89 protein-coding genes and 19 pseudogenes (1 of these 108 running past the window's edge) are annotated in these 115343 nt (G+C 59.8%); 36 read left to right on the top strand and 72 right to left on the bottom strand.

All coding sequences use genetic code 11. The annotated features are described in order from the left end of the window. The 3 genes from tssK to tagH all read right to left on the bottom strand — a co-directional run. Positions 1 to 562, bottom strand: partial view of a type VI secretion system baseplate subunit TssK gene (gene tssK / locus RX328_RS11620; protein WP_213253708.1) — the start only. Its footprint begins 779 nt before the window's first position; the window shows 562 of its 1341 coding nt (coding positions 1–562); it begins with the start codon at positions 560 to 562; its stop codon lies beyond the left edge, outside the window. A gap of 74 nt (positions 563 to 636) precedes the next feature. Beyond that, positions 637 to 1146 (bottom strand): type VI secretion system lipoprotein TssJ, encoded by a 510-nt coding sequence (gene tssJ / locus RX328_RS11615; RefSeq protein WP_213253707.1) that lies wholly within the window; start codon positions 1144 to 1146, stop codon positions 637 to 639. After that, positions 1146 to 2873, bottom strand: a complete 1728-nt coding sequence (gene tagH / locus RX328_RS11610; protein WP_249726837.1) for a type VI secretion system-associated FHA domain protein TagH — start codon at positions 2871 to 2873, stop codon at positions 1146 to 1148. Before tagH ends, tssJ begins: the two co-directional genes overlap by 1 nt. A 62-nt stretch (positions 2874 to 2935) precedes the next feature. On the opposite strand from tagH, the gene RX328_RS11605 reads away from it, so the two are divergent. Next, the gene (locus tag RX328_RS11605) at positions 2936 to 3205 is read left to right on the top strand and encodes a hypothetical protein (RefSeq protein WP_213253705.1); all 270 of its coding nucleotides are present in this window, start codon (positions 2936 to 2938) and stop codon (positions 3203 to 3205) included. A 552-nt stretch (positions 3206 to 3757) separates the two neighbouring features. Here the strand turns inward: RX328_RS11605 and RX328_RS11600 are convergent. The 10 genes from RX328_RS11600 to tssA form a co-directional block, all read right to left on the bottom strand. Next, entirely contained in the window at positions 3758 to 3886 is a 129-nt protein-coding gene (locus tag RX328_RS11600) for a hypothetical protein (protein ID WP_256441700.1), read from the bottom strand. Between the two features lie 393 nt (positions 3887 to 4279). Beyond that, entirely contained in the window at positions 4280 to 4747 is a 468-nt protein-coding gene (locus tag RX328_RS11595) for a hypothetical protein (RefSeq protein ID WP_108522794.1), read from the bottom strand. 213 nt (positions 4748 to 4960) lie between these two features. Continuing rightward, positions 4961 to 5338: a papain-like cysteine protease family protein gene (locus RX328_RS43470; RefSeq protein ID WP_410734059.1), complete on the bottom strand. Its 378-nt coding sequence runs from the start codon at positions 5336 to 5338 to the stop codon at positions 4961 to 4963. 128 nt (positions 5339 to 5466) lie between these two features. After that, a complete protein-coding gene (locus RX328_RS11590; RefSeq protein WP_317258704.1) occupies positions 5467 to 5772 on the bottom strand; it encodes a DNA -binding domain-containing protein in 306 nt (101 codons plus the stop codon). Between the two features lie 137 nt (positions 5773 to 5909). Then, positions 5910 to 6896, bottom strand: coding sequence for a type VI secretion system baseplate subunit TssG (tssG, locus tag RX328_RS11585; RefSeq protein ID WP_213253702.1), 987 nt, complete (start codon positions 6894 to 6896; stop codon positions 5910 to 5912). Beyond that, on the bottom strand, positions 6860 to 8608 hold the full coding sequence (tssF, locus tag RX328_RS11580; RefSeq protein WP_108523289.1) for a type VI secretion system baseplate subunit TssF: 1749 nt from the start codon (positions 8606 to 8608) through the stop codon (positions 6860 to 6862). The genes tssG and tssF overlap by 37 nt, the downstream gene beginning before the upstream one ends. A gap of 4 nt (positions 8609 to 8612) precedes the next feature. Beyond that, the gene (gene tssE, locus RX328_RS11575; protein WP_213253701.1) at positions 8613 to 9008 is read right to left on the bottom strand and encodes a type VI secretion system baseplate subunit TssE; all 396 of its coding nucleotides are present in this window, start codon (positions 9006 to 9008) and stop codon (positions 8613 to 8615) included. 12 nt (positions 9009 to 9020) lie between these two features. Then, positions 9021 to 10505, bottom strand: coding sequence for a type VI secretion system contractile sheath large subunit (gene tssC / locus RX328_RS11570; protein WP_213253700.1), 1485 nt, complete (start codon positions 10503 to 10505; stop codon positions 9021 to 9023). A 33-nt stretch (positions 10506 to 10538) separates the two neighbouring features. Continuing rightward, a complete protein-coding gene (gene tssB, locus RX328_RS11565; RefSeq protein WP_213253699.1) occupies positions 10539 to 11030 on the bottom strand; it encodes a type VI secretion system contractile sheath small subunit in 492 nt (163 codons plus the stop codon). A 38-nt stretch (positions 11031 to 11068) separates the two neighbouring features. Then, the gene (gene tssA / locus RX328_RS11560) at positions 11069 to 12673 is read right to left on the bottom strand and encodes a type VI secretion system protein TssA (protein WP_213253698.1); all 1605 of its coding nucleotides are present in this window, start codon (positions 12671 to 12673) and stop codon (positions 11069 to 11071) included. A gap of 925 nt (positions 12674 to 13598) precedes the next feature. Here tssA and RX328_RS11555 point away from each other — a divergent pair. Further along, positions 13599 to 14015, top strand: a complete 417-nt coding sequence (locus RX328_RS11555) for a hypothetical protein (protein WP_213253697.1) — start codon at positions 13599 to 13601, stop codon at positions 14013 to 14015. Between the two features lie 712 nt (positions 14016 to 14727). On the opposite strand, the gene RX328_RS11550 is transcribed toward RX328_RS11555, so the two are convergent. From RX328_RS11550 to RX328_RS11535, 4 genes are all read right to left on the bottom strand, one after another. Then, positions 14728 to 15279, bottom strand: a complete 552-nt coding sequence (locus RX328_RS11550; RefSeq protein WP_213253696.1) for a hypothetical protein — start codon at positions 15277 to 15279, stop codon at positions 14728 to 14730. Positions 15280 to 15604: 325 nt separating this feature from the next. Continuing rightward, positions 15605 to 15790 carry a hypothetical protein gene (locus RX328_RS11545; RefSeq protein WP_057853200.1) on the bottom strand — a complete coding sequence of 62 codons (186 nt, stop codon included), beginning with the start codon at positions 15788 to 15790 and terminating at the stop codon, positions 15605 to 15607. Positions 15791 to 15874: 84 nt separating this feature from the next. After that, on the bottom strand, positions 15875 to 16534 hold the full coding sequence (locus tag RX328_RS11540; RefSeq protein WP_190242259.1) for a Ulp1 family isopeptidase: 660 nt from the start codon (positions 16532 to 16534) through the stop codon (positions 15875 to 15877). Between the two features lie 534 nt (positions 16535 to 17068). After that, entirely contained in the window at positions 17069 to 17365 is a 297-nt protein-coding gene (locus tag RX328_RS11535) for a hypothetical protein (protein WP_108523344.1), read from the bottom strand. A 524-nt stretch (positions 17366 to 17889) separates the two neighbouring features. Between RX328_RS11535 and aepX the strand changes: the two are divergent. Beyond that, positions 17890 to 18755: pseudogene (gene aepX, locus RX328_RS11530) on the top strand (phosphoenolpyruvate mutase). Between the two features lie 212 nt (positions 18756 to 18967). Beyond that, positions 18968 to 19603, top strand: coding sequence for a phosphocholine cytidylyltransferase family protein (locus tag RX328_RS11525; RefSeq protein ID WP_249726833.1), 636 nt, complete (start codon positions 18968 to 18970; stop codon positions 19601 to 19603). Here RX328_RS11525 and RX328_RS11520 read toward each other — a convergent pair. The 4 genes and pseudogenes from RX328_RS11520 to RX328_RS11505 form a co-directional block, all read right to left on the bottom strand. After that, positions 19498 to 20858 (bottom strand): annotated as a pseudogene (locus RX328_RS11520) (ISNCY family transposase). The gene RX328_RS11525 and the pseudogene RX328_RS11520 sit on opposite strands and share 106 nt — an antisense overlap. A gap of 256 nt (positions 20859 to 21114) precedes the next feature. Continuing rightward, positions 21115 to 23241, bottom strand: a complete 2127-nt coding sequence (locus tag RX328_RS11515; RefSeq protein WP_213253695.1) for a DNA/RNA non-specific endonuclease — start codon at positions 23239 to 23241, stop codon at positions 21115 to 21117. A 95-nt stretch (positions 23242 to 23336) separates the two neighbouring features. Further along, a complete protein-coding gene (locus RX328_RS11510; RefSeq protein WP_213253694.1) occupies positions 23337 to 24407 on the bottom strand; it encodes an endonuclease/exonuclease/phosphatase family protein in 1071 nt (356 codons plus the stop codon). A 916-nt stretch (positions 24408 to 25323) separates the two neighbouring features. Then, positions 25324 to 25755, bottom strand: coding sequence for a DUF6894 family protein (locus tag RX328_RS11505; protein ID WP_213253693.1), 432 nt, complete (start codon positions 25753 to 25755; stop codon positions 25324 to 25326). A gap of 575 nt (positions 25756 to 26330) precedes the next feature. Between RX328_RS11505 and RX328_RS11500 the strand changes: the two genes are divergently transcribed. Beyond that, entirely contained in the window at positions 26331 to 26648 is a 318-nt protein-coding gene (locus RX328_RS11500) for an ATP-binding protein (protein ID WP_213253692.1), read from the top strand. 165 nt (positions 26649 to 26813) lie between these two features. Here the strand turns inward: RX328_RS11500 and RX328_RS11495 are convergent, their stop codons facing one another. The 6 genes from RX328_RS11495 to RX328_RS11470 form a co-directional block, all read right to left on the bottom strand. Continuing rightward, positions 26814 to 29285 carry an ATP-binding protein gene (locus RX328_RS11495; RefSeq protein ID WP_213253691.1) on the bottom strand — a complete coding sequence of 824 codons (2472 nt, stop codon included), beginning with the start codon at positions 29283 to 29285 and terminating at the stop codon, positions 26814 to 26816. Beyond that, a complete protein-coding gene (locus tag RX328_RS11490; RefSeq protein WP_145963801.1) occupies positions 29272 to 29472 on the bottom strand; it encodes a hypothetical protein in 201 nt (66 codons plus the stop codon). The genes RX328_RS11495 and RX328_RS11490 overlap by 14 nt, the downstream gene beginning before the upstream one ends. Positions 29473 to 29911: 439 nt before the next feature. Continuing rightward, on the bottom strand, positions 29912 to 30613 hold the full coding sequence (locus tag RX328_RS11485) for an IS630 family transposase (RefSeq protein WP_410734044.1): 702 nt from the start codon (positions 30611 to 30613) through the stop codon (positions 29912 to 29914). Beyond that, entirely contained in the window at positions 30526 to 31188 is a 663-nt protein-coding gene (locus tag RX328_RS43465) for an ImmA/IrrE family metallo-endopeptidase (RefSeq protein ID WP_410734043.1), read from the bottom strand. The genes RX328_RS11485 and RX328_RS43465 overlap by 88 nt, the downstream gene beginning before the upstream one ends. Before the next feature lie 58 nt (positions 31189 to 31246). After that, complete coding sequence (locus RX328_RS11475; protein ID WP_108523280.1) at positions 31247 to 31612, bottom strand: helix-turn-helix domain-containing protein; 366 nt, start codon at positions 31610 to 31612, stop codon at positions 31247 to 31249. After that, the gene (locus RX328_RS11470; RefSeq protein ID WP_108523281.1) at positions 31609 to 31914 is read right to left on the bottom strand and encodes a hypothetical protein; all 306 of its coding nucleotides are present in this window, start codon (positions 31912 to 31914) and stop codon (positions 31609 to 31611) included. Before RX328_RS11470 ends, RX328_RS11475 begins: the two co-directional genes overlap by 4 nt. A gap of 140 nt (positions 31915 to 32054) precedes the next feature. On the opposite strand from RX328_RS11470, the gene RX328_RS11465 reads away from it, so the two are divergent. The 3 genes from RX328_RS11465 to RX328_RS11455 all read left to right on the top strand — a co-directional run bounded on the left by RX328_RS11465 (position 32055) and on the right by RX328_RS11455 (position 35248). Then, positions 32055 to 32387: a helix-turn-helix domain-containing protein gene (locus RX328_RS11465; protein WP_108523282.1), complete on the top strand. Its 333-nt coding sequence runs from the start codon at positions 32055 to 32057 to the stop codon at positions 32385 to 32387. Continuing rightward, positions 32380 to 33627 (top strand): type II toxin-antitoxin system HipA family toxin, encoded by a 1248-nt coding sequence (locus RX328_RS11460; protein WP_213253690.1) that lies wholly within the window; start codon positions 32380 to 32382, stop codon positions 33625 to 33627. Before RX328_RS11465 ends, RX328_RS11460 begins: the two co-directional genes overlap by 8 nt. A 385-nt stretch (positions 33628 to 34012) precedes the next feature. After that, the gene (locus RX328_RS11455; RefSeq protein WP_213253689.1) at positions 34013 to 35248 is read left to right on the top strand and encodes an IS701 family transposase; all 1236 of its coding nucleotides are present in this window, start codon (positions 34013 to 34015) and stop codon (positions 35246 to 35248) included. Positions 35249 to 35377: 129 nt separating this feature from the next. On the opposite strand, the gene RX328_RS11450 is transcribed toward RX328_RS11455, so the two are convergent. Further along, positions 35378 to 35707, bottom strand: coding sequence for a hypothetical protein (locus tag RX328_RS11450; RefSeq protein WP_213253688.1), 330 nt, complete (start codon positions 35705 to 35707; stop codon positions 35378 to 35380). Positions 35708 to 36154: 447 nt separating this feature from the next. Here RX328_RS11450 and RX328_RS11445 point away from each other — a divergent pair, with 447 nt between their 5' ends. Genes RX328_RS11445 through RX328_RS11430 form a run of 4 tightly spaced genes read left to right on the top strand, consistent with a single transcriptional unit; the run spans position 36155 to position 44353 of the window. Further along, positions 36155 to 37588: a TIGR02677 family protein gene (locus RX328_RS11445; protein ID WP_249726831.1), complete on the top strand. Its 1434-nt coding sequence runs from the start codon at positions 36155 to 36157 to the stop codon at positions 37586 to 37588. An 8-nt stretch (positions 37589 to 37596) separates the two neighbouring features. After that, positions 37597 to 38901, top strand: a complete 1305-nt coding sequence (locus RX328_RS11440; RefSeq protein WP_213253686.1) for a TIGR02678 family protein — start codon at positions 37597 to 37599, stop codon at positions 38899 to 38901. Beyond that, positions 38898 to 43076 carry a TIGR02680 family protein gene (locus tag RX328_RS11435; protein WP_213253685.1) on the top strand — a complete coding sequence of 1393 codons (4179 nt, stop codon included), beginning with the start codon at positions 38898 to 38900 and terminating at the stop codon, positions 43074 to 43076. Before RX328_RS11440 ends, RX328_RS11435 begins: the two co-directional genes overlap by 4 nt. Beyond that, on the top strand, positions 43073 to 44353 hold the full coding sequence (locus RX328_RS11430) for a TIGR02679 family protein (protein ID WP_057900828.1): 1281 nt from the start codon (positions 43073 to 43075) through the stop codon (positions 44351 to 44353). Before RX328_RS11435 ends, RX328_RS11430 begins: the two co-directional genes overlap by 4 nt. A 554-nt stretch (positions 44354 to 44907) precedes the next feature. Here RX328_RS11430 and RX328_RS11425 read toward each other — a convergent pair. The 13 genes and pseudogenes from RX328_RS11425 to RX328_RS11365 all read right to left on the bottom strand — a co-directional run bounded on the left by RX328_RS11425 (position 44908) and on the right by RX328_RS11365 (position 58383). Then, positions 44908 to 46245, bottom strand: coding sequence for an LLM class flavin-dependent oxidoreductase (locus tag RX328_RS11425; RefSeq protein ID WP_213253684.1), 1338 nt, complete (start codon positions 46243 to 46245; stop codon positions 44908 to 44910). Positions 46246 to 46248: 3 nt separating this feature from the next. After that, the gene (locus RX328_RS11420; protein ID WP_213253683.1) at positions 46249 to 46674 is read right to left on the bottom strand and encodes an OsmC family protein; all 426 of its coding nucleotides are present in this window, start codon (positions 46672 to 46674) and stop codon (positions 46249 to 46251) included. 32 nt (positions 46675 to 46706) lie between these two features. Further along, positions 46707 to 47147 carry a hypothetical protein gene (locus tag RX328_RS11415; RefSeq protein WP_409410871.1) on the bottom strand — a complete coding sequence of 147 codons (441 nt, stop codon included), beginning with the start codon at positions 47145 to 47147 and terminating at the stop codon, positions 46707 to 46709. A gap of 80 nt (positions 47148 to 47227) precedes the next feature. Beyond that, positions 47228 to 47659 carry a PhnD/SsuA/transferrin family substrate-binding protein gene (locus tag RX328_RS11410; protein WP_312018077.1) on the bottom strand — a complete coding sequence of 144 codons (432 nt, stop codon included), beginning with the start codon at positions 47657 to 47659 and terminating at the stop codon, positions 47228 to 47230. Beyond that, positions 47644 to 47787: a hypothetical protein gene (locus RX328_RS11405; RefSeq protein WP_249726829.1), complete on the bottom strand. Its 144-nt coding sequence runs from the start codon at positions 47785 to 47787 to the stop codon at positions 47644 to 47646. Before RX328_RS11405 ends, RX328_RS11410 begins: the two co-directional genes overlap by 16 nt. 21 nt (positions 47788 to 47808) lie before the next feature. Next, complete coding sequence (locus RX328_RS11400; protein ID WP_312018076.1) at positions 47809 to 48285, bottom strand: ATP-binding cassette domain-containing protein; 477 nt, start codon at positions 48283 to 48285, stop codon at positions 47809 to 47811. A gap of 47 nt (positions 48286 to 48332) precedes the next feature. Further along, positions 48333 to 48428: pseudogene (locus RX328_RS11395) on the bottom strand (ATP-binding cassette domain-containing protein); the annotation flags it as partial. Between the two features lie 84 nt (positions 48429 to 48512). Beyond that, positions 48513 to 50522: pseudogene (locus RX328_RS11390) on the bottom strand (TonB-dependent receptor). Positions 50523 to 51094: 572 nt separating this feature from the next. Beyond that, positions 51095 to 51765, bottom strand: a pseudogene (locus tag RX328_RS11385) (urease accessory protein). Then, positions 51672 to 52442, bottom strand: coding sequence for a hydrogenase nickel incorporation protein HypB (hypB, locus tag RX328_RS11380; protein ID WP_409410872.1), 771 nt, complete (start codon positions 52440 to 52442; stop codon positions 51672 to 51674). Before hypB ends, RX328_RS11385 begins: the two are co-directional and overlap by 94 nt. A gap of 552 nt (positions 52443 to 52994) precedes the next feature. Further along, positions 52995 to 53168: a hypothetical protein gene (locus RX328_RS11375; protein ID WP_213253682.1), complete on the bottom strand. Its 174-nt coding sequence runs from the start codon at positions 53166 to 53168 to the stop codon at positions 52995 to 52997. A 1234-nt stretch (positions 53169 to 54402) separates the two neighbouring features. Then, a pseudogene (locus tag RX328_RS11370) lies at positions 54403 to 55112 on the bottom strand (ISAzo13 family transposase); the annotation flags it as partial. Between the two features lie 220 nt (positions 55113 to 55332). Further along, positions 55333 to 58383 (bottom strand): Ulp1 family isopeptidase, encoded by a 3051-nt coding sequence (locus RX328_RS11365; protein ID WP_213253681.1) that lies wholly within the window; start codon positions 58381 to 58383, stop codon positions 55333 to 55335. An 860-nt stretch (positions 58384 to 59243) separates the two neighbouring features. Here RX328_RS11365 and RX328_RS11360 point away from each other — a divergent pair. Together RX328_RS11360 and RX328_RS11355 are read left to right on the top strand one after the other, a co-directional pair. Then, positions 59244 to 59300: pseudogene (locus RX328_RS11360) on the top strand (hypothetical protein); the annotation flags it as partial. Positions 59301 to 59397: 97 nt separating this feature from the next. Beyond that, positions 59398 to 60121: pseudogene (locus RX328_RS11355) on the top strand (IS630 family transposase); the annotation flags it as partial. Between the two features lie 217 nt (positions 60122 to 60338). Here the strand turns inward: RX328_RS11355 and RX328_RS11350 are convergent. The 4 genes from RX328_RS11350 to RX328_RS11335 form a co-directional block, all read right to left on the bottom strand. After that, positions 60339 to 61766: an ISNCY family transposase gene (locus RX328_RS11350; RefSeq protein WP_317258683.1), complete on the bottom strand. Its 1428-nt coding sequence runs from the start codon at positions 61764 to 61766 to the stop codon at positions 60339 to 60341. Continuing rightward, the gene (locus RX328_RS11345; protein WP_317258682.1) at positions 61763 to 62122 is read right to left on the bottom strand and encodes a DUF6788 family protein; all 360 of its coding nucleotides are present in this window, start codon (positions 62120 to 62122) and stop codon (positions 61763 to 61765) included. Before RX328_RS11345 ends, RX328_RS11350 begins: the two co-directional genes overlap by 4 nt. A gap of 108 nt (positions 62123 to 62230) precedes the next feature. After that, complete coding sequence (locus RX328_RS11340; RefSeq protein WP_249727303.1) at positions 62231 to 63256, bottom strand: nucleotidyl transferase AbiEii/AbiGii toxin family protein; 1026 nt, start codon at positions 63254 to 63256, stop codon at positions 62231 to 62233. Further along, entirely contained in the window at positions 63256 to 64068 is an 813-nt protein-coding gene (locus RX328_RS11335; RefSeq protein WP_057841659.1) for a type IV toxin-antitoxin system AbiEi family antitoxin, read from the bottom strand. Before RX328_RS11335 ends, RX328_RS11340 begins: the two co-directional genes overlap by 1 nt. Positions 64069 to 64367: 299 nt before the next feature. On the opposite strand from RX328_RS11335, the gene RX328_RS11330 reads away from it, so the two are divergent. Genes RX328_RS11330 through RX328_RS11310 form a run of 5 tightly spaced genes read left to right on the top strand, consistent with a single transcriptional unit; the run spans position 64368 to position 68150 of the window. Beyond that, positions 64368 to 64937 (top strand): hypothetical protein, encoded by a 570-nt coding sequence (locus tag RX328_RS11330; protein WP_213257008.1) that lies wholly within the window; start codon positions 64368 to 64370, stop codon positions 64935 to 64937. Beyond that, positions 64934 to 65947 carry a hypothetical protein gene (locus RX328_RS11325; RefSeq protein ID WP_213257006.1) on the top strand — a complete coding sequence of 338 codons (1014 nt, stop codon included), beginning with the start codon at positions 64934 to 64936 and terminating at the stop codon, positions 65945 to 65947. The genes RX328_RS11330 and RX328_RS11325 overlap by 4 nt, the downstream gene beginning before the upstream one ends. Positions 65948 to 66000: 53 nt before the next feature. Beyond that, positions 66001 to 66321 carry a hypothetical protein gene (locus RX328_RS11320; RefSeq protein WP_197423324.1) on the top strand — a complete coding sequence of 107 codons (321 nt, stop codon included), beginning with the start codon at positions 66001 to 66003 and terminating at the stop codon, positions 66319 to 66321. Beyond that, positions 66314 to 67504, top strand: coding sequence for a helix-turn-helix domain-containing protein (locus tag RX328_RS11315; RefSeq protein WP_057900883.1), 1191 nt, complete (start codon positions 66314 to 66316; stop codon positions 67502 to 67504). Before RX328_RS11320 ends, RX328_RS11315 begins: the two co-directional genes overlap by 8 nt. Continuing rightward, on the top strand, positions 67479 to 68150 hold the full coding sequence (locus tag RX328_RS11310; protein WP_108522608.1) for a DNA-binding protein: 672 nt from the start codon (positions 67479 to 67481) through the stop codon (positions 68148 to 68150). Before RX328_RS11315 ends, RX328_RS11310 begins: the two co-directional genes overlap by 26 nt. A 94-nt stretch (positions 68151 to 68244) precedes the next feature. Here the strand turns inward: RX328_RS11310 and RX328_RS11305 are convergent. Next, positions 68245 to 68638, bottom strand: a pseudogene (locus RX328_RS11305) (YbgC/FadM family acyl-CoA thioesterase). Between the two features lie 794 nt (positions 68639 to 69432). On the opposite strand from RX328_RS11305, the gene RX328_RS11300 reads away from it, so the two are divergent. From RX328_RS11300 to RX328_RS11280, 5 genes and pseudogenes are all read left to right on the top strand, one after another. After that, positions 69433 to 70665, top strand: a complete 1233-nt coding sequence (locus tag RX328_RS11300; RefSeq protein ID WP_213257004.1) for a Fic family protein — start codon at positions 69433 to 69435, stop codon at positions 70663 to 70665. A 174-nt stretch (positions 70666 to 70839) separates the two neighbouring features. Then, a complete protein-coding gene (locus tag RX328_RS11295; RefSeq protein ID WP_213257002.1) occupies positions 70840 to 71160 on the top strand; it encodes a transposase in 321 nt (106 codons plus the stop codon). 199 nt (positions 71161 to 71359) lie between these two features. Next, a pseudogene (locus RX328_RS11290) lies at positions 71360 to 72729 on the top strand (IS110 family transposase). A 33-nt stretch (positions 72730 to 72762) separates the two neighbouring features. Next, entirely contained in the window at positions 72763 to 73488 is a 726-nt protein-coding gene (locus tag RX328_RS11285; RefSeq protein ID WP_213257000.1) for an IS3 family transposase, read from the top strand. Beyond that, a pseudogene (locus tag RX328_RS11280) lies at positions 73403 to 74774 on the top strand (IS30 family transposase). The gene RX328_RS11285 and the pseudogene RX328_RS11280 overlap by 86 nt, the downstream one beginning before the upstream one ends. Here RX328_RS11280 and RX328_RS11275 read toward each other — a convergent pair. Next, the gene (locus RX328_RS11275) at positions 74704 to 75603 is read right to left on the bottom strand and encodes a P-loop NTPase fold protein (protein ID WP_249727301.1); all 900 of its coding nucleotides are present in this window, start codon (positions 75601 to 75603) and stop codon (positions 74704 to 74706) included. The pseudogene RX328_RS11280 and the gene RX328_RS11275 sit on opposite strands and share 71 nt — an antisense overlap. Before the next feature lie 227 nt (positions 75604 to 75830). On the opposite strand from RX328_RS11275, the pseudogene istA (RX328_RS11270) reads away from it, so the two are divergent. Both istA (RX328_RS11270) and istB (RX328_RS11265) read left to right on the top strand, forming a co-directional pair. Further along, positions 75831 to 77364: pseudogene (istA, locus tag RX328_RS11270) on the top strand (IS21 family transposase). Positions 77365 to 77378: 14 nt separating this feature from the next. Continuing rightward, positions 77379 to 78183, top strand: a pseudogene (istB, locus tag RX328_RS11265) (IS21-like element helper ATPase IstB). Between the two features lie 217 nt (positions 78184 to 78400). On the opposite strand, the gene RX328_RS11260 reads toward istB (RX328_RS11265), so the two are convergent. Beyond that, positions 78401 to 78709 (bottom strand): P-loop NTPase fold protein, encoded by a 309-nt coding sequence (locus RX328_RS11260; protein ID WP_213257469.1) that lies wholly within the window; start codon positions 78707 to 78709, stop codon positions 78401 to 78403. Between the two features lie 205 nt (positions 78710 to 78914). Between RX328_RS11260 and RX328_RS11255 the strand changes: the two genes are divergently transcribed. Together RX328_RS11255 and RX328_RS11250 are read left to right on the top strand one after the other, a co-directional pair. Continuing rightward, positions 78915 to 80024, top strand: a complete 1110-nt coding sequence (locus RX328_RS11255) for a Fic family protein (protein WP_213257468.1) — start codon at positions 78915 to 78917, stop codon at positions 80022 to 80024. Between the two features lie 732 nt (positions 80025 to 80756). After that, entirely contained in the window at positions 80757 to 81125 is a 369-nt protein-coding gene (locus RX328_RS11250) for an amidohydrolase family protein (RefSeq protein WP_213257467.1), read from the top strand. A 404-nt stretch (positions 81126 to 81529) separates the two neighbouring features. Here the strand turns inward: RX328_RS11250 and RX328_RS11245 are convergent, their stop codons facing one another. From RX328_RS11245 to RX328_RS11220, 6 genes are all read right to left on the bottom strand, one after another. Then, positions 81530 to 82135: a TetR/AcrR family transcriptional regulator gene (locus RX328_RS11245; RefSeq protein ID WP_213257465.1), complete on the bottom strand. Its 606-nt coding sequence runs from the start codon at positions 82133 to 82135 to the stop codon at positions 81530 to 81532. A gap of 217 nt (positions 82136 to 82352) precedes the next feature. Next, entirely contained in the window at positions 82353 to 82745 is a 393-nt protein-coding gene (locus RX328_RS11240; protein ID WP_057854504.1) for an avidin/streptavidin family protein, read from the bottom strand. 702 nt (positions 82746 to 83447) lie between these two features. Beyond that, positions 83448 to 84722 carry an IS1182 family transposase gene (locus tag RX328_RS11235; protein ID WP_317258795.1) on the bottom strand — a complete coding sequence of 425 codons (1275 nt, stop codon included), beginning with the start codon at positions 84720 to 84722 and terminating at the stop codon, positions 83448 to 83450. Further along, complete coding sequence (locus RX328_RS11230; RefSeq protein ID WP_317258703.1) at positions 84655 to 85167, bottom strand: ATP-binding cassette domain-containing protein; 513 nt, start codon at positions 85165 to 85167, stop codon at positions 84655 to 84657. Before RX328_RS11230 ends, RX328_RS11235 begins: the two co-directional genes overlap by 68 nt. Next, complete coding sequence (locus RX328_RS11225; RefSeq protein ID WP_213256720.1) at positions 85160 to 85822, bottom strand: amino acid ABC transporter permease; 663 nt, start codon at positions 85820 to 85822, stop codon at positions 85160 to 85162. The genes RX328_RS11230 and RX328_RS11225 overlap by 8 nt, the downstream gene beginning before the upstream one ends. Before the next feature lie 91 nt (positions 85823 to 85913). Then, positions 85914 to 86285 carry an ABC transporter permease subunit gene (locus RX328_RS11220; RefSeq protein ID WP_213291037.1) on the bottom strand — a complete coding sequence of 124 codons (372 nt, stop codon included), beginning with the start codon at positions 86283 to 86285 and terminating at the stop codon, positions 85914 to 85916. Between the two features lie 523 nt (positions 86286 to 86808). Here RX328_RS11220 and RX328_RS11215 point away from each other — a divergent pair. Both RX328_RS11215 and RX328_RS11210 read left to right on the top strand, forming a co-directional pair. After that, positions 86809 to 86937 carry a LysR family transcriptional regulator gene (locus RX328_RS11215; protein ID WP_213256723.1) on the top strand — a complete coding sequence of 43 codons (129 nt, stop codon included), beginning with the start codon at positions 86809 to 86811 and terminating at the stop codon, positions 86935 to 86937. A gap of 2230 nt (positions 86938 to 89167) precedes the next feature. Next, a complete protein-coding gene (locus RX328_RS11210; protein ID WP_213256725.1) occupies positions 89168 to 90736 on the top strand; it encodes a Fic family protein in 1569 nt (522 codons plus the stop codon). A 540-nt stretch (positions 90737 to 91276) separates the two neighbouring features. On the opposite strand, the gene RX328_RS11205 is transcribed toward RX328_RS11210, so the two are convergent. From RX328_RS11205 to RX328_RS11180, 6 genes and pseudogenes are all read right to left on the bottom strand, one after another. Next, complete coding sequence (locus RX328_RS11205) at positions 91277 to 91624, bottom strand: hypothetical protein (protein ID WP_057849681.1); 348 nt, start codon at positions 91622 to 91624, stop codon at positions 91277 to 91279. 58 nt (positions 91625 to 91682) lie between these two features. Beyond that, on the bottom strand, positions 91683 to 92111 hold the full coding sequence (locus RX328_RS11200) for a DUF6527 family protein (protein ID WP_057900959.1): 429 nt from the start codon (positions 92109 to 92111) through the stop codon (positions 91683 to 91685). Further along, entirely contained in the window at positions 92108 to 93304 is a 1197-nt protein-coding gene (locus RX328_RS11195; protein ID WP_249727252.1) for a ThiF family adenylyltransferase, read from the bottom strand. Before RX328_RS11195 ends, RX328_RS11200 begins: the two co-directional genes overlap by 4 nt. Further along, entirely contained in the window at positions 93264 to 93728 is a 465-nt protein-coding gene (locus tag RX328_RS11190; RefSeq protein WP_108522617.1) for a multiubiquitin domain-containing protein, read from the bottom strand. The genes RX328_RS11195 and RX328_RS11190 overlap by 41 nt, the downstream gene beginning before the upstream one ends. Positions 93729 to 93937: 209 nt before the next feature. Beyond that, a complete protein-coding gene (locus RX328_RS11185; protein ID WP_057849677.1) occupies positions 93938 to 94150 on the bottom strand; it encodes a hypothetical protein in 213 nt (70 codons plus the stop codon). 1727 nt (positions 94151 to 95877) lie between these two features. Further along, a pseudogene (locus RX328_RS11180) lies at positions 95878 to 97289 on the bottom strand (IS1182 family transposase). Between the two features lie 153 nt (positions 97290 to 97442). On the opposite strand from RX328_RS11180, the pseudogene RX328_RS11175 reads away from it, so the two are divergent. Continuing rightward, a pseudogene (locus tag RX328_RS11175) lies at positions 97443 to 98060 on the top strand (SOS response-associated peptidase family protein). Between the two features lie 476 nt (positions 98061 to 98536). Here the strand turns inward: RX328_RS11175 and RX328_RS11170 are convergent. From RX328_RS11170 to RX328_RS11140, 7 genes and pseudogenes are all read right to left on the bottom strand, one after another. Further along, complete coding sequence (locus RX328_RS11170; protein ID WP_108522621.1) at positions 98537 to 98836, bottom strand: phasin; 300 nt, start codon at positions 98834 to 98836, stop codon at positions 98537 to 98539. Next, positions 98833 to 99024: a hypothetical protein gene (locus RX328_RS11165; RefSeq protein ID WP_108522622.1), complete on the bottom strand. Its 192-nt coding sequence runs from the start codon at positions 99022 to 99024 to the stop codon at positions 98833 to 98835. The genes RX328_RS11170 and RX328_RS11165 overlap by 4 nt, the downstream gene beginning before the upstream one ends. 437 nt (positions 99025 to 99461) lie before the next feature. Beyond that, on the bottom strand, positions 99462 to 99671 hold the full coding sequence (locus RX328_RS11160) for a hypothetical protein (protein WP_145963756.1): 210 nt from the start codon (positions 99669 to 99671) through the stop codon (positions 99462 to 99464). A gap of 233 nt (positions 99672 to 99904) precedes the next feature. After that, positions 99905 to 100231, bottom strand: coding sequence for a PilZ domain-containing protein (locus tag RX328_RS11155; RefSeq protein WP_082656127.1), 327 nt, complete (start codon positions 100229 to 100231; stop codon positions 99905 to 99907). A 608-nt stretch (positions 100232 to 100839) separates the two neighbouring features. Continuing rightward, positions 100840 to 101025: pseudogene (locus RX328_RS11150) on the bottom strand (IS5/IS1182 family transposase); the annotation flags it as partial. 884 nt (positions 101026 to 101909) lie between these two features. Then, positions 101910 to 102143, bottom strand: coding sequence for a DUF3551 domain-containing protein (locus RX328_RS11145; protein WP_213256728.1), 234 nt, complete (start codon positions 102141 to 102143; stop codon positions 101910 to 101912). A 306-nt stretch (positions 102144 to 102449) separates the two neighbouring features. Further along, positions 102450 to 102695 (bottom strand): DUF6894 family protein, encoded by a 246-nt coding sequence (locus RX328_RS11140; protein WP_057900968.1) that lies wholly within the window; start codon positions 102693 to 102695, stop codon positions 102450 to 102452. Between the two features lie 514 nt (positions 102696 to 103209). Between RX328_RS11140 and RX328_RS11135 the strand changes: the two genes are divergently transcribed. Continuing rightward, positions 103210 to 103755 carry a MarR family winged helix-turn-helix transcriptional regulator gene (locus RX328_RS11135; protein ID WP_409410913.1) on the top strand — a complete coding sequence of 182 codons (546 nt, stop codon included), beginning with the start codon at positions 103210 to 103212 and terminating at the stop codon, positions 103753 to 103755. A gap of 27 nt (positions 103756 to 103782) precedes the next feature. Here RX328_RS11135 and RX328_RS11130 read toward each other — a convergent pair whose 3' ends face one another. Continuing rightward, positions 103783 to 105114, bottom strand: coding sequence for an IS1182 family transposase (locus RX328_RS11130; protein ID WP_317258702.1), 1332 nt, complete (start codon positions 105112 to 105114; stop codon positions 103783 to 103785). 484 nt (positions 105115 to 105598) lie between these two features. On the opposite strand from RX328_RS11130, the pseudogene RX328_RS11125 reads away from it, so the two are divergent. After that, positions 105599 to 106827, top strand: a pseudogene (locus tag RX328_RS11125) (diaminopropionate ammonia-lyase). 305 nt (positions 106828 to 107132) lie between these two features. Here the strand turns inward: RX328_RS11125 and RX328_RS11120 are convergent. Then, positions 107133 to 107291: pseudogene (locus tag RX328_RS11120) on the bottom strand (IS630 family transposase); the annotation flags it as partial. A gap of 208 nt (positions 107292 to 107499) precedes the next feature. On the opposite strand from RX328_RS11120, the gene istA (RX328_RS11115) reads away from it, so the two are divergent. Both istA (RX328_RS11115) and istB (RX328_RS11110) read left to right on the top strand, forming a co-directional pair. Then, positions 107500 to 109011 carry an IS21 family transposase gene (istA, locus tag RX328_RS11115; RefSeq protein ID WP_317258694.1) on the top strand — a complete coding sequence of 504 codons (1512 nt, stop codon included), beginning with the start codon at positions 107500 to 107502 and terminating at the stop codon, positions 109009 to 109011. A 14-nt stretch (positions 109012 to 109025) separates the two neighbouring features. After that, on the top strand, positions 109026 to 109829 hold the full coding sequence (gene istB / locus RX328_RS11110) for an IS21-like element helper ATPase IstB (protein WP_214494615.1): 804 nt from the start codon (positions 109026 to 109028) through the stop codon (positions 109827 to 109829). A gap of 259 nt (positions 109830 to 110088) precedes the next feature. Here istB (RX328_RS11110) and RX328_RS11105 read toward each other — a convergent pair. Next, positions 110089 to 111081: pseudogene (locus RX328_RS11105) on the bottom strand (IS630 family transposase); the annotation flags it as partial. 38 nt (positions 111082 to 111119) lie between these two features. Between RX328_RS11105 and RX328_RS11100 the strand changes: the two are divergent. After that, positions 111120 to 111401, top strand: coding sequence for a LexA family protein (locus RX328_RS11100; RefSeq protein WP_317258701.1), 282 nt, complete (start codon positions 111120 to 111122; stop codon positions 111399 to 111401). A gap of 38 nt (positions 111402 to 111439) precedes the next feature. On the opposite strand, the gene RX328_RS11095 is transcribed toward RX328_RS11100, so the two are convergent. Then, positions 111440 to 112585 (bottom strand): IS630 family transposase, encoded by a 1146-nt coding sequence (locus RX328_RS11095; RefSeq protein ID WP_317258700.1) that lies wholly within the window; start codon positions 112583 to 112585, stop codon positions 111440 to 111442. Positions 112586 to 113661: 1076 nt separating this feature from the next. Continuing rightward, positions 113662 to 114435 (bottom strand): polysaccharide deacetylase family protein, encoded by a 774-nt coding sequence (locus RX328_RS11090; protein ID WP_244608730.1) that lies wholly within the window; start codon positions 114433 to 114435, stop codon positions 113662 to 113664. Between the last annotated feature and the right edge of the window lie 908 nt (positions 114436 to 115343).

The raw sequence follows: 115343 nt of genomic DNA, 5'->3' as shown, positions 1-115343 counted from the left end.
CGGGCGGAACGTAGGTGTCGGATAAAGTAATCGCGCGAGCCGGATCGATATCACGGATGCGGCCAATAGGCAGCGTGATCAGATCGCCCTGCTCCTCGCCCTCGAACATGAGACGTGTTGTTAGTGCCGCAACGCTAATATCGACCGGGGCCTTTTCCGGCGCGCTCGCATTCCCGAACTGCAAGACCTCCTGATCGTGGCGGCGCGGTAGTGCATCCCCGGAACAGACGTCGCTGCCGGCCTGTCGGCGCGTGCCCACTGCGATCTTGACCAGCAGGTTTTTCGCAGCCGGCGGAGGGATTCGTGCGATCGGAAGGCGGACATGCTCCGGCATGCGAAGGGCCGTGCCGTCGAGCATAATGGCTTCAAGTTCGGCAAGGGCGACTTGGCCAAGCGCCAGAAGATTGCGATCAAAGGCAATTTTTCGAACACCCCAGCCGTAGCCGACCAGACCAGAAACGCGGTTCTCGACCAGTTGCTCGATCCAGCGGTCGTATTGCTGAAAGTGCTGCGGCCGCACCAACATGCCTTCGGACCAGATCGGTTTGCTTGTCGCAGACATTATTTCAGGCGCCCCTTCGCTGACTTTCCAAAAGATGCATTTGCCCGGCGGCCGTTGCGATCACGACGGACTGGTCAGAAGATGTTCCACCAGTTTCGGCTCGTCTCCGCCTCAATGCTGACAGCCTGCGCAGTCAGCTTGACCGAGATCCTGTTGTCGCGATCGGGCTTGATTTCGGCAGTTGAGCGCCGTTGCGCATCATTGCCCGAGCGGAAGCCGGCGATCACGCCGACATATCGAGTCTCGATCGGCGTGTTGCGCTCGATCTCGCGTTTTTCGCCAGGCGTCAGCTCGATCTCGCGCTTAGCCACCAGATCCGGCCCGAGGCGCTTCACGTCATCGTCGAACAGCTCGAAGAACTGCGCTTGCGTGAAACTGGCCTTCGACTTCAGCTCATAGATACGGACGACAACCGGCGACGGCTTGCCGTGCGCGTTTGGATTGACGAGCTCATCGGCCTCGATCACGAGTTTGATCGGCGTCGTCTTAGAGCTCTTGTCAGTCGAACAACTGCTGGCTGCAGCGGCCACCAGCAACGCACCGCCAACAATGAACAACCGCTGAAGTTTGTTCGGAGGCGCCATTACGCCGTTTTCCCTTCATTCTGGCCAGGTGCTGAGAGTTGCGACTCGTAGCTTCGGGTAAACTCTTCTGCGATATAGGAGCGAGCCGTTCGATCAATGTCACCGACCATCGATGCGTGCAGTTCCACAAATCTGTCCCACAACTTGGCCTTATTGATGCGAGCACCGAAAAGCCCGCTATTTGCACCGTCGCTCTCGATACGCTGGGGGCTCATGTGCGTTAGCACATTGCTGACCGCGCCTCTCATTGCCGCGATCGCCGCGACCTCATGGGCCTTGATGTCGTCGAAGCCTGCGCGCACCGATCGCGAGAGCAACAGGAATCCGCGATCCTTTGCAAGCGCCTCGCGCAGGGCATGACTGCTGTTGGTAAACTGTACTGCGTTGTCGTTTCCAGCGCGTGTCTGCGTCGGCCCGATCTGGCACTCATTCTTGAGCATGGCCCACGCCGCCAATATCGAATGTAGGCCGTTCGTCATCTCGGCGATCGCACGGCCGAGTTCCGCAAAGAACTCTCGACGCTGTGCTGGTGGCACAAGTTTCGGATTGAACCCGAGCGCATTCCAGAACGCCTGCAGTTCGTCTGCGTCGGATGGAGGGTCCGCAGGCAACGGCGGAGCACCGCTCGTTGTTGCGGTTCTCACCTGGGCAGCGCCGACCGCGCGCTGCGCAGCAGTTTCCTTCAGGCTCAGCAGCAGCCGATCGAGCTCCCGCTCATCGGGCGGCGGCGACCTTGAACCAGAATCCCGCAATTTCCCGAGGTGATTCGTCGGACGAGAGGCGATCGGCTTAGGCGCGATCCGGAACGCTTCGTTCGGCTCATTGAGGCGCGCTTCTGTTCGCTGCGATGACACCGATGGCATGCGGCGCGAGGCCGGTCCCGGCAACAGATCGCCAAGATCGAGATCCTCAGGGATGCTTGGCGCAGGATGGCCATTCGACAGTACACTTCTGCCATTGGAGGGTGCAGAGGGCAGCAGCGGTCGGGATGGCTCGACAAATGGCGCGTCGACCGACGACAACGGAATTGATCGGATATTTCCCGATTGCGCGTGCGAGGACGGCCTCTCGGTCGTGGCAGCGCTCGACGGTCGCCGGGGAAGATCTGCCAGTGTCGGATCCACAGCCTCGATGTCGTTGCTGAGCGCCTTGTCTCCAGGCAAGGATGGCGGATGAGGTGCCTGCGGCTCCCACTGTGCAGCTGAATAGAAGATCTGGTGCGGGCCGGTCACTATTGAGGGATCGGGAGGAAGGTGCGCATCGCTTCCCAACGGTCCGGCAGTCGGAACAGCTGCAGTTGCGGACTCTTGGTTGAGTGTAGGAGACGGCAACGTCGGCGTTGTACGGCCGAGGCGCACCGCTTTCGACCCCGTCAAGCCGAGCCGTTGACGTTCCTCGACAGGATCGTCCTCGATCATCACCGAGATGATGTAATTCGCCAAGTATAGCGTATCGCCATCAGCTAGCGGCGCGGTATTGCCGCGTCCCAGCGGTGCGTCCACCGTGTTGATGTAGACACCATTGGTGCTTGTATCGGTGATCGTGAAACCGATGCCATTGAATGCGATCAACGCGTGGTGTCCTGACAGCGTGTTGGTTGGATCTGGAAGCCGCCAGTTGCAACCGCGCCCGCGACCAATGGAGCCCCCTTCCGGTCCAAACGCCTGCCTTGCGTTGCGGCCCAAGGGCTCGGCGTTCTCTCCCAGGACTCCGAGTGTGAAATGCATCCCGCACCTTCAGGCTTGCTCGCCGGCACAGGCGGTCATCCGAGCGTCCCATTGGAATTGCCGTGGCAGCAGCATTGCTTCCTACTGAGCAGCATTGTTGTTGGGCCGATCGATTGTCTCATGCGCCGGTTGCGCAGGGTGAAAAGGAAGGTCTCTTCGTGCGCTCAGCTGCACCGGAGGCCGCGCGGGCTTTCTCTCTCAGAAACAAGGCATGCGAACTCAAGAAGGAGCGCATCGGTCGTTTTACGCATCCACGTGCACTCCGCCAGTTAATGTTGCCAGATTTCGGTAGCAACGATCGTGCCAATGGCATCTCCAATCTAAGCCACTGATTGGACATAATAATCTGTGGTCCGGCGAATGACGCAGGTGTTCTCAAACTGACAGAGGCTCGTGCAGCCGTCAGACACCGGACAAGGTGAACCCTCAGACGACTTTTTTGGCTACAACCGGGCCCAGTGTCGTCTAGCTATCCTTGACCAAACCGGACAGCGGCAGCTTGTCGAGCGAATATGGCGTCGACTTGGGGCCGCAGAGATGCACACGGGTCGTCGCTTGCGGTAGGCATTGGGGCGTAACCTTGCAATTCGCGCCCGGTCCGTCCGCCCACGACGATCGGTCAATAGTTCAGGATGCCTTGCAGGGATATCACGACCTGCTGCCAGCTAAGTTCGTAACCCGCCCTCCTGAAAACCCGTCGGGTTGACTGTGCGGGTCAACCACTTATCCCATACTGATGCTGAAGCTGGGTGGGGGTTGCCGCTTGAGCCAGGAGGAATACACGATGAGCCCCTCGGGAAGGAGCTTGTCGAGTTGGTTTAGGAGTTGGCTCGTTTGTGTATCCATGATTGATATAATAACACATTTTCAAACCGAGTTTGAGATCATTGCCATTTATCGAGTAGACCACGCTCCAGCGCCGCGATCAGGCGAGCGAGCCGGGGCTTCGCCGCGAGGTTGGCTACCGTTTCGATGGCACCCACAAATATCTTGTCTGCTTCGTCTACTTCCATGGCAATCGGGCGCGGTCAGCTCGCTGATCCGGAATCATTCGAGGATGCCGCTCGCTCAATTTTCGTGACTTCGTTTGACGTTGATTAGAAGAATTCATTATCGCGGTCGCACTTTGGGGTTCGCCCTCCATTCTGTTGTAAGAATTCACGGAGGTTGTTTGAGGGGCCGCTCCGGCATCTCGATCATGCTTTCGGCACCTGTACGGAAGGTGTCGCAGCTCTGCAGAAATTTGAATTTCCTTTCGGAGATCCTGTTCGATAGTTCTCTTCGCGCATTGGCGTAGAAACTCCGCGTGCGGCCTTGCATCCAAGAACCGATAGAAGTCAGCGGTAATCATTTATCACCTTGGCGTGCCGTGTGGCGTCGGCTCCCATTCGACGCATGGAAGCAATCTACTCGAATAGATTTCCAACGCATCCTTGTATTAGCCGACCCGGCAGTGCTTGCGTCTTGAAAACGAGCGGGCAGAAGTCCGGTATCCCCGGCAAGTTATTGCGGACGCGATGCCACACCGAATTCGGCCAGGAGCTCGCATATTGGAGATCGATATCGACGGCATCGACATAGGAGACCTTCTTTGCCGCGGGCAGATTGAGTTTGTCGCTCCAACAGCCATCCATAGAGAAAGCAGATGCGGTGCGCGTGTAGAGCCCGGTCGGCTTCTGCTTCACGAGCTCCGCAATCTCGTCCTCTTTCACGGCGAGGAAAAGCCGCTTTAGGATGACAAGGTCTAGGCCTGGCGGACTGCACGACGCCGCGATATAGGCGACGGCGCCGAACGCACAAAAGTTGCGCGGACGGCTGGAAGAACCGCCCGCGGAAGTGTTGAGCGAGGCCTTGGCTGTCTCGCCGGGCGTCATGACCAAGCAACCAAGCCATCACACGGTCGCGGCAACCAGCTTGGCAGACAATCATATGCGATGAAGGCAGGCAAAAGCAGCGCGCTTTCACGCCATGCCCGGCCACCACTCGAGCCCTCGGCGGCGGCTTCCGGACTTATATTACATGTCGCCAATCGGACACGAAAGCAGGAGTGAGGTGTCTTCGCTCGGGCGTTCGCAGCGGAGGGGTGTTCACAGCCAATCGCGATTCTTGACGAAAAGGTCGTCGAACAAAAGATTATAGAAGTAGATCACTCTACGCGCCGGGTAAAACGGATCATTGTAGCACAACGTGTTTTCTATCAGACCAGTCAACACTATTATATGCCCATCCCATAGTATTTCGTTCCCGGAGGATGACGGCAGACGCAGCGCAGCCCAGATTGGCCCTCGTGTAGTCAACGTCTCGGCAATAAAATCACGCGTAAATCCGTCATCTGGCTCTTCGAGCCTCTCTAATCCTTCGGTGCGCGCCAACCAGTTAAACTGGTAATTGTTGATGCCTACGTCGCCCCGCCAAACGGAAGGCAGACCCAACCGAGGCCCCGGGCGAAAGTAGTACGACAGCATACAAGCGCAAGCATACCAACAATTGTTATTCCCATGCGGTCGTATATTTCCGGCATAGTTTCGTCGCATGTTCAATTGGCCGTCATAGCCATGTTGTTGGCTGACAAGCGGAACATCCAGCACTACATTTAGCACCCTACAGCTCCCCCAAATTTACCAGCGAGCTGAGCAAATAGCGTGCCGAACGGCTTCAGCGCCAACCGCCGGTAGCCATGCCTACTCACACACTTGGCGCGAACGAGATGGCTCTCATGGGCCCGGCGGGCGCGCACCGGCTCCTGGCTGGGATCGATGCGCAACGCGATCTCCGCGACCTCGCGCCAGTCCGCGCCCTCTGCATCTGCATCCAAGAGGCGCATGCAGGTGACGGCGTGCTCGCGGTCGTAAGGAGTCAGGGGCGGCTCGGTGCGGTGGCATAGCAGTCTCCCGGTCATGGAAGCCATTGGAGCGCGCAGCGCAACGTCTAACCGGGTTGACCGCGACTCCGGCCCGTGATCCATGACGCGCCATGATGGTCCAGTGTCCCGGCATCGCGGATGATCTTCACCATACGAGAATAACTCGAAAACGATCACAACAGAACAAGGCTTCCGGTTCCCTTGGGCGGGTCGATCCATGTCGTCCAGCCTAATTCTCCTTCGCCCAGAGTCCATTCCGGCGTCTGCCCGAGCGCTAGTTCTAGCTGGAGATCCCATGCCAAGGGCTCGCGCAGAATAAAGTTAATGAGACGGCAAAGGATGGTATGGCTCTCGCAACCGGGTAGCAGCGACCGAAACTGCAGCTGGTTGAGCGGGCCGAGGCAAAGCCGGAATTTGCCTACGATGTCTGGCATGGTTTCACCAGCAAGGGTATCAACGCCGAGCTCAAGACCAGGCCGACCAAGGCGCCACTGCGCCTCTTGTGGAATGTCGATCTCGCGCCAGATGAATTCCTCGACCCGGGCCGAAATATTTAGATGGCTGGAAATCACACCGGTCACGAGCTCGGCCGACCGGCTGCACAAGGCAAGGACGCCGGCATGCGGCAGCAGCCGCGCCCGCCATTCCCGTTGGTTGGCTGTGTCTTCCCCGGGCACGAGTCCAAAGAGCGTACCAATCAGCACCGAGATCGCGTCGGTTGCGCCCTCCTCGAACCGCAAATGGTGGCGGTAGTACCGCCAGATCCGCAGCAGCAGGCTGATCAGACGGTGATTGAAGAAATCAAAGAAATCGCCGAGCGAACCCATGCCGTCCGCGTGCATGACCCGTTCGGTGTAGAAGGGCGGCAGCGGGGAGGAGGGACCGTGCAGCCCGAGGAAGTTGACGTCTACCTCCACGCGCTCGCTGGCGGCCTTGACCTGTCTGATTTCCGCGATCTCTTCGGCAGGAAAGCCAAGCGTCGGCGCCGCACGGAAGCGCACCGCCTCCCGCGCGGGATCGTCGGTGGATCCGATCGGGGGAGCGTCGCTGAAGCGCCGCTCGAGATGCGCAACGAGCGAGAAGAACCCGAACGCCGAAAGCTCATCGCGTTCGTCGGGCGCCGTCAGAGCGGCGTGATCAATCCGCTTCTCGCTGGCCATAGGTAGTGTGCGTTGCTTTCCGTGCCGCGAACCGAAAACCGGTGCAGCATGTTGATACCGGCGAAGGTCGCGAAGAAGGCGTCAAGCACCGAACCCAACAGGAACAATTCGCCCTCACCACCGATCTTGCTGTCGACCACGGCCAGTTCGATATTTCGCATTCGGATCGCCGCCCCGCGCACCACGTGATCGGTGTCGGTGGTCACGAACTGGTCGAGGCCTTCGAGCAGCAACTCCAGGCGGCGACGCGCCTGAACGTCGTAGACCGCACGGAAATCGTAGCTGCCAAGGATGGTCCGCAGCGCGTCGACGTTGACCATGGCGCCGTAATTGCGCGCCAGATTGGCCGTCAGCCGCCGGAACAGGCCGTCATTGACCGGTGGCGGAACCTCTGCAACGACCGTCGTGATATTGGAGAAGGTAACCGCGCGAGGCGTATCAGAGGTCGGCAGATCCACTGCACCGACCGGCAACCGGTCGGCGATGGGTCCGTTGGAGCAAGTCAATTGCAGGGATGCGACGTCGATCGGCGGATGCTGGCCGATGTCGAGCCGGTCAACGAAACTCACATAGTGATCGACGCCCCGACCGACCACCGCCGGCCGGATGCGCTCGCGAAAGTAAGCGCGGTTGCGCTCGGCGCCGGGCAGATCGTGGCGTAACAGGTCGAATGGCTCAAACTCGGTGCGTTCGGGGCGGCCTTGCACATAGCCGGTCACCCGGTCGACGGAACGGATGCTGAAGTTCGGCCCACCGGAGGCAAGCACCCGGTATTCGGTCTTTGTCCGCTTCAAGCGGATCGGCGAGGCCTCGTGGCTGAAGACGTTGATTGCTGGCGTGCAATTCAAGCAAATCTGGCCCTTGCCCACGCGCAACTGCGCGGGGAACGGACGCTGAAACTCGAGGCTGAGCCTGCATTCCGTCTCCATGTGGGTCCCAACCGGCTCGAGACCAGACAGTTCGACGTGGAGAAATTTCGACGGGTAACTCAGATACTCCTGAATGATCCGGAATCCTGAGAAGGCGTTGCGCGGCCAGGGCAAGACCGCCTCGTCATCGCTGAAGCCGATTGGTGCGATCTGTGCGGCTCCGATCGTGACGACTTGTCGATCCGCCACCGTGACGGTTGCCTGCGTGACGTGCCGGCACAGCCAAGTCAACAGATAGCGCCCCACTTGTGGCTCTCGCTCCGTCGAGAAGAAGAGGCGGAGCCGACCATTCTTAAGACATGACAGGTTTTGCTGGCCGGTTGCTTTGATACCCAAAATAAGTCGAGCCGAATTTGTCCGGTTCTCGAGCTGAACGTCGTTAATCTCCAGCGGCAGCACGTCAATTGGATAGCAGGTGACGAACGTGCAGTTCGTTCCCTCAATTGGACGCGAGCGAACGCTCGTGCCGGCCGGTACGTTCGGGCTCGCGGCGCTCGCCGATGGCTTCGCGGCAAAGGCCAGAGTCGTAATGGGCGGCAGAGATTGAAGATATTGCGGCCATACCATCCGCAACAGGCCGTGGACGAATTCGGGAAACTCGTTGTCGAGCTTCTGGCGCAGCCGCGCGACAAGGAAGGCGAAGCCTTCCAATAGCCGCTCTACGTCGGGATCCGTTGCGTCACGCCCGAGAAATGGCGCAAGCTTCGGATTGGCTAAAGCGAAGTCAGTGCCGAGCTCGCGCAAATAGGACAGCTCATCCTCGTAATAGGGATTAAGGGCCACCGCTTCAGCCCCTCACCTGGACGTGCTTCTCGAAGATCGCATCGAAGGCAACCGGCTCCACCTGGTCGTTATAATTGAGCGTCGCGTTGACGTGGAAACTCAGCTGCAGCGGGTTGTCGGGATCGGCATGAAAGCGGATCAAAACATTCTTCAAGCGCGGCTCAAATGTCTCGATCTGCTGCTTAAGCGAACGGGCGAGCGCGCGGACCGCGTCGGCTCCCTGCCCGACCGCCTCGTTGAGCTCGGGCATGCCGAAGTCCGGCCGTGTTTCGCAGCAGCCCTGGCGCGAGTTCAGAACCCGACGTAAGTTTTCCAGGACGCTTGCCCGGAAACGGTCGAACGAGGGCTGATTGGTCGCCGTCGCGTCCTCCAAGCGCTCCATAAGGCTGCGGTCGAACATCGTCTACCACCTCTACTGCTTGTCGAGCTTACCCTTGAGCGTCAAAGCAAAATCCGCGCCCATGTACTTCAAGTGTGGAACGACGGCGATGCCGACGCGATACCAGCCCGGTTCACCTTCGACGTCCTCGACGATGATCTCCGCCTTTCGCAAAGGCCGCCGCGAGCGCACCTCTGCCGACGGATTCTCCTGATCGGCGACATACTGACGGATCCAGTTGTTCAGTTCGCCTTGCAGCTCTTGCCTGCTCTTCCAAGAGCCGATGTTCTCGCGTTGCAGCACTTTGATGTAGTGCGCGAAACGATTGATGATGAACATATAGGGCAGCTGGCTGCCGAGCTTGTAGTTGAGCTCGGCCGCCTTGCCTTCCTGGCTGTTCCCGTAATATTTCGGCTTCTGCACGGAATTAGCCGAGAAGAAAGCGGCATTGTCAGCCCCCTTGCGCATGGTCAGCGCGATGAAGCCCTGCTCGGCTAGTTCGAACTCGCGCCGGTCCGAGATGAGAACCTCAGTCGGCACCTTGGTCTGCAATTGCCCCATTGCCTCATAGGTATGCAGACTGAGGTCCTCAACTGCGCCGCCAGACTGGGGGCCGATGATGTTCGGGCACCAGCGATATTTGGCGAAGCTTTCGGCTAAGCGCGTCGCAAAGGCAAAAGCAGCGTTGCCCCAGAGGTAGTTATCGGTTTCGCCATCTGAGGCCTCCTGGTAATTAAACGCCTTCACCGGAACGGTCTCTGGACCATAGGGCAAGCGCAGCAGGAAGCGCGGCAGCGTCAGGCCGAAATAGCGAGCGTCCTCGCTTTCGCGGAACGAGTTCCACTTGGCGTATTTTGGTCCCTCGAACACCGATTGCAGATCTTTCAGACCCGCGATCTCCTCATGACGTTCGACGCCGAACATGTTCGGTGCAGCGGAGGCAATGACCGGTGCATGCGACATGGCGGCCACCGCGCTCATGTACCGCATGAGCTTGACGTCCTGGCCGCCACTGCCAAACTCGTAGGCCGAGATCATGGCTGCGACGGGCTGGCCGCCGAACTGGCCGTACTCTGCGGTGTAGACGTGCTTGTACAGGCCGGACTTGACGATCTCCGGACTGTCCTCGAAGTCGGTCAGCAGTTCATCCTTGCTGACGCTGAGGATTTCTACCTTGATGTTCTGACGGAAATCAGTGCGGTCGACCATGAACTTCAGCCCGCGCCAGGCCGACTCGAGCCGCTGGAACTCGTCCATGTGCAGCACACCGTCGAGCTGGGCCGAGATCTTGCGATCGATCTCGGCAATCATCTGATCGACGAGGGCGTTGTTGACCTGCTCGTCGGCGCGGCTCGGTTTGATGAGCTCACTGAGGAAAGCTGCGACGCCCCGGCGGGCGAGGTCGTAACCCTCGTCGCACGGGGTCATCTTGGTTTCGACGAGGACTTGATCCACCAGCGAAAGGTCAGTGGTCGTGGTGGTGACTTCGGCCGGCTGCTGCGCACTTGTGTCGGTCATAGCGCCCTCGCTCAAAACGGCTCGCTGATCCGCTCACTCGCTCTTGCTGGTGAGCTCGCTCAAGAGCCGCGGCCGCGCGCCGTGGTCTTCAAGCAAATTCTGGATGGCTTTGCGGAAGCTCGGCACGTTGCCGAGGGGGCTCTTCAGGGCGATCAGGGCCGCGCGCAATTCGGTCAAGGCGCGCAATTCGGGGATTTGCTGTGCGACACGCTCGGGTTCGAAGTCCTTCAGGCTCTCAAACGCCAGCGACACCGACAGCTTACCGGATTCAGGCTGGTCGTCGAGCCTATTCTCGGCGGAGATATGAAGAGTCAGTTCCTGGCTTTTGACAACCTCGTTGAAATTGTCCTTGTCGATATTGACGAGCTCGCGCTCCTCAATCGGGCGGTCATCAGCCCGTCCGGTGAAGTCGCCCAAAACCAGCAATTTGAGCGGCAGCTCGACATCCTCCTTGAGGTTGCCTGTTGCCGGCTTGAAGCGGATATTGATGCGCTCCTTTGGAGCGACCGAGCTTTCCTGCGACATATCAGCTCCGTTAATACTTTGCCACCGACACGGTCCAGCTAGGCGCCAAGCATGCTCGCGCGTGCAATGTCGATGGCCGTGACCCGCGTTCGGATTTTTTCCATCGCGGCGCGACGGCGCGGCCCGTCAAGCATTTGCAGCGAATCAGAATGAGTCAGCGCACGAAAGCGCAATTCGGCGACGTCGAGCGCAAGCCCAGGCTCCCAGCTTCCGAGGTTGCGCTCGGCGATCACCTCTTCCATGTGCTCCAGCAGCGGGATGGCGGTCGTGACGAATCCGGCTTCGATACAGAAACGTGCTTGCGCAAGCTGGCCCACGAACCGCGCTCGTTCTCCGGTCGCGCGGTCTAGCGCACGCGACAGCTCCTCGAGTGCGGCCTGCCGGTGCCCGCTGCCGATGAGCCTGTGTGCCTCGGCAACCGCTTCATCGATAGGATCACGGCCCGTCGACACGTCCGCTGCGCCCACCGCGGCCCAGGCACGCGTTTCCTCGTCCGCAAACGGCCGGCCGTCGTCGAATTGAAACGCCAAGGTCCGCGGATAGCGTGTGGCCAGCAGAGCTACTGCCGCGCGCACCGCCGCGGCCGCCGGCTCAAAGAGCGGCCCCATTTGCTCCAGCGCCTTGGCGGCATGCCGGTGAGCATCGAGCCAGAACGGCGCTGTCCAGACGATCTCTTCGGCTAAATTCACCACATCGGCGTGCTGACCGGCCGCGAGCTTTGCTTCTAACGCAAAGATGTGATCGTCGGGCGGCGATATCATCGTGCGGCCCCCCGTATCAGGCGGCAGCGCATCAAAACGCAGCCATGAGCCAATGCGATTGAGCAGATAGACCTTCGGGTCTGAAGGCGAGGCGACGCGCCGGACAGCCGCAGCCTGCCGCAACATATCAGGCAAGCGGTCGATCAAGCCGGCCCAGTCGCCATCGGCGCCAGCCGGTAGCGATGCCTCCGCTGCTGCCGGTTGAGCCTCCTCAACCGGCGGAGTGGATACGGCCGGTGCGGCAGCGGCCTCTTCGGCAGCTTGGGCGGCCTCGGTCGCACGTTCAGCCGCCGCGGAGATCGCTCGCTTGGCCTGTTCGTAATGCGGTTGCAGGGCCCTCAATAACTTGCCCAAAGCGGCTTGCTCATTGACCAGCTTTTCGCGCAATTGGCGATCGAGATCATCGAGCACCTCATAGGCGGCGAGCACTGCCGCATAGTCGGCGTCGGTCGGCGCATTCTCCGCCACCTCCGGTCCAACGCGACCAATGAGCCAATCGATCGCTCCGACGCGCGCCCGTTCCCGCCTGATCGGCGGAAAGAGGCCCTCCCAATGGGCGTCCACCATGCCGCGCAAAACGCCTAAACCGACGGCAAGACCCTGGTATCCTCCAGTCCGAAACAAACCATAGGTCGCCCAGCAGGCGACCAAAATGTCCTTTGACTGGTTCGACAGGATATGGAGCGACAGTGTACTGACTTTGCTCCAATCAACCGCAGCTGGTCCGTCGGCATCCATGCGCCGCACCTCGGCTTCGAGCCGTTCGAATTCGGCCGCATCACGGACATTAATGCCGGTGGGCACGGGGCCCGGCACAGGGGCAGCGCCGTGGCGCGCACGCGCATCGATGCTGTCTCGAACCACCACCCATGAGTCGATCACGGTGACAAAACCATACGCGGACGGGCATTGCGACGGATCGCGACATTAGGACGGTCAACGTCGTAACCGCCGCATACAATAAGCTGAGAGTGGACATTCTTGTAAGCCACCACTGCCCCTCCTTGCACAGGCGCTGCTGGATGCCATTCCTCTTTCAAGCCTTATGCCAATTGCAATGGCTTGATTTGTAAAGCGATTCTCTCAATCGAAGACGTCATGGCCCCGACAGCTTGTTGCAAACCCGACATCAGAGGCGTTGGTGGTGGCTAATGGGTCGGCTCAGTCATTGGCCTCCTGGAGCCTGGGCGCAGGCAAACGCGCCACGCGCGCTCGCGCCTGCGAAACTTGGAAAGACAATGAGACGAGGATTTTTCAACACGGTACGTCGATGTTTCATCGTTGGAACATCCCAGTTCCTACGCGACAGCGGCGACTCGCCGCAGGCCCCGATGCAGCCCCATCGTGACGATAGGGAGCGCCTCAATGAGGTCTTCAATGACATCAAGAGGGCTGCGATTGCGGGCGAGCCTGCCGCGGGTCGACTCAAGCCGCAATCCGTTGCGAGTATTGCTTCGCCGCTTCTCTTGCTGGCTCTCCGAGAAAAAAACAGGGCATTGTTGTTCGGCCTCACGACGCGTCGCTGGACGAAGATGCGAAGCTTTACAAACTAAAGTGTGGTGACAGAAAAATCTTCAATGGGCTGACTCATCTCCGGAACTTCATGTTGGGGACCAGAGCGCTGGAAGTCTTGCGCCCGCAGCTCGCTCCCTGTTCCGAAGACGCGGCTCTCATCCAAAAGGCAGCCGAGGCGGCCAGAGCGGGCATTGCGAGCGGAACTTCATGGCAGGGATTCGAAAAACCGTACAGTGTCAGCAGGGCCGCTACCATGCTTCGCAAGTTCAGTGAGTAGCTCCAGACGCAGCACATGAGCGCGATAGCAGGCCGCCTCGACGACCATTCGCTGCAGGAAGATGGCAAGGAATTCAGGCGCGTCAGAAATAGCCACTCGCTGCGCATCGAATTGAAGCTGCTTTGGACGTACAACTCGCTGCAGGCGTCTCCCGCGGCAGCCATCAGCGACAACGACTTAGATCTGTTGGAGCTGCTGGAGATGGAAGTCGACGGGCCATCGTCAGCCGCGGGGGAAGTCGCCCCGCAGCTCGCCTTGCTGCAGGCGTCTCCCGCGGCAGCCATCAACGACAACGACTTAAATCTGCTGGAGCTGCTATCGCGGGAGACGGAAATAGACGGATCACGGTCGCCCCCCGGGGAAAGGCACCTCGCAGCACACCTCGTTGCAGGCGTCTCCCGCGGCGGCGGCCATCAGCGGCAACTATTTTGAGCTGCTGGCGCTGCTGGAGCGGGAGATGGAAGTCGACGGGCCATTGTCGGCAGCGGGGGAAGACGGTCCGCAGTTCAACTCATTCCAGGAGTCGCTCGAACAACTGCTCGTTGTGCCGGAGACGCCATTGGAATTAAATTACCACTGTCGCCTCTACCGGACCCCGATGGCAGTTTGAATTTTGATACGGCCTTACTTTACGAAATGCGAAACGATGCTCACGACAGTCGGGCTTCGTGCGAGTTGGTTCAGCCGCAACAGTCATCCTGTCCGGCAGCCGCAATACCGGCTTGGGCGCCGACGGATGATTTCGGACACATTGTGCCCTTGGGCTGGAATCATGGGTTCCAACCGGCCCCCAACGTCCTGATCGGCGCACTGAACCGAACAGGCGGCCTCCCGGGGCCGTTCCAGGCGACAAATCTGTTTATTCGTGGTCAGCCCTACACGGCGCAGCTGGGGGCAGGGATACGGGAAGCGACCCCCAACAATCCGCTCGGCGCAAACATTAATCTGATCCCCGGAATTAAGGACGGCTAAAGTCCGCCAAGCTGTGGGAACTGAGCAGGCAAGGTTCGGAATGTGCCGTCGCCAGTCGTCATCCCGCGTTGATCAAACCGCGATAATTTGCAGTCCCGCATCACGGATTGAACTTCAGCATCTTGACAAAATGCTCCGCGTCCAGCCCCGCCCAAGGCATCGTCGAGCAGGATCACTCCGATCGAACCGTTTGTGGGATCGGGAGACGAAGCCTTCGAGGACACGGCGGCGGCCATGGCACGCCGAGATCTCGGGCCGAGCGATCGGCGTTCAAAAGCCGCGCGAGCTGCGGCATGGGCACGTCGGGAAATGACGTGACGTCGGTTGCACAAGCCTCATGGTCGCGTTCTCGCGCCGCAAGGCTTTCATCCTCACGCGTCTTCGCGGTCTCGAGCCTCTGCTTGTGCTCGCGCCAGAAGTCCCGTGCATCGTTCAGGAAGCCGAGGACGCGCAAGCGCACCCCGTGCGCAACGTCATGCTCGGGCAGCGCCCTGGCATCCCGTTCGAGGACCGCGGCGGCCAGCACCTGCCGCGCGTCGGAAAGATCCCTCGCCGCGTCGGCCACTATCCTCTCGGCGTTGCGGGTCGCTTCGCGACATTGCGACGACTTCTGTTCCAGCTTCGTCCGCTCGGCCTCCAGTTCTAATATCTGTTGCGCTTTCGCGCAATCTCGCTGGCCGCAGAGATCTTTTAGCGTCTTGCGCATGTCGGTTGCGGTCGCCATCGCTCGCTGCAGCTCGTCGACGACGGATCCGAGAGCGACTTGGAAGGGGGCCTGGCGCCTGGCCAACCAGCACATTGTAGGCCTTCCAGGCGGCATCATAGACCTCGCGTTCCTTTGTCGCCTCACGCTCTTCGCCGAACAGTCGCTGCAATTCGTCCTTGGCGGCCTCGACGGGCCTGCTCGCGTCCGCGCCGGTGGCCGAGCATGCCTCGGCGCCCTCACCTTGAAGGACGCATAGCGGGTCGCGCGCATCAGATCCGATGGGACGGCGTTGGACTCCCCTTCAATCTCAATTTCGGTCCGGGACACGCTTCACCTTGCCAAGCTACGCATTCACGAAGGCGCGGGCGGTGGCATTCTCGGCTTCGATCACCGCGGCCAGGGAATGCTCCGGTGCGAGCGGGTTGTCGTCCAATACTTTCGGCTTGACGATCTGGATTCCCGTGCTCTGGGAGGAGTTCCGCCTCATGCGGACGGCTTCGAGGTAGCGGCAGCCCTCCATGAGGATCATCGCCTCGCACGTGTTGCCTCGTAGCCGGCCAAGGTTCTGGTGCCGGCATGAGACGCTCCAGCCAGCTCCATCAGCCCAAGCGTGTCACCGCGTCGCAAAATGCGGACGACCCCTGAGTCGATCCCGAAGTGCCTGCCGATCGGCGACGAGGTTGTCGAGGTGAAGCGGCTCGTCGTCAGGCCGCTGTCCTTCCGCCAATCGTCCAACCAGCGTCCGTGTGGCGTCCAGGACAAAGACGCCGCAATCATAATTGTTCCCCTGTCGGGCCATGCGGGCTGGTTCAAGGCGAGTGCCCAGCCTTCCTGCGAGTTGGCTTGCCCCGGTGCTGTTAGATCTCCGGATGGAGTTGTAGTGATAGGCAACCCTCCCTTCCGGCTCGCGGCGATCAACGAGCAGCAGCGACCAATGCGTACCGCCGCCACCGACACCGCCATCGTTCACTGGCACGAACAGGAAGTTGGCGGTATCGTTACCATCCTCGTCGTTGACGATCCCCCGCAAGGTTTCCTGCCGGGTGTCCTCGTCCTTGGTCAAGCGCAGCAGATGAGCTTGCGCGGGCCGCAGGAACCGCGTCCGGGCGGCCAGATCCGAATTGTCCCTCTGCAACTCCCGCTCAAGCAGTGTGTAATCCGCCGTGATATGCTCGTCACCCAACAATTCCGTGGGACCGAGCACCAGCGGAGGCTGCAGCGGGATGCCCGATCCTGAGGCCTGTCCATCCGATTGATCCAGATGGCCGGACAACTTTTCGCGACGACTCCCTCGGAGGGCTTTGCCAACCCCTGACTTAAAACACGACCACAGCCCACAGCCTTTGGCATTCTTCGTCGACATCGCAGACGTCGCAGCCCTGGTTGATGACGATGTTTCTCCCATATATCCCGGGAAGCTTTCGATGCCCGCCCCTAACGGCTCGTGAGATTCGAGTCCATGTCCAGGGATGAGCAGAACGCCAAGTCCTCCCAGATTGTTTGGGGTCGCCTCCCTTGTTCCTTGCCCCAACTTCGTCGTGTAAGGCCGACCATGGATGTAAAAATGTGCTCGCGACCGGAGCGGTGTCGTCGGCAGGAGGCCTTTTCTGTTCAGTGAACCGATCAGGGCATCGGGCGCTGATTGGCAACTAAGTCCCATCCCAAGCCGACGATATGTGTGAAGTCCTTCGCACGTGGGAAGTCCTCCGCCGGCACGATGGCCTGTATGTCAACCGGGGGGTGTGACAACTGGGCTGGCAGATCCAAGTGGCTCCAAGCGGCGCTAGATCCAGGAGGCGCCGGTCGCTCAAGATGGCCGAAGGTCGATGATGGCTCGGCCCTTGCAGACCGCGATGGCAACATTGGCTGCGTCCTCCCAAGGTCCCATCCCGGATTGGTTGGAATTGAAGGCGGCATAGTCTCCGCGGTAATCAACCTCGAACATCCGGCGCTGAAGTACCGGATCGGAGACCACGCCATGCGGAGCACTATCACCGTCACTTACCGCGATCAAGTAACGGGCATCGTGGTCCGGCAGGTCCCTTGAATTCATCTCCACAAGAGGGACCAGGACTTCGCGTCCGTCCCGCGCAACCTTCCCCATGCTCATGATCAGCGAGCTGAACGGAGTTAGACACGTACGTGACACGATCGACTAGAGAGTTCCCGTACAATGCGACCGAGTCCGGATCGCGAGCCGCTCGGGCGTACTCCGAAACGCCAAACCCTTATGCGAGGGTCGCAGAACGCGAGCGAACTGAACCCTTATCGCGCGTCACGCAGTCTCAAAACCGCGCAAAATACAAGATCAACGATGCACGGGAAGGCAACTCGATTGGCGCATGGGATACACGTGCGTCTCTCAATTTCCGCTACCAACCATCGAACATCTTGTGATCGTTTTGGCTTAACTACGATTCCTGCTCGTCTGGCGCGAGACGCAACAATTTTGCGGCACGGTCAACTACCAACCCTCGTAATTGATCTCGATGACAGAAACATGTCACCTTCCACTGATGAACGTCGGCCGATCAAACGCACCGGCAAGGAATCGGCATGCAAAACCAATCACAATAATCTGTTCCCGCCAGTGGCTCTGATCCACGCGCTGATTCCTCACTCACTGAAATGCTGCGCGCTCAGGTCTGCTCCAGCAGCGAACTCTCATTCCTCATGGAAGCGCATGACGGCCTCTCCGCCGCGATCGCCGAGCGCGCAGGTTTCAAGGGTCTCTGGGCGTCGGGTTTGTCGATTGCCTGCTCCCTCGGATACCGCGATGCCAACGAAGCGTCCTGGAGCCAACTCGTAGTTGAGCGCATCGTGGACTCGACTGAGCTCCCTGTGCTTGTTGATGGGGACGGAGGCTTCGGGAACTTCAACAATGCTCGTCTGCTGGCACGCAAACTCCGTCAGCGTGGCGCTGCTGGCGTCGCACTGGAGGACAGTTGCTTCCCCCAGATGAACTCGCTTGTTGGCGATAGGCATCCCCTCGCCGATATCGATGAATTCTCCGGCCGCTTGCGTGCCATGAAGGATACAGTCGCGGACGACTTGGTCCTTGTGGCCCGGATCGAAGCGCTAATCGGCGGCCATGGAATGGACGAAGCAATCTTGCGCGCTCACGCTTACGCCGACGCGGGAGCCGATGCGATCCTCATTCACTCGCGCAAGAGCGCCGCAGACGAGATCCTTTCGTTCGCACGCGCCTGGCGGAACCGGTTGCCAGTCGTGATCGTTCCAACGAAATACTATCGAACGCCGGTCTCTGCGTATCGCAATGCGCGCATCTCCACAGTGATCTGGGCCAACCACTCCATGCGAGTTGCATAGCGGCAATGCGGCAGGTCTGCGGTCGTATCATCGCTGAGGAGACCACTGCGAGCATTGAACCCAATATTGCGACGCTCGACGAGGCCTTCCAACTGTTGAGATACGACGAACTTGCCCGCGCGGACGCGCCGATATCTCCCCTCACCCTGACCGACGGCAAATAGCGTCTCATCCGCGCTGCAACATACGCCGATGTCGCAATTTTTCCGGCACCTCCTGTGGCATCGATCTCGAATTACTCGGCAAAGCCCTGCGGCGTCTGACCGCAACTCTGAACACGTGGAACTGAATTCTTGGATCGGCCTGAGCCGGCTTGTCTGAGTCCTTAACGCCTGGGTGTGTGGACGCGATATCGAGCAACGCTGATGGGACCGAAATGAATACCAATGCGCCCAAGAAAGGCGTCATTCTGGCCGCCGGCTTCGGCTCTCGTCTAAGACCGTTGACGGATTTGCGGCCGAAGCCCCTGGTCGAGGTCAACGGCACACCAATCCTCTACAATGCCCTGCGAAACCTGGAGGCGGTGGGCGTCAAAGAGGTAACGATTGTCGTAGGCTACCGCAAAGACGACATTCAATATGCCTGCGGCAGCCGCTTTGGCGAGCTCGAAATCAAGTATGTCGAGTCGTCGGTCTTCGACCGTACCGGCAGCGCCTATTCCCTGTGGCTGGCGCGCGACACGCTTCGTTCCGGAAACTGCTTTCTTCTCGAAGGCGACGTCTTCTTCGAAGAGAACGCGTTGCGTTACCTGATGGTCAGCCAAGCAACCGACGTGGCTGCAGTCGCTCTAGCTACTTTCCGGCGCAAAAATCGCGGCTCTGAAGGGCGGGGTCAACCACGCAGACAACGAGAAGCCCCGCGGGGGCCGCGGGGCGATGAGAGGCCAAGATTGGCGCTGGAAGTGGACTACCTTTGGAGTGACTGTTCTTCCATCACGCGACCGATGCTCATGAGATTGTCAGCGACAACGCCGAGCCCGACCCAGCGCTTCATTCCAGTGCTGCCTTTGTAGCGCAGCGATCGAGCCCGTGCCGCCGTTTGGCCACGCTGATGCGCCCCTCGCATCCGGTCCGCCATTTCTGGCCGTTGCGGAACCACCGCTTCTTCTGCTCGCGCTTGCGCGCGACGCTTTTGGTGGAGCGATTGGGGATGCAGACGCGTTTGACGCCACTTGCCTTCGCCGCAGCTTCATTCCTGGCGGAGTAGAACCCGGCGTCTGCCGCGACCAGACGTGGCGTGCGACCGAGCTTGGCTTGGTGGATTTCGATGGCCGGGATCAACAGGTCCGTATCGCTCGGCCGCCGGTCGTAGACTTCGTAGTCGATCACGATCTGGTTTTCGGCTTCCTGCAGCTTGACCATCTTGCCGAACTCGTTGGGCTTGCCGGCCTTACCCTTGCGAATGATCTCTGTCGAGGGCTCGAACACGCTGAAGAGCTTGTCCTCTGCCCGCGTATTGCCGCGGAAGATGCGTTCCCGGGTCTGCCGCATCACCTGCCGCACCAGCGGCATCATCGCTTCCAGCTCCTGCCGCAAGCCTTGCAGCGCCAGCCGTTTCAAGATGCCCCTGGCCCGCTTCACGCCGGTGGCGATCTCATGGGAGAAGCGCTTCGCTTGCCCCACCACACGGCTCGTCGAGTTCAACAGCCGCCGGTAGCCTTGCTTGAGCTTCTCGTGATTGAGCGGTCCTTTGGCACGTGCGGTTCGCGAGATATCGAGCAGGCGCAGTTTTACGCTTCGCGTTCGGTCGCGCAGTTTTGTTCCGGCCGTGCCGACGATCTTGGTGACCTTCTTCATGGTGCGGATCAACACCCTGACCCCGTCGCCCAGCAACGTGCTGTCGGTCGGGTAGTGGATGTTGGTCTCCACCACCGTCGTATCCACGCGCATTCTGCGTCCCTGCGTCACCCCTTGTTGCTGCGCGACTTGCACAATCCGGTCGTGGATCTGCTTGATTGTCTCCGGATCCACAGCCAAGCCCCAGCGCCCCATTGTCTTGGCGTCCGGCGTCTTGCCGCCGCCCACCCGGGTGAAGTCGCGGTAAACCAGGTTGGCGCGCACTTCGCGTTCCAGCACGTGATAGCTCCAGTTGCGAACGTGCTTGAGGATCAACAATCGCAACACCACCTCGGCCGGCGCGCCCAGCCGACCACGACCACGACTCTTGGGATGTCGTCTCGCCAGCGCCTCGTACACCGCACCGACGATCTGTTCATCCGCCAGAACCCGGTCAGCATGGGTCATCCAACCTTCGCGAAGATCGCTCATTCTTCAGCGAGAAGAACGTGATGTCGTGCAAGGCCAGCGGGGTTCGCTTTCACCGGCCCACCAGTAGAACGAAGATTGACCAGCTTCGTTCGCAGAAGGTCCTGCCAGCACCCAAAAGACCAGCGTCGTACACGCATAGTTCGCGAACTCCCTGCCCTGATCCTTGCGATAGCTCAAGCAACGGGGCATGCCACTCGATCACACGTCTGTCATTCCAAGCACCGCGGCCATCGAGCATGAGCCTCCATTCCCGCAGTTATTTCTTCCCCATCCAGACATCTTCGAATGACGAGAGGGGCATAAGTTCCTCCTCCTGCACGGGCCGGTCATTCATGACGTCGGCCGCTTTCAACGTCGCACTAAACCGGACAACAGTGCGTCTTTCGATTTCCGCCAATGTCGCTTGCTCGTCTTCGAAGCCTTCTGGCGAGAATTCCTCAAACGGTGAATCGTCAGCTAGCTCCTGCTTTTGCGATGTGACGAAGCCGAACGCCTTGATGCTGCCGCTCCTGGTCGGTGCAACGACTACCTTCCAATAGGATAGCGGCACATAAACGTTGCCTGCCTCCTCGTCTTCAAGTTTCAGATCCCGCATCGTGAAAATTGGACCAGCAAAGATCGACAGGCGTGCCAGCGTCCTATCGGAGGATGCTTGCCTGCTAATGTGATTTTCGAGCCGCCCCCACAAGCCGTGGAAACCAAACTTATCGCGATTAAATGCTTCGTGCTGGGGCGTGCAGTTCGTCAGGTGAAACGTGTCTGAATTCGCGTACTCAATCTCTGTCTTTGACGCACCCCAACAGTTATCATCTCGCCTCACGAGATGGCCAAAATCGAGTCTCTTCCACCGATCATAGAAGCCTTTCGGCAGCTGGTACTTTTCGTCCATGCGGCTATCGGTTATCCACTCGTCCTTTCCAAAGGTTTCGCGGCCCTTAATCTTCCTCTGGCCTTTGCTGTAATCGGTATTGCAGGCCGAAAGGACCGGCATTCTCCGTTGTGCATGCAGCATGCACGAGTAGTGATGGTAGTGGAGGACCTTGCCGGCGCGGCCCCGCAAGGGAGCAATCAGCTTCGGATCTTCGCTCTCTATGGTCGGGAATTCCGCAATACGGTCGCGGCCGAGGAAGTTTTCGTCGTAGCCTTGTCGATCGCTATAGTCGGTGTCGAAGTTAAGCTTCTCCAGCAACAACTCGTCAGGCTCAGCACTTGCGACAATGGCCGGAGCAGCCAATGGCTTTACTTCCGGGATCAACGAGCGGATAGAAGGAGGATTCGAAAGGCTTTCAACCTTGAGCGAGACGTTTAGTGGCAAGACGAGTGAGAATCCCTCACTCGGCAGGCTTGCTGGAATGAGCTGCGGTGCGAAAGTAGGCCGTGCTGACGGCTCCACGTCGATTTCGAGTTCGGCTGCAGTTGGCTTGATCGTTCCTTGGATAGCCGCCTCAAGCACCGGCAGGAGATCATGACGAGCAGCCTGTTTCCTGATGTCAGCTACGAGCCGGCTGGTCCTGACGCCTTCGTTTGCTATCCATTTGATCTCGTGCTCCAGCGGCTTATGGTCGGTAATGGGCTGGCCGTCGTGACCGATGTAGCGACCTTGGCTATCTTTCAGTGGCTTTCCCGAGTGGTGTAGGGCAACGACATCCCAAAGATCGTTGAACACTGGCGAGCCTGACGAGCCTCGGAAGGTATCGCTCTGGTAGGTGAGAAAGTCTTCAGTGTCATCGAAGGGCAATAGTTTATTTTCACGAATGGCTATCTGCTTGCTCTGGCCTCCGGGATGCTGAACGATGGAAAGAAACTGGCCGTAGTCCGCCTTGCCGAGTTGAGGATTCAGGCGAAGCCATCCGAAACTCGCCAGCTCTTCCGTCCCTTGCTTTGAAAGAGGGTCGACCGCCACGACGCAATAATCGAGATCCTTATTCTTGAAGAAGAACTTGTCAGGAGCGAAGGAAAACCAGGTGGGGATTCGGTCATTTCCAAGGGGGTCCGACTCGTATGCGAACTGGACACGCGAGCGGCCTGCTACTTCCGGCATCTTAAAAACATGCCAATTCGTTAGCAGGAGTGTGGGGGCGATCATGAAGCCAGTAGCAGACCCTCCGCGATCACCCGGCGACGGTGGTATTTTGATGCAACCAACAGAACGGGCCGCACGAATGCCTGCCCAGAAGTAGTGTAGGCTCAGTAGGTCATTCGTTCCCATCGCGCGCTCTAGGGCGGCGATGTCATCGGGCGTCCGGTTTTCATTGATGTACCGAGTGACGCGATCCGCCCGATCCTTCGGAAGATCAGGCTTTGCCGCAGGTGCCTTGAGTTCACCGCGCTTCGAGTCGACTCGCGCGGTCGTCGTGGCGACTACTTCAGTATCAATCTGCATACGTTCCCCGTAAAATTAGATCTTTAGAAACAACACAAACCGGCCCGTGGCTCGGCTTCAAACGGCACTTCGCGTCAATCATGGAAACTTAAGGTTCAGTTGAATCTGGCAATGATCACTGGGCCAACGGGAACGCGGCGTTTCCTCTTCAATGTCTTTGCGTATCGCCATTTCCAGTATGATCCCGCGTCCGCAAGGGCAGCGGCCTTCTCATTCAAGACAAAGAAATCTATCGAAAAGCGTTGGCTGGCAGGCTCGGTAGGCCAGCACTTGAACTCCTTGTTCTTAGGGATATGGGTAAGTTTCACGTCATCGTCAGGGCTCGACGTGGACGCGCCAGACATCACATCCCACATATCAGTCGTCTTTATCTCAGGGCTTTCGCGGTCGAACCTGCGATTGAAGTCTCCGGCAACGATAACCGGCCCACCGCCCTGATGCGCTGCCCTGATCCAGGATTTAAGCGGTTGCAGCTGACGAAAGAGCGCTGGACAGTGGTCGTTATCTGAAGGTTCTTCGATGGGATCTTCGTTGCAGCGAGACTTCATGTGCACGACGAGTAGCCGCAAAAGAGCGCCATTTTTGTTCAAGGTAATGTCGAGCCCCCACCGGGTCTGGTGGTCAGTTGCCGGGTCTTTTGGCCCAAGATCCACGACGTCCCTCGTATCTCCGAGTGAAACGCCAGAAGATCGCTTGATTGCTAAAGCAACATACTGCCTGGCAGGATTGGTGAGTTCGCCCGGCAGAGTACTCACGGCTGAGGTCGGGTCGGTTACGCACTGCGGCTTGATATCCGAAAGCTGGTTGAAAGGATAATCGGGCGCCAGGCCACGCTGGTCCGCAACGGTCTGCCCGGAAATGCAGAGAATGTACTGGGATGGTGGGAAAACGCGCGCGAGCGCGCGAAGGCTCGCGATCTCCTGCATGGCGTAGACGTGGCCGTCGCTGCATTCACGATAGAGCCGCAAGTCCTTGAATTCATCTTCCGAGCGGAGGAGACGATCATAGACCCTCACTGCCGTCGCTAATTCGGCGATATTCCACGAAATGAGCTTGATCTCACTCGGCTTCGGATCAGGCCCTTTTGCACCGCAATTGATGTCTTGCGCGAGGGAGGAAGCCGACAAGCCAAGAATCCACAAAGCAACAAGCGCGATCATCTTCATGGACGAGCCCCTCGAATCCAAAATCGCATTTTTAAGATACAACTATGACGAGAAGATTACAAGTTTTCGCTACAGATGCTTTAACGCTGGTTCAGCGTCTACCGGACCAATCTGCGCTTGGCGACTGCATACTCAGCCAGTGCACAACATCGCTGTCAGAATGCGCGGCGACGGCATCGATCTATCTTGCCTCCTGAGCGGTGACGTGGACAGCGACGGTACAGGATATGCCGTGTCCCCGCTTGACGGCGTCAACGGAGTCCGCCGCAATCCGCTTGCGCGCATCGGCATCTCTTAAAAATCATTACGGTGTCTCCCGACCCGTTACCACTATAAATTGTTCAACCCAAGCAGGTTAAGCAAAGTTCTTACTCCTTGATAGTCCAAAACCGAAATCTATCGGTAGCTCCGGACCGGTGCCTCCCAGGTCGGAGAGAGGGCCCGCGTCGTTCATCGATGGCCTCGGAGGCGCTATTCTGAGGACTCATCCGAGACGACGCGCTGCCCTCGTCCTTGTCGCACTACCTGCTGTACCACGCTCGGCCCGAGCTCGGCCAGCGTGGTCACTTTTGCATCCTCCATGCTGCGCACGACGTCAATCAGCGGACGGTCCTCCGCTTTGGCCGCGCTAGCTACTTTCCGGCGCAAAATTCGCGCTTCTAACCAGACTGGTCAACCGCGCGGACAACGACATATCCGAATGATGCAGCGGCAGGTGGTAGTCTCGCGATCGTGTCCGCAAGGCAGCGGCGTCAAGACTATGGTACTGTGAGGATTACGCTCTACACAAGCGTGACGACCGCTAGGCCGCACGCCGGACTGCTGTAGGTCTTGGTTGTGTGAAAACGCTTGATGACCCGCGATTTCGGCTGTCAATCGGCGTCGAAAATTGCATTTCGATCCCAACCGCTGGCTTTCACGTCGCGCACGGTTTCATCACAAAGCTAAAGCTCGCCTCCAAAATAGGGCCATGATCATCGCGAACTTCAACTGCTATGCGGTGCTGCGGCCTGCCTCTGACCCATTCGCGGGCCATCTCCGAGAGTGCAGTGGTCGCCTCTTCCCGAGCAGAATCGATGTTCGGCAGCTCCGCACCTTCATCATCGCGGATGAACTGGCTGCCGTCGCGGATATCAAAATAGTACCTCTTCATCGGCGACTCACGTGTCGTGCCGTCGAACAGATCTTGCAGCTCCAGATCGATCTTGCTGCCGCATTTGAGGTGCTGCTGCATGGCCACCGCCTCAAATCGAAACAGCCAGCGGCGGTCTCGTTCCCGGCGTGCCTTGAAGCGGTCCAGGCACTTCTTGGAGCACGGCGTCGCCCGCCATGAGTAGTATCTGATCATGCCAATCTTTCCGTCACAGACGGCGCAGCTTGTCGCTGCTGGGCGATACTCAAAGCGTTCGTGGCAATCGCGCATCTTCATCTTCTTTGGGCCCCACCCGGGTACTGGAACTCCGGAGTCGCTGACTCACTGTGCGTGCACAGGTGGAGTTCCGCCGCAAGATCATCGTGATCCGCCAATCTTGCGGCAGCTAAGGACGGGGCGCGAAGAGCTTGACTCTCACTGGTAGCATCCAGCTCGGCATCCAACATAAAGTTGTTGCTGCGTGCGCTCATTCGGCTTGAGCCTACATCCGGGAGACCGACCGAGCCCTTCGATCGGGCACCGTCCACAAACGAAAACTTACCTCGTCATGAAGAAGAAAAAGTAGCCAATTTCTCCTGGGCACCGCATATATCAGGCGAAATTCTCATATTTCGCGCTGAAGTTCATCGAAGAAACCGACTGCATCGATACCCAAGCGCGCCAGCGATCTTCGCTATCCTCAGTTGCGGATCGTTCCAGAAGCTACAGCTTGAACTTGACGAGCACGACAATGTGCAACTTGCCGGGATCAAGCAGGATGGAAGGGGCGGGTGCCGGTCTCCGGCATGAGCACCGGAACCGCGGATCAGCTCTACCTCGCTCTGCGGGTTGCTGCGATCGAAGATTATCTCGACCACGCCGACCCCCTGCCGTTCATTGCGGATGATCTGTTCATCAACTTCGACGAAAAGCGTGCTGCCGCCGGTTTCCGCGTCCTGGATGAGCTGGCAAAGAAGACTCAGGTGCTATTCTTTACGCGCCACGAACATCTGGTCGACGTGGCCCGGAAAACCCTCGACGATGCGGTCAGCATTGTGACTCTGCCGGTCGCTTCGAACTCGCCAACCCCGCGGTCGGAGGCGGCTTGAGGGTCGGAGATCCCCACCACTTTCCGTAATCTATATTATCACTCTCTGGATTTGCTTCTGTTTCAATGACTTACAATAACCAAAGCTACATTTGCAATTTTGTAGAATTGCTCCTTTGCATCATCCCCCCGCGCCCCAAAACCCGCTTTGCAGCCAGGCGGCTAATCATTTCTTCTTGGGCACGAGATTGAGGCTAACGGTGCCACAGCTGCACCGGAGTACTTCCTTGTCACCCTTGATGGGCGAGACGCAGAGGAACTCACCGCAATCGGAATTGGGACACTGCATCAGGTGGAGCAGTCCCTGGAACGCGGTCGCCACCGCAGAAAATTCCGTAGGCTGCAGGTCCGCCCAGGCATTATAGTGCACGGCCTTGTTGATCATCCACTCCTCCGATTTTGTGGCCGCAACTCTCTTCTTGGATTCTACCTGGAGTGTTTCGGCGTCTTGCACATTCTTGCCCCAGGAAGCGGCAGAATCGCGGGCTTCCAGGAGACGGGCCTTCCACGCCGCAAGCACGCTGGGCCAGAGGTCGCCAAGATCGTATTGTCCATTTCCATGGTACTCGATACGGGCTCGCAAGTTGTCCGCAAGGATCGTTGAGGCAAATTCCAGGTAACGCCGCAGGGTGCCGGCAGCAGTCGGAACATTACCTTTTGCAAGATAATCCTGAATCTGCGACCAGACATCGCCCTCGTTCCAGACCTGCGGTCCGCTGTCAACGGTCCAGCCGCCGAAGCTCAGCGTGCCCTGAACAAGCTTCTCGCTTTGCATGAATTTGAGCCACACCCCATCGTGGGTGGTTAGAATGAATTGCGTATTTGGAAATTTCTGCTTGAGCAGCGCGCAAACTTCACGGCGATGCCCGGCATCGACCGACATCAGCACATCGTCCAGAACGGCGAGCGTGAAGCCATCGCCGAGCGTGTGTTTCACGAGGGCGAGATAAAGGCAAAGGCCCATGCCGTCCTGATGGCCCTCGCTGTGATAGGCTCCCGGCGGAAATTTACCCCGGCCGTAGAAGTCGACGTCGAAGGCAAGCTTACCAAACGATGGCGACAGTTTGCCCTCGAATTTGGCCTCATCATCACGGTTAATGAAGCTGTAGTAATCAGTGAAGTCCTTCTGAACCTTGTCGTAGATCCCTTCCAGAATGGTGGTGCTGACCATGCCGTAGTGGCTCAGCACAGCAGCCGCCGTTTCCGCCTGTTGCATAGCATCGGTCAAGTCCCGTTGCGTTTTGCGGCATTGGTCGTATTTTTCCTGAGCAACAATCAGAAATTCCTTCGCTTCTTCCTCCTTTGACGGATCGGCGAGCGTATCGATATACGCCGTCAAGCCATTGGTGGCGTCAAGCAGCTCGGGCGGAGACGGCGCGTCCAGCCGACCAAGCGCTTGCAAGGCGTCTGCAATCGCCGCCGGGTCGCGAACGACCTTGTCGAGAACGGCGCGGTCACCAGAGACTGCCTTCGCGTACGCGCGAAGCGGCGCAGCATCGATCGGGGGGGTGGCCTTCTCACACCATTCCGTCACCTTGCCGGCTTCACGCATGATGGCCTGCAGGTGAACCACGAGTGGTTCGACGGCGACGGCAAGCTGCTGCAGGATGGCTGCCGCGGCGTCGGCCTTTGCGATCTTCTCGTGTAGATGCTCGGTCAACAGCGCCACATCCCATGTGATATCGCAGAGCGGGCACGCATCTTCCTCGACGAGTTCGAGGCCCCGCTCAATGAGCGCCCGCTGCTTGACGATTTTTAGGAGGGCTGGATCGTTGGTGAGTTGAGTAAGCGCCGTGACCGAGTCAGCCTTCCCGCCCGCGATGGCCGCTTCCTGCGGAGCCGCCAACTGCTGCATGAACAGTTCAAGATCGCCCTTGGCACCAAGTTTGGAGAACTTGGGTGGCTGCAAACCCTGTCCAGTTTCAACATTGACGCCAGCTTTCAAGGCATTCTTCGGGGCAAGATCCGTGATGGGCTCGAGCTTCAGCACGGCGCGGCGAGCATTGACTCCGTCAAGCAGGTCGGACTTCTTCGGGTTCGCAAACCCGAGATGCTTGAAAAAATCAGCCTTTGTCCGCCGATCTTCGGCTTCGGTCCTTACCTGATCGCGCTTGGCGTCGTTCGCGACGCGTTGCAACGACATACGCACTTTTTCGAGTTCGGCCAGGCGCAGCAACTCCTGGACATACTGCGATCGTTTGCCTGCAGGAACGAGGACGTACTTAATGATCTCGCGGCGAGACAGCGCAAATTCGGGATGGGTTTCGAGCTGCGCAAGAATGGCTTTGGTTTCAGTATTGCTCGGCTTGAGCTCGGCAGTACCGGCGTTCTTGACGGTCCGTTCGATCGCGAAGCTTTTCTTAAGCGAGGGGACATAGACCTTGAGGCGAACAAGGGCTTTTTCCGGCTTCTTGTTCGCATCGACGTGTGGCGCATGGGCCTTAACGCTGAGTTCGGCGGTGCCGGCTCCACCGAGGCGCGTGATATTGCCCGTCAGAGCAAATTCAATCGCGTCGACGATTCCGCTCTTGCCGGTGCCATTCGGCCCCGCGATACCGAAACTTTTCCGACCCAGCGCACGCTTCAGGTGGCGGATTCCGCGAAACTCGACAATCTCGATTTCCTCAATCTGGATCATTGCTTGACCCCGCTGAGGTAAAAATAGCATCGCGCAGGCTCTCCGCGTCCAGCTTGTGCTGGTCGAGAGCCTGGCGAAGAGCTGCGAGCGCTTCGGCCGAAAGTGCCTTGTGATCCTCGAGCCGTTTCACAAAGGCATCAAAGACTGAGGTCACCGTTGCAGAGAAGGGCGGATCGGTGATTGCCATGTTGCTTCATTACGCTTCTGTTGCTCTTGGCGGCGGAGACTGATCATCCATGGCCAAGTTTCAGACGACCCAATCATCTGTCGTTGTACCATAGACAGGACTAAATCTGAGCGTGCTTCCCTCCTTTCCAAATTTCATATGCCATACAAGCAATTCGACAGTGCATCACCAGATCGCGACAAACCATCTAATACCATGGCAATAAAGCGCTTTCTGAAGCGGCAGTCGGATTAAGTGGAAGGCACGATCTTCCATCAAGACCGCTCGATAAAGCAAGCTAAATCATTGATGCGGCTCTAAAAAATCTTGATTTCTAGGCCAAAGTTCGACCCCTGCCAGAGCGACCACGTCAGGCGTCCAAGTTCTGGATGCTCGACCACCGCCTCGTAGCGTGTTTCCAGCCCAATCTGCCCCTCGTCGGCGCCGGCGGCATCCCAATCTAGATTAGCGTTTTCTTGGTTCGAATCATATCAGGCGGCGTCGGCGAGTTTGTAGGACCACGTGTGGATGACCGGATGGCGATTGACGTCGTCGATACCGGCCATGATGCGCTCCTTGATTCATGTTTTGAGGCCACCCGGATGTGGCGGAGGACTGAACGGGCGAACTTGGAGAAGAATCCCTCGATGAGATTGAGCCACGAGCCGTGCTTGGGGGTGAAGGTGAGCTCGAAGCGCCCGCTTGGTCGAGTGGCGAGCCAGGCTCTGGTTTCTCGCGAGATGTGCGCGGAATGATTGTCGAGGATCAACTTGATCGCAGTGTTCGACGGATAGGCGTCATCGATAAGCCTGAGGAGTTCGACGAACTCTCGACTGCGATGGCGATCTTTGACAAGGGCGTGGACCTTGCCGGTGAGCAGATCAATCCCAGCCAACAGGCTGAGCGTGCCATGGCGTTTGTATTCATGATCGCGCGCAAAGGTGGCGTGGACACCAGGCTTGGGCGGCAAATCCGGTGCCGTCGTTGCGATGGCCTGGATTCCCGGTTTCTCGTCGTAGGAAACGATCGTCACCGGCTTTCCCCGCTTCTTCTTTCCCTTGGCAGAGGCTTTCTTCAGGACTTCGACTTCCCGATAGACGCACAGGACCTCCGCCATCTTCTGTTCGAACTCGGCGTCGCGATTTTCAAGATAGTAACGCACCTTGTGCGGCTTGATTTCCTCCCGGCCGAGGATCTTGCACACCGTTCCCTGGACCAAATGGCCAAACACGCATGCCCTGCCGCCGGCCCGTGTTCGCGCGCATGGCGCGCCAAGAGCCGCGTCGTCCACAACTCATGCGGATAGCCGACGCCGAACTCGCAGGGGATGGTGAAGATCTGCGCCGGCGTCGCCGTTTCCGGCGCCCAGCGCCGGACCGAGAAGGCACGGCGCAGGCCGATGATTGGCATGAGGATGAAGCCCGCAAACGTGTCCGCCAGAAACTCTTTTGGGTCCTCCCAAGGGTGCGCCTTCGCATCCTCGCGCAGCTCGTCGATCGACGAGCCATGGCCGAACACGTGATGGCCGAGCTCATGCGCGCAATTGTAAGTGCGCCGCGGTAGCGGCCGTCGGGCCGAGAGATGGATGCGCGGAGGAAGGCCGCGCTGATACATCCCCTCCATGTTGATGTTGTTGAAGCGCACCACGACGCCCAGCGTCTCGCATACCCCGTAGATGCAGATCGGCCCGGCCTGGTCGAGTTGGGCCTTCGCCCGCGTGGCCGTGGCTGCCTGCATGGCCTGGGTCGCCAAGGCGCGGCGATCAAAGCTGGGTTTTTGGTGCGCGTCACACTCATCAGCGATCGTCCCCGTTCGCGGTGGAATCGTTGCGCATCGCCGCTAACAGCCTAAGCAAACGTTCCAGATCATCTGGCTTGAGTTTGGAGAGTTCGCGTGCGGCAAGCTCAAGCCGCGGATCTTGAACGTCGAGCGTCTCGGGCGCTTCGCCGAGCAGCCAGGCGACGCTGACGTCATAGATCTCTGCAAGTCGGACGAGTTCGTCGGCTGAGACACGGCGGTTGCCTGCTTCGATCTCGGTGATGGAAGGACGGTGCAGGCCGATTATCTTGGCGACATGGCCTTGTGACAAGCCGGACAGCTTGCGCGCCTCTTTTAGTCGATCAGCGATCTGGGCCCGCTTCGCGGGATCGAGCTCGGTCATGCCGCGGCCGCTTCCTTCTCGCTTTGCTTCTTGAGCAGGTCACAGACGAAGATCGCCGTCTCGTCGATGGAGCGCGGAAGCTTGGTGGTCTCGTCGACGAAGATATTGACGTCGTTCGGGATCGTCGCGCTGATCTCTGTGGCGAGGATCGTGGTCGCGACGGGCCAGACCTTGCTGTCGAACTTGGGCAAGGTCTCAACCGGTTTGATCGCGCCACTCAGCGCTGGGCACTCCAAGCCGCTGTCAGCTTGAATCTGGCTGAGAACAGCGATTAGCTTTTCCTTAAGGGTAGCAGGGTCCATGGAAGCCTCCTTGATCCGACATATGGTAAGATAATCTTACATTCGTGGATTTTCAAGGGGCTGTCGATCCTTCCAGCCGACTAGTAAAAATGTAATCTTCGTGCTACATATTTTGCCAATCTGTAGTACGAAGGTGACAAATGCCTACTCCACATAATCCTCCTGCCGCTGTGCGGCGGGCCCTGCGCAAGCTCGGCACGGACATTCACGATGCCCGCCGGCGACGACGGCTGCCGATGGCGGTCGTGGCCGAGCGCGCATTCACTTCCCGCTCAACGCTCCAGAAAGTTGAAGCCGGGGACACCAATGTAAGCGTCGGAATTTATGCCGGCGTCCTCCAGGCGCTCGGCCTGCTCGACCGTCTGAGCCAGGTCGCCGACATCAGCAACGACCCAGTCGGACAGGCGCTGGCCAGCGCAGAGCTACCCAAACATATCCACCTCAAGCGAACCGCCCGAGCCGACAATGGCTGATTTCGAAGTCCACATCAAGCTGGACGGCCGCACGCGGCGCGTCGGTTTGGCCAGAAGCAACCGCGTTCGAGGTAACGAAACAGTCGTCTTCGAGTATGCGCCCGAGTGGCTCGAAGATCCTGATCGCTTCTCTATCGAGCCGGCCCTCAAGCTGACGCGCGGCGGCTTCGCGCCACCACCCGGCCAAGCCATCTTCGGCTCCATCGGCGACTCCGCACCCGACACTTGGGGCCGACGTCTGATGCAACGCTGCGAACGCCGCCTAGCTGAACGCGAGGGCCGCGCAGTTCGCACCCTGGCGGAGAGCGATTACCTGCTTGGCGTCGCCGATGAAACCCGTCTCGGCGCGCTACGATTCCGCTGGGCAGGGCAAGAGACTTTCCAGGCGCCGATCCGCGCCGCCGTCCCTGCCCTGATCGAACTCGGACGGCTCCTGCAGATTACCGAGCGGATTCTCCGGGACGAGGAAACGGACGAGGATCTCCAGCTTATCTTCGCACCCGGCTCCTCTCTCGGCGGAGCACGGCCGAAAGCATCCGTCGTTGATCAGCATGGCAACCTCTCCATCGCCAAATTCCCGAAGGAGACCGACGACTATAGCATGGAGACCTGGGAGGAGATCGCGCTGCGGCTGGCTGGTCAGGCCGGCATCGCTACTCCGCACCATGAATTAATCGAAGTGGCCGGCAAACCGGTCATGCTGTCGCGTCGCTTCGACCGCACCGGCGCGACCCGCATCCCATTCTTGTCGGCCATGGCGATGATGGGCGCCAAAGACGGCGAGCGGGGCAGCTATCCGGAGATAGTCGACGCCCTTGCGCAACATGGCGCGCAAGGAAAAACCGACGCCCATGCACTCTATCGGCGCGTCGTCTTCAACGTGCTCATCTCCAATGTCGACGATCACCTCCGTAACCACGGCTTCCTCTGGCTCGGTAAGGCGGGCTGGACGCTCTCTCCCGCCTACGACCTCAACCCGGTGCCGACGGATCTCAAAGCACGCGTGCTGACAACAAATATCGACCTCGACGAAGGCACCTGTTCACTCGACTTGCTGGAAGCCGCTTCGGAGTTTTTCGGCCTCACCCTCGTGCAAGCCCGCGCAACTATTAAAGAAGTCGCGGCGGTGACGACGACCTGGCGTGATAGCGCCAAAGCAGTCGGCGCCAGATCGGCTGAGATCAACCGCATGGCCAGCGCCTTCGAACACGACGATCTCAAACGAGCCTTGGCGCTATGACGAGAACCTACGCCGGAGCATTGCTGGTGATGATCTGCCAAAGACGTAGCGCGACCGAAAGAACACCACTCCGAGATCATTTGAACTTGGACATTCGCTTTCAGCGGCGCTAGACGGCTACGGTCATGGCCATTCCATGAATCGTTAGGCTAGCTATCAGTTGGTCTTAAGGGGCGCAGACGATAATGTTTCCGATCCACAGCACATTTCCAAACGAGATGGCCGTCATAGGTCGCCTTTTGCTTGATTACGGCGAGCTTGAACTTGATCTGATGAATCGCGTCCAAGTCGGCCGCAAGTACGACATGAATTCAACCTTGAAAGCGATGTTCAGAATTAGCATTACAGTTGCTTCTTTGGGAAATGTCTGAATCCATGGGCAACCATGATTCGGAGGTCGTGGACGCAAGCAGCGTCGATTGAGGAGACGCTTGCGTTGTGGGCGGCGTCGCTTCGAGAGATCAGGAAACGGATACGTCCGGTGTTCACGCAAGAGCGTGTGGCGACGAATGCCGGCCTGTTCCTGGAAGGTCTGCTCGGAGATGAGCAGCGCAAGACCGGTTGGAAGCGGGCGGAGGCGGCTGGCGATCCTGGCCCATGGCGGCAGCAAGCAATTCTGGGGCGTGGGGATTGGGACGCTGATGCCCTGCGCGATATCGTGCGCGACCATGTCATCGAGCATTTGGCGGATGACGATGCAGTGCTGGTGATCGACGAGACCGGCTTTCTCAAACAAGGCAAAGCGTCGTGCGGAGTGGCGCGGCAATATACGGGTTCGGCAGGCAAGATTACGAACTGCCAGATCGGAGGCTTCGCTACCTACGTTTCGCGCCATGGTCATGCGTTCATCGACCGCGCGCTGTATCTTCCGAAGGAATGGACCGACGATCCGGATCGTCTGGAAGCCGCCTACGTGCCTGCCGATGTCGGCTTTGCGACCAAACCAAAGCTTGCGACGAGGATGATCGCACGCGCGATCGCCGCGTCTGTACCATTCAAGTGGGTTGCCGGTGATACGGTCTACGGCGTTGGCGACATCGAACAGCAACTACGTCGGGCCGGCAAAGGCTACGTGCTTGGGATCAGCAGCGCTCATGTGTTTCGATCCTGGGGCAAACGACCGCCGGTCGCCGGTACGGCCGCCGACATCGCCCGGACGCGGCGCTCATCCGACTGGAAGCGCCTGTCGGCGGGAGCCGGAACCAAAGGACCGCGGCTGCACGATTGGTGTTATCTCGAATTGGCCGACCTCGAGGCCGAGCCATTCAACAGTGCAAATGATGGTTTGTGGACGCGCGGTCTACTGATCCGTCGTCGCATCGCCGATGGTGACCTCGCCTTCTTCACCACCTGGTGCCCAGCGGGAACATCAATTGAAACGCTGGTCGCGGTCGAAGGCCATCGATGGGCGATCGAGGACAGTTTTGAAACCGCGAAAAACGAGTTCGGGCTCGATCACAACGAGAGCAGATCCTGGCATGGCTGGCACCGTCACGTCTCCCTGGTGATGCTCGCCTTCGCCATGATGGCCGCGATCCGGCATCGCGCTAACCCGCCACCGCCCAAAAAAACAAAACGACGCCCCCCGGCAAAAGCCAAAACATTACCGCGGCGCCACTGATCCGTTGGTCAATCCAGGAAATCCGCCGCATTGCCATCAGACTCGCTCGAAAGCGCATCCAGCCCGCACACATCATCGCATGGTCTTGCTGGCGCAGAGCTCACCAGGCCGTCGCTCAGCGCGCGCACTTCAAAGCAAAAAAGCAACTGTAATGTTAGGGGCGAAATGAGCAGCATCCAAATAGCTGATGCGCTCGGCCGCGTAGCGCTCCGCTATTCTCGGGAAATCGTCCTTCTCAAACCCTTCCGGCCTCAGCAGCCAGGGCGCGTCTTTCGTATACGAGGTGATTGCGTTCTTGCAGACCGGGCACGTGCCCTCTGCGAACAATTTAGCGAAGGCGTCGGCCGCGTTCTGCGCGTGTGCCTGCGCGCGACGATTGTTGGCTTCAACGACGCTTTGCGGCAGCAGTCGCAGGTAACTAGCGTATTGCGCGCCAGCCGTCTTGGATTCCTGGCTCATCGGCAACCGTCCCTCGAAAGAGGATAGGACTAACAGGTGGGCTGAAGCATGGAGCTCCGCAATGCGGAGACGAAAAAGAGACAAATCCGGAGAGGCGTTCGCTCGGTCATTGAAGAATGGCACGCCACTCAGACTAAAACTACGAATTCATATGTAATTGAAATTACTATATAATTTACGGATCACCTCAGATGAAAGGCTGACCATGTACCCCAACAGTAAACGCGTTTCAGCCGCATGCAGGGAAGCTAGCCCGCGCCCGATCCACGAACCGTGGATGGTAACCCAATTTGGCTGCAGCGAACAGACAAATGCATTATCGTGTTCGCGCGAACCGGCAACTCCAGTGGAAGACCTTTGGGAAGAAGCCCGATGCGAGCCGTCAGCGATTCAGCCGAGCTGTTCAGGCATGTGAGTGCCGAGAAATCTGAATTTTACCGCCGCATCATGGACGTCTTTGCAGCAGCCAAACGGCAATACCGTCTGCAATTAAGACCTGACGAAGTACTGAGCGAAGCCCGATGGTTAGATGCACCACCGCGAATTGAGGACGTCAACACCGCGCTCGCCCAGCTTGCCGCCTGGGGCAATCTTGAATCGCATCCTGACACGGCGCGGGTTTCCAGCCTCAGCGATTTCTACCGTGCACGCTTCCTGTATCGTCTCTCGCAGGGCGGGGAGGCTGTCGAAGTGGCACTGGCGCTTTTCGTGCAAACACTGCAACGGCGCGCCGAACTGCAAACGGTGGCGCTTGAAGACATCGCAAACCGGTTGCAGGCGCTTCAAACGCTGGCGGACGAGGCGGAAGCCGACGTCGCGAAGATCCACGAAACACTGCGGGATTTGGTGCGCGTTTTCGAGGGCCTTGCTGAAAATGCGCAGGCTTTCATGGCCGGCGTCGCACGCAGCATTGAGTTGCAACAGGCCGAGGCGATTGCGGTAGCGAATTACAAGCGCCAGCTAATCGACTATTTGGAGCGGTTCATGGGCGATCTGGTGCGCCGCTCCGACACCATCGCCAGACATATCCTCGCTCTGGAACCGAGCATTGACGCATTGCTACAGCAGGTCGCCACGCGCGATGCACGCGATGCAGCCCCCGGCGATGCGGAGGATCGGGCCGACGCGCGGACCCTTCACTTGAATGCCTGGCGCGAACGCTGGAGAGGTCTGCGCGGCTGGTTCTTCCGTACCGGCCACGAACCCTCACAAGCCGAACTGTTGCGGGCGAGGGCACGGTCGGCAATTCCGCAATTGCTAGGAGCGATCGCCGCGCTCAACGAGCGCCGCAGCGGGCGCAGCGACCGTTCCGCGGATTTCCGCATGCTCGCCTGCTGGTTTTCTGCCTGCAGCAACGATGGCGAGGCGCACCGGTTGGCGCGCGCAGCCTTCGCGCTCAACCCGGCACGACATTTCTCGCTGAATCCCAACGCCGACGCCGATCTGCCGGCCTCGACACGCTGGGCCGACGCGCCACCACTGACGATTCACCCGCGGCTACGCGAATACGGTGAGGCCGCGCCGCGCGGCGTGATGCCCCGGGTGCGTGATCGCGGTGAGGCCCGCGCACATCTGGCGCGCGAACTCGCCGAGGAGTCGCTGCAGGTCGAGGCGGCGCGCAAGCACCTCGCCACCGGTCAGCCCACACGCCTTTCAGATCTCGCCGAGCTGGACATTCATGCCTTCGGTCTGTTCCTGGGATTGCTCGGTGAGGTGCTGACCGAACAGGCCGGTCCGAACACCAGCGCGGAACGGCGAACCGGCGACGGATTATTGCATATCAACCTCTCGCCACTCGCAGTCGATAGCCGCGCTGTGATCAATACGCCGCGCGGCGTATTTGCCGGGCGCGACCATTTAATCACGATCACGCCGACATGAGAAAGCCGATGGCCGCCAGCGTTGGTAGAGACAGCCGCAGCATCGGCCAGCAACAGCGTCGGTTCCAGAACGAGGAATTTCGCAGTGCCGTGCGCGCCTTGCTGATGACGCCGCTGATGAGTCCGGACCACGACGATTTTCCGGCGATCCGGCGTCAGGCCGACGCACTGCGCGACTGGTTTGGGCGAGAAACCGGCTGGGCGCTGCACGTCGAACAAGAGGGTGCTCGACTTTATAAGCGACCGGCCGACCTCGCCAGCACGATGCGCGGTTTGCCGTTTTATGATCGCCGCCGTTACGTGCTGTTGTGCCTGGCTTGCGCGGTGCTCGAACGCGCTGACCCGCAGATCACGTTGCGACTGCTGGGTGAGCGGCTGCTGCAATTCGCCGCCGAGCCGACGCTGGTGGCTTCCGGCTTCATCTTCACGCTCGGCGCTCCCCACGAGCGGCGTGAACTGGTGGCGGTGTGCCGCACCTTGCTCGACTTGGGCGTGCTGCAGCGTGTCGCCGGCGACGAAGACGCCTTTGTCCATACCGGGGGCGATCAGGCAGATGCCCTCTACGACGTGCAGCGCCGCGCGCTCGCCGGCATGCTGGCCGCCGTGCGCGGGCCGTCGACTTTCCGGCCGGAAGATGCGCCGGTCACGCTCCACCAGCGACTGCATGCCTTGGCCGACGAGCATGTGGCTGACAGCGATGAGGGCCGACGCACCGTTCTGCGCCGCCAACTGGCACGCCGGCTGCTCGACGATCCGGTAGTCTATACCGACACACTGGACGCCGAGTCTCGGGCCTATTTTGTCAACCAGCGTGGCGCCATGGCGGCCCGCCTGTCTGACGCAACCGGGCTGGTCGCGGAGCAACGCGCCGAAGGTCTGGCGCTGGTCGACGAGGCTGGCTCGCTGACAGATGTGGCGATGCCCGCAGAAGGCACCGACGCCCATGTCACGCTGCTGGTCGCGGAGTTCCTGGCCACCGTTTACAGGCAGCGGCAGACGGATGCCGCCGGCGCGACCCAACCATTCTCTGGTATGATCAGGGAACAAGACGTCGTCGATTACCTGCGCGAGAGCAAGCCCCGCTATGGCAAATATTGGCGCAAATCTGCGCGTGAACCCGGCGCCGAACGCGAGCTTGCGGAGATCGCCCTTGATCGGCTGGAAAAGCTTCAACTGATTGTGCGAGATGCCGAGACGGTCTATCCGCGCCCGGCGCTCGCCCGGTTTGCGCTCGGTGAGGCCGAGGTCCGCAACGTTCGTGAAACACGCGGCGTACAGACCGCGGCTGCCGATGCCCTGGTCGGTCCGACATGAACGACCGGCCGGCTTCATTTGCTGCTCTCTCCGAGAGACCCGCGCTGCCAATCCCGGCGCGGCAACGCTGGCAGCCTTTGCGGCTTGGACTGGTGGAGCTGTTTCACTACGACAGCGAGGAGTTCTGGTTCCGCGACGGTCATCTGCTGCTGCGGGGCAACAACGGCACCGGCAAATCCAAGGTGCTGTCGCTGACGCTGCCCTTCCTGCTCGATGCACAGCTCAAGTCCTCGCGCATCGAACCCGACGGCGACAGCGGCAAGAAGATGTCCTGGAACCTGTTGATGGGTAGCTATGACCGGCGCATCGGCTACGCCTGGATCGAATTCGGCCGCCTCGCCGATGACGGCACGCCGCATTACCTCACACTCGGCGCCGGGCTTGCGGCGGTCGCTGCGCGTCCCCAGGTGGACAGCTGGTTCTTCGTGTTGGAGGATTCTATTGGCGCTCCGCGCATCAATCAGGATATCTGGCTGACGAGTGATCAGCGCGTGGTCCTGACTCGGGAACGCCTGCGTGACGCGCTGCACGGCCGCGGCCAGGTGTTCGATACCGCCGTCAGCTACCGGCGCGCGGTCGATGAGCGATTGTTCCACCTCGGCACCAGGCGCTACGACGCCTTGATGGATACGCTGATTCAGTTGCGTCAGCCGCAACTGTCGAAAAAGCCTGACGAAACCGCGCTCTCGGACGCACTGACCGAGGCCTTGCCACCGCTCGCACCCGAACTGCTTGGGGACGTCGCCGAGGCTCTGGGCCAGTTGGAGGAGGATCGCCGCCAACTCGAGGAATACCAGGCGCTGGCAAGAGCCGTCGAGCGCTTCGACCAGCGCTACCGGATCTACGCTGGCACCCAGAGCCGGCGGCAGGCCCGCGCGCTGCGCCAGGCCCAGACCGAGTTCGACAGTGCAAGCCGGGCGCGCGGCGACGCGCAGGCGCGGCTCGAGAGGGCCGAGACCGCGGAAGCGCTCGCCCGGATAATTCACGACGACGCGGAACTTGCGCTCAAGCGCGAGCAGGCTCGGCTTGATATCCTGCGTGCCGACCCGACCATGCAGGACGCGAACCGTCTCGAATCCGCCGAGCGGGACGCTCTGGCTCGGCAGCGTGCGCTGCAAGTCGCCACCGCGGCGGTCGACGAGGTGCGACGGCGATTAAAGCGCAGCACTGAGGAGACCGGGCACGGCGTCCAGCGCATGACGCAAGCCGAACGTGTGATGACGAAGCTACGTCAGAACAACGCGACGCATGCCGAGGCCGCAGGTATCGTCGGCCTGCACGCCGGTAGCCCGCTCGCAACGCTCGCCGCCGCCGATCTGGTCGCATTGACGCCACAAGCCTTCGACAATGCATGCGCCGACCTTCGCACCTTGATCGTTGATCGACGCGAACAGATCGCATTGTTGCGGCGACGCCATACTGAGGTGACGGAGGCCGAAGCCCTGCATACACAACGCCAGAACACCCGCGACGAAAGACAGGGCACGGTAGAGGCCACGGCAAAACGACGCGAGCAAGCCGATACGGAGGTCGATCACGAGGGCCACAACCTGATTCAGGCCTGGGAGCGCTACTTCGCCAGCCTGAAGCAACTGCGGGTCAGCTCCGACGACGGCCGCGCAGCGCTCACGGCCCTCGCCGACTGGGTTGTTGGGCTGGATGGCGACAATCCGGCGCGACATTGCCTGCAAACGGAGCAGCAGCACGCCAGCCTGCGTCTGGCGCAGCGTCGCGTGGCGCTCGACGGCCAACGCCAGACGCTGGAGACGGAGCTCAACACCCTCGAAGACGAACGCAACCGTCTCGAAGCCGGGGTCGATGCGACGCCGCCCAACCCGCATACGCGCGGCGCCGATGCCAGAGATGCGCGCGAGGGTGCGCCGCTCTGGCAATTGGTGGATTTTCGCGAAGAGGTCACGGCTGCTCAGCGCGCCGGCCTCGAGGCCGCGCTTGAAGCCGCCGGCCTGCTCGACGCATGGGTCTCGCCCGATGGCCACCTGCAGGCCGGCGACGGAGTAGAGCTGTTGCACGACACCCAGGTGCTGCAGCGACAGCCGCACGCGCTCTCGCTCGCTGGTTGGCTGCACGCTGACACGCCCACCGATATCGCGGTACCGGCCGCACTCGTCGAACGCCTGCTGTCCGGCATCGCCTGCACCGATGACGATCCCGCGGACATCGAAGCCTGGGTCGCCCCCGACGGTCGCTTTCGGCTCGCCGCGCTGGTCGGCGCCTGGGCCAAACCCGCGGCAGTCTATATCGGCCATGCGGCCCGCGCCGCAGCCCGCAAGCAGCGACTGGCCGACGTAGTCGGCCGCCTGACACTAATCGCCGATGAGCTCATTGCGGTCCAGGCGATGGACGCGCAACTCACGCGCGATCAGGATCGAGCCGCCGATGAATGGCGTCTGGCTCCCTCCGAAGAGGAGTTGCGCAACGCCCATCTTGCGGCGGCCGCCAGTGCGCGCGAGGCTCAGACCGCCCGCCAGCAATTGAGCGAGGCTGATCTTCAATACCTGGAGGCCGCACAAGCCCTGCAGACGGTGCGGCAACGACTCGCCGCCGATGCCACCGATCTGCGCCTTCCTGCATTATCAGCCGAGTTACCGGCGGTCGAGATGGCGTTGAACCACTATCACGATGCCCAACTCCGCCTCGCCCAGGCTGTTCACGAGGTACGTCTGGCGCTCCCCGAGCTGCAGCGGCAACGCAACCGCGAGAACGAAACCCGCGACGATCTGAAGAAGCAGGATGAACAATTTGCGGCTGCCCGCATTGAGGCGGAAGAAGCCGCCGTCCGGTTCGAGGTGTTGCGCGGATCCGTCGGCGCCAGGGTCGAGGAGCTGCAACGGCGGCTGGCCGATGCCAGCACCGCCGTCAAGGCCAGCAATTCCGCACTAACGATCGCGCGCGACGTCCTGAGCAAATCCGGCGAGGCGCGCGCGGTCGCGCACGAACAGGCGGCGACTGCGAGCACTCTGTTCGGACAACGCAGCAACGCGCGCGCCGAAGCAATCGCGAAGTTCCAACACTTCGCAGCCACCGGCCTGCTCGCGGCTGCGCTACCGCAAGCCAACCTGCCTGACCTGGGCGGCCCGTGGACGATCGACCCCGCGCTTACTCTGGCTCGCCGCGCGGAACAAGCCTTATTCGAACTCAAGGACGACGACGACGCCTGGACACGCCTGCAACGGCAGATCGGCGAAGACCTGACGGAGCTACAACGCGCCCTCAGCGCACTCGGCCACCAGGCGCACGCAGAACAGAGCGATTGGGGGCTTATCGTCCGCGTCGTCTACCAGAACCGACCCGAACCGCCGGATCGCCTTGCCGCGCGCCTCGCCGAAGAGATCGCCCAGCGCAGTGAACTGCTGACGGCGAACGAGCGCGCTGTGCTGGAGAACCATCTGCAGGCCGAAATCGCTTCCGAAGTGCAGCGCCTGCTGCAAGCGGCCGAAACTCAGCGCGATGCGATCAACAAAGAATTGCACCATCGCCCGACCTCCACCGGGGTACGCTATCGTCTGCTGTGGCAGCCCCTGGCGGAAGAAGAAGGCGCTCCGGTCGGCCTCGAAGCAGCGCGCAAACGCCTGCTCAATACCAGCGCAGACCTTTGGTCTTCTGACGACCGGAGAGTGGTCGGCGCGATGTTGCAGCAGCGCATCGCCGCCGAGCGCGAGAGAGCCGATTCGGGCGCCGGAAAGGATGTGGGCGGCAGCCTGATCGAGCAACTCGCCCGCGCGCTGGACTATCGCCGTTGGCACCGCTTTCGCGTCGAGCGCTGGCAGGACGGGCACTGGCGCAAACTCTCCGGTCCGGCCTCCAGCGGAGAGCGCGCGCTCGGCCTCACCGTGCCGCTGTTCGCCGCGGTCGCCAGTTTCTACAGTCAGGGCAGCTACGCGCTGGCGCCGCGCCTGATGTTGCTCGATGAAGCGTTCGCCGGCATCGATGATACCGCGCGCGCCCATTGCATGGGGCTGATCCGCGAGTTCGATCTCGACTTCGTCATCACCAGCGAGCGTGAATGGGCCTGCTATGCCGAACTGCCCGGCGTCGCCATTTGCCAGTTGCAGCGGCGTGAAGGCATCGACGCGGTGTTCGTGTCGCGTTGGAGCTGGGACGGTCGCGCCAAGACACGCCAAGACGATCCAGATCGCAGATTTGCGCCGACATGATTTCCTCGACCGACCCACGCCTGCAACGCCTACTTGGCGGCGACCGTTACGCCTTGCTGCGCAAGCGCCTGCGTCAGCGTTTCGAACGGGCATCGCTCGGCTCCACGGTTGAAAACTTTCGCATCGGCAAGCTCACTGCGGAGGAGCATGCTGCATTGGCTTCGCTGCTTGGTCGTCCGCTCCGTTACACCAATTCCTTACAAGTCGACGTTCGCCTCGTCGACACCGCTTTCCAGAATGCCGGCATCGCCGCTTCGCTGCGCGACGCACTTGAAAAACTCGATGGCCCGATTTCGAATCTCGCCACGACGCGCCTTGCGCTGCAAACAATGTGGTCGGATGTGCTGGGCGGCTGCACTCACCGCGAACTGATCGGACTGCTGCAGGCTCCGGCGGGCATCGGGCTTCTCAAGCGCCTTGCACGACAGAGCCCACCGGCGGCGCTCCAACTCTGTCGCCGTGTCGAAGCGGTATTGCAACGCCTGCCCGCGAGCGGCATCACACGTTCGCAATTGGCCGCCGACGTGCTGGGCGACGCCCACGCGCTCGACATCGGCCAGCCCACGGCAACCCTGGCACTGACGGTCTGGCGTCAGGTAATCGCTCGAACCGATTACAACAATGATGACGTCGATAGCGAGCCAACGGGAGACGGCGAGCTGGAGCCGGGCGGTGGTGCGGAGCGCGACCGCGACGTGTGGGCCAAGGCCGGCGTGCTGGTCAATGAATTGGCTCGCCCGGTGCTGTTCCTGAACCTGCCCATGCGCGATGCAGGAAATTACAGTCAGTCGCAGGGAGAGCCTGTTTACGCTTCGCTGCGGTCGCTGTTGCGGTCTCCACCGTCGTGGGACGTGGCGGATCGCAAGGTCTATGTCTGTGAGAATCCCAACCTGGTCGCAATCGCCGCGGATCACTGGGGCTCCGATTGCGCGCCGCTAGTCTGCACTGACGGCATGCCCGCCGCAGCACAGCGATGCCTGCTGTCGCAGCTGGCTAAAGCGCGGGCGCAGCTTTTCTATCATGGCGATTTCGATTGGCCGGGAGTGCGGATCGGCAACCACGTCATGCGCGAGCACGGCGCCCAACCCTGGCGTTTTGGGGCGAGCGACTACGAGTCCGCCGTCGAACAGACCTCATGTCTTGGACAGGCTCTCACGGGAAAGGCTGCGCCCGCGTTATGGGACGAAAGGTTAATGACGGCCATGCAGCAACATCGGCTCTCCATTGCTGAAGAAGCGTTAGCCGCGTCATTGTTGGAGGATCTCAGGGCCACATAATGATTGGGTTCGCGGACTTATTCTGAATGGTGGCAATTTGGCGCCCGAAGAGACTCTAACCACCCCCAAATCGTAGTCCAGCTGTGGAGTGGGCAAAGTCGGCGCAGCAAAACGTTGGATGGCGGCGCTCCCAGTGGGCCTCCGATCACAATTGAGTCATTTCGTCGCGCGCAACCCCGTCGATCTTACGCTGCGACTTTCCTTCTGCCGCTTCCACGGCGCTTCCATGAACGAAATTTGGGATCAAAACTCGAACAACAAAAAGCCCTCGAAAACGATACGTTTTCAAGGGCTTGAAGCTTGGTTGCGGGGAGGCGCAACACCCGATTATTGCGATTGATTGAACAGGGGATTCCTAAGCTTGTTGCATGAATGGACACCGATCGGGCCACTGATTGAGAGTCTGCGCGCTGAGCACTATCAATGACTTACTGGTTGTGCCCCGGGGTTTTTCAGGCCGAAAATGGACATTCGTCGCACGATCACAAGGGTGCGCTGCGTATTATGGGAGTGTCTGAAACTGAAGAGCATTGCGTCGGGGCCACCGGCGACCATCAGCCCGCCGGCCGGGCCCAGCTCAGCCGAGAGAATCGCGCAAGCTCGGGCTGGTCGTACTCCGTGCGGAACAGGCCGCGACGTTGCAGCTCCGGCACGAGGCCGTGGACCAGCTCCTCCAACCCGCCTGGAAGGTACGGAACCTGCAACATGAAGCCGTCGCAGGCGCCCGCCTCGAACCACTCCTGCATGCGATCGGCCACCGTACCGGGCGTGCCGGCAAATCCGCTGGTGGTTCTCCCCGCACCGTAGCGCTGTCCCAGGTCGGCGAGACTCAAGCCTGAGCGCGGCGTCGGCTCGGCGACCTCGCGATAGTGCCCTTCGACACCGGGGACATCGAGATTCTCAGGCAGGACTTGATCCTGCGGGAAGCGCGAGAGGTCGACGCCGAGATGATAGGACAATGTCGAGAGACCGGACTCGGGATGAGACAATTCGTGGAGCTGGTCGTGTAGCGCCTTGGCCTGCTTCTCCGTGTCGCCAATGACCGGGACGATGCCGGGCAACACCTTGACTGTATCAGGGTCGCGACCGAAGCGGACCGCGCGGGCGCGCAAGTCGTTGCGGAATTCGACGGCGACGTCGATCAGGCCCGGCGTCACGAAGATGATCTCGGCCCATCGCGCAGCGAAATCGCGGCCGCGATCGGAAGCGCCGGCCTGGATGAAGACCGGGCGCCCTTGCGGTGGCCGGCTGACATTGAGCGGGCCTCGCACGTTGAACCATTTGCCGGAATGGTCGATCGGGTGCACCCGCGCGGGATCGGCGAATAGCGGCGTCTGGCGATCCCGGACCAGCGCGCCATCCTCCCACGACTTCCACAGCTTAGTCACGATCTCCAGAAATTCGTCGGCGCGCTCGTAGCGCCCCTCGCGCGAGAGCTGCTCGGTCAGGCCGAAATTGCGCGCCTCCGCCTCCTGAAACGAGGTGACGATGTTCCAGGCGGCGCGACCGCCGCTGAGATGATCGAGCGTCGCGAGCGCGCGCGCCAGGACATAGGGCTGGGCGTAGGTTGTCGAAAGGGTCGCGCCAAGACCGAGATGCTTGGTCGCGCCCGCGATGATCGAGAGCACCACCAGCGGATCGAGCCGTAATGCACCCAGCGCGCCGTAGCGAAGCTGGCTGTTGAGGCTGCCGCCCAGCGTGTCCGGGATCGCGAGAATGTCGGCAATGAACAGAAGATCGAAACGCCCTTCCTCCAGCAGCCGGCCGATATTCTGGTAGTAGGCGGCGGACAGCAGGTCGCCGTCCGCTTCCGGATGCCGCCAGCCAGCATGGCTGCCGGAGACCGGACCTGCAGAGACAAAGGCGGCAAGGTGCAGTTTCTTGTCAGGCATCGGTCAGCTCACAGTCCAGGAGATCTCGACGGGCCCGCCACGCTTCAGAGTATTGTAGATCGGGCAGTTCGCGGTGAAGCCGGCAACAAGCGTCTCAGCCTCGCCCGCCGTCACGCCGGACAGGCGCACCGCGATACGAATCCATTCGTACTGCGTCGGATCGGTTGCGTGACGCCGGAACGAGACTTCGGATCCGACCTCGCGCAGCGCGATCCCCTCTTCTTTTGCCGTCTTCTGGATCAGGCCAAGCGAGCAACTGCCGAGCGACGACAGCAGCAACTCGCCGGCGGTGATCGCTTCGCCGGGACCGCCGACGGCGACACGCTGATCAGAGATGAAATGGTTCGTCCTTGCGCTGGGCAAATAGCGGCCAAACTGGCCCATCGTGGCAGAGGTGATCGACACCGTCTCGGCGGTCTGAGCGTTCATGATGTTTTCTCTCGTGTTATCGGCGTGTCCGCTTAGGCACCGAGCTCCAGCGCGACGGCCTTCTTCGCCGTGTCGAACTGGGGGCCAAGCAGGAATGATCGGACGTCCACCTTGTTCGGGAGCACGCCGAGCGCGTGGAAATTGTCGGCGAGATCCTGGGTCGATGCCGCAGCCGCCTCATCGATCGGTTTGAGCGCCACCGCGGTCGACTCGGACAGCCTGGCATCGCGGACAAGCTTCTCGTAGACGGCCTGCTCGCTCCCGTTCGGCGGAAAGCCGCCCTGCGAGGCCCAAAGCGCAACTGACTCGGCCGGATGCGCGAAGATATAGGCCTGGGTTTCCCGGACGATCTTCACGAATTTCGCGAAGAGCTGCGGATACTTCACAGCGACGTCACTCCGCGCCACGTAGAAGGCATAGTCGTAGGTCTTCACGTCGGGCAGCCGACGCGCCTCGCCGCCGAGCTTTGTCAACGCGAGCGCCGTGGCTGGCTGCCAGTGAATCCAGCCGTCGATGCTTCCTTGCGCGAATGCCGTGAACGCGTCTGCCCCGCTCAGCTGACCGCTGCGACATCAGACAATCTGAGGCCGGCGGTCTCTAGATATTTGATCAGGCTGTAGGTGCCCGTCGTGCCGTTCTGATGGGCGATCTCCTTGCCTTTCAGATCGGCCGCCGTCTTGATCGACGAGTTGGCCTGCACCACGAAATCAACCTCGTCGACCGGCAGCGGATAAGCCGCGAGTGGCACGATCGGAACGCGCGCCGGAACGGTATTCACGACCGCGGTCGCGGTTGCGAACGTGAAATCGACCGAGCCGGCCTTGATCGCCTCCATCACCGGCAGCGATGCCGTGAAGCCCGGTTGCCAGACGATCTTGGTGCCGAGCTCGTGCTCAAGATTGCGGCCGCCCACGCCTGCCCGCAGCGATGCCCAGACGCCAGTGCGGCCGTCTCCGATGACCGCGATGGTCAGCTGCGGCGGCACGGCATTGCAGCATTCGCGCGCGGCAATCCGCGGACGCCTGTCGAGGCTACGGCAAGTCCCGCGCCGACCGACAACAGCGTTCGCCGCGAGATGCCAGCGCGGTCGCCGGTCGAGCCGATAAAAGTCATGTCGTCATTCCTTTCGTCTCTTTATGCAACGGCAGCCAAGTCGCGCTCGGCCGTGAGCAGACCGTCGAGCAGCTCTTCCTTCAGGGTCGCCAGCGCCGGATCGCCGCGATGCCGGGGACGCGGCTGATCGAAGATCAGGTCGCGCGCGATGCCGCCATCCCTGACCAGGAGCACACGATCAGAGAGCAGCAACGCCTCCTCGACGTCGTGCGTGACCAGCACGACGGTGCGGGGCCGTGCGACCAGCAACTGCTCCAGCAGCAACTGCATCGCAGCCCGGGTGATGGCATCGAGGGCCCCAAACGGCTCGTCGAGCAACAACAGATCCGGCTCGTGAATCAGCGCCCTCGCCAACGCCACGCGCTGGCGCTGGCCGCCCGACAGCCCGATCGGAAACTCGCTTTCGCGCCCTTGCAACCCGACTGCGTCGAGGATGCGCCCCGCGTCCTGCTTCCTGCCCTTGATGCCCAACAACACATTGCCGAGGACGTCCGCCACGGCAGCAGGCGATCCTCCTGGAACATCAGACGTACGTCAGCCTTGCGGCCCGTCGCGCGAAGCTCAATGCGGCCGCGCCTGGGCGCGTCCAGGCCTGCCACAATGCGGAGGAGCGTCGACTTGCCGGCTCCGCTTGGTCCGATGATCGAAACAAACTGGCCGGCGGCGATGTCGAGATCGACGCCGGGCTCAAGAGAGCTTCACGCCAGAATGATCAACCGCAAAAGTCAAAATGTGCCGGCGACCGTCACTCTGAAGGTCAACGGCTCGATGGGATGCAGGACGGTGTCGATCACGCCGGTCCGGCAGACTGCGGCGGGGGCCGTCTGCACGGGGTAGCAGAGGTTGTAGAGGCGGTCGGCCTTGATCAGCGAGCCGTAGGCGTAGGAGATCTGGTTGGCTTGGCTGTTGAACAGGTTCAGCACGTCAAGCTGGATTCGCCAACCATCCGAGGTGCGGTAGCCGATGCGGCCATTGAAGACGCTGGTCGCGGTCGAGCGAAAGGCATTGTCTTCCGTCAGCGGGGTTGATCCGAGATAGCGCCAGCGCAAGGTGCCGAATCAGCCAGCCTTTTCGCCGAGCGTGATGCCGGCGGAGACGATCATCGCTGGCGCGTTCGGAACGTAGTTGCCGGGCGCGTTGCCGATCTGGGCGAGCGGATAGCCGGCCAGCGAAGCATAGGTCGCGGCCTGCTCACTGTCATAGCCGATGAAGCCGGCATGCGTCATGGCGAGATCGGCGTCGATATAGATCCAGGACAGTGGGCGATAATGATTGTTCAGTTCGAAGCCATAGCGCCGGCTCGGCCGGCTTGCCTCGGTGTCGCCGGCATCGCCACTGAAGACGATTTCGGAATCCTGGTCGAGCAAGAACAGGCTGAACGAAGAATCGAGCTCCGGAATGATTCTGGTGCGGACGCCGGTCTCGATCGCCTTGGTGCGAACCAACAGTGGCGACGAAGCGAGCGTGATCGAGGAATCGCTGGGACTCTCGATCGTAGTCGCGCCGCGCGCGTCGTTACTGTGCATGCCGTAGCCGGCGCCGACAAAGAACTCGGTCTTGTTGAAGGGGCCGAACGTCATCATGAATTTCGAGCTGCCGATACCGGCGCTGACATTGCCGGAATTGGCGCTATTGTAGAGTGAGGACACGTTGGCTGGTAGAAATCGCCGCGCAGGCCGACGGTGGTGCGCAGCCAATCGGTCCAGCGTACCGTGTTCTGCGCGTAGACGCCGATCGAGCCCTCGCCGACCTTATCGCTGCGGACATTGGCGAGGAAGCTGCGCTGCCAGGTGTCGATCAGGGCCAGTGCGATGCCGTCGTAGCGCGTTTGCGCGCCGAACGTCGTCTCCATCGGGAGGCCGGCAAAGCTGCCGGCCAGCGTGCGCGAGGCGTTGGCGCCGAGCATTACCCTATCGTCATGCTGATGGAATTGATCGCCGAGCACGGGATTGGTGAGGAAGTAGGTGAAATTGTTGAACAGGTCGAGCTGGCTTTTCACCACATAGGCATTGGCTTTCCACGAGCCCGCATCGTCGGTGCCGGCCATCCGCGCCGACAACGCGAAGCGGTTGGTCTTGCCGCCATCAGTCGGATCCTCGGAGCCGAAGCGGTCGATCTCGCCGCCGGTGATCGCGCGCAGCGGCACCTGGTCGGTCGAGGTCCATTGGTTGGCATAGGCCATGCCGGTGATCGAGAGGCCGTCGGTCGCCGTGCCCTGGGTGTAACGGAACAAGCCGTTGATCTTCTGCATGTCGTCGGACGTGGTCCAGCGTCCGTCATAGGTGCCGCGTTCGACGGCGATCAGCAGGTTGCCGTCGCCGACTTTCTTCGAATCCATGCCCGAAGAAACGCAGATAACCGAAGCTACCTGCCGTGATCGACGCCATCGCCTTGGGAACGCTGTCGATCAGCCCGATGTGCAGATTGCCGGCCGAGGAGAACTCGCCTTCGTCGGCGTAGTAGGGGCCCTTGCGGATATCGAGCCGGTTCACCGTCTCCGGCATCAGCCAGTTGAGGTCGGCATAGCCCTGCCCGTGGGCGTGGGTGCGCATGTTCACTGGCACGTCGTCGACCCAGATCGACATGTCGGTACCGTGGTCCAGATTGTAGCCGCGCAAGAAATACTGGTTCGCTTTGCCTTCACCGGAATGCTGGGTCACGATCAGCCCGGGCACGGCCTCGAGCAATTCGCCGGGCCGCGTCACCGGGCGGGCATTGAGCGCGTCACCCGTCACGGACGTCTAGCTCGCCATGCTCTGACTCAGAACGCCGCCCGATGCAACGTTCGGTGTACCGTCGCCGTTGGCAGCCTGCGGAGCTGACGACGGCGCCGTTGCGGTCCGCCTTTGCGGACTCGGCGTCCGGCGTACCTCGCGCGCGCGCCGCGGTTTCTGATTGTTGCGCGGTCTCGGCGCGTTCACCTCGACGGGCGGCAGCGTTACGGCTGGTGTAACATGGGGCTTTTCCCCGGCGTCGCCTATGAGCGCTTCCGCTCCAGCGATGTCGACCTTCTGAACCAGTAGAATTGCCAGCAGGCCTACCCTACACGACCATGGCATCCTAAAGGCCCCTCCGTTCGCAATGAGCACGCTCCAGCAGAGGCTGCCTCACGGCCCAACTCGTGGCGTCAACGAGGCTATCCACGCTCCATCGTGACCGACGCATATGCTTATCTTCCGAGAGCAGCAAACCTTGGAGCGCTGGCTGGGCGCAGCACGTCGCGCGTTCTGACAAAGCTAGGGGAAAGCGACCAACTTGGCTTCCTAGATAGGACCAGCAGTGTCATCTCGATTTCGGAACGAGCATCCTAGCCGGAACCGATCACGACCCCATGAATAGTTAGAACGCCAATGACGACCCCTATCGCTCCAATTCCGAACTGCAAGGCGCTATTGACCCAGGTTAGGTTAGAAGGCGCGCCGAAATCACCAGAGGGACCGCAATGAGCGACGAAAGTGCAGCCATGCCGATCATCGAGCCCACGCCGAAAAGGGCAACGTAGAGCAAGCCGTCAAAATGATTCGGCGCCCGAGCAACAGCGAGAACAAGCAGCGCCGCCGAACCCGCCATCCCGTGCATCAGACCGACAGCCAACGTTCGCCACCGTATTCCGTGTCTGTGGGCGTGAGGGTTCGCAGCGTGCGGCAGCGTTTCGCCCGCATGGCTGTGGAGATGAAAGTGAGCCACGCCGTCCGCGTGTCGGTGACCATGAACATGGATACGATCGCACCGTAAGCGCCACAATAGGTTCCCTCCCAGTACGATCAGTATGAGTCCGACTGCCGCCTCAAGCGGCTGCGCGAAACCTTCCGGAATCGCGCGACCAAGGATCAACGCGGTGCCGGAGAACAGGAACAAAGTGATCGTGTGGCCCAGTCCCCAGGTCAGCCCATGCTTGACGATCTCGGCGACGTTCGTGCGACGCGCAGCGATGCTCGATACCGCAGCAATATGATCGGCCTCGAGCGCGTGCTGCATGCCGAGCAGTAGTCCCAGCCCCAGTATGCCGAACATCGCGTTTTCCGATCGCTTGATGCGAAGACAGCATCTTTGATTAATTGCATTTGCCGTCGAAGCCAATCGTACCACTGCTCAAGTCCCGCACCGGTTCTGGACGAGAGCTGTATGACTTCAATGTCGGGATTGACCTGTCGCGCATAGGCGACCGTGCGATCGACATCGAAATCCACATGCGGCAGCAAATCGATCTTGTTCAGGATCATCAGGTTCGCCGACCGAAACATGTGAGGATATTTGATCGGCTTGTCCTCTCCCTCGGTCACAGAGAGGACAACGATCCTCGCGTGCTCGCCGAGGTCGAACATTGCCGGACAAACGAGATTTCCGACGTTTTCGATCATCACGATCGACCCGGACGGGGGACGGAGTTCCGAAATGCCGCGAGCGATCATATCGGCTTCCAGGTGGCAACCTGTCCCTGTATTCACTTGCACCGCCGGAGCGCCAGCGAGCCGAATTCGTTCTCCATCGTTCGCAGTGGCCTGGTCCCCCTCGATCACGAAGAGATTTGCCTCGTGGTGCAAGTCTCGGATGGTCCGCTCCAGCAGGGTTGTCTTTCCTGCGCCCGGCGAGCTCACCAGATTCAGAGCCAGGATCTCGCGGCCGGAGAACCACGCCCTATTCGTGGCCGCCATGGCATCATTCTTGGCGAACAATCGGGCTTCCAGGCGATCGCTTTCGATCCGCTCTTTCTGGAGAAGCGCATATCGGCTTGTGGCTTCCGCTTGAACGACACAGTGTCGAGAAAGCCGCGCAGGCCGCTTTGGTCCTCGAAAGGGTCAAGGCCCGGCACGCCCAAGTCTCCACGACGCCCAGCGTCACCGCGTTGCTGTCAAACGGACGGTCGCGCTGCGTCGGATAACTTCACGAGCCTCGTAGGCGCCGACAACGAGCAAATCATCGTCTGCACCGAGGCACTGGTGCCTCGTTCCGGCTGGCACGAGGCGATGTCATCGACCTCATCTGCGCCACTCCTTCCTTCGATGTCTCCGCTGCCTCTACCCTCGATCTCTCTTTTTTGAAATGGAGGAAGTTACAGACGTCATAATACTCTGCGTCGTTCAAGCGGAAGCCACAGGCCGATATGCGCTTCTCCAGAAAGAGCGGATCGAAAGCGAACGCCTGGAAACCGTTGGAGCAATCTAAGCGGACATAGTCATCGGTACGCACCACCCTTCTTGAACCGGTCAATGCACTCTCACCGCCTCCTTGGCAGCGATTTCAGGCTCAGGACCTCCTGCACGTTGCAAAAGGCGGAACAACGCGACATTTTCACTGGCAGCGCCGCCTTCCGACGACGCAGGACCGAGGTTCACCCACTCGGCCTCGTCTTCCAGACGGAGATTGACCCAACTCATCATGACGTCGCGCTCATCCGTGCAAACAGCACTGCCGCTTCGGATGGTCCTAGCCCAACGATGCCTACAAAGCTCGGCGGGGGCATTGGGATGTCCCGATGAGTGGGTCTCCACAGGTGCAGGCAATACCGGCTGCTATTCACATACTGCGAATGTGGCGGATGCAGTTGCATTACGCATTCCTCTTCATCCCAGAACAGGTCTTTGACGAAGCACATCTCTTCCCAGTTCGGACAACGCCGCAGCGTCGAGACAGCGACTAGGACGGACTAATCCACTGATCTTGAGTTCACACCCGCAAGGTCCCTGCACAAAAAACAGACCACAAGGGCCTGATCCCGGAACGCTGGCGAACTGGCCGTATCGTACGCGCCCGACCTCCAGCTTCTCTATGATCTGCGCTCGCACGCCCCTCCTTTGCCTCGCGGATCGCTTTGAAGTCGACGTAGATGACGTTGTCAGGCAACTCATTACCCGGCGCCAGATCGGTCCCCAGCCCGCAGATTTGACTGCCACGCTTATGGAGACTCGACCGGACACTCCGTCATCGAGCGAGCCTTTGGCGGCGCATCTTGCTCATTGACGACAGCAAGTGCTGACTTGAGCTCACCGAACAGAGCGCGGTTTCAGCAATAGGCAGATTTGCACTTGAGCTTTCACACTTGCAAAACAAGTGTTCATTGCCCCTACCCTTTCAGGTCTCCTGAAGATGCGCTTGAGCATATGAAACCGGCCGCTCGCGGCCCAGCAACCATCGCCAACGGATCGATCGTCATTCCGGCACGCTCCAAATGATCGCATCTGATGTCTGTTTATACATTCCATTATAGCTCGCAAAACCGCGTGGCGCCCGCTGCCGGTGGCGTCGCAAAGCGAAGCGCCTCGGGCCGATGCTGCTTCGTGATGCGGTACTTGATCATTCGCAGCCCTCGCTGGTTCTCTGAGTCTGAAACATTGGCAATGCGTCATCTATGTGACCGCGATTGAGTTGTAGGAGAGTTAAATCGAACTCGCATCTGAGCCGCGGACGCTCGGAAATGTCATTGACGGGCTGATAAACATCTGGCGCTCGTGTACCATTTCATTGGCTCCTTGCAAGATAACGATCAGAGAAGGTGATTAGTCCGTCGCATTGACCGCAACTGGGATCATCTGCGGATTTTTACCGCCTCGATACGTTGCAACTCCTAACGCATTGTTGCCGCCATGCCGCCCGCGAAGCACTCACCCTTTATCGGCTGCTGGTGGCGATATTGTAGACACCATAGGGTGAGGGGCGCCCGAGTTCGGGAATGACGAAATCATGCACGCGAACTTCCTCGGGCGAACCCTTCGGTCGCCATTCGCATCCGGCGTTCTTGAAATCGCCGACAAGCTCCTTCTTCTTGGTGTCGACAGAGATCGCCGGCTCACCTGCCGCGAGCGCTTCGCTTCTTTCACCCGATCGTTGATGTAGTGGAATTGCGCGTCAGAATCGGGATTGTGGGATCCCTCGCGGGTCTTGCGGTTGGCTTGCAGGCGGTAATCGAGCCTGTGCAGGAGTTCGCCGACGAGCGTCCGGCCAATCGTATGGCCCATGTCGCGCAGGCTTTGGCTGAGCTTGCGAAGGCTCTTGGAAGTCCACAGCAGCGGCGATTGCGGATCGCCTCGCGTCTCTGGCTCGACCAGCGCGCAGATCATCGAGCAAATTCGCATCCGTCTCGCTCAGAGGCCTACGACCTCCGCCCACCCGGCGTACCCGTTCCAAGTCAGGCGTCTCGCCTGCACGCAATTCGGCCAGCCCGCGTCCGATCGTGCTGCGCGCGATACCGGTGGCACCATCACCGCAATGATCCCACCGTGCCCGGCCGACGTCGCCTCGGCTGCTGCAAAACGCCGCCGACCGCGCTCGTCGAGCACCGGAGCGAGGGCCTCGAAGCGAGGGCGTATGGCCGATTCGTCGATCACGCCAAAACGATATAGTCTCGCGACTCCAGAGGGACTCCCGCCCGCCAACAAAATCCGACCCGACCAGATTCACTTGTTCGCGGACGGGCCCTTAGTCCGGTATCCGCTCCACATTGTGAGCCACCATGATGCTCTGCGAGGGCGGTGATTGCGCGTTCTGGTCGGGTCGGCGAGAAGCCGCTCGAACCAGCTGGGCGCGCACGATCAGTCGAAGCCGGCGTCAGCCCCTCAGTCGATTTTGCAGTGCCCGCCGATCGACGACGAGATTGTCGAGGTTCACATCTACCTGCCGTCTTACCGCCAATCGGCTAACCAGCGCTCGGGTCCCATCCACTACGAAGACGCCGCAATCATAACCGTTATTCTGCCGGCGCATGCTGGCGGCTTGCAGGTTGGCGCCCAGCCGTTCTACGAGCCGTCCTGCAGGCCGATCATTGAATCCGGGGGCGGAGTCGTAGTGATAGGCGACCGGCCTCTCCCGATCGCGGCGATCAACCAGCAGCAGCGACCAATGTTCGCCGCGGCGAGCGCGGTCCGTAGGGCTGGCATCGCTAACTGGCAAGAACAGGAAATCGACTATATCGTTACCATTCCGATCATCGACAAGGCGATGGAGCGCGCGTAGCGCGTCGGTATCGGCGCCATGGCTCAGCTGAAAGGCTATCAGGGGATCCACGAACCGCGTCCGGGTGGCGAGATTCGGATGACTCCGCCCCAGCTCCTGCGCCAGGAGCTCGTAATCCCGCTGGATATGCTCGTCACCCAGCCATTGCTGGGCGTCGAGCACCCGTCCGCTGCGGTCGCGGGAAGAAGAGGCCCCCGTAGCCAACGCGCCGATCTGAGCATCCGGAGCCGAGGATGGGCGAGGATGATGGATAAATTGAGCATCGCGGCACCCTCGCGGTCCCAACATGATCGAGTAGGTCTCACCGTTGATAGAGACCGGCTGTGGAACGATGCGCGAATTCGGCAACAGCATTCTGTTGTCCAGCACATCAACCAGCAAATCCGGGACCGGCTGGGAGCCATGCTGCCAATCCCTACCGACGAGATGTCCGATATCCTCTAGTTCCTGAGGTGCGCCTGATGGCCCGATGAAGAACGGTGATCTAACGCCGGAGCTAGGCACCAGCGCAGACTGAGCATCGTCACGCATCTCCTGCGGAGTGGACGGCAGATCAACCAGAGAATCAAGACCGCGGTAGATCTCTGACGTCCGATTCTGCGGTGTGGACGGCAGATCAACCAGAGAATTAAGACCGCGGTAGATCTCTGACGACCGAGCTGGCGCGGCCTCCGGAATTGGCCGCATGCTCGCCTCATAGTCGGACGACAGCGACAGCCACTCACTTGGACCAAAGTCAGGCGGCGTCGGCAAATCACCGAGGCTGAATTCGGACGGGGACAGCACTCGCGGCGACCAAGCTGGCGCGAGCGGCAGCCACTCGCTCGGGTCGAAGTCGGACGGCACTCGCGGCCACGATAAGCTCGAACCGGCAAGCGGCGATTCCTGACTCGGCCGCTCAGGGAAGGCCACACCCAGCGCTCTGTTTGCTTCGACGAGCCGTAGGTACGGCCCAAGCTGGTTGAGTAGCTTGTTCAAACTCAGGCAGATGCTCCGTTTGGTTTGGGTGAATTCCCGGTAATCTACGTTCAACGACCGTTGCTGCTGATCATTGCCGTTGATTCGACTCACTATGCTCTCTCTACCCGTGGTTCGGAGCCAATCACTGAAGCTACGTTGCGCCGAAGCAGTATTCCGCACATCTTTCTTTTTCGATTGGGAAGCCGGGTCGGATCCGAGCTTGCTTAGCTGTTCCTTGGCCACGCCATCGATGATGCTGGCGTCGTCGTCATAAGGATGAAGCCGGCGAGGATGAAGCCCGTGCTGGAGCTCGCCGCGTAGGTACCCCCGAAGGTTGTTGATCCCCAAGCTGATTGCCGGATAGCCAATGTCTCGCTTGAACTCCGAGATATCTTTCTGCAATTGTTTCTCCTGCTCCTCACTGCCGTTGAGTCGACTCTCTATGCTCTCCCTGCCCTCTCTTTTCAGCCAGTCACTAAGCCTGCGCTGATTACTAGCGACGTTGAGGATAGGCGCCCTCTCTTTGGCAGTCGATTCAGGTCCAAGCCTGCCCAAGGCTACGTCAGTGGCGCCGTCGATGATGCCGGCGTCGCTCTCATAAGCACTCAAAGTACGGCGCCCGATGACGCGTGGCCCCGGTCCTAGTGTTTCGAACCCTCCCCCGTCAGGCTGAAGCCTTCGGAGATGATTCAGGGCCGTAAAGAGGCGGCCGTTGTGGTCATTCTCCTCGCCGTAGGCCATGATGTCCTCGGCTAATTCGTCAGTTCGAAACCGAGAAGTCAGGGATGGCTTCTGTTTGGCTGTGAGCCACTCAGCAAAGTGCGTAAGAACATCCGTATGAGTTCTGAAGGTATTGCCGGGAACATTATGTGCCCGGGCTGCTGCCGCGTACTGGTGAATGAGTAGCGCGTCTCCGGTAAGGGGCGGCGGAAAAGGAGGAGGAGACAACAACTCGCCGGCGCGGGACTTCCGAAGCGCTTCCAATGCGGTATGCACTCGCTCTATGCCCCCCGCATTCACAAATTCATTCGCATGGGCCTTCAACTGAATAGGGTTTTCAAGCAGGCTAGCCAGTGTCAAGTTGTTGGACTTTAAAAAGTCGCTGAACCGGCCCAGATGTTCCACCATCTTCTGAATGCTACTGGGAGCATAACGGCCTGCAGCCGCGCGCGCGAACTCGGAAAGGAGGGCCGCGTCCTCTTCGGACGCGCGGCTGCGCTTGTAGCAATCGATACGAAGCTCTGAATAGACCACATCCGAAGCCGGGCCACCGATCGACTTTTCATCGCGACTTCCTCCGAAGCCTTTGCCGAGCCCTGATTTAACGCGAGAAAACAGTCCTCCGCTCTTATTCCTTGTCCGCGCGACGGGCTCCGGTTCCGATGGTGCTGTATAGCGCGTGCTGTTGAACGAGTTATCCCGAAGGTTGGACAGCGGCGGCATCCACATCGAACCGCCAACGTCAGTGCGCGGGATACCGTCGTGCGCCTTTGCGGGTCGAGTATCGGGCGAACTCAGCTCAGCGGAACTCTCCTCAGGGAAGCCGAGTTGCAGCTCGCCCAACTGCTGCTCAAAGCCAGCTTGATCCGCAGGTTCATTATCCGACTCTTGCCGCGCACGCAGCAGCTCTTGCTGGTCATCGTACCAACGCGTCCAATAGTTCGGATCGTTATAGCTAGGTTCCATACCACTCTCCCGAGATGAGATGACTCTTCATAGCTGCCCCAGAGCCCACTTGGGTGCGCTGACCACAAAGACTCCAGCTTTAGAAAGCCGATTGCCGAGATCGGCAACCAGAACAAGAGGACAGTCGTCGCGCCCCGCTCCGAGTTCGGGCATTACTCACACCAGCCCCAGCCTTAGCTGCCGCAGACGAACTGGGCAGCAGGTGGCCGCGCGCCAAAGAACGACAGTCCCTTCATAAAAAGGCATGGATTCACGTCGCGGCTTGCACTCACAACAGCCGGAGACAGGGAAGGACAGATATTTGCCCGATCGGAAGGCAACAGCGTTGGCGCGCCCTGCACGAAAGCGCGGCATACGGCACATCGGGATTTGAACTTGCGGCCGCCCGGCTGCGGAAAGCGCCCCGATCTGATCTCGAACTGCACGTGCTGCCTCAGCTCCAATTGACCGCCGCCACATTCCGTACGAGCCGACTTCGATTCAGGCTCGCGCAGCAACAAACTCGCGCGCACCTTCTCGAGACATTGAAACCCCTGCTTGCGATCACGAAGCGTCTGAGACGATGACCACTCGTACGATTTAGACTGTACAACCTGACGCCACGTAGGCTTCAAGTCCTTTCTGGCGGCCGTCGTGGCGGGGCTGGTTGGGTTGCATCCGCGTTTCAGGATGTGATAAATCGCCTTCCATCTTGATGATCTGCGGCTAAGCGCGTCAAATGGGCATTGCGGCGCTGCTCAACGAAAACGAACGCCTGAAGGCGCCTTTGGCGCAAACGCAGGCAGCCTTGAGCGAGCATCAGGGGGCACTGGCGGCATCGGAGGAAGCGCGACGTCGGCTGGAGGTCATTTCTCGGGGAATTGAGACGCGAGAAGTTCGGCGCGAAGTCCGAGAAGCTGCGGCCAGATCAGTATCACTTGCCGCTGGAAGACGTGGAGATCGCGCAAGGCATCCTGGACGCGGCGCAGGAGAGAGCCGAGGCTGTGATCCAGGGCCGATCGCGGAGCATGCCGGAAGCGGCTGAACCAGACGCCGCATTTGACGCTGCACGCGCTGAAGGACGAACTGGCGGCGCGCGGGGTCAAGGTCTCGCACAACGCGGTCTGGCTGTTCCTGCGTCGCGAGGGGCTACGGTTCAAAGAACGCTGTTCGCTCTTGAACAGGGCCGTTCCGCCGGCGCCGCCGCTGGCGATCGTGGCAGGCCAGCCTCGATCCGCGACGCCTGGTCTTTATCGATGAGACATGGATCAAGACCAACATGGTTCCGCTGCGTGGATGGGCGCCCAAGGGCGCTCGCCTGCGCGGCTTCGCGCCGCATGGCCACTGGCGCACGATGACGTTCCTCGGTGCGCTGCGTTGCGACCGACTGACCGCGCCTTGCGTATTCGATGGGCCAATCAATGGCGAGTGCTTCCGCACCTATGTCGAACAGCTGCTCATTCCATGTCTCGGACCAGGCGACATCGTCATCATGGACAATCTCGGGAGCCACAAGTCCGCAGAGTTGCGCCGCATCATCAGGGCCGCAGGCGCAAGGCTGTGGTATCTGCCGCCCTACTCACCCGACCTCAACCTGATCGAGCAGGCCTTCGCCAAGATCAAGCACTGGATGCGCGCGGCCCAGGAACGCACCGTCGATGAGCTCTGGCGCCACATCGGCGGTCTCGTCAGCACAATCCAGGCAGGTGAATGCAGCAACTATTTCGCAAACGCTGGATACGCTTCAATCAAACTGTGAAACGCTCTAGCTAGTTTCTGTCGCGAAACGCCCGGATTTGGGGGCGCCGATCCAAGTTATGCCGATGGATTGGGCACAAAATGAAGGAGAGCAACGGGACCGGCAAGCTCGGGACAGATGATTTTTGAGTTGGTTTCAGGTATTGCGCGCCGGCTGTCAGCTTGAGATGCGCTGAGCCGTGGCCACTTTGAGTGACCGGGGCAGGCCTACGGGTCTATCAAGCAGCTTTTCGCCTGCGCGACGATCCTGCCATCAGCATTGCCGCAATCCTCATGAGATTGTTGGCGAGCACCGCGGCGCCGACCCACAGTTCGAAGCGGTCACGTCCCTCGGCGAGACAGCGCTTCATGCCGCGGCCTCGGAACAGCACGGAGATGCGTCCCTCGATGCCGGCGCGAAAGCGTTGACCATTCTTGAAGACCACGCTCTTTTCGTACGCCTCACGTCGTCCCGTCCTCTTGCCACCACGCTGAGGAATGCACACCACCTTCACGCCGGCGTGCTTGCACGAGGCAAGGTTCTGCTCGCTGAAGAAGCCACGATCCGAGCCATACAGCTGCGGGGCACGGCCAAAGGCCTGCCTGTGGCGCTGGAGGGAAGATGCCACATGAACCTCGTCGGGCGGATTGCCTTTCAGCACCTCGTATTGCGTGATCAGGCCCTCCGCGCTTTCGGCGAGGAAGACTTTGTGGCCGAACTCGACCGGCGTGCGCACCTTGCCGCGTTTGATCAGGTCGGTATGGGGCTCGAAGATGGAATAAATCTTCTCGTCGGTAGCTACCTGCTCACCAAAGAGCACACGATGACGTGCCTGATCGATGACACGATCTCCCAGCCCGCAGAAGTGCTCGATCTGACTGCGCAGTTCCTCGATGGCCATGTCGGCGAACATGTCCTTGCCGCGCATCGTGCGGGTCCTCTCGAGCCCCGCGCGTGCGTTTCCTACGACCTCCTCGGCAATGTCGACGAGCGCCCGGTATATCCGGGTCTGCTGCTCGTGACGCTGCCTCGTCGTCATGCGCTGGATCTCGTACATCCGGCGCCGCGCCGCGCGCGTGCGGTCGCAAAAGCCCTTGATTCTTCGCAATTCCAGCGCTTTGGCCAGACGGCGGACCAAGCGTGTGACGACGCGGACCACATCCCATAGCAACGTGTTGTCGGTCGGATGATGAATGTCGGTCTGCACCACCGTAGTGTCGACCCGCAGCTTCGTGCCATCCTCCAATCCGAGCTCGACCGCTGCCCGAACCACCAAATCGTTGACCGCTTTCAACGTTTGTGGGGTCAGACGGATGAAGCCACGCTGGAAGGCGTCGTGCTTCGGCACCGGCGCGCAGTAGAAGTCGGTGAACTGACGAAGCGTCAATCCATCTGCGATGCGTTCACGCAACTCGCGATAGTCCCAGTTCTTGAGCCGCATCAGAACCAGCGAGCGCAGAACCTGTGTCGCCGTCAATCCGTGACGACCGCTATCTGGCTGCTTCAGGCCACGCACCAGATCCCGCCGGACACGCTCGATGACGTCCCGCTGGTCGTCGAGAAAGCCAGATATCGCCTCCAGCAGCGGCTCCAGGCGAATGCCCTGATCACGTTGCCGCATCAGCTCCCAATCGGCAAAGCTGATCTGTCGCGCTGTCGCTCTCACACCGCTCGGCTCTTCTTGCTTTTGGATGCTTCGGCGCGCTGTCGCTTCAGCGCTTTGATGTATCGCGGTGCCGCCTGGTGCAGCAGATCCTGCAGAGCGCGCCCGTTGTCCAGGTTGCGCTGAACCTCCGGCACAAGCTCTTCCGGCACGTAGACGGCAACGCGACGCTCGTTCGCGCGACCGTAGAGCACATAACTTTGATGCTGTTCGCCAGACTGGCACGCAGGGCAGTTCTTGCGGATGCACCGGCTACGACGCAGGCTCAGCGAACCCAGAAGCGCAGGCCAGAGATTCGTCGATTCGCTTCGCAGCCAGCGCGCGACATCCGAAGGCGATTCCGAATCAACATGCTTCATATGAAGAATGTGATACCATGCACATGTACGCCGCAAGAAAAAACGTGCTCGAAAATCGCGAAATAACCCCATTTTAAAGGGCGAAATGTCTTTCGCGACAGAAACTAGCTAGAGTCTCTCCACGTGGCCGCGCTGCTCGTCTTGTACGTGGCGCAGCAACTTGTCGCCAGATTTCCAAGCTTTGACATTCTGCGCTTTCCACCGCAGGGCCGGACTGGCTTCTATCGAGGCGCGCACGTTTGCTGGCACCTCCAGAGAAGACGCGGCGATCTCACCCCGGTCCAGCACGGCATCCAAAAATGCGCCCTCCCCTGCTGTGAACTTAAACAGCGGCGCGAGCTTCTCCCGGCATTCGGTCGTGACGCTCTCGATCCAAGCTGCTGGGCCGCCAAAGCTGTCGAAATACCGATCGTGCAGGCACATGGTCAGCTTGCCGGTAATGTCGCCGACCTCGCATCCGATCTCCTCGTGCGAGGCTGTGCGCCAGTCGAAGCTCTTGGCGCTCGCACCGATCATCAAGGTGGCCGCCTTGATCTTCGCCCAGTCGAGAGACGGCATGGCGATGATCCGGTGGGCGTCGAACAGATCGCGCGCGGTGCGCCGCGTGATCAGCGCGACCATCTTGCCGGCGACGATCTCGTGGATATCGAGGACCGGAACATTCGTGGCCTGGTAGGATCCGATTGCCACCGATGGCATGCGATCCACGCCGTAGAGCGGGCCGCGGTAGAGATAATTGATATCGATCTCGATGGTCCCCGCGCCGCCCAGCGCAGAGGCGTAGCGATAAATCCATTTGCCGCCAGCGTGCTCGGACGGCTCACGCCGCGCGACGTACCCTTTCGATTCCATCAAGCGCTCGATCCGGTCTTCCAATCCCGGGCGGTCGGCGTCCATCTGTTCCTTGTCGACCGCGCCGACATAGTTGACGTCGATATCGACAGAGAGGCGGTCCAGATCGGAATGAAAGACGTTGAGTGCCGTGCCGCCCTTCAAGGCGACGCGCGGCCCGATCAGCGTGTCGGCGCCGAAGGCATCGAGAATGTCGATCAGCCGGATCACACGCTCCAGCGTCGCGGGCTGGAGCTGCCGCTCGGCCGCGATGTCCTGAAGCGTTTCTCGCGACGCGACCATCAAACGCCTTCAAAGGCGGCGTCGACCGCCTGCGCTGGGAGAAGCACGCGCCATGGCTCGACGAGCACCGCATGACCGGGTTCCGCACCCAGCGCATAATGCTTTGATCGTGGAAGCCGTGTTCGCAGGCGCGCCAGGACATCGTCGGAGACGCCGAGCGCGGCGCGCCGCTTCTCGAGCCACCAGCCGGAAACCGAGGCGAGCGACCGATTATCCAGCAGCTCGACATAGTCGGCGACCTTCGCCGGATCGAGATAGCGCACCAGATCCAGCGACTTCAGAACTTCCTCGCCGCCGCCCGCGAGTTCTGGCCGATGTAGGACATCGACGACCGTGCGTTCGACCGCCGTCACACGGACCGTCACTCCCTGCCGGTCCATAGTCGCGGTCAGGTAGTTGGCCTTGCCTGTCGCCGCCAACGCCTTCGCCGGCGTGACGAAGCGGCAAGCACCAAATGGCAGGTCCACGCGTTCGGTCCGTCCGGCGCTGATAAGCTGAACCTCGTTGAACTCGGAATAGGCTATGCCGTGCAGCTCAAGGGCTGAGTGAAATCCCAGGACCCCATCGGGACGCAGCTTGCTCGCCGCGGCGAAGCGGTCGATCACCATCCGCTCCGCCGCCATGTGGGCCGGCACTGCGGCAAACACCTCGCGACTGACCCGCTTAATGTTGCCAGCGCGCAGGTGATGCCTAAGCAGGCTGGTGACATTGGCCGCGCTCGCCGGATGGCCGAAGGCCGCCGCGAACTCAGCCCGGGTGAAGACCGGATGAGCCGACAGGAAGCTGGCCGTTTTGTGCTGGCGGGGTTGCATAAGTCTTCAATTCTGCGCCAAGGCAGGTAACAAATAGCCAGTCTGACGCAAATTTTGTCAACAAATCTTCCTGAGAAAAGGGGCCGATCGGCCGTCCCTTTGATGGCGAAAACGCGCCGTATGGGCTAAAAATTACCCCTTCCGGCGCACTTCTAGAACAAACCGCCCCGCGAAAGGACCGCATCAGACGAATTAAGCGGTTTGCTTAGACGGATCTCCAATGTCAGATAATTCTCAATAAATGTTGACATTGTTAGATTTTGTTACTATTTTGCCGACATGGGAGGCGGCCATGAGCAATGGACCCATTCAGAAATGCGGAGTTGCCCAGCAGCTGGAAGCGTTATGGCCAAGACCTGGTCAGCGACGCCACGAGCCGTGAGGAGCGAACGACGCAGGCGTGCCACAGCATGATCGGTGACGTGGACATGAAGACGTTCAGTCCCCTTTTCGATGAACTCAAAGCTCATGCCGACCGCCCCCAAATGGACTTAGACCCGGTCACGGCGGTCGAAACGATTTTCGAGTCTCATCCAACGTCGCCACTGGCGGATACCCTGCAAAGACATCTGATTGCGAATCTCCGGGATCAACTCCCTCCCGAGAAGGCGCTCGATCAGGCGCTCGACAGCACGACAAAAGAATGGATCGGCACCATCAAAAACCGGCTCGACGAAGAATGCATTCGTGCCCGCGATCTCGGCGACATGAGCCGCGAAGATTACCAGAAGGGAATCGAGCGGAACCGCGAGACGTTCGCTGCCATCAAGCCCAGCGAACTCTGCGACGCCTTGGCCACCGGCAACAAGCGCGCGTTCAGGCAGGCGGTTGAGAAGAAAGCCGGCGTAGATGAGGGGCCCGAAGAGTGAGCGCCAATCCGAAATACTCACCGATGCAAGAAAAGCGCTTGATCGTTATCGAGAAGGGACAGAAGCGCAGCCGCCGCACCCTCCCGAAGGGTGCTGTGATCGCGGAGGTCGGCCGTCACATTTACTTTAATCCGGCGGTTCTGGATAGCTTTGACGTAAAGGGCTTCGAGCCGCTGCACTACGATATGCTTGTTCTCTGCGCCGCCATCGAGTTCGCTGACCGGCGTTGGAAGCGTCCGTTGGGCTGGCGCCGAACCTTCGATGTGGCGATCCCAGTCATCGACCTTAAGGCCTGGCAGAAGCCGGAGGTTCTGAAGGCCCTGCACGGCGTCTTGAACCACCTGACCGGCGACGCATGGCGATTGACCTTTGTCCAGGCAAAGAACCTCTCGCCGATCGGCACGCGGCAGATGCCGTTGGACTTCGGCAAGGCCAAGACCTTCGCCGTCGCTTACAGCGATGGTTTGGATTCGCGTGCCGTCTCCGCTCTGAGCGGGAGCGAGGCTGAGGCACTGTGTATCCGGGTCGCGGGCAATCGCCAGCGGCGCAAAAACGGGGATAGTTATTTCACGCAGATTCCCTTCAAGGTGAAGGGATATCGCGGGAACGAAAGCAGCTTCCGCTCGCGGGGATTTCAGTTTGCGGCGGTGACGGCGATTGCTGCACAGCTCTCAAACGTGACGCGCGTCATTGTTCCGGAGAGCGGCCAGGGCGCGCTTGGGCCGGTACTTCTCCCGCTGCACAACATCTACGCCGACTATCGCAACCATCCGACGTTCTTTCGGAAGATGGAGCGCTTCATCAAGGCAGTGCTGGGCTACCGAGTGCGGTTTGAGCAGCCACGCCTCTGGTCGACGAAAGGTCAGACGTTGCGCGCGTTTCTGGACATGATCGGAAAGTCCGAACAGCATCTGACGAGTACCCATTCCTGTTGGCAAGCGCGCCGGGTCGTCAATGTAGGCGGTAGGACGGTAGGAAGCAGTGTGGCCTGTGCGCGGCTTGCTTGCTGAGACGCCTCAGCCTGCATGCCGCTGGCGTTAACGAGGCGCCTGGTACGTATATCGTGTCCGACCTTGCCGCTTCTGACGCGGCCGATGCCTTGTCGGTCATACCCCAAAAGGCTGATCGGGACATCATGGTCGAATACGGAAGCGTCGGTGCGCGTCACCTGCAGCATCTCGCGGACATGAGCGGCTTGCCTGACGAGAACATTCGCGTTCACGCCTCGCAAATCTCAGCTGCGATAGCGGAAAACTACGAAGACACTCTGAAGAAACTGAGGACGATGTTGGTAACTCATGCCGAGGAATGGCGGGCATTTTTGTCCGCGCAAGGAGATCAAAGCTTTTTGAAAAGCTGGATGGATGGAGGGCGCAATGGCTGATCTGAATGAGCTGAGCGCACAGGAAATAGGACGCCGCCTGCGGATAGCACGGGAGAACGCAGACGTCCGCCAGGATGACGCGGCCCAGGTCATCGGCATGTCCCGCCCCACCCTTGTATCCATCGAGAAGGGCGTGCGCCGTGTGCGCATCCAGGAAATCCAGACGCTCGCGCGCCACTACGGCGTATCGGTCAACGCCCTCCTCCGCCGCGAGGCAGTGCATACCGATCTGATGCCTCGGTTCCGCAAGTTGCGGGAGACGGAGGACGCGCACACCACTGAAGCCGTTCAGCTATTCAACGACCTGATTAAAGCGGACGTTGAAATGGAGAATATCCTCGGCATCCAGCGACGTCGAAATTACCCCCCGGAACACGGTATAAACGAGGGCGACGTTGCGGCCCTCGCAGAAAAGCATGCCAAGGAATTGCGCGACTGGCTGGGTCTCGGTCCGGGGCCGATCGCCGACATCTTCTCGGTCATCGAACTGGGTCTTGGCATCCGATTGTATCAGCGTCGTCTCTCATCCAGTTCAAAGGTTGCTGGCCTCTTCACCTACGATGAAAGTGTCGGCGCCTGCATACTTCTAAACGCCAACCACCCATTGCCGCGGCGCATCCAGTCCGCGGCGCATGAGGTCGGCCACTTCTATGGTACCCGTCGGATTCCCGAAGTGCTCGAAGACGATGAGAAGTTCCTCTCACGCGATGAACGCTATGCCAACGTCTTTGGCCGTGCATTCCTGACGCCAGCCGAGAGCTTCTCGGAAAGCTTCCGCCAACTGAAGGAGATCACCGGCAAAACGACCCGGCGCCTGATCATTCTCCTCGCCCAGCAATATAATATCTCGCGCCAAGCCTGCGGGCTGCGGCTCGAGGAATTGGGCCTTGCCAAGAAAGGCACTTGGGCATGGTTCGAAAACAACGGCGGCATCACCGATGACAATGTCCGAGAGGTCCTCGGCGAAATGGCCGATCGCCGCGATCCCGCAAAGAGCGACGCGGACCGACCCATCTCCCACCGCCTGAGCCTGATGGCGCATGCCGCCTGGAAGCGCGAGCTCATGTCGGAAGGACAATTGGCGGAGCTGCTGAAGGTGGGCCGAGTGGAGCTTCGCGGCGTTATCGACCAGATCGAGCTTGAGGAAAGAGACACGGATGAGTTGCACAAGCTCCCTGATTGATATCGCGGATCCGCTGATTCTCGACACAAGTGTTCTGATCAACCTTCACGCTTGCAAATATGGCGAGCGCATCCTCGCGTCCATTCCCAATGATGTCGTCGTGTCCGAGATCGTGGCTGGAGAGCTGGAGCACGAGACGAGCCGGCAGAACGGCGAGCACCGCTTTCTGTTTGATCTCGTGACGCGTGGAATCGTAACGCTCGCCACTATGACCGACGCCGAGTACGAGATTTTTCATGAACTCACGTCTACCTCGCCCTCCCTTGACGACGGCGAAGCTGCAACGATCGCCATCGCGGCAGCAAGATTTTTCCTGCCGGTTATCGATGAACGGCGCGGACGAAGCCGCGCCAGCGCGCTATTGAAAACGCGAAATCCAGGCTGGTCGTTAGACATCTTACGTCATCCAACGGCCATCGCGGTCCTCGGCGACCAACCTGTCATCGAAGCGATGTATCTCGCTCTTCGCGACGGGCGCATGCGAATTCCATTAGAAAGAGTGGAAGGCGTTATCGCACTTATAGGGATGGAGCGTTCACGCGATTGCACTTGCCTCCCTGGGTATCGAGAGCGAATTTTCGACGAGCGCTCTGGGGCCGCCGCTGTAAATTCTGCCGACAGCGCGAAGCTCCCGAATCTAAAGTGAACGGCGAACTCTGACTTGACGATGTCGCAAGAGAACGCCAACGCATTGATTTCATTGGGTCGCGGGAGCGTTAAAGCGTGAACGAAACGCAGGTTTACCTGTGCTCTTCCATAGCGAGCCTCAGAGCCTTCGGGATGCGCTGCGCTTTTCCGCCCGAGATAAACGCGACCCGTACGCGCGCCGAGACCAACAGATCGTTCCCGCGCCTGCACTCCTGCAGCAAGCCAATCGACGCGCCTCTCACCTCTTGCGGGACCGTGACAATGTCAAGGAGGTCGTCCAAGACTGCCGGTTTTAGAAAGTCGATCGTCATCGAACGGACAACGAAGGCGGAAGCCCGGGGCGTCGTTCCGCGTTTCCTCGAGCAGCGCTTGCTGATTGGTGCCGAGCAGGCGCAAGTAATTCGTTCTGCCGCGCTCCATGAAACGCAGAAAATTCGCGTGATAGACAATCTGGCCGGCATCGGTATCTTCAAAGTAGACACGCACCTACATGTAGTGCCGTCCGTCTCGAATTTCGCCGTCAAGAGAGACTGTCACAGCGCGGTTCCCCTTATTGCGCGTACAGGGACCAATTGTCTTGCACAGAGGCGGTTTTTTGAGCAAGCGCTAAAATCCTGCGCTTGCCGGAAGCTGAACCGGTCGCCCGAATACGGCAGGCACCGCGCTGCAGACATCGAGGCCGAAGCTGCGGAGGTTTTCCGGACGTTGGTCAATCAGGTGACACTCGTGCTCGAGACGGAAGAACTCGCGATTGCGCTACGCGGCGACCTCGCTGCGATCCTGCGGTTTGCGGCGGGCAAGAAGAACCCCCGGCTTCCCTTCGGAGGCTGGGACTCTATTTGCAATCGCAAGCATCGGTGGTTGCGGGGATAGGATTTGAACCTATGACCCGGCGACCAGGCCCGGTCGATTATCGCCGATGAGCTTTCAGCTCCTCTTATTCCTGCGACGTGCGCCGGCGCTTCGACTCACTTCCCTGCCGCGAAGGGTAGCCGTGCGCCCGCGATGTCGGCCTGCCGGCCTGCCGCTCAGATGATGAAGTCGGATGATTGATCGCGGAGCCGGAGGTCTCAGTTCCCTTCGCTACGCTGAAAGCGGCTTGTCCGCATTTAGGATGGCACGGCAGAGCTGAAACCACTGAGACGACCAGCTCGCTTGTTTTCCGGTTCCCCAAGATCTCGGGAACCCTAAGGGGAGCGCCAAAAAAGCAGATTTTGTTATGGTTTTTATAAGAAACCCTAATTATAAATACCAAAGCAGGCTCCAAACTAGGCTTTGCCATGAAGCGCAGCGATCTCAGCCACACAATCCGGGGGACCCTGAAACGGCTGCCGCACCCGTATGAGGCGCACTACGGTATCATCCCACCACCTCCCCCGGAGCACGGGGTCTCAGTTATCCAAGCGATGAAGGCCTTGGACAATGCCCAGGGCGCGCTCGGGAAAATAGACGCAATCGCGACTCAGATGAAGGACCCCTACATTGTCAGCCGAATCCTGACCCGACGGGAGGCGGTCAGTTCGTCCTCGATCGAGGGCACCCAAAGTACGCTCGATGAACTCCTTTCGGTCGAGGAGACCGGCGGCGACGACGCAAAGGATGCCGCGCGCCAGGTCCGCAACTACGCTGTGGCTCTTGACGATTTCATCCCATTGGCGGCGAAGGACGGATATGGCGTCTTCACGATCGATCTCCTGAAGAGTCTCCATCGCGCCGTCATGAAAGATGATCCCGATTACCAGGACGTTCCGGGCGAACTCCGCACGCGCGTGGTGTGGATCGGAGGGGGCGGCAACATCGCCTATTCAAGCCTAAATCCGCCGCCACCCGATGAGGTGCCGGCTTGCCTCGCTCAGACAGTCGACTACCTCCGCAACGAGGGAATGCAGCAGATGACCCAGGGTTTCATTACGCGAATGGCCATCGCGCATGCCCATTTCGAGGCGGTCCACCCGTTCCGCGATGGCAACGGCCGCGTCGGTCGTCTTCTTCTTCCACTGATGATGGCTGCCGAGAAGCACGTCCCCCTTTATCTATCTCCATACATTGAGGCGAAGAAGGGCGCGTACTACGCTTCCTTGAAGGATGCGCAGCAGCGCCTCGACTGGCAGCCTATCATAATCTTTATGGCAGAGGCCGTGACCGGCACCGTCGAAGAGCTCATGAAAACGGGCTCGGCTCTGTCCGAACTGTCAGAACTGTGGAGGAGCCGTCGCAAATTCCGAAAGGGATCGGCGGCCGCGCGCGCGCTCGACGAGCTTCCCCATTACCCGGTCCTAACCGCCAAACGGCTCGGAGAACTCCTCGAGATCAGCCCGCCGCAAGCGCACCAGGCTATCGCACAGTTGGAGGAGGCTGGCATTCTCGCCGAACGGACGGGCTACTCGCGCAATCGCGTCTACGCCGCGAATGATGCGCTGAACATCATCAACCGTCCTTTCGGTGAACAACCGATCCTTCCCGATGAATCGGAGCCTGACGACGCCGCGAAGGCGAGCCCGAAGTGGCCGTGATGGATAATGACCATGCGCGGCCGTTAGCGTGAACCCGATTAAACGGAAAGCCGCGATGCTAATAGTCGCGCTTGCCGTGATCGAAGCTGATCTGTAACCGCACCCTGCGACAGGCTGAACCTCCTCCGAATTGATGGACACCTGTAGTAGGCTCGATGAGTCAGGAGGTGTCGGATGGAAGGACGTCAACGTCGGTCGTTTACGGACGATTACAAGCGGCAAGCGGTCGATCTGGTGGCTTCGAGCGGCCGCTCGATCGGATCGGTCGCCAAGGAACTTGGCCTGCCCGATTCCGTGTTGCGGCGTTGGGTGGAACGACGTGGGGGTGGGCGGGAGCCGACGGCGGCGGCGCGGCGCCCCACAACGCAGGCGACGCTGCCGTCGGCGGACCACGCGGCGGAGATCGCGCGTCTGCAGCGAGAGAACGAGCGACTGCGTATGGAGCGCGACATTTTAAAAAACTGTCCAGCACCGTGGCGCGCCTGTGCGGCGTAGAAACAGCCTTGTGCTATCCTCTGTGGCTGGAGGGTAGCGGCCGTTCGATTATTGGAGGCACAATCCCCGTTAAAAAACATGGTCCATGGGTGCATGCGAACTTGAGAGTGGTGACGTCGCCTTGGCGGCGATCCCGATTAGGAAGATGACGATTGGCATAGCCCAGACCCTCCTGCTGGTCATTGAATGGAGGATTGCCATGCCCAAGAGGACGACCGGCGACCGCCCGGAACTGAAGCCGGTCAACGTCGCGGCCGCCGCCATCGACATCGGATCAAAGATGCACATGGCTGCGGTTAATCCCGCTTCCACCGACGTGCCTGTGCGCTCCTTCGGCACATTTACGCGAGACCTGCATGATCTGGCGGACTGGTTCAAAGCCTGCGGCGTGAAGAGCGTCGCGATGGAATCCACTGGGGTCTATTGGATCCCCGTCTACGAGATCCTGGAGCAGCGTGCGGGTTTGATGTGATTTTGGTCAATGCGCGGTACGCCAAGAACGTGCCCGGGCGCAAGACCGATGTCAGCGATGCCGCGTGGTTACGCGAGCTTCATTCCTATGGCCTGTTACGTGGCAGCTTCCGACCTGATGCCGAGATTGCAACTCTGCGCGCGTATCTGCGCCAACGGGAGCGGCTGGTGGAATATGCCGCGGCCCATTTCCAGCATTTGCAGAAGGCCCTGATGGAGATGAATCTGCAACTCCATCATGTGGTCTCCGATATCACGGGCGCGACCGGCATGCGGATTATCCGAGCCATTGTTGCAGGCGAGCGGAATCCTGACGTCTTGGCAACCTATCGGGACGTGCGATACCATTCATCCATCGAGACGATCGGGGCGGCACTTGTGGGCAACGACCGGCACGAACATGTCTTCGCGCTGACCCAATCGCTGGAACTCTACGACGTCTACCAGGCGAAGATGCTCGACTGCGACCGCAAGCTCGAGGTCCTGATCGCGGCCCTAAACAATAGAGGCGAAAGACCGGCCGGAAAGCTATCTAAGCCACGCATCAAGACCAAGCAGGTCAACACGCCTACCTTCGATGTCAGGACCGCGCTGTACGGTGTGCTCGGCATCGATCTGACTGAGATTCATGGGTTGGGCCCATCGCTGGCATTGAAGCTCATCGGTGAGTGCGGCACAGATCTGCAGGCATGGCCGAGCGCAAAGCACTTCACTTCCTGGCTGTGCCTTGCACCAGGCAACAAAATCTCCGGCGGTAAGGTGTTGTCCTCGCGCACACGGAGATCTTCCAGTCGGGCAGCAGCACTGTTGCGGTTGGCAGCCACAACCGTCGGGCGGAGCGATACGGCGCTCGGAGCATTCTATCGGCGGCTAGCCTCGCGCGCGGGCAAGTCGAAGGCCGTGACGGCGACCGCCCGCAAGATTGCGGTTCTGTTCTACAACGCACTCCGGCATGGCATGAGCTACAAGGATCCGGGGGCCGACTATTATGAAGAACAATATCGCAGCCGTGTCCTTGCCAACCTTCAGCGCCGGGCCAAATCGCTGGGCTTCGTGTTGCAGGCCATTTCGGGGGACACCAATCCGGCTGTTTCTTAGGAAGTCGATCGCGATCTTTGCTGGGGGACCGAAATGAGATTCCGCTTCATCGAAGATCGCCGCGCCGACTACCCGGTGACGATCCTGTGCGACGTGCTTGGGGTCTCGCCGGCCGGCTATTATGCTTGGCGCTCGCGCCCGGAGAGCCGGCGATCTGCCGCCAACCGCGAACTCGTCGACGACATCAAGCGGGTCCATCACGAAACCCGTGGACGCTATGGCAGCTCGCGTATCCATATCGAGCTGAAGGCTCAGGGCCGTGGGGTGAGCCGCGGCCGCATCGAGCGGCTGATGCGCCGTCACGGCGTTCGGGCTATCATGGCGCAGCCGCGTCGGGTGCGGACCACCGACAGTCGCCACGACTTTCCGATCGCCCCGAACCTGCTCGAGCGGAACTTCACCGCCGCCGCGCCGAACCGGATCTGGCTCGCCGACATCACCTATATCGAGACCGATCAGGGCTGGCTCTATCTGGCCACCGTCATGGATCTCTACAGCCGCAGGATCGTCGGCTGGGCAATGGAAGATCATTTGCGTGCCGAACTGCCACTCACGGCGTTGCGGATGGCCATCTCGGCGCAGCGGCCTGGCGCCGGCCTGATCCACCATTCCGATCGCGGTGTTCAAGGCGGATTCAAGCGGTCGTCGCAACACTCTGGAGTTGGAGGTTGCGATGAGCATTCGAAAGCGGCGATCGGCACGGTCTGGACGAGCGCCATTACCATCGTCAGGGCGACCGCCTGTGGCTGGACGGGATGAACAGAGAAGTTTCTGGCGAGCTATTGCCGCAGGGCAAAGCAGCGAAGATGCTGCGCTGGAAGCCGGGGTGGCACAGCCTGTAGGAACCAGATGGTTTCGAAAGGCGGGCGGCATGCCACAGCGATGTTCAAGTCCTCAGCAAAGGCGTTCTCCGGGCGATACTTGTCATTGGTGGAGCGCGAAGAGATTGCGCTTCTCAAGGTGCAGGGCCATTCCATCCGGGAGATTGGGCGTCGTCTCGGTCGATCCGCCTCGACAATCTCGCGAGAACTGCGGCGCAATGCAGCCACCTGCAGCGGCGGGTTGGAGTATCGGGCGACGACTGCCCAGTGGCATGCGGATCGATCCGCCCGTCGGCCTAAACCAACCAAGCTTGCGCTCAACACAACCTTGCACACTATGTGGAGGAGAGACTTGCCAGCGCCGTCGTGGCCCCGAGCGGCGCTCCCGTTCCTGGTCCCGCGGTTCCGTGGAAGGGTCGCCGGCATGGCCCGCGAAAGGATCGACGATGGGCCAGGGCTTGGAGCCCGGAGCAGATTGCCCGACGCTTGCCGATCGACTTCCCGGACGACAAGACGATGCGTATCAGTCACGAAGCCATCTATCAGTCCCTCTTCGTTCAGGGCCGGGGAGTACTGCGCCGCGAACTGACGGCCTGCTTGAGAACAGGACGCGTGTTACGGGTGCCCAGGGCGCGCGTGCGCAGGCGAGGGAAAGGCTTTGTCTCGCCGGAGATCATGATCAGCCAACGCCCCGCCGAAGCAGCCGATCGAGCGGTACCGGGACATTGGGAGGGAGATCTCATCCTCGGTCTTGGCAGCTCGGCGATCGGCACGCTGGTCGAACGCACGACGCGTTTCACGATGCTATTGCATCTTCCCCGGCTCGCGGGGCATGGCGAAGCTCCGCGCACGAAGAACGGCCCTGCGCTCGCGGGACACGGGGCCGAAGCCGTGCGGGACGCGATTACGCGCACCATCATCACCTTGCCCCAAGAACTGCGTCGTTCGCTGACTTGGGATCAGGGAGCCGAAATGGCTCAGCATGATCGTCTCAAGATCGATGCGGGTGGCCAAGTCTACTTCTGCGACCCGCAAAGCCCATGGCAGCGTGGCACAAACGAGAACACCAATGGGCTGTTACGTCAGTACTTCCCGAAAGGCACAGATCTGAGCATCCACAGCGCTGACGAAATCGCCGCCGTGGCAGCGGCCCTCAATGCTCGACCAAGAAAGACTCTGGGCTGGCAAACGCCGGCAGAAGCGCTTGACGAGTTGCTGCCATGAGCAAACATAGTCGGTGTTGCGACGACCGCTTGAATCCGCCCAGCATACGAAGATTGTTGTGAAGTACATGCTGGACTTCTTCCAGAGGCGCTCCCCAGATTTCGGCTATTCTGCGTTCGGCGTCGTTTACCTGCCACGGCAGCAAGGGAACCCCATCGGTCTGAGCAAAGGGGCCACCTGTGCTGTTCTCTACAAACAGCAACATCAAATACGCCCTTACTTCCTGTGTCCCCAGGGGCGGAACGCGAATAGGAACTTGGATGAGCTTATCGAAGTAACTTGTCACCAAGCCTTCATCGACGATCCCATCGAAGTGACGGCGGACAGCGTGACGTATGACAGAGTCATCGGCGGCAATGACAAACGCCGTGTTTTCCAGGAACAAGAAAAGGCGAACGGCCTCCAACGTTGATATCGTCGTTTGCGGAAGGCAGCGGTCCAAATCATCAATCAGCACAATAAGCTTCGTGCCCATTACTTCGAGGGTTTCCTCGCACGATTTGCGGATCGCATGAGTTTCTTTAGGCGGCGAGGACTCGGTGCGTGGCTTGATCAGGCCCGATGCCTTGCTGGCGGCATCGGTTACTGTGCCTTCGGCCTTAGCGATGTCGTCAGCGCCAGCATTTCCGGTCGCAATTTTTTTCCCGAGTTCGATGGCTTCATTAAGTATTCCTGTCGGCGGTAGGCGGAGCGAACGCGCTAAGGCCGATCCTGCGCCAAGTTTCACGGCGCGAAACCAATTCACGCGTTGCAGCAGCTCTTTGGCTTTTTCGAGCCCGGTCCTGCGCTGTTCGGCTTCTTTTGCGAGCGCTGTCGCGATAACTTCCATCAATGCCGCGCGCGCGTCGTCGTATCCTGCGCGTACCGAGCGATCGCGACCGGGCGTTCCGATTGATCACGACCGGCTGTACCGATTGATTGCGACCAGGCGTTCCGATTGATCGCGACCACCCATTCCGGGCGATCGCGACCAGCCTGTGGACGGGTGTGACGGGCGCCGTTGGGTGATCTGCGAATCGGCATGGTCTCGCTCCTTTCCACGAGGAGCGGGGGCAAATGCCAGGACCGAGATTACCTATGCGCAAAATTCGCGACGTGCTGCGGCTGTCCGCCGCCGGCATGTCCAAACGCAAGATCGCTGCCAGCCTGGGGATGAGTGCAACGGCCGCCGGGGAGTGCATCCAGCGGGCACGCCGCGCCGGCCTCACCTGGCCGGTACCGGAAGGCCTGACGGACGAGGCGCTGGAGGCCCGACTCTACCGACCTCCAACGGTCGGCGCAAAGCGTCGACCGCAGCCAGACTGGGCGGCGGTCCACCGTGAGCTTCGCCGGCCAGGGGTGACGCTGCAGCTATTGTGGGAGGAGCATCGCGCGGCCTACCCGGATGGTTACGGGTACAGCCGCTACTGTGAGCTCTATGGCGCCTGGGCGGCGCGGCTGTCGCCGACTATGCGACAGAGCCACGTCGCTGGCGAGCGCATGTTCGTTGATTACGCCGGCACGACGCTTGAGGTGATGGATGGTTCGACCGGCGAGGTACTGACAGCCCAGCTGTTCGTCGCCTCGCTCGGCGCGACGAACTACACATATGCGGAGGCCACCTGGACGCAGGGCCTGTCCGACTGGATCGGCTCGCACACGCGCGCCTTTGCGTTCATCGGCGGGGTTCCGGCAGTGGTGGTGTCCGACAATCTGCGCTCGGGCGTCACCAAGGCTTGCTTCTATGAGCCGACGGTCAACCGCACCTATGCCGAGATGGCGGCTCACTACAACACCGCCATTGTTCCGGCGCGGCCGTATCGCGCCCGCGACAAAGCTAAGGTAGAAGTTGCGGTCCAAAATTGCGACTCGATTTATCGTCGCGAAGCTGCGCAACCGGCAGTTCTTCTCGCTCTGCGCATTGAACGTGGCCATCGCCGAGCTTGTCGCACAACTCAACAACCGCGTGTCGCGCCATCTCGGTGCAAGCCGCCGCGCGTTGTTCGACGAGATCGAGCGCGCGGCGCTCAAACCGCTGCCGGCCGAGCCCTACGTCTTTGCCGAATGGAAGGAATGCAGGGTCGCGCTCGACTACCACGTCGAGATCGAGAAGCACTACTACTCGGTGCCGCACCAATTGCTGCGCGAGAAGGTTTGGGCGCGCATCACGGCGCGCACGATTGAAGTCTTCCACTGCGGCAAACGCGTTGCCGCCCATGTGCGCTCTTCCTCCGACCGCAAGCATACGACGGTGCGCGAGCACATGCCGTCGAGCCACCGGCGCTATGCCGACTGGACGCCAGAGCGCCTCCGGCGAAGCGCCGCCGAGATCGGCCGCCGCACGTCGGCACTGATCGCGACTATCCTGCGGGAGCGCACGCATCCCGAGCAAGGCTTCCGCGCCTGTGTCGGCATCCTGCGGCTTGCCAAGACATATGGCCGCGAGAGGCTCGAGGCTGCGTGCGGCCGCGCGCTCGAGATCGGCGCGCGCTCCTACAGTTCGGTCAACTCGATCCTCAAGAACAATCTCGATCGCCAGCAGCCCGCAACGCCCACGGACGGGCCAGCGATAGCGCACGACAACATCCGTGGCCCGACCTACTTCCATTGAGGAGATGACGACTGATGCTCTCACATCCCACTCTAGACCAGCTCAGAGCGCTCAAGCTCGACGGCATGGCGCAAGCCTTCACCGAGCTCGAGGTGCAAGAGGAGGCTCGCAATCTCGCGCACGCCGAATGGCTGGCTCTGCTGCTCGACCGCGAGGTCGCCTATCGCAGCACCCGTCGCTTCCAGGCCCGACTGCGCGCCGCCCGGCTGCGGCACAGCCAAGCCGCGGTCGAGGACGTCGACTACCGCACGCCACGCCGGCTCGACAAGGCGCTGTTCCAACAGTTGGCCACCTGCCGCTGGATCGCCGAGCACCGCGGCCTGCTGGTCACCGGCCCGTGCGGAATCGGGCAAGTCGTGGTTAGCCTGCGCGCTCGCGCAAAAGGCTTGCCGCGACGGCTACACGGTCCACTACACGCGCGTGCCGCGTCTGTTCGCTGATCTCGATCTCGCTCATGGCGACGGCCGCTTCCCGCGACTGTTCCGGATGCTGGTCAAGGTCGATTTGCTTGTATTGGACGATTGGGGACCCGACCGCCTCTCAGCCAGTCAGCGGCGCGATCTCATGGAGATCGTCGAGGACCGTCATGGCCGCGGCTCCATCCTCATCACCAGCCAACTCCCTGTGGCAACTTGGCACGAGGTTATTGGCGAGCCCACCGTCGGCGACGCCGTGCTGGATCGTATTGTCCACAACGCTTATCGGATCGAGCTCGACGGCCCGTCTATGCGCAAGCTCAAAGCCGACGAGGAACGGCTGGCGCCGGCCGCGGCCACACCGCCAGCCAACGGCAAGCCGCCCACGGGAGCAAAAATATGAAGCGCATCGCCAGCCCACCGGCCGCCCCCGTGGGTCAACAGGGACCTCCCGCGCGCGCTGCTGCGTCAGCCGCGGGGGCACTCCGCAGCGCGCGCGGGTCCCTCCTGTCGACTACGGGGACGGCCTCCACCGCGCTTGACGTCGAGCCAAAACACTGAGATCAGAAAATGCACCTGACGGCACCATCACACTGGTCGCGATCGATCGGAATGGGTGGTCACAATCCGTCGTAGCGGGTGGTCGCGATCGTCGGAATACGCACGTATCCTTGATAAAGCCAAGCGTTGAACTCAACAAAAATGAAATCTGACCGCTTGCCCTCGGCGCGCTGTTCGAGCCCAGCGCGAACGAGTCTGATCATTGAGGACTTGCCAGCGCCCCACGCACCAGAAACTCCAATGGAGATCGGTTTGCCCTTAGCCTGAACGATGATTTCAACAACCGTGTCAGAGACGCCGGTAAAATTTAGAAAGTCGCGGTTAGTGTCGTTCCCACATCCGTGCTGTCGATATGAATTAGGCCGCATGAAGCCGCACCGGCGAACGGAGTCTCCAAGTTTTTGTTTGACGCCCCAATTGAGCTCGAGACTAAAGCACGGCTGAGTTGTGATGCAATGCCAAGCAGCATCGTCATCCGCTTGTCCCTCAATAGCAGGCCCGTGAGTTATAGAATTCGTTGCTATAGCTCATAAATGCAGTTATTCTGAGGTATGGCGGAGGTTTCTATAGCTCATGTGGAACTGGGAAAAGCCCGATTGGCCCAAATTTACCTTTGATTCGAAGCTCTTAGAGCCCTTCGAAACCAAGTTTCTCGTCAAATCCGGCGAGTTCTTGGGCGCTTTCAAGCATGTCGGCCAGGATGACCGTGACATGCTCAAAATCGAGCTCATCAGCGACGAAGCGGTAAAAACCTCGGAAATTGAAGGCGAGATACTGCGGCGCGAGAGCGTTCAATGCTCGCTGCGTCAGCAATTCGGACTTGAGGGCGACGATACCAACGTCAACGAAGCCGAGCACGGCATCGCGGAAATGATGGCGAATCTCTATAAAAGATTCGCCGATCCGCTGACGCACGACATGTTGTTCAAGTGGCACAAGATGCTGATGAGCGGCGATCGGAAAATCCAGGACATCGGCGGCTACCGCACCCATCCCGAACCGATGCAGGTTGTGACACCGATTGCAGGAAAGCCCAAAGTTCACTTTGTGGCGCCTCCCTCCAACAGAATGAAAAAGGAGATGGATGCGTTCATCATCTGGTTCAATGACGGCGCGCCAGAGGGAAAAAATCCCCTGCCCGCCCTTACGCGCGCCGGTATCGCGCATCTCTATTTCGTTTGCATTCATCCGTTCGAGGATGGTAACGGCCGTATCGGACGCGCCATAGCGGAAAAGTCGTTGGCGGAAAATCTCGGGCAGCCGACGCTCATTGCGCTCGCTTATACGATCGAACGCAAGCGGCGGCTTTACTACGAAGCTTTGGAGCGGAACAACAAAGACCTCGAAATCACCGATTGGCTGAAATATTTCGCGCTGACGATTCTCGAAGCGCAAGAGAGCACAATTAATCGGGTCGATTTCTACGTCGCTAAGGCCAAATTCTATGAGCGCCTTCGCGGTCAATTCAACGAGCGCCAAGAAAAGGTCGTGGCGCGTATGTTCCACGAAGGCATCGATCGGTTCAAGGGCGGCCTGAGTGCGGAAAACTATATCAGCATCACCAAGACATCACGCGCCACTGCGACAAGAGACCTACAAGATCTTGTCGAAATGGGCGCGTTTACGAAAACGGGCGAACTCAGGCACACCCGATACAAACTGAATTTGCCAGAGGACACCTAGATTCGCCTATCCGCCGCTTTGAACATGTCAACCAGTATCGACGCGATAGCACTGAGCTTGATGGAAGGCGCCGGTCAAGGCGGTGACGACGAAGGGCGCTCTCTCATCGGATCAGGCCGAAGTCGTTCAGACACATACTTCGTCATCGGCGCAGGCACTGGTCGGCCGTAAAGCTCTGATGTTCTCGGACTGAGATAGGTATCGGCCACGACAACCGGCTCTACCTTAGCCGGCGCATTCGGGTCGCGGTTATCGTTCGCTCCAACCCATCCGACAGGCGAGTACCTTTCCCCGATCGCGCCGAGAATGAAGAGGCTCGCAAGAGTGAGGGCACCGCCGCCCCACACACTGCTCAGCACGAGCACGATATGCTTCTCGGAACGGAATGCATCGATAAAGATCATCCCAAACAGCCAGGCTCCCCCCACAACAAGGGAAAGGAGGGACACAGCAAACACGACTACGAGAGCCGCGCAGATGACATTGCGCTGCATCAGCACTTTAATGGAATGGCGGAGGTGAGCTAGGCCGATAACAAGCGCAATAACCGAAAAGAGCAGCGTTCCCGCGGTCGTCCAAGTCAGATATTTAGGAAGGTGAAAGTGCAGACACCTTCCTTTAGGTGCGCCAGGGTCACAGCAACGCCTGCAATAGCAGCGATGAGAGCAATCAGAGCCTTCATGGACCAGCCTCCTAGCCGGGATTACCGCCGGCCTCTTCAAGGACGCGCGCATGGACGTCAACTTGGTCCCCACCGAGACGGCACTGGAAATGGCGACACTCAACGGCGCCCGTGCTGTGCTGTGGGACGACGAGTTGGGGTCGGTGGAGGGGGGGAAGACGGCGGATCTCGCCCTCTATGACATTGAGACGCCGGAGTGGGTGCCTCGCCACGATGTCGTCCGAAATCTAGTGTACTGCGCAGACGGTCGGAGCATTCAAACCGTCATTGTCGACGGCAACGTGGTATTCGACTCCGGCCGCGCGACCGGTATCGATGCGGGCAAGGCTATCGCCGAGGCCAGCCTTGCCGGGGAGCGGATCGCGCACCGGCTCGGCCTTGATCCCCGCCGGCGCTGGCCGGTAGTGAAGTCTGCTTAGAAGGCGATAAGCCCTCTTGCCTACGGCGGCTGCTAGAAATCAGTCGGAGGTCGCGACTGCGCTGCTGTTGATTCATCCCCGGAAACACATCTCAACAGTGCGGGGGATCGTGCTTCTCCTCCTCAGCTTCTTCGCCGCTGCGATGGCGATCTTGAGGTCTCCGGCGCCAAGGCGAGTTGAACAGCATCGAGCTTCTTCACGCGCTGGCCGAACAACATCGCCACCAACCGCTCGCGCGGACTCTGCTAATTTGCTGGCACGCCAACCGCGCAACCGCTACCTAAGTATGATCCCGTCCGCGTTGCGCAGGGCCCAATAGTACGGGCCTGTTGAGCTAGGCGGGGAGAGCCTTTTCTCTGGCGCGTCATTGTCGCAACTTTCGCGATGTACGGTCTTGATGCGAGCTACGCCGTCGAAAGTCTACAAGCGGTAGCCGCCGCGCACGGGCTAACCCGTTCAAGCCGCACCGGGCACATGGCCGTGACAATCATTCGGATGGCCTTGATCAGCCGACGGGCCAGCATGTCAGCGGTGACTGCGCCGCTGTAATGGCGCAGCATTGACTGAAACCAAGATCGAAGACGACATGAGCGAGCAATGCTGGGTCGACCTCGGCAGCGAATTCGTTGCGGTCCTGCGACGCGCGAAGAAGGCCGGCGATAGAGTACGGATGCGGCAAAGTCCGATGCAGCTGCGAGAACCGGCGGCTGCATAAACAGAATTTCCCGGAAGAATATGCGGGACAGCGCGGGATCTCGATCGTGACCTGCTGTCGTATTCGCTAGCAGGCAGGAGAGCTGTTCAACGAGCGTATCGCGCGTTCGAACGAGCGTAAACGCATCGTCCCAGGTTCTTTCGATATTGCCCTTGAAGAGCTCGACAAGCAGTTCTTCCTTGGACCCGAAGTATAAGTAAAATGTCCCGGCGCAGACCCTTGCAGCCTTGGCGATCGCTGCCGTTGAAATCTTTTCATGCCCTTGCGCCGCGAGTACGGGCGTCGCTTTCTGCATGCAGCGCACACCGACGTTGCTGCCCTATGCACGTCACAAAGATGCTCACGCCCGGCAGCGAGAGTTGTTCTCCTTAAGAGGTGCCGCAACGAAATCGCAACGAATTCGATGGAACGACCGTGAACAAAACGTGGCGGAAACACCTGCTACGACAAGAAAAATCAATAACTTAGAAAATGTTCACTGCGGACGCAGGTGCCTCGGGTCGGCGCGCAAACTACCATACGCGCGTGAATGTATCCTTGCCCTTCAACTTACTGGGTCTACCATTCTTGTCGATGTAGAACAGCGTCCAAGACGTGGGCATTTGGGAGCCGTGAGTCTTTCCGACCCAGCGGGTGAAGGAATTGCATTGGGCAAAAGTAACAACAAAGTACAAGCCGGTTGGACCGAAGGCTCCCGATGCAGGGTAAGGAATGCCCTGGCACGCAAACCCTTGAGCATGGTTTGTGAAAACCCCCTGTATTGCCCCGTTGTTGTTGGACCAAACAAACAGTTCCGAACCTCGTTCATTCTTCCAGTACGAGGGAGCAGGAAGCCCCTGCGCCATGACCTCGGCGGAAAGCAAGAAAAACTGGGCGATCAGGAAAAGCCCCAGAAACTTTTTCATATTAAAGTCCCAAAAAAGAGTTCGCTTAAAGGTAGCAACTCTTAGATCATATTCTCGGCCGCCGCAATAACTTGTGCAATGCATCTTCGCTGCTTTTTCTATCTCACAACTTTCTTCGTGCGAACCGTACGCAAGCCCTCACCAAATTTCTCTACTGCGCGCCCCGAACACGCATGAGCTGTCGTCGCGCTCATGGTTTCGCTGGGATCGCCGCTTTCGGTGCAAACCGCTTCGCGTGGTTCGGGTAATCTGGCCCGATATCCTGCCGAGAATGCATCAATTGGCGCTCCGAATACCCCAAGTCATCAACCCATGACACCCCCTAGCCAATCCATCGAGCCTGCCCGGATTGAGGCTGGGAAGTCGCCCGAACGTAGCTCAGCTGATTAAGCGAGAGTTGGCGATACAGTGCAGATAATCGTGCTTTCTTATCTGCAGACGCGTAAAATCGGTTGCTAACGCCGCTCGAACCGACTTATGGTTGGCGAAATTTCGCGCATCGATTGCTTTTTTCAAGCCTTCCAATGATTTCAAAATCCATTGTCGAACTTCTGCGTCCGATAAGCCTTGGACACTATATCCGCTCGGCCAGAGAAACAGGTCGCGGACAAGTCCAGCCGTCCGGACGTTTGGAATTCGTGTCCGCGCTAGGAGCCTGTCCAGTTAGCTTTGGGAAGGCAGTTTTATCTTGATAATGGCGGCTCATGCGGCCCTTGCGAGCTTGACGAGGTTGTGAGCGGTGCAGATGAGCGCCCATTCTGCGCTGACCTTTTCGATGCCGCGCAGCAGGAATTGCCTGAACCCTCTTGCCTGTTTGATCTGTCCGAACACGGGTTCGACGATCTGCTTGCGCAAGCGGTAGCGACTTCGGTAGCCGGCGCGCTTGAGCTTGGTGCTCATCCTGGCGATCAGCGAGCCGGGTCTTGAAGCCTTTTTCGCGGTGGCGGACTTGGTGCCGTGCTTCTGCCTTCCGGTGGCGATGTAGCCCTCGATGCGCCGCCGTTTGATCGTGCGAAGATTGGCGTCGGAGCAGTAGCCGGCGTCGGCCGATACTTCGTCGGGATTGGTCCCCAGATTGGCCCTGATCCCGTCGAGCAACGGCGCCAGTTGCGCCTGATCGCTCGAGGAACTGGTCAGCGTCTGCGCCACGATGATCTGATGGGCACCATCGACCGCGGCCTGGGCGTTGTAGCCCTGGATGTAACCGTCCTTGGTCTTCAGGATGCGGCTTTCCGGGTCGGTGAAATTGCGTTGTGCCTTGCCGTCGGGCTCCGTTTTCGTCGGCGTCTTGCCGCTCTTCTTGCCGCCTTCGGCGACGCGACGCTCCTCGGCCCGCGCCTTGCGTTCCACCTCGGCTGCGGCCTTGGCTTCGGCCTCCAGCGCGGCCTTGGCCTCGCGTATCTTCTCAAGCCGCTTCTGCTTGTCGGCCACCCAATCGGGCATCTCGTCGCCGCGCTGGTCGCCGTAGCGCTTGTCCTCCTGCGCATCGGCAGCCTCGGCGGCCTTGAGCCAGCGATCGACCTCCGCTTCAAGCTCCGCTTCCCGCTTCTTCATCCGATCGTAGCTCATCGCCTTGTGCTTGGACGCGTTCGCCTTTATCTTGGTGCCGTCAAGCGCCATGTGCCCGAGCTTCACCAACCCGGCCTTCTCGGCCAGCTTCAACACCTGCACGAACAGGTCGGCCAGCGCCTTAAGATGCCGCCGCCGGAACTCCGAGATCGTGCGGAAGTCCGGCGCATCGCCCGCCACGATCATCATGAAATCCGCCCGCTCCACCGTCGCCCTGGCGATCCGCCGCGACGAGTAGATGCCGCTCGCATAGCCGTGTAGAAGCAGCGCCGTCATCATCCGCGGATCAAACGGCGGCTGACCCAGCCCGCTCCGGTAGCTGCCTAGGATCGCCGATAGATCAAGGCTTTCCTTGACCAGCGACACGATCAAACGCGAAACGTGGTCCTGCGACACATAGTCCTGCACGCTCGGCGGCAGAAGCTGGACCTCGTCGATCTTCCAGGGGCGAAATTCCTTGCTCATGGCCACGCAAGGAATCAGACTCGCACCCTCTTGACCAGTCACTACTCAGACAGGCTCCTAGGACCGTGAGGTGCGGCCACAGATTGAACTGCTGAAACACCATGCCCATGCGTGTACGCATGCGCGCCAGTTCGCGATCGGTCATCTGACGCTCCTGACCGGCGGCCGTGCACGAGAAGCCGACGCGCTCGCCGCGCAGGAACACCGCTCCCTCGTCCGGTCGCTCGAGAAAGTTCAGGCAGCGGAGCAACGTTGATTTACCCGAGCCGCTCGGCCCAAGAATGCAAAGCGTCCGCCCGGCCTGCACTTCAAGATCGACCTCCCGGAGCACTCGCAGCGAGCCGAAGCTCTTGCAGATCCGTTGCGCGACAACGACGGGCTCACTCATGGCCACGCACCACCGCGACGCGGTCCATCGCGCGCACAATCCCTTCGATTGCGGAGCAGATTACCCAGTAGAGGGCAACCGTGACGAATAGAGTCTCGAACGGGATACAGTAGGTGGCTTGGGCCAAGTTCGCCAAAGAAGTGAGATCGGGAATTGTTATCATCATCAGAAAGGCTGAATTCTTAACGAGCGTGATCATCTGATTGCCGAGCACCGGGCCGGACGCGATAAGTATCTGCGGAAGAATGATCCGCCCGTAGAGCCCAAGGCCATAGTAGCCGTAGGCGCGCCCGGCCTCCTCCTGCTCTCGCGGCATGTGTGCCCAAGCGCCGCGCAGGATTTCGGCGAAGTACGCAGTGTTGTACACGACCAGCGCCGCCAGTCCGCAAGTCCAAGCCGACAGCCTCACGCCGATCACGGGCAGGCAATAGTACACGGTGAAGAGCAGCACGAGGAACGGGAGCGCTCGCAGCAGGTCCACGGCGCCTTGCGCGGCGCGCCGGATCAGCTTCCGCCGCGATACCAGCAGCGTCGACACGAACGCGGCGAGTGCTAACGATAGCGCGCCGGCGAGCGCGCATATCCAGACGGTGTTGAGGAACCCGATTCCGAGGGTGCGCCACTCCCCAAGAACTGCGCCAAAGTTCGCGATCAAAGGACCCCGTAACGTTCGACAATGCGGTGCTCCATGTAACGTTGGACGCGCAGCAGGCACATGACGGCGAGCACGTAGATAGCACCCGCAGTCAGGAAGGGCACAATCGGCTGATAGGTTTGCGTGGACCAGCGCACCGCCACGCGCGTGAGGTCGACGACGCCATGACCGCAACGGCTGGGCTCCCTTTGATGACAAGGGTAAGCTCGTTCGCGATCGCCGGCATGCTCGCGCGCCACACCTGCGGGAACACAATGCGCCGGAAGATCAACCCCCGCGTCATGCCTACCGCGCGGGCGGCATCGACTTGGCCCGTCGGAAAATCGAGCAGCGACGCTCGCCAGATCTCAGCCTGGAACGCAGAAGTGTTAATAGCAATGACTACGATCGCCGCGACCGGCGGCGACATGGCAAGGCCAATACTCGGCAATCCGAAGAAAACCAGAAGCGCGAGCGTGACCATCGCGCGGCGCACGCAAGACTGGTGTAGGCTGCGACGGTTTGCGCGGCAATCGGCACGCGGCCGACGTGCACCAAGGCTAGGAAAAGGCCGGCGAGCATGCCCAGACCGATGCCTGCCGTCGAAACCGTCAGGGTGGTGATCGCACCCTTGGCTAGGTCCAACAGTAAAAATTCCCAGGTCATGGCCGGTGGCGCGATCGGCACTGGCTAGTCAGGCATCGGCCGATTGATCTTCGCACCATCCCCCCCCTTTTACTTTCTGATACTCAATGGTCCGACTTCCTTCGGGAGCCAGCGTTCAGTTTTTCCGTATTCCTGTTCCAGGCTTCCATCACGCCAGCTTCCGGCGCAGACTGCGCACCTCCTCCGCAGATTAGGAAGAACCGCGCAGTGGGCCCGAACTCAGAATGCAAATCTAAAGCTCGCACAGCCCCCAACCAGAAAGACTCAAACATCAACCTCCGCGATCGCTCGGCACTTCAACGGATAGTAAGGAGATCGCTGTGTTTCACCTAGATGACAGAATGGTTCGTGTGAGCATCCGCCAACTAGAGCACGAACTCGGCGCCGCCCTTTTCGAGCGACGCAAGCGCGGCACAGTACTTACGCCTATGGGCAAGATCTTCCTGCGCCGCCCGCATCGCCGCAAGTGAATTGGGCCGCGCCCGCGAGGAAATCCAGCAGCACCGGGGGGGGGGCGTCGATGGAAGCGTCGTGGCCTGTCTTTCCACGGAGCCTCACGTCGCGATGCTGCCGCGCATGCTCAGTGCTTTCCGCAAACGATACCCTGGTGTCAATCTGCATATTGTCGAAGGCCTCACGTATCAGACCGTCCAGGCGCGGCTTAAGGAGACTTTTATGTAGGTAACGTTCCCAAGAGTAGCTGGGAATGTGCGATGGACGGGCCGGCATCTGAAATTGTGGCATTGTCCTAATTGGGACACGCGACGGAACAAACTAAAACAGTGTCGTCGTTCTCAGGCTCGGGCAAATACAGCAGTGCTATTAGCCCCACCACAAAGATCAAAAATATAAGTCCAGAACGCACGGACAATTACTCTTCATCCAGGTAATCAAGCGGGCTCTTAAACCAGAAATTGCACTCGCGCAAACTTTTTGGCTCTGAGCCACGCCACCCTCGGGCTGGGCTGCTTCTTTCCCGCACTCAGGCATCCAGGCGCTATGTGCGCCGATTGGGTTGCGCAGATGTTCCTTGGGTGCGATCAATTCAATCCCCGTTGGGGACGAAGCGAGAATGGAGACGCTTTGAGCGTCGGCGATAACCGGTGGTGCGGCTCTACGGCTTCAAATTAATGGCAGAAGCGGCCCAGTAGGCCGACGTGCGCTCCCAGTGGAAACTGTGCTTGGACCGCACGCTTCGCTCCAAGCCGCATCAGGTTGCACTGTAACCAGATCGCTTGCCGCGCGTCGCGCTTGCTGGACCGAAACAACGTCTCCCCATACGCACCCATGCAAACTTGGTAGAAATGGCTGGCCATGTACGGCTCCTGTACTGTTTCACCGAATTGAGATGGGTTTAACCCGGTCGTGAAGAGGGCCATGCTAAACGCTCGATAGTAACGATCTGTCGATATTGTTTAATGCAACGCGTGCCCCGTCGACGCTTAGATTCCGCTTTCGAGCGTCATTTTCGACGGATTTCACCAGGCCGATTACGCACTTGTGTTGGCTTCGACCCAGCGATCGGTTTCACCGACGTCAAGGTGATCGCGAGTTTGGCGAATTGCCCAACGGTCCGCGCGCTCAGAATTGCGTTCGGGTGACCCGCATTGTGCCCATTTTTAATCTGCGCTAAGGGGAAAACGAACCAAGGATGGAACTCCTGACATCGATGCCGCCGGATTTGCCCAGCGCAGCAAGACAGGTCGGCAGTGGCGCTGCTGAGATTCAGGAGGTGATCCGACGATTCGTATGGGAAATCAGATCGATCAATTTGGGTCTGGAGGAACTTCGCCAATTCCAGGCCAATGTACTTGGGATTACTGGGCCACAATGGATGCCCGATGGGGTCGAACTACGTCCGCGTCGTAGGTCAAGACGAGATGATACTGATTTCGTCATTCGCCGAAGCAGAGTTCCGAGAACTTGGCGCAGAGTGGATTGAGCAACTCGTAAAGAAAAGCTCGCACCAAGACCGTATGACCTCGAACAACCGATAGGGAAAGAGCAGTACGACCTCTCAGACGACTACCCGAACACATATGGCCGTGATGAGATTGTGTGTCCGTTTTGTACGACCACGTTTTGGCGACTGTTGGAAGCACCGAACAGATACCGGCACAGAGAAGTGCGTTTGCGGAAGCGAGTTTCGTTGGACTCGAAACGTAGCCGCCAAGTAAGCGATCGGATTGGTTTGCCGTGACGGAATTTCCGGACGCGGGCCATCTCTTTAAGGGGGAGCATCTTCCGTCTCTCAGCCCCTCACGCGCGGCGAGTTTTCGGATCATGCTGAGGATGCTTGAAACGAGCCGCCTGAGGGATTTTCACTTCACCGTCGAGAACGAGGCCGAGGGCTCATGGCCGGTGTTTGGCTGGCCATGAATTGTCGCATCGATGTTAGGGGTGTGCAGCCAGTTTGAGGATGGCCGCCTTTTTTGCTCAGCGAGGCTTAGCAAGAAGGGCCAAGTTCGAGGCGGATCCATTGCTAGCCGGGAGTGAAAGCAGGGATCTCCAGCCCTCGCTCACGAAGCCGCCTCTTTTTGGCAAATTATTGCCAATTAGCCCGATTTTCGACATTTCGGATCACTTTGAGCCAGAAAACGACAAATTGGGTTGATTTTCGACCCGAGAGCCAGATAAGTTGTTTTCGACAATGTTACTATTTTTGTGGCAAAATTCGACACTCCATATGGATTTTCGACCATGCGGCTGAACTTTGCGGAGACAAAGGCTTTCCAAGGCAAGGCACTGCCTACCGAGACCCAACTCGTCGGGCTGTCAGCATTGGTCCAGATACTATCGGTTGCGGCACCCGTCCGTCGGCCTAGCGCCGTGTCGGAAAAGCATATCCGTGGCAGCCACCGGGATGAAGGCGACTGGCGGCTGTTCGACAAGAGATATTGGCCCGGCGACAATTTTGCAGATCACCTCACCTTTGCCCTGCGCCACGAAGACCTCGATCTCCTCGTGCTCAAGCGCGTGTTCAAGACGGTCCCGAAGGCAGAAATCCGTGACTTCGTCACAGCGGCACCAACCGGTGTGCCCGCGCGCCGGGTCTGGTTCCTCTACGAAATGCTAACTGGCGAGACGCTCGACATTCCGGATACCCCGAACGTCGCAGCTGTCGATTTGTTCGACCCGAAGGCTTATTTCACAGGCAAGCCCAAGCTGTCAAAACGGCACCGCGTTCGCAACAATCTGCTCGGAACGAAAGATTTCAGCCCAGTCATCCGAAGGACTTCCGCGCTCGTTGCCCTCACAGAGAGTGGTCTTGCGGAAAAGGCCCGCGAGACCGTCGGGCATACCGGCGGCCATGTGGTCTCCCGCGCCGCGAGTTTTCTGTTGCTCGCCGATAGCCGCGCAAGCTTCGAGATCGAAGGCGAACGCCCGCCCAGGAACCGGCTGGAGCGGTGGGGACGCGCTGTCGTGCAGGCAGGCAAGCATGCTCTGACCCTTGAAGAGATCGTGCGGCTACATAGCGTCCTCATCGAAGACACCCGGCTCATTCATCCAGGCCTTCGGCCAGATGGCGTTTTTCTGGGAGAGCGAGACCATGAGAACAATCCGCTGCCTGAGTTCATCGGCGCCAGACCCGACGACCTGACCAGCCTCATGAAAGGCCTGATCGACGCTAACGCGCGTATGCGCGATGACGGGATTGATGCCGTTCTACAAGCGGCAAGCACAGCTTTCGGGTTCGTCTATGTCCATCCGCTTCAGGACGGCAACGGACGCCTGCATCGCTGCCTCATCCACCATGTTCTGGCGGAGCGGAAATTCACGCCGCCAGGCATGGTGTTTCCGGTGTCGTCCGTCATGCTCGACCGGATTGATGACTACCGCACTACCCTGCAGTCCCATTCCGGGCCCTTGATGGAGTTTATCGACTGGAAACCGACATCGGACAGGAATGTCGAAGTGCTGAACGATACCGCCGACCTCTACTGCTATTTCGATTGCACCGACGAAGCGGAATTTTTGTATCAGTGCGTCAAGAGAACGGTGGAGCACGATCTGCCGCACGAAATCGATTATCTGCGCCGTCACGACGAAGCCCGCCGCAAAATCATGGACACGGTTGAAATGCCGGATCGCCTTGCAGACGACCTGCTTCTGTTCATCCGGCAGAACAAGGGCGTGCTTTCCAAGAAAAGAAGGGAGCGCGAATTCGAGAAGCTAACGGACGATGAGGTTGCAAGCATCGAGGCCGTTGTCCGGGATGCATTCGAAGGATTTGAAGATAGCTCAAACGAGCAAAATCACGCCCCGTAAGCTTTCGCGACAAAATCCCTTATGTCGCTGATCAAGCTTGTGCAGCCGATTGAACAAAAAAATCGGGACAGCAGAAACCGACAAGTGAAGGCGATTCTCCGCGACGGCTGTCGCGAGCCTCTCTCGCGACTATGAACCCGTGACGGCGAAGTTGGGCGCTCCTCTCACTCTGTCATGCCCAGCGGTCTCACGACCGCGCGCCTTGTCCTCGAAGATTGGCGCATGCGCGCCGAACAGCAGGGAGGCAATCTACGGCTGACCGCATCGACCCAGGCCGGCGAGGTAGACAGAGGTGAGTTCGATCCCTTTCAGGGTGGGAATGATGAAGAAACCGCTCGCGTGCGGCAAGCCGTGTAGACAGCGAAGATGGGTAGTTCGGCCCTTCGACCTAGCGGGGACATCTTCGCGTTCCCTCACCTGCGAGCCAAAGGCCGAGGTGGGGCGCGTCCATCCGAAACTGCGAGCGAAGAGCGCAGGGCAAGACCTGGTTGCGCGTCTTCGCTTGCCGGCCGCACGAGGTAGGTGCTGACGTTCATGCCGTCAGCCGGCCTGCTTCGACGGGAGGCAATTGCGCTTCATCGGCTTCGGTTGCTCGGGAGCGGCCACCTCCGTCTCTACCGGCACCTCCGCAGCCATCGGGCGCGTTTCCATGAAATTGAGGAAGGCACGTCCCTTTTCGGTGATGCGCCAGCCACCGTTCATGCGCTCAACGAGTTCTTGCGAAAAGATGTCGAGGTTCGGCACACGGGCGGCCAAGCTCTTGGTGCGCTCGGCCCAGTCCCGACCGCTCGTCGCTAAAATGGCCATGTCGCGCTTAAGCTCCGCCATCCTTGCGAAGCCGTCCGGATAGCTCAGCAGGATCTTCAGGACTGTGACCTGGAAATTCACCTGAGTGACAACATGATGTTGTTCGCGCGTGCACGCGGAGCGTACTCGTCGAATGACATCAGAACCAGTTCATAAACGCTTGCCACAGACCTTTGATTGCGTCCCAAAGACGTCCCCAGAAGCCTCGTTCTCTCCTGTAGCGTTCGGTATGAGCCTGCTGGCGCGCGCGCTGGTCGCTGGCCCGGTTGGCCGCGATCTGCTTCGGGGTAAACGCGGGCGCCCATTCTATGCGATTGTCCCTGATCCAATAGTGCGACTGGCAGCCCGCGCTCCAATTGCCGATGGACGGAGTTAGGCTTACGGCCCCGTCCTCAGTTTCTAGCCGCCACCGGCCGGGCTTGAGCGGTGTCACGATCTTAGTGCCACATCCGCAACAGCAGTTATGCGCCGCCGTGCGGAACTTGAGGGAGATGTAAATAACTCCGTTGTCGAGAACTTTGGGTATGCGCTCGACGAGCTCGGGCCGGATGGCATCGATCCTGTTCATATGGAATCACCCTTCGCGAGAAGGCTATTTGCAATTGTATAAGAGACAAAACGCTCCTTACCCAAGTTGAAATAAAAGCCACGCAGCTTCTTCCAAGCGATTACAGCCAAACACGCGTTAAGTGCATTGAGATCGGCAACTTGGATATTCTTGTCGTACTCATTATTTGCGTCGTCCGTGGCGAACGATATGCGAGACCGCGCGTGTTCTCGGGCGTCGGGTAAGCTAAGGATGCTGCGGAGCATACCGCCAATTGAATTTCGCTTGGCATACAAGCCTATTCCGACGTCCGCGAACGGCGTCCCGAGCGCTTCCAGCTTGTCCACGACCGCGCGCTTCGCAGTTCCTCCTTCCATGCAAAGGAAGACAAAGGACATGCTGCCTAGCTTATCCGCGTTGGTCGCATCGATATGGATGGGATGTGGAATAATTCCACGATGCATACGGGCGTAAATCGACGCGAAGTATTCCACCTTGAGCGGCTGCGCTCGCAAATCTTCGATTTCGGGTGCGCCTGGCGCCCGGAAAGCATTGTGTGTCAAGAAGCGGTCGGCATCAAAAATATGGATCTGCTTGACGGGAGTCTTGGCGACCATATCGAGCACGTACGATCCGGTTCCGCCAACCCCGACGATTGCGATCGCATCCTCCGCAAGCCTCGCGGTAATTGTGTTGATTTCCGCTCTTGCGGACGCAGTATCGAGGTAATTGAATGGTAAGTTGTCGTCCTCAGGCTCAATGACCTTGTGGGTTTTCGCTGTGACCAAAGGGTCTATGGCAGCAACGTGCTTACCGAGGAGCGCGACATAGGCCGTCATCTTTTCATGGTAATTTTCATAGTGCCCGCGCGCCGGCTTTCGGGAAAAGGAATGTTGGGCGACGAACCCGTGGCCAACATCGTACGATCCGCTCTGATGCTTCAGAACTTCGAGCGGCTTACCGTTACTGTCGCAAGGATATTCGCCGATAAATTTGGCCGTGTGATCTTGCGGCTGAGCCGTAACGTCGCCAGCAAGATCGAGGTTCGATGCCAGCGCACCGACCGCGATTTCACGCTTGCTGTTGACATAGGGGACGTCGTGAACGACCAAGTAGCCGGCGCCCGTTACCTGGACGTTATATCCCTCCCTGCGCAACAGTTCTAAATCGGAGCTACGATCGATTGGTATGATCGACATCGAAAATGGTGCCATGTTTTCTCACGGTAACAGTGCCGTTTGGAGGAAGGTCACCGTGATGCGGGACACTCTTTGCGTGTTCGAAGCTCACCGTGAATTCCGGGTCTTGCCCGGTCGGCGGAACCGGAAAGGCGATTTTCACGAGTTCATCGAATGTCAAGACATCATGATCGACGACGACGGGGTCGGTGTTGACGATAATGACGTAATGCTTTTCGGGGGCTTCACCACGATGGAAGTGCTGGTCTTGTGTGAGATCGATCTTTGGACTGTCGATTCGCACTAACCTGTCTTCTTGGTTACCCTCGCCCCCCTTGTACAGCACCTGACCTTCGGGAACCTGCCCGAGTTCATAAAGGCCAACGCCTGTCGTCGGGTTCGGCGAGTGAAGCGGTTTCTGATCGATATGGATACGCACGTCCGGCTTGTCGTCCGACATGATGGCCTCGTTGGTCTAGCGATAGTGCAGATTTTCGCTTTTGGAGGTGAAACTGGATTGCTTCTCTGGAGGCGACACTGACTTTGATCTCTAAATGGGATTCGTCAGGGAAAGATCGATGGGGCTTAGGCTTGCTTCCGGAGTCAGCGCTGAAGTCGCCCCAAGATTGGATCGGATGGAGAGGCGGACCATTCTTGCCAGCACAAGGGTTACGTCAGCGTGGCGACGGTTTCGGCTGCATCGTTTCGATGCCGGCCTGGCTGGCCAGCCGCACTGGACCAGTGCTCGGACCGCCTTAGTTCGCTTCCCAGCCGCATCACGTTGTACTGCAGCCAGATCCTTTCCCGCTTCACGCGGTTGCTGCGCCGAAACAACGTCTCCGCATAGATGCCCATGCGGAGTCGGTAGAAATGCCCAGCCATGTCCTGCTCTTATGCTGTTTCGCCGAACTGAGATCGCATCATTATTGACCTTGCCGACCCCCAACAGTCGGCTCGTGAAAGAGGGTTACGTTTAACTCTGTACAGTAACGACGTGTCGATATTGATAAATGCAAGGGGTCCCGGGTTGATGCCTAAATTCCGCGTTCGAGTGTCTTTTTCGACGGATTTCACCACACCGATTTGGATCTGCGAGGCTGGCGCGTCTGGAAGGCATCTTTGAATGGCCGGCGGCGGATGTCACGGATCAGTCGGCCGAGCGGGGTGGTCAGGAAGCGCAGCTCGTGACGGCGGCGGTTGTCCAGGCTTCTAGGCCGCGCGCAGCACCTGGCGGATAAAGGTTTTCGGCCATGGCGCACGCGTATTCCGACGACGGAATGGTCGGTGAAGCCGTCGGGTGCTTTTTGCAGAACGCCGCCGTGATGCGAGCCAGGCGCTCTCGCGCAAGCCAAGCTTCGTCGCCTCGCTTTTAGCCGCTGCGGCAACCCAGCCATCGGCGATTTCACTGACGCCAGGGTGATCCGGAAGTTCGCCGAAGTGCCGGACGATCTGAGCGCGCTGTGAATTGGTTCGCGCGGACAGCATTGTCAATATTTTTGGTCTGCGCTAAGGGAATCAACGAAGGATGGAACTCCTGACATACGATGCCGCCGGATTTGCCCAGCCCAGCAAGACAGGTCGGCGGTAGGTCTCCTGAGACTCAGGAGGTGGGCCGCCGATTCATGTGGGAGATCAGATCGATCAATACGCATATGCCGGCGCAGGGATCGATCCGATTGCGATTGATTGTGTACGCTGACCACAATCCGAAATAGTTGTCCTAAAAGGGGAGTATTTGCGGGATCAGGCAAGGTCATGTTGGGGAAACGCTCGGACGGCATGGGCAGCGGGATGACGCCAACGGTTCGCCGCGACAAGTGCGCGCCCGCGCAATGATGCGGGCCGTTGCCGAAGGCCTCGTGAGGATTGGGCTCGCGCAGCCCGTGGTAGTTCTCGCCATCTACGAGCACGGGCGGTACACCGAAGAGGTTTAGGCGACCGCCGTTGGTTGCGAGAGGCTCCTTCACGGCACTAGGTAAGGCAACCTGAGACGTGTATTTTCAGCAACTCGATAGGTCGCAGGCTTCCAATACCCTCAACGATTTTTCTAAAACACAGTTAGAAAACTCACTACTGCCAACGCAGTCATCGATCGCTTTGTTAGTTTGATTTGTCACACAGCCTGAGTAATTGTGGCCCTTGTCTTCCCCGAATTTCTGCCGTAATTTAGCGAGGCAGGATTTGCTCGCTCTTCCAGTCTGCGCGATCCACTTGTCACGAGCGATAGGCTCCGCCTGCACAAGCAGCGTCGACCCAAGCAGCATCGCGATGACCAAAGCATATCGCATGTTCTTATCTCCGCCGGTTAAATCGGACGATACATGAAAACGCTGGACGGCACTCTACATAGGCGCGTCCTAGACTGCTCCGGACCGCAGAGCGCCCATACCCGCGTAGTTTCTCGCGCTGGTGGCCAGAGTCCGTTGTGGGTCTTGGTTGTGTAAAAACGTCCTAGCGGAAGCCTAGACGCGTCGCGAGCTTGGCGACGTGGCGGGGGTGCAGTCATTTTGCCGAGTTTGGCGGCTTTTTCGATATGGCCGCGCTCCTGATGCGGACATCAGCGGTCTTGGGCGGCTCTTCACGGGCAGAGGAACGCATGTCTGGGACGACTATGCCCGCATCGCCGCCATCAGCGGTTGGATACCCATGATGTTCATGACGCGCGTGAGATTGTAAGCCAGCACATGAAGTGCCATCTCGGCGGCAACCCGTGGCAGCGTATTCATCAAGAAGTGGGTTGCTCCCATCCGGGCCTTGATGGTGCCGAAGGGATGCTCGACCGTCTCGCGCCGCTGGCGCATCTTCTCCGGATGCTCGTCGAGTCGCCGCTGCACCACCTCGAGAAGGTGTTCATGCTCCCATCGGGTGATTCTCCGCTCCTTGCCGGTGGTGCAGCTCTGCTTGATGGCGCAGCGCCGGCAGGCGTTGGTCGAGTAGCGGCGCAGGACCAATCCGTTTTCTTCGGTCGTGAAGGAGTAGGTGAGCCGCTCTCCCGCCGGACAAATGTAAACATCCTCCTCGACGACGTAGCGGAAGTCCTGCTTGCCGAAGCGCCCTTCCGTCTTTGAGTTCGAGGTCATCGGCTTTGGCAGTGTGACCGTGATGCCAGCTTCCTCGCATGCCAGGATTTGTCCGCTGCTGAAGTAGCCGCGATCGGCGACGACATCGAGGCTCGTGGCTTCCAGCGTCGTTTTCGTCTCTTTGGCCACGTTGGCGAGCTGCGACCGGTCGGTGCCGACGTTGGTTACTTCATGCGTGACGATCAGATGATGCTTGGTGTCCACGGCGACCTGGACGTTGTAGCCTACGACGCCAGAGCCTCGGCCGCTCGTCGCCATCGAGCGGGCATCAGGATCGGTCAGCGATATCTGCTGGTCGGGCGAGGTGAGCATCTGTTTCTCGATCGCCGCGAGGCGCTGCATCTCACTTTCGAGTTTCGCGAGCTTCTCCTTGAGCCGCGTCGTCTTGAGCGCGAGGGTCTCGGAAGGCTCCTGTCGATCGGCCGTATCGAGCTGACCGAGATACCGCGCAACGCTCTCTTCAAGCTGTGCCCGGCGCCGCTCCACCTTCGCGCGGGTGAAGTTCCGATCGCGGTTGTTCACGGCTTTAAATTTGCTGCCGTCGATGGCAACGCTGGCTCTCGTCAGCAGGCCCATCTCGCGGCAGAGCTCGACGAAGCGTGCGCACACCTTGCGGATCGCACGGCCATTGTCCTTGCGGAAATCCGCAATCGTCTTGTGATCGGGAACGAGCCGGCCCGTAAGCCACATCACCTCAACGTTGCGCCCGGCGTCACGCTCGAGCCGACGGCTTGACTGAACCCGGTTGAGATAGCCGTAGATATAGAGCTTCAACAGCGCCGAGGGATGATACGAAGGCCGACCGGTCCTCTCGGGATCGACCCCACCGAACCCTAGCTCGCCAAGGTCGAGGTGATCGACAAAGACCCAATCCAGTCTTCCAAGCATTCGGGAAACAGCGTGCTTTGCCCGCGATCCAGCCCCTCAACGAAGCGCTTCATCCGATCCCCCCGCAAATCGCGTGGGAATCATACTCCGAGAATCATTTCAATCCGCGTGTTTTCACACAGCCAGGGTCAATCGCTTCGGTCTGACGCACCATCCCGAAATCATAACCCTGCTTCAGCCTGTTGGCCGGGCGACCTAGACTGATGATGTGCAATCTCTATTCGATCACAACAACAAATCAGGAAGCGATCATCCGGCTGTTCCGCGTGATCAATCGCTACGTTGGAAACCTCGCCCCAATGCCGGGGGTCTTCCCCGACTATCCGCAGCACCGACAACGGCACTGAGCTAACGATGATGCGCTGGGGTATGCGGCCGCCACCGAGGATTGCCGTCCCTCCGGTCACGAACATCCGGAACACCTCGCCGCCGCACTGGCGCGGCTGGCTGAAGCCGGACAGCCGCTGCTTGGTGCCCGTGAACAGCTTTGCCGAATACTCCCAGAGCCCAACCCCGAGACCAAGAAAGAGGACGTCGTCTGGTTTACCCTGAACGATGGCCGCCCGCTATTCGCATTTGCTGGCATCTGGACCGAGTTCATAGGCCCTCACCTCGTCTACGGTTTCCTGACGACATCGGCGAACGCAGTCGCGGAGCCGATACTCCCAAAGGCTATGCCGGTGATCTCGACTGTGCGGATGCGCGCGCCGTGGGGTGACGGGAAGGCGCTACAAAGACCGCTGTCGAATGGACTTATGATCGTAAAGCGGGGTGCGGATAAGGAAGACGCTGTTCGGGCCCTATTACAACGGCCAGATTTCTAAGCCTCTACCAACAAGCGTAACTTTGCATCGTATCGAACGCTTTGCTCGCCAACGAGGGCCATTGCATCCGCCTTGGCACTGGCATCATTCTAGGTCCCAAGGAATCCGATGTATTGGACCCGGGCCGCCATCGGTCGCTCGGTCGGGGTATGTTCTTGACTAGTCATTTTACCCTGCCGCCTTCCAGCGGAACACTCATAGCTCCCCATGTAGAACGCAAAGGCGTCGCCGCCGTTTCTTGCGCCGCTTCAGCTTTGCTTTGATGGCGGTCCAGTCAATGTAGTCATAGTCGCCGGACCACGAATAGACCTCGACACCGCACACCTGGCATCTGAACGTGCCAACGTCCTGCAACACCTGACGATATTGCGTTGCTTTGTAACCTGCGTTGCAGTTCGCGCAACAAAATACGACGATGATCTTCGCGCCGGTAGCTATCCGGCTATTCTCACGTTTGATTGATGGTCTTGCTGGCACTAGTCAACCGAGCCCGAAACGACACGAATAAGTTCAGTCGTGATGTCGATTTGCGACCGGCAAAACGCGAACTGTAATGCCGTAGCTTCCGAACGATCTATGGCGCGCGCAACCTTTCGGGCGTAATCCATCCGCACGGCAACAATTCGCTCTAGCAGGGCGAGCGATTGCGCAGAGGTCGGCGCGCCCAATTTACTCACTGCATCGAAGAACAGCGCCAGCGCGCTTTCGGCATTATCAATTCCGATTGCGCCGAGTTCGCGTAGTGGTGCGGGCACCTCTATCTTGGTTTCCATCATCGGTGGTGCCAATCAATTGGCGTGAACCGAAGCCTCCGTCTTTCCATTTCTTCGCGAAGCTCGTCCGCGTAGGCGCGGACCCCATCACCAGCAAAGCGGTAGCGGCTTCCAGCATCTAAGACGACTTGCTCACGGACGTTCTCGTAAAACGCCAATAGGCGTTCGTCCTTCATCTGGGAATAGTTCATGGATCGCCTAAAACGTTGCCGAAAATGACATTTTAAGCCGCGCTTCGGCATTGTGCCAAGGGATATTTCGTTTCATGCAAAGATAAGCGCATCAAGCGCGGCGCAAAGAGGACAGCGGCGAAAAAATTCACGGCGTCCGCCGCGAAACTAGCATGCTACGATTCTTCGCGGTGGTTGGGCGTCGGGAACGCGAAATGAACCTTCCGACTCATCGAGAGCGACAGGTCATGCAACGCCTCCGTGGCGGTGCCTGGATCAAGGCTTTCACCCTAGCGAACGCACCCAAGACAATCCAAAACTTGCTTGCGAAAGGCTGGATCGAGAGCCGCGGTACCGCAGGTGAATTAGCCTACCGCCTGACTGATAAGGGCCTGGAAGCAAAAAGGGCGCCGGTGCAAATCTGCCCGAAGAAGGCCTCAGCTACCCTCTGAGAGCCTTCAGCCAAGAGTGCCCCGGCGGGAAAGATAGCCGTTTACGACCTTGAGACCAGTACTCGTCAGATCGCCAACGGAGGTCTCAGCCGCCGCGATGATCTGTTCGGCAATAAATTTTCGAATGGACTCATGGTCCCGGTCCGGCGGAAGCTTCCGACAAGCATATTCAAGCGCCGCCGTCATGTTAGCGAGAGTGGTTTGGTCGAATTTCAAGCAGTGAGTTCATAGGTCTCGCCGTCGTTGACAATAAACCATACCGCATGCGCGTAAAGATACGCTTCCCCGACGCGAACCTATCCCGGCCAGATCGTCCCAGTGAACCGTTATGTCGAGTGGGTGTTCAATTCTAAGCGCAAAGATACCCACTGGGAGAAACGGAAGCTGAAGAGAGCCGCCATTCGGGAAACCAGTTTCACCAATCAATCGCCAAGCCTGCCAAAGTAGCGCTAGTCTGAGGCTGAGGTTGGATACATCGCCCGGAGTGTCGGGCGCGTGCGAATAGTCCGGCTTGTCACAAATTGTACGCCGACTTCCTGGCCGTTTAACCGGACCAACTCGCACCGCCGGAAGGCCAATCCTGTCTTTGAAAGCAATAGGAAAAACTGACGTGATCTCAGGACATCTGTCGATCCATCTATTCGAAGACACGCGCCCGTCTCAGAAACATCAACGAGTACGCAATCACGACGCCAGGTGCCATCAGCGCCCAAGAGAGTGGCTCGGTACTCATGTTCAAATTGAATGCGCTTCGCTTTTCGCTTATCTCGGTTCATACATTCACGCCGTTCAGTAGCACCTTCAAGAGCGATCTAGAAAGCCGAGACACGAATTACTCCTCCGGGTGGCGCCTTGCTTCCGCCTCCTCCCGACAGGCAGTTGGTAATCAGTCAGGATGCTATCCCGTCAGCTCGCTATTAGCCGCGATACGCCAGAGACACAGGCCATCCTCTATTTCAAAGCGCGCGTCCACGCGGCGCGAAACTCGACCAAGGCATCGGCTTTAAATGAAAGCAAAAGCGAGCAGGCTCGAGCAGAACAGCGCGAGGCCTGCCGCGGTCAGTGCCAGCAGGCTGCCGGAGACAAGATCATGATTGCGCATGAAACATCCTCGAGTGCAGCGCAAGGAGAGCGCCAATTGCTGCCTTCGTTCGACGTTCAATACATAAAACATTACTCGAATTCACTGCACTATTCCTGCTGCTGCTACGAAAGAACGCATTTTTCCAGCGTGATCGGCGGACGGTTCGCCGTCTTACGGCGACGACAAAGAATATCCAGGTTTGCGAATTCCGGCCGTGAAAGAGACCAGCTCTTCGGCGTTTCCAGGCCTAACAAGCGAGGTTGCTAGAGGCCGAGACATTTACACCAATGTCGGGGCACACGTCAGCGCCAGCCGAAACGGCAGGCCGTTGGTATCCGCGAGTGCATGAATCTTGCTGGTCAATCCGCCCCGAGACCGTCCCATCGACGGCCTCCGGTTCCGTGTGATGCACGCGCCATGCTGATACACGCGGACAATGGAGGTGTCGTTCATCTGGACAGCCGTGTCGCGGGCAGCGGCAAATGCGTCTATTATAGGCGGGCGCTCCCTGGGAGTAATCGAAACCGATGATGACGCTGACCGATCTGGAGCTGGAATTCATGAACCGACTCGCGTCCGCGCCCTGGACCAGCACGCCGTTTTTCGACCACGGCTGATCGAACTGGAGCTCGTCAAGGCGGAGCCGCTCGCCTTGGACGAGATTGAGTATCGGGTCACCGAGGCCGGAAGGCGGCCGTCCGCGACGGTCGGCGATCGTTCCGAGGCTTCTCACCGCCACATCGTGGGCGCCTTGCTGAGCGCCCCTTGCGGCCGACCCGCTTCAGGCTGTCGGCCGTGGTCCCGCCCCGCCTTGCCGCTATGATTTTCGCGGCCACCTGCGTTCGGGTGCCGGTTTCGTACCGCGACACGCCTTGACAGGCATCGTCGAGGACCGCGCAGTAGCGCGGTGGTCTGGGCGTCGAACATCGGAGATTGCCCCTCAGTCGTCCAGACCGAGGATAACTAACGCCGCGTGTTCCAGGATTCACGAAGGTTAAAGCGCGCCAGAAAATTTCAAGGGCTACCGGTCGGCACCGCTCGCCGCTGCTATTGCCCCGCCCGGCGCAGAGCGGTCTCCAGCTTCTCCTTCTGCTTCTCCCAACGGGTCTCTTCGGCTTGTGCCCGCTTTTCGAGTGTGGCGCGCTGGGCTTCGATTTCGGCGACCCCTCCTGTCGTGCTCCCGCCTGCCCTGCTCGATGCCGCTTGGGCCCTGGCGACTGCCTGCTGGCGGCGCTCATGACTTTGCTCGACCGAGCTACACCAGCACGGGGGACACGACCTTTCTAACTGGCCGCCCCGTCGCGTTCTCGATTAACTCGCGCTGTGATCTCATCACACCGCTACTTGCTGCGATATTGCTTCACTACCGCTCAGTATCGGTCCCGATAGGCGCCGCGCCGCTGGCGCGCGAACGCGTACTGGGGATTGATCCCGCAATAGGCGTTAGTACCGCTCGCGGTGGCCATGCATTGGGCGTAGCTGGAGAATTGGCAATTGCCGGGATAGCCCCATATGCGCCCTTGCAAGCAGTAGCTATCCGGCCCAGCAGGCGCGGGCGAAAAATCATAGGTCTGAGCCCGGGCTTGCCATGCTGCCAAAGCCATACCCACGAATTGTCAAAGCCAAAGTGCGCATTGGATCCTCCTCGAAGTCGGCACAACGCTAGTGCGCTTAGGCAGCAGGCAATATTGATCCAAGTCAATTCACGTTCTCGATCACAAATACGCAGGTGGTAGTCCGGAATAGGTTAGAATAGCAGGATCGCGATGCTCAGCATGACGGCAGACAAGATACCAATCCTCATCGTGCCGACCTTAAAAGGAAGATCTGCTCCCTGATAAATCTGCAATAAGGATCTTCGCGACCGGCAATACTGTCAGGATGATGATGAGACCGCCAACTGAAGCGCCCTACTTCTTTAGGGACCTCGGCAGAACGGTTGCGAACGGTATGCTGGCGAGCGGTCGCCCAGCTTCATCCGCGATGACCAAAACCTCTGGAACGTCTGGCATACCGCTCTTGATCGCTTCGGCTAAAAGCTCGCGCGTGGCTAGTACAGCCTCATTCTCAGCCGCAGATAAATCTGGTAGCTCTGTTCCTTCCTCATCGAGCGTTATTTCGTTGCCGGCACTTAGGTGAAAGTAGAAGCGTCCCAAGGCGAACTCCAATTGAACAGAAACCTATTTGGTGAGTGGGTTTTCGCAGAGGTCTACAACGCTGGGCATGAGGCACCGAGCACCGCCAATTGGACCACACGCCAAAAAGTTGGTTTGGCTCGCTATGGACGGAGAATTACCATTCCACGGAACGTTGACGTTCCGGGGACCGCACTATTTCGCTCTCGAGCCGCACGGCGTCATCGTCTTTGCCGGCTCCAACAGTCGGCTCGTGCAACAGGGTTACGTTCGATCCTGTACAGTAACGACATGTCGATATTGATAAATGCAACGTGTCCTGCGTTGACGCTTAAATTCCGCGTTCGAGCGCCTCTTTCGACGGATTTCACCACACCAATTGTCCGATAATTGCGGAAGTATTTATTTGGGTCTGCGAGGCCGGTGCAAGCGCTTTCCGGAAGACATCTTCGAAGAGTGCCCCCGGATCTTGCGGCAGACGATCAGCCGGCCGAGCGGGGTGCGCAGCTCGTCGCTAAAGGAAGCAAACTCAAGGATGGAACTCCAGACATCGATGCTGCCGGATTTGCCCAGCCCAACAAGACAGGTCGGCAGGAGTCCCCCTGGGATTCAGGAGGTGATCCGGCGATTCGTGTGGGAAATCAGATCCATCAATTTGTGTCTGGAGGGACTTCGCCAATTCCAGGCCAATGTACTTGGCATCACCGGTCCACAATGGATGATCTTGATGGCTTTAGCTGACTTGGACAGAGAAAACGGTGTTCCGGTCAATGTGGTGTCGCAGTTGATGCACGTCGACCCTTCGTTCGTCACGACCCAATCAAAGCTGTTGGAGAAGAAGGGCTTCCTGCGGCGCAAGCCCTCCACTAGCGATGCCAGGGTCGTGCAGATGTCGCTGACGGACAAGACTTACAAGCATCTCGCGAGCGTCGCCGCACAACAGGAAGCGCTCGATGAATTTGTTTTTGGTGATTCCGGTGTTCACGAATTGACCGAGCTGGCTAACAGGCTCACTGCACTCAGGCATCGCCTAGGAGCCTGTCCCTATAATGGACTTAGGATTAAGCGAAGCGGGTTCTGAAGCTTTTTTTGGGGAGACAGGTTCTCCTCAGCGTGCGGCGGCGAGTTTCGCGAGGTTGTGGGCGATGCAGATCATGGCCCATTCGGCTTTGACCTTGTCGATGCTGCGCAGGAGGAACTGGCGGAAGCCTCTTGCCTGCTTGATCTGACCGAAGACGGGCTCGACGATCTGTTTTCGCAATCGATATCGGCTTCGATAGCCTGCGCGCTTGAGCTTTGTGCTCATTCTGGCGACGAGCGTGCCGGATTTGAGCTTTCTTTTTGTCGTGGCCGCCTTGGTGCCGTGCTTTTGCCGTCCGGTGGCGACGTAGCCCTCGATCCGGCGTCGAATGAGCGTGCGAAGATTGGCTTGCGAGCAATAGCCTGCATCGGCCGACGCTTCATCCGGGTTCTTCCCGAGATTGGCTTTGATGGCATCGAGCAATGGCGCAAGCTGCGCCTGATCGCTTGGCGAGTTGGTCAGCGTGTGCGCCACGATGATCTGATGGGCGCCATCGACGGCGGCCTGTGCGTTGTAGCCCTGGATGAAGCCGTTTTTGGTCGGCATCACGCGGCTGTCGGGATCGGTGAAGTTGCGCTGCGCCTTGTCGCTCGGCTCTGCCGTGACGGGCTTGGACTTGCATCCCGGCCGGCCCTTGCCGCCGTCGCCGGAGCGGTCGTCGCCCGGCTTCGAGGCCGCTTTGGCTTTGGCTTCAGCTTCCAGCGCAGCCTTGGCGGTCCGGATCTTCTCCAGCCGCTTCTCTTTGTTGGCCATCCACTCGGGCATTTCGTCGCCACGCTTCGAGGCTCCGAGCTGACGATCCTCAGCCTTGTCGGCTTGGGCGGCCTGGGCCAGCCAGCCCTCGACCTCCGCCGCAAGCCTCGGCTCGGCCTCTTTCATCCGGCCATAGCTCATCGCCTTGTTGATCCCGGCATTGGCCTTGATCTTGGTGCCGTCGAGCGCCACGTGGCCAAGCTTCACGAGCCCCGCCGCGCGACACAGCGCAAGAACCTGCCGGAACAATCCGGAGAGCGCAGCCAAATGCCGCTTGCGGAACTCGCTGATCGTGCGGAAGTCCGGACGCTGCATCCCCGTTACAGCCGCAAAATCCAGCCGCTCCTCGCAGCCCCGTGCGATCTTGCGCGACGAGTAGATCCCCTGGCTGTACGCATAAAGCAGCAGCGCTACCATCATGCCAGGATGATAGGGCGGAAAGCCGCGCTCCTCGTCGTAGACATCCATGATCCGCGACAGGTCCAAGCCGGTGCGAACCGTGTCGCGCACAAAGTGGGCCGTGTGCCCGGAAGGCACCAAATCCTGGATCGATGGCGGCAGCAGCCAAACCTGATCAACGTCCCAAGGACGAAATGTCTTGCTCATCCACCGTTTGAATCACGACGCTTGTTCTTCGTCGAGAAAAATCCGATTACTTGGACAGGCTCCTAGAGAAAGCTCGCTTGAAAGTCGCTCTAGAGTTCTGAAGACCAAAAACGCACAATCGTCTTGAATTGACGCCCTGACTTGATCATGTCTGATCGAATTCCAACCTTCAATGTTTTCTTGAAGCGGCACGGGCGAAGGTGGTTGTGGTCGCTCTACACGATCGAAGGCGCGCTGGTCATGACGGGTTCAGGAAGCAACCGATCCGCTGCCAGCTATGAAGCCAATAGGGCACTTTTTCTATTGCTGCTGAGCGCGCCGTATCATTTGCGACTTTCGGGTCGAGCGATCCAAGCTAATCAAGGGGCCCACCCTCGGGTATGAGCGAATTTTGCATAAAACGATGTCGGAATGCAGCACTTTTTATCATCGTGAATGAAAGATTCCATGCAGAGCGCTACCGACGAGGCAAGAGAGACGAAGCATGTTTCTCCTCAACCAGCACACCGACCACCGCGCTCCCCACGATGCCTCGGACGCCGACACGCTGGGCGTGGAAGTTGCTCGCGAGGTCGAGCGGTCTCTCAAGCATCGCGATGGCCACAAGGAAACCCCTCTCATTTCTTTGCCGGGCCTTGCCCGCGAGATTGGAGTGGGTTCGATCCATCTAAAGGACGAAGGCCATCGTCTCGACCTTGGTAGTTTCAAAGCCTTGGGCGGTTCCTATGCTGTGATCCGTCTGGTGCTCGAGGAAGCAACTCGGCAGCTCGGTCGCGATGTTGACGTGTCCGAGCTGCACATACCTGAAGTGGAGACCGTGGCAAGAGGTATGACGGTCTCTTGCGCCACGGATGGCAACCATGGCAGATCAGTTGCTCAAGGTGCCCAGCTCGTTGGTGCAAAATGCGCCATCTTCGTTCATTCAGGCGTAAGCAACGAGCGCATCGCCGCCATCGCCCGCTTTGGCGCGCAGATGGTCCGCGTCGACGGCAACTATGACGATTCCGTCGTCCAGGCATCCCAAGTTGCGGCTCAAGAAGGTTGGATCACGGTGTCTGACACGCCTGGCTACGAGCGCATCCCGCGCTTCGCAATGCAGGGATATACCGCACTTCTGAGCGAAGCACTACGCCAGTTGTCGGAGCCGCGACGCACGTCTTCATCCAGGCAGGCGTCGGTGGGATCGCCGCAGCCGTTGCTGGACATCTATCAGTTCTGTTGGGCGACGACCGCCCGTTCTTCACCGTGGTCGATCCCTCGCGGGCAGCATGCCTCTTCGAAAGCGCGCGGGCCGGGCATCCTGTCAAGGTAGATCATGGGCAATCGACCGTGATGGCGATGCTCGAATGCTACGAGCCTTCGCTCGTCGCTTGGCGCATCCTTTCACGCGCCGCGGACGCCTTTATGACTGTCGACGACGAGGACGCAATCAGCGTGATGAAGCTTCTGGCAAATCCGAAGGATGGCGATCCCGCTGTCGTTGCAGGCGAAAGTGGTGGTGTTGGCCTCGCAGCCTTACTGAAGGCTGCTTCTGACCCGACCTTGCGTGGCAGGATTGGTCTTGGACCCAATGCACGGGTCTTTCTGATCAACACCGAGGGCGCGACCGATCCTCTCCTGTACGAACAGCTCGTCGGTGCGACGCCAGCGCAAGTGACCGCGAAGAATATTAAACCGGTCAAGAACAGGTCAACGGATGGGGCGAACCCGTGAGCCTTTCGTAAGCCGTCCCGTCCGTACGCCCTGGGAGACTGGCCAGCGTTCGGCGCTTACAGAACGCTCATCGCCACGCAGAGGCCGGCGCCCTGCGCGGCGCGGGCTTCATGTCCCTTCGAGCAGGGCACGCGGGACCGGCTTACTCAGAATGAGGGGGTTTTGAGTTGTGCCGGTGCTCTCCGACTTGTCGGCCGGGCTCAAAGCCGGCATCACAAACTTCATCGCTGTCAATGGGGCGCCGGCAAATCGACGCTCACGCAAATCTCGCAGAAGATGAATCCGGGACACGGCCTAGTGGTTCATCACAGTGATTTTGACTCTTTGGCGGTGGTTGGATATGCGCGGCCGAGTTTGGCGCGGGCTTTGTCGGTTGTGAACATCCATTTGATGCGGTCTCGTGCTTTGTTTCGCTGCCGTTGCCATGCTGCGATCTCTTTTCGGAGCCGTTTGCGCGTACCGAGCGATCGCGACCGGGCGTTCCGATTGATCACGACCGGCTGTACCGATTGATTGCGACCAGGCGTTCCGATTGATCGCGACCACCCATTCCGGGCGATCGCGACCAGCCTGTGGACGGGTGTGACGGGCGCCGTTGGGTGATCTGCGAATCGGCATGGTTTCGCTCCTTTCCACGAGGAGCGGGGGCAAATGCCAGGACCGAGATTACCTATGCGCAAAATTCGCGACGTGCTGCGGCTGTCCGCCGCCGGCATGTCCAAACGCAAGATCGCTGCCAGCCTGGGGATGAGTGCAACGGCCGCCGGGGAGTGCATCCAGCGGGCACGCCGCGCCGGCCTCACCTGGCCGGTACCGGAAGGCCTGACGGACGAGGCGCTGGAGGCCCGACTCTACCGACCTCCAACGGTCGGCGCAAAGCGTCGACCGCAGCCAGACTGGGCGGCGGTCCACCGTGAGCTTCGCCGGCCAGGGGTGACGCTGCAGCTATTGTGGGAGGAGCATCGCGCGGCCTACCCGGATGGTTACGGGTACAGCCGCTACTGTGAGCTCTATGGCGCCTGGGCGGCGCGGCTGTCGCCGACTATGCGACAGAGCCACGTCGCTGGCGAGCGCATGTTCGTTGATTACGCCGGCACGACGCTTGAGGTGATGGATGGTTCGACCGGCGAGGTACTGACAGCCCAGCTGTTCGTCGCCTCGCTCGGCGCGACGAACTACACATATGCGGAGGCCACCTGGACGCAGGGCCTGTCCGACTGGATCGGCTCGCACACGCGCGCCTTTGCGTTCATCGGCGGGGTTCCGGCAGTGGTGGTGTCCGACAATCTGCGCTCGGGCGTCACCAAGGCTTGCTTCTATGAGCCGACGGTCAACCGCACCTATGCCGAGATGGCGGCTCACTACAACACCGCCATTGTTCCGGCGCGGCCGTATCGCGCCCGCGACAAAGCTAAGGTAGAAGTTGCGGTCCAAATTGCGACTCGATTTATCGTCGCGAAGCTGCGCAACCGGCAGTTCTTCTCGCTCTGCGCATTGAACGTGGCCATCGCCGAGCTTGTCGCACAACTCAACAACCGCGTATCGCGCCATCTCGGTGCGAGCCGCCGCGCGTTGTTCGACGAGATCGAGCGCGCGGCGCTCAAACCGCTGCCGGCCGAGCCCTACGTCTTTGCCGAATGGAAGGAATGCAGGGTCGCGCTCGACTACCACGTCGAGATCGAGAAGCACTACTACTCGGTGCCGCACCAATTGCTGCGCGAGAAGGTTTGGGCGCGCATCACGGCGCGCACGATTGAAGTCTTCCACTGCGGCAAACGCGTTGCCGCCCATGTGCGCTCTTCCTCCGACCGCAAGCATACGACGGTGCGCGAGCACATGCCGTCGAGCCACCGGCGCTATGCCGACTGGACGCCAGAGCGCCTCCGGCGAAGCGCCGCCGAGATCGGCCGCCGCACGTCGGCACTGATCGCGACTATCCTGCGGGAGCGCACGCATCCCGAGCAAGGCTTCCGCGCCTGTGTCGGCATCCTGCGGCTTGCCAAGACATATGGCCGCGAGAGGCTCGAGGCTGCGTGCGGCCGCGCGCTCGAGATCGGCGCGCGCTCCTACAGTTCGGTCAACTCGATCCTCAAGAACAATCTCGATCGCCAGCAGCCCGCAACGCCCACGGACGGGCCAGCGATAGCGCACGACAACATCCGTGGCCCGACCTACTTCCATTGAGGAGATGACGACTGATGCTCTCACATCCCACTCTAGACCAGCTCAGAGCGCTCAAGCTCGACGGCATGGCGCAAGCCTTCACCGAGCTCGAGGTGCAAGAGGAGGCTCGCAATCTCGCGCACGCCGAATGGCTGGCTCTGCTGCTCGACCGCGAGGTCGCCTATCGCAGCACCCGTCGCTTCCAGGCCCGACTGCGCGCCGCCCGGCTGCGGCACAGCCAAGCCGCGGTCGAGGACGTCGACTACCGCACGCCACGCCGGCTCGACAAGGCGCTGTTCCAACAGTTGGCCACCTGCCGCTGGATCGCCGAGCACCGCGGCCTGCTGGTCACCGGCCCGTGCGGAATCGGCAAGTCGTGGTTAGCCTGCGCGCTCGCGCAAAAGGCTTGCCGCGACGGCTACACGGTCCACTACACGCGCGTGCCGCGTCTGTTCGCTGATCTCGATCTCGCTCATGGCGACGGCCGCTTCCCGCGACTGTTCCGGATGCTGGTCAAGGTCGATTTGCTTGTATTGGACGATTGGGGACCCGACCGCCTCTCAGCCAGTCAGCGGCGCGATCTCATGGAGATCGTCGAGGACCGTCATGGCCGCGGCTCCATCCTCATCACCAGCCAACTCCCTGTGGCAACTTGGCACGAGGTTATTGGCGAGCCCACCGTCGGCGACGCCGTGCTGGATCGTATTGTCCACAACGCTTATCGGATCGAGCTCGACGGCCCGTCTATGCGCAAGCTCAAAGCCGACGAGGAACGGCTGGCGCCGGCCGCGGCCACACCGCCAGCCAACGGCAAGCCGCCCACGGGAGCAAAAATATGAAGCGCATCGCCAGCCCACCGGCCGCCCCCGTGGGTCAACAGGGACCTCCCGCGCGCGCTGCTGCGTCAGCCGTGGGGGCACTCCGCAGCGCGCGCGGGTCCCTCCTGTCGACTACCGGGACGGCCTCCACCGCGCTTGACGTCGAGCCAAAACACTGAGATCAGAAAATGCACCTGACGGCACCATCACACTGGTCGCGATCGATCGGAATGGGTGGTCACAATCCGTCGTAGCGGGTGGTCGCGATCGTCGGAATACGCAGCCGTTTGGGGTCGTCGATGCGGCGGCCGAGACACTGGCGCTGCAGCACGCTGATCTCGCACTCGACCATGTTGAGCCAACTGGCGTGTTTCGGGGTGTAGTGGAATTCGAGGCGACGCAGGATGCGACCGGCCTCGGCGGGCGCAAATGCTTGATACAGCGCGCCGGCGGTGTGGATCGCAGATTGTCCTGCACGACACGGATACAGGCGGCATCGGGATAATGGACGTCGACGAGTTCACGCATGCAGTGGGCGTAGTCCACGGCGGCGCGGCGGTCTGTTATCTTGACGTTGCGCCAGCCGCAATGCGGATCGAAGGTGACGAAGAGATTGACGGTGCCGTTGCGGCGGTACTCGTAATCGTAGCGCTCGCGCTGTCCGGGCCTGGCCGGGATCGGCTGACGCACCTCGCCGATGAGCTTGGACGGGGGTCTCGTCGAAGCAGACCAGCGGCCGCTCGGGATCCGGCGCCTCGGAATAGAGATCGAGCACGTCCTCCATGCGGGCGACGTATTCGCCGTCGACATGGGGAATGCACCACATGTCCCTGCGCCATGGCTTGAGGTCGTTCTCGGCCAGCCGGCGACGCACGGTCTCGCCCGACAGGCTGTCGTGATCGGTGAGCTTGACCATCGTGTCGGCCAGCAGCGTCAGCGTCCAGCGTTTGCGGCCGGCGGGCGGCTTGGCGCATGCGGTCGCGACCAGCAGGGCCTCTTCCTTGCCCGTCAGCTTGCGTTCCGCGCCCGGACGCGGCTCCTCGCTCAAGGCCCGCTCCAGATTGCCTTCCACGAAGCGGCGCTTGGTCCGGCCGACGGTGGAGAGGCTGACACTCACGGTCCGGGCAATCTCCTCGTCGCGGCGGCCCCGATCGGCCGCCAGCAAAATCTGCGCCCGCTTGAGCTTGCGGGCGGCGTGTTTGCCGCCGCCGAGCATCGCCGTCAGTTCATCGCGCTCGGCTTGGCTCAATTCGACCCGATAACGTACATTCATGCTTTGCCTCCTTGGCGGAGGCCGGGACGAATCCAACGATGAGTCAAAAATCAGGCGCGCGTTTCACCGAGAAGCAGGGGCACTACCTCGCTTTCATCCATACCTATTCGTACATGTTCGGACAGCCGCCCGCCGAAGCCGACATCCAGCGCCATTTCCGCGTCAGCCCGCCGACTGTCCACCAGATGATCGTCACCCTCGAACGGAACGGCTTCATCCGACGTCAACCCGGCGTCCCCAGAACCATCGAGATTCTCTTGCCACCGGAAAACTTGCCCATCCTCGAATGGCTCGGTATCAAAACGTCAAAATCACTATGATGAACCACTAGATTAGCGTTTTCTTGGTTCGAATCATATCAGGCGGCGTCGGCGAGTTTGTAGGACCACGTGTGGATGACCGGATGGCGATTGACATCGTCGATGCCAGCCATGATGCGCTCCTTAAGCTCGTGTTTTGAAGTCACCCGGATATGGCGCAGGACTGAACGGGCGAACTTGGAGAAGAATCCCTCGATGAGATTGAGCCACGAGCCGTGCTTGGGGGTGAAGGTGAGCTCGAAGCGCCCGCTTGGTCGAGTGGCGAGCCAGGCTCTGGTTTCTCGCGAGATGTGCGCGGAATGATTGTCGAGGATCAATTTGATCGCAGTGTTCGGCGGATAGGCGGCATCGATAAGTCTGAGGAACTCGATGAACTCTCGACTGCGATGGCGATCTTTGACAAGGGCGTGGACCTTGCCGGTGAGCAGATCAATCCCAGCCAACAGGCTGAGCGTGCCATGTCGTTTGTATTCATGGTCGCGCGCAAAGCTGGCGTGGACACCAGGCTTGGGCGGCAAATCTGGCGCCGTCGTTGCGATGGCCTGGATTCCCGGCTTCTCGTCGCAGGAGACGATCGTCACCGGCTTTCCCCGCCGCTTTCCCTTGGCAGAGGCTTTCTTCAGGACTTCGACTTCACGATAGACGCACAGCACCTCCGCCATCTTCTGTTCGAACTCGGCGTCGCGATTTTCAAGATAATAACGCACCTTGTGCGGCTTGATTTCCTCTTGACCGAGGATCTTGCACACCGTTCCCTGGACCAAATTGGCCAAACACGCATGCCCCGCCGCCGGCCCGTGTTCGCGCGCATGGCGCGCCAAGAGCCGCGTCGTCCACAACTCATGTGGATAGCCGTGGTCCTTGGCCTTGTCGCAGGCCAGCGACACCAACCAGGCTTTGGCTTCCGGCGTGATCGTTGGTTCCTTGCCCGGTCGCGGACGATCATCAAGGGCCGCCAGCGGGCCATCGGCCAGCGCCCGCTCGACACAGCGCTGCACCGTCTGATGATGGACCCCAAGTCTCTGGCCCACCGCGCAGAACGAAGGATTTTCCCGATACGCCAGCAGCATCTGCGCCCGCGACACCCGGCTCGCCAGTTCGATTCTCGACCGCGAAAGCGTCGTCAAGGTCGCTATCTCTTCATCACTCATGGCCAATTCGACCGCTCGCCGCCATCCTGCCATGATACAGCTCCTCGTTTCGCCGACCGCAAACGAGGAATCCGCCAACAACCCGTCCGTTCCATCAATTCAGCCTGCTGCAGCACGCGGGTTTCATGGAATTGGTCGTCTAGATCCCCGCTGGAGCGGGCTGCCGCCCCTTGCTGCTCGGCAAGTCCAAGCGGTTTGATGACGCCGATCAACGACGGATGTGCACGCCAGCGGGCGTGTCGTTGCTCACTTTCCTATCATCGCAGCCCACCGCCACTCCGATAGCCGCTGCGACTACCACCAGCAGGATAGTGACGAAGAAATCCACGACCCAGCGAAGCCGACTGTGGCTCACCAGAAACCCCACGAGCTTAAGCAGTTGTCGAGCGAGAGCATACCAAGCTGCGGGAACAGGATTACTCTGTTGTGGGACACGGCATAGCCGGAATCCTGCAGCCGTTCGCCAAAATGCAAAGTTTTATGACTGACTTGAACTTTGGAGATCGCGGCACGATTGGAGCCAATACTGAATATCTGCGAAGGCTCTCGGCGGTTGAGGCGGAAATGAGGCGACGTTAGATCGACGTGGTGATGGTCACGAGTCCCACCAACATCGCTTTTGCGCGATCCGCAACATCTCTAACACTGGCCGCCTCCTGATATGGATGCAATGTGGGCTGAGGCGCTCAGTAGCGGAATCCGAAAATGATCCGTCGAGAGCTATCAACGCTCACTCGACCTCCGCACTGAGCACATTGGCCGCGCATCCCTTCTTGGCGGTTGCGCTACCGCCCCCGCCTTCTGTGCATAGCCCCAGGATGCTTACGCGAGCGGATCGGTTCCGCTTGGCGGTTTAGCTGCGGACACGCGTTACAACGTTGGATGTCGCGCCAGTTCAGCAGAAGATCACTTAGATCATCGCTCAAACGGTGGGCTTCTGCCATTGAAGTGACCTACTACGTCACATTGCGGTTCGTATCTTCCTTTGACGGAGCCTGCCCGAAACGGCTCAGCCGCGATTCCCCCTCTGTCATTGCACCGCCTAGCACGAGCGAAGGCTTGATCAATTGGGGATCACCCATTCTCTGCGCCGCCGTGACATCTCGCCATCAATGCGTATCGGCATTCCTTTGCGGTATCGCCGTCGGAACGATGTGAACGACGTGATAGTCGTTGTCGTGCAGGTACCGTAGGAAGGCGGGCATCATAGCGGCGGTATGTGCCTTGGCGTCGTGAAACAGAATGATGCCCTTGCCCTCGGCATCCAGCCGGCTGGTGATGAGCTTCAGCTCCTGGTCCGCGGTCATCTCCTCCCAGTCGCTGGCCCAGAGGTCCGCTCCGAACACGACGATGCCCCGAGACTGGAGCAGCTTGAGCGTCTTAGGCGTCGAGTCGAAATAGGGGAAGCGGAAGAACGGCGTCGAGGGCGCCATTGTCGATACGCCATGGAGCGCCATTTCGTCGGCCGCAATCCCGCGGTCGATGTCCTCTTTCGCCTTCTCGAAGCTGATCTTCGACGCCATCGAATGCGACCATGTGTGGTGCGCGATGGTGTGGCCTTGCGCGGCCGCGCGCCGCACGAGCTCGGGAAATTGGGCCGACGACTTGCCGACCACAAAGAACGTGGCTCGGACGCACTCCTGCGCGAGCGCCGCCAGCACTTTTTCCGTGTACGGCGGCCGGGGCCCGTCATCGAACGTCAGCACAACCTCGCGATCGGCCAAAGGGAGCGTCTGGGGAAAGCTCTTCAGTCCAACCCGCGGATAAGTCTTGGCATCAACGGCGAGCACGCGCGAGGTCCCGAGCGCGTCCTTACGCGGACAGTCGGCCGCGTCCGCAGCCGTGACGCCGGCAAGCACCGCCGTCGCGACGCTCACGAACAGCAAGGTGCATCCGTGCAGACATCTGCCATCGAGGTCGTCCCCGGACGGGGGTCTGGTTGCGGCTTTGAACAAGATAGTCCTGCCGTTTTAGCTGGAGTTACATCAACTTGCTGATGGTTTCAGCCGCTTCGTTTCCATTCCGGACTAGCTGACCCACGCAGTGGACTAGCGCTCCGATCGGACTACTTCGCTCCCGAGCCCATCAGATTGTCCTGCAGCCAGATCATTTGCTACTTCGTCGAATTGGAATGGGTTTAACCGCGCCAATGTAGTTTGTCGGTCTCCACAAACAGTCGGCTCGCGCAATGGTTACGTTCGCCCCTGCACAGTAGCCATATGTCGATATTGATTAATGCAATGTCCCGGCACCGACGCTTGAATTCCGCGTTCTGATGCAGTTTCTCGACGGATTCCATCGATTGTCGGCATGTGCCGAAGGCGCTCTTACAGCGACTGATCGGCAATGCAGTTACCTTCATGTAAGCGATCGCGAAGCCGCCAATGCTGCAGGACGCCTACTGGATGCTGATGCTCAACGTTCCTCACCGCAGCAAGACCATCGGGATTCACAATTCCATATGATGATCTCGATCCGCTCGTCGTCGTCCGATGCAGCCGCTAAGCGAAGGCAAATACGAGCAGGCTCGAGCAGAGCAGCGCGAGGCCGGCCGCGGTCAGTGCTAGGAAGCTACTGGAGACTAGGTCATGATTGCCCATGAAATACCCTCGGAGAGCAGCAATCGCTGCGTTGCGCCGTTCTACCGGTCAACACATAAACTATTATTCGAAATCGACGCACTATTCCTGCTGCTATTAGGCAGGAATGCATTTTTTCAGTGTGATTACGGCTCGCTCCGCCGTCTTGCCGCGGAGACAAAGAAATCGCGCATGAAAGCTCTAGGTGGTGT

The sequence above is a fragment of the Bradyrhizobium sp. sBnM-33 genome (assembly GCF_032917945.1).
Taxonomy (GTDB): Bacteria; Pseudomonadota; Alphaproteobacteria; order Rhizobiales; family Xanthobacteraceae; genus Bradyrhizobium.
This window is presented reverse-complemented; position numbering and strand designations above follow the sequence as displayed.

Excerpts from the sequence above, each read along its gene's own strand:
- RX328_RS11505 (WP_213253693.1), bottom strand. The coding sequence starts at position 25,755 with ATGATCAGATACTACTCATGGCGGGCGACGCCGTGCTCCAAGAAGTGC.
- RX328_RS11165 (WP_108522622.1), bottom strand. The coding sequence starts at position 99,024 with ATGAACTATTCCCAGATGAAGGACGAACGCCTATTGGCGTTTTACGAG.
- istB (WP_214494615.1), top strand. The coding sequence starts at position 109,026 with ATGCTCTCACATCCCACTCTAGACCAGCTCAGAGCGCTCAAGCTCGAC.
- RX328_RS11285 (WP_213257000.1), top strand. The coding sequence starts at position 72,763 with ATGAGATTCCGCTTCATCGAAGATCGCCGCGCCGACTACCCGGTGACG.
- RX328_RS11345 (WP_317258682.1), bottom strand. The coding sequence starts at position 62,122 with ATGAAGCATGTTGATTCGGAATCGCCTTCGGATGTCGCGCGCTGGCTG.
- RX328_RS11470 (WP_108523281.1), bottom strand. The coding sequence starts at position 31,914 with ATGGACCCTGCTACCCTTAAGGAAAAGCTAATCGCTGTTCTCAGCCAG.
- tssB (WP_213253699.1), bottom strand. The coding sequence starts at position 11,030 with ATGTCGCAGGAAAGCTCGGTCGCTCCAAAGGAGCGCATCAATATCCGC.
- RX328_RS11130 (WP_317258702.1), bottom strand. The coding sequence starts at position 105,114 with ATGAGCAAGACATTTCGTCCTTGGGACGTTGATCAGGTTTGGCTGCTG.
- RX328_RS11255 (WP_213257468.1), top strand. The coding sequence starts at position 78,915 with ATGTGGAACTGGGAAAAGCCCGATTGGCCCAAATTTACCTTTGATTCG.
- RX328_RS11495 (WP_213253691.1), bottom strand. The coding sequence starts at position 29,285 with ATGATCCAGATTGAGGAAATCGAGATTGTCGAGTTTCGCGGAATCCGC.
- RX328_RS11340 (WP_249727303.1), bottom strand. The coding sequence starts at position 63,256 with ATGGTCGCGTCGCGAGAAACGCTTCAGGACATCGCGGCCGAGCGGCAG.
- RX328_RS43465 (WP_410734043.1), bottom strand. The coding sequence starts at position 31,188 with ATGCAGGCAGCCACGGCCACGCGGGCGAAGGCCCAACTCGACCAGGCC.
- RX328_RS11095 (WP_317258700.1), bottom strand. The coding sequence starts at position 112,585 with ATGGCAGGATGGCGGCGAGCGGTCGAATTGGCCATGAGTGATGAAGAG.
- RX328_RS11600 (WP_256441700.1), bottom strand. The coding sequence starts at position 3,886 with ATGGAAGTAGACGAAGCAGACAAGATATTTGTGGGTGCCATCGAAACG.
- RX328_RS11525 (WP_249726833.1), top strand. The coding sequence starts at position 18,968 with ATGAATACCAATGCGCCCAAGAAAGGCGTCATTCTGGCCGCCGGCTTC.
- RX328_RS11425 (WP_213253684.1), bottom strand. The coding sequence starts at position 46,245 with ATGCCTGACAAGAAACTGCACCTTGCCGCCTTTGTCTCTGCAGGTCCG.
- RX328_RS11195 (WP_249727252.1), bottom strand. The coding sequence starts at position 93,304 with ATGGCACCATTTTCGATGTCGATCATACCAATCGATCGTAGCTCCGAT.
- RX328_RS11420 (WP_213253683.1), bottom strand. The coding sequence starts at position 46,674 with ATGAACGCTCAGACCGCCGAGACGGTGTCGATCACCTCTGCCACGATG.
- RX328_RS11300 (WP_213257004.1), top strand. The coding sequence starts at position 69,433 with ATGAAGCGCAGCGATCTCAGCCACACAATCCGGGGGACCCTGAAACGG.
- RX328_RS11155 (WP_082656127.1), bottom strand. The coding sequence starts at position 100,231 with ATGAACCGAGATAAGCGAAAAGCGAAGCGCATTCAATTTGAACATGAG.
- RX328_RS11445 (WP_249726831.1), top strand. The coding sequence starts at position 36,155 with ATGGACGTCTTTGCAGCAGCCAAACGGCAATACCGTCTGCAATTAAGA.
- RX328_RS11200 (WP_057900959.1), bottom strand. The coding sequence starts at position 92,111 with ATGAACAGGATCGATGCCATCCGGCCCGAGCTCGTCGAGCGCATACCC.
- RX328_RS11335 (WP_057841659.1), bottom strand. The coding sequence starts at position 64,068 with ATGCAACCCCGCCAGCACAAAACGGCCAGCTTCCTGTCGGCTCATCCG.
- RX328_RS11250 (WP_213257467.1), top strand. The coding sequence starts at position 80,757 with ATGGACGTCAACTTGGTCCCCACCGAGACGGCACTGGAAATGGCGACA.
- RX328_RS11315 (WP_057900883.1), top strand. The coding sequence starts at position 66,314 with ATGGCTGATCTGAATGAGCTGAGCGCACAGGAAATAGGACGCCGCCTG.
- tssE (WP_213253701.1), bottom strand. The coding sequence starts at position 9,008 with ATGTTCGACCGCAGCCTTATGGAGCGCTTGGAGGACGCGACGGCGACC.
- RX328_RS11330 (WP_213257008.1), top strand. The coding sequence starts at position 64,368 with ATGGACCCATTCAGAAATGCGGAGTTGCCCAGCAGCTGGAAGCGTTAT.
- RX328_RS11240 (WP_057854504.1), bottom strand. The coding sequence starts at position 82,745 with ATGAAAAAGTTTCTGGGGCTTTTCCTGATCGCCCAGTTTTTCTTGCTT.
- RX328_RS43470 (WP_410734059.1), bottom strand. The coding sequence starts at position 5,338 with ATGCTGTCGTACTACTTTCGCCCGGGGCCTCGGTTGGGTCTGCCTTCC.
- RX328_RS11365 (WP_213253681.1), bottom strand. The coding sequence starts at position 58,383 with ATGGAACCTAGCTATAACGATCCGAACTATTGGACGCGTTGGTACGAT.
- RX328_RS11310 (WP_108522608.1), top strand. The coding sequence starts at position 67,479 with ATGAGTTGCACAAGCTCCCTGATTGATATCGCGGATCCGCTGATTCTC.
- RX328_RS11245 (WP_213257465.1), bottom strand. The coding sequence starts at position 82,135 with ATGCAGAAAGCGACGCCCGTACTCGCGGCGCAAGGGCATGAAAAGATT.
- tagH (WP_249726837.1), bottom strand. The coding sequence starts at position 2,873 with ATGCATTTCACACTCGGAGTCCTGGGAGAGAACGCCGAGCCCTTGGGC.
- RX328_RS11590 (WP_317258704.1), bottom strand. The coding sequence starts at position 5,772 with ATGACCGGGAGACTGCTATGCCACCGCACCGAGCCGCCCCTGACTCCT.
- RX328_RS11555 (WP_213253697.1), top strand. The coding sequence starts at position 13,599 with ATGAGCGCGATAGCAGGCCGCCTCGACGACCATTCGCTGCAGGAAGAT.
- RX328_RS11515 (WP_213253695.1), bottom strand. The coding sequence starts at position 23,241 with ATGCAGATTGATACTGAAGTAGTCGCCACGACGACCGCGCGAGTCGAC.
- RX328_RS11185 (WP_057849677.1), bottom strand. The coding sequence starts at position 94,150 with ATGGCTGGGCATTTCTACCGACTCCGCATGGGCATCTATGCGGAGACG.
- RX328_RS11465 (WP_108523282.1), top strand. The coding sequence starts at position 32,055 with ATGCCTACTCCACATAATCCTCCTGCCGCTGTGCGGCGGGCCCTGCGC.
- RX328_RS11190 (WP_108522617.1), bottom strand. The coding sequence starts at position 93,728 with ATGTCGGACGACAAGCCGGACGTGCGTATCCATATCGATCAGAAACCG.
- RX328_RS11460 (WP_213253690.1), top strand. The coding sequence starts at position 32,380 with ATGGCTGATTTCGAAGTCCACATCAAGCTGGACGGCCGCACGCGGCGC.
- RX328_RS11100 (WP_317258701.1), top strand. The coding sequence starts at position 111,120 with ATGAGTCAAAAATCAGGCGCGCGTTTCACCGAGAAGCAGGGGCACTAC.
- RX328_RS11550 (WP_213253696.1), bottom strand. The coding sequence starts at position 15,279 with ATGGCGACCGCAACCGACATGCGCAAGACGCTAAAAGATCTCTGCGGC.
- RX328_RS11475 (WP_108523280.1), bottom strand. The coding sequence starts at position 31,612 with ATGACCGAGCTCGATCCCGCGAAGCGGGCCCAGATCGCTGATCGACTA.
- RX328_RS11230 (WP_317258703.1), bottom strand. The coding sequence starts at position 85,167 with ATGAGTGAGCCCGTCGTTGTCGCGCAACGGATCTGCAAGAGCTTCGGC.
- RX328_RS11440 (WP_213253686.1), top strand. The coding sequence starts at position 37,597 with ATGGCCGCCAGCGTTGGTAGAGACAGCCGCAGCATCGGCCAGCAACAG.
- tssJ (WP_213253707.1), bottom strand. The coding sequence starts at position 1,146 with ATGGCGCCTCCGAACAAACTTCAGCGGTTGTTCATTGTTGGCGGTGCG.
- RX328_RS11145 (WP_213256728.1), bottom strand. The coding sequence starts at position 102,143 with ATGGCTTTGGCAGCATGGCAAGCCCGGGCTCAGACCTATGATTTTTCG.
- RX328_RS11545 (WP_057853200.1), bottom strand. The coding sequence starts at position 15,790 with ATGATCCTCATGGAGGGCTGCCGCTACCTCGAAGCCGTCCGCATGAGG.
- RX328_RS11275 (WP_249727301.1), bottom strand. The coding sequence starts at position 75,603 with ATGGAAGTTATCGCGACAGCGCTCGCAAAAGAAGCCGAACAGCGCAGG.
- RX328_RS11450 (WP_213253688.1), bottom strand. The coding sequence starts at position 35,707 with ATGAGCCAGGAATCCAAGACGGCTGGCGCGCAATACGCTAGTTACCTG.
- RX328_RS11375 (WP_213253682.1), bottom strand. The coding sequence starts at position 53,168 with ATGATGAGTTGGGTCAATCTCCGTCTGGAAGACGAGGCCGAGTGGGTG.
- tssG (WP_213253702.1), bottom strand. The coding sequence starts at position 6,896 with ATGGCCAGCGAGAAGCGGATTGATCACGCCGCTCTGACGGCGCCCGAC.
- RX328_RS11535 (WP_108523344.1), bottom strand. The coding sequence starts at position 17,365 with ATGGGGAAGGTTGCGCGGGACGGACGCGAAGTCCTGGTCCCTCTTGTG.
- RX328_RS11490 (WP_145963801.1), bottom strand. The coding sequence starts at position 29,472 with ATGGCAATCACCGATCCGCCCTTCTCTGCAACGGTGACCTCAGTCTTT.
- tssC (WP_213253700.1), bottom strand. The coding sequence starts at position 10,505 with ATGACCGACACAAGTGCGCAGCAGCCGGCCGAAGTCACCACCACGACC.
- RX328_RS11510 (WP_213253694.1), bottom strand. The coding sequence starts at position 24,407 with ATGAAGATGATCGCGCTTGTTGCTTTGTGGATTCTTGGCTTGTCGGCT.
- hypB (WP_409410872.1), bottom strand. The coding sequence starts at position 52,442 with ATGGCGGCCACGAATAGGGCGTGGTTCTCCGGCCGCGAGATCCTGGCT.
- RX328_RS11170 (WP_108522621.1), bottom strand. The coding sequence starts at position 98,836 with ATGATGGAAACCAAGATAGAGGTGCCCGCACCACTACGCGAACTCGGC.
- RX328_RS11405 (WP_249726829.1), bottom strand. The coding sequence starts at position 47,787 with ATGACTTTTATCGGCTCGACCGGCGACCGCGCTGGCATCTCGCGGCGA.
- RX328_RS11135 (WP_409410913.1), top strand. The coding sequence starts at position 103,210 with ATGGAACTCCAGACATCGATGCTGCCGGATTTGCCCAGCCCAACAAGA.
- RX328_RS11430 (WP_057900828.1), top strand. The coding sequence starts at position 43,073 with ATGATTTCCTCGACCGACCCACGCCTGCAACGCCTACTTGGCGGCGAC.
- RX328_RS11295 (WP_213257002.1), top strand. The coding sequence starts at position 70,840 with ATGGAAGGACGTCAACGTCGGTCGTTTACGGACGATTACAAGCGGCAA.
- RX328_RS11215 (WP_213256723.1), top strand. The coding sequence starts at position 86,809 with ATGGTTCGTGTGAGCATCCGCCAACTAGAGCACGAACTCGGCGCCGCC.
- istA (WP_317258694.1), top strand. The coding sequence starts at position 107,500 with ATGCGCAAAATTCGCGACGTGCTGCGGCTGTCCGCCGCCGGCATGTCC.
- RX328_RS11220 (WP_213291037.1), bottom strand. The coding sequence starts at position 86,285 with ATGGTCACGCTCGCGCTTCTGGTTTTCTTCGGATTGCCGAGTATTGGC.
- RX328_RS11435 (WP_213253685.1), top strand. The coding sequence starts at position 38,898 with ATGAACGACCGGCCGGCTTCATTTGCTGCTCTCTCCGAGAGACCCGCG.
- RX328_RS11455 (WP_213253689.1), top strand. The coding sequence starts at position 34,013 with ATGATTCGGAGGTCGTGGACGCAAGCAGCGTCGATTGAGGAGACGCTT.
- RX328_RS11210 (WP_213256725.1), top strand. The coding sequence starts at position 89,168 with ATGCGGCTGAACTTTGCGGAGACAAAGGCTTTCCAAGGCAAGGCACTG.
- RX328_RS11260 (WP_213257469.1), bottom strand. The coding sequence starts at position 78,709 with ATGCGGCCTAATTCATATCGACAGCACGGATGTGGGAACGACACTAAC.
- RX328_RS11595 (WP_108522794.1), bottom strand. The coding sequence starts at position 4,747 with ATGACGCCCGGCGAGACAGCCAAGGCCTCGCTCAACACTTCCGCGGGC.